This is a genomic window from Thioalkalivibrio sp. ALE25 (assembly GCF_000377285.1).
GTDB lineage: Bacteria > Pseudomonadota > Gammaproteobacteria > Ectothiorhodospirales > Ectothiorhodospiraceae > Thioalkalivibrio.
The window spans coordinates 1-115343 of the sequence record NZ_KB897929.1 but is presented as its reverse complement, the minus strand read 5'-3'; the positions used below and the strand labels follow the sequence as shown (position 1 = coordinate 115343).

103 protein-coding genes, 1 other RNA gene and 3 pseudogenes (1 of these 107 running past the window's edge) are annotated in these 115343 nt (G+C 68.2%); 41 read left to right on the top strand and 66 right to left on the bottom strand.

Features of this window, described 5'->3' with window-relative positions; genetic code table 11:
• The 3 genes in view from C996_RS0105630 to C996_RS0105620 are tightly spaced (at most 28 nt apart) and all read right to left on the bottom strand, a layout consistent with a single transcriptional unit that may run on beyond the window.
• Positions 1-3708, bottom strand: the 5' portion of a protein-coding gene (locus C996_RS0105630) for an EAL domain-containing protein (protein ID WP_018866476.1). 198 nt of this gene lie to the left of the window's left edge; 3708 of the gene's 3906 nt are visible here — the first part of the coding sequence; its start codon is at positions 3706-3708; the stop codon falls past the left edge of the window.
• Positions 3709-3736: 28 nt separating this feature from the next.
• Entirely contained in the window at positions 3737-4171 is a 435-nt protein-coding gene (locus tag C996_RS0105625; protein WP_018866475.1) for a response regulator, read from the bottom strand.
• Positions 4168-6255 (bottom strand): PAS domain S-box protein, encoded by a 2088-nt coding sequence (locus tag C996_RS0105620; protein ID WP_018866474.1) that lies wholly within the window; start codon positions 6253-6255, stop codon positions 4168-4170. Before C996_RS0105620 ends, C996_RS0105625 begins: the two co-directional genes overlap by 4 nt.
• 228 nt (positions 6256-6483) lie before the next feature.
• On the opposite strand from C996_RS0105620, the gene hisI reads away from it, so the two are divergent.
• From hisI to C996_RS0105595, 5 genes are all read left to right on the top strand, one after another.
• Entirely contained in the window at positions 6484-6924 is a 441-nt protein-coding gene (hisI, locus tag C996_RS0105615) for a phosphoribosyl-AMP cyclohydrolase (protein ID WP_018866473.1), read from the top strand.
• Complete coding sequence (gene cysS, locus C996_RS0105610) at positions 6924-8333, top strand: cysteine--tRNA ligase (protein WP_018866472.1); 1410 nt, start codon at positions 6924-6926, stop codon at positions 8331-8333. Before hisI ends, cysS begins: the two co-directional genes overlap by 1 nt.
• Positions 8334-8338: 5 nt before the next feature.
• Positions 8339-8977, top strand: coding sequence for a DUF1007 family protein (locus C996_RS0105605; protein ID WP_018866471.1), 639 nt, complete (start codon positions 8339-8341; stop codon positions 8975-8977).
• A 71-nt stretch (positions 8978-9048) separates the two neighbouring features.
• A complete protein-coding gene (locus C996_RS0105600; protein ID WP_051075164.1) occupies positions 9049-10152 on the top strand; it encodes a nickel/cobalt transporter in 1104 nt (367 codons plus the stop codon).
• An 81-nt stretch (positions 10153-10233) separates the two neighbouring features.
• The gene (locus tag C996_RS0105595; protein ID WP_018866469.1) at positions 10234-12036 is read left to right on the top strand and encodes a long-chain fatty acid--CoA ligase; all 1803 of its coding nucleotides are present in this window, start codon (positions 10234-10236) and stop codon (positions 12034-12036) included.
• 268 nt (positions 12037-12304) lie between these two features.
• Here the strand turns inward: C996_RS0105595 and C996_RS0105590 are convergent, their stop codons facing one another.
• From C996_RS0105590 to C996_RS0105545, 10 genes are all read right to left on the bottom strand, one after another.
• Positions 12305-12775 carry a DsrE/DsrF/DrsH-like family protein gene (locus C996_RS0105590; protein ID WP_017941517.1) on the bottom strand — a complete coding sequence of 157 codons (471 nt, stop codon included), beginning with the start codon at positions 12773-12775 and terminating at the stop codon, positions 12305-12307.
• A 95-nt stretch (positions 12776-12870) separates the two neighbouring features.
• Positions 12871-13017 (bottom strand): hypothetical protein, encoded by a 147-nt coding sequence (locus C996_RS14645; RefSeq protein WP_018866467.1) that lies wholly within the window; start codon positions 13015-13017, stop codon positions 12871-12873.
• Between the two features lie 99 nt (positions 13018-13116).
• Positions 13117-14688: a dynamin family protein gene (locus C996_RS0105580; RefSeq protein WP_018866466.1), complete on the bottom strand. Its 1572-nt coding sequence runs from the start codon at positions 14686-14688 to the stop codon at positions 13117-13119.
• Positions 14689-14715: 27 nt separating this feature from the next.
• Complete coding sequence (locus C996_RS0105575) at positions 14716-15237, bottom strand: hypothetical protein (protein WP_018866465.1); 522 nt, start codon at positions 15235-15237, stop codon at positions 14716-14718.
• 42 nt (positions 15238-15279) lie between these two features.
• Positions 15280-15867 (bottom strand): DUF302 domain-containing protein, encoded by a 588-nt coding sequence (locus C996_RS0105570; protein WP_018866464.1) that lies wholly within the window; start codon positions 15865-15867, stop codon positions 15280-15282.
• A 54-nt stretch (positions 15868-15921) separates the two neighbouring features.
• Complete coding sequence (locus C996_RS0105565) at positions 15922-16566, bottom strand: AAA family ATPase (protein WP_018866463.1); 645 nt, start codon at positions 16564-16566, stop codon at positions 15922-15924.
• A gap of 110 nt (positions 16567-16676) precedes the next feature.
• Positions 16677-17108, bottom strand: coding sequence for a sulfur globule family protein (locus C996_RS0105560; protein WP_018866462.1), 432 nt, complete (start codon positions 17106-17108; stop codon positions 16677-16679).
• Between the two features lie 596 nt (positions 17109-17704).
• Positions 17705-18412: a sulfur globule family protein gene (locus C996_RS0105555; protein ID WP_018866461.1), complete on the bottom strand. Its 708-nt coding sequence runs from the start codon at positions 18410-18412 to the stop codon at positions 17705-17707.
• A gap of 31 nt (positions 18413-18443) precedes the next feature.
• Entirely contained in the window at positions 18444-22718 is a 4275-nt protein-coding gene (locus C996_RS0105550; protein WP_018866460.1) for an efflux RND transporter permease subunit, read from the bottom strand.
• A 128-nt stretch (positions 22719-22846) separates the two neighbouring features.
• Positions 22847-24055, bottom strand: a complete 1209-nt coding sequence (locus tag C996_RS0105545; RefSeq protein ID WP_018866459.1) for an efflux RND transporter periplasmic adaptor subunit — start codon at positions 24053-24055, stop codon at positions 22847-22849.
• A gap of 430 nt (positions 24056-24485) precedes the next feature.
• Here C996_RS0105545 and C996_RS0105540 point away from each other — a divergent pair, with 430 nt between their 5' ends.
• Positions 24486-25877 carry a sigma-54-dependent Fis family transcriptional regulator gene (locus C996_RS0105540; RefSeq protein WP_018866458.1) on the top strand — a complete coding sequence of 464 codons (1392 nt, stop codon included), beginning with the start codon at positions 24486-24488 and terminating at the stop codon, positions 25875-25877.
• A 103-nt stretch (positions 25878-25980) separates the two neighbouring features.
• Here the strand turns inward: C996_RS0105540 and C996_RS0105535 are convergent, their stop codons facing one another.
• The 5 genes from C996_RS0105535 to C996_RS0105515 form a co-directional block, all read right to left on the bottom strand.
• Positions 25981-26649: a hypothetical protein gene (locus C996_RS0105535; protein WP_018866457.1), complete on the bottom strand. Its 669-nt coding sequence runs from the start codon at positions 26647-26649 to the stop codon at positions 25981-25983.
• A 96-nt stretch (positions 26650-26745) separates the two neighbouring features.
• Entirely contained in the window at positions 26746-27567 is an 822-nt protein-coding gene (locus C996_RS0105530) for a hypothetical protein (protein WP_018866456.1), read from the bottom strand.
• Positions 27564-28598 (bottom strand): glycosyltransferase family 4 protein, encoded by a 1035-nt coding sequence (locus C996_RS0105525; protein WP_018866455.1) that lies wholly within the window; start codon positions 28596-28598, stop codon positions 27564-27566. Before C996_RS0105525 ends, C996_RS0105530 begins: the two co-directional genes overlap by 4 nt.
• A 322-nt stretch (positions 28599-28920) precedes the next feature.
• Complete coding sequence (locus tag C996_RS0105520; protein WP_018866454.1) at positions 28921-29319, bottom strand: 6-carboxytetrahydropterin synthase; 399 nt, start codon at positions 29317-29319, stop codon at positions 28921-28923.
• 31 nt (positions 29320-29350) lie between these two features.
• On the bottom strand, positions 29351-30352 hold the full coding sequence (locus C996_RS0105515) for a zinc-binding alcohol dehydrogenase (protein WP_018866453.1): 1002 nt from the start codon (positions 30350-30352) through the stop codon (positions 29351-29353).
• A 164-nt stretch (positions 30353-30516) separates the two neighbouring features.
• Here C996_RS0105515 and C996_RS0105510 point away from each other — a divergent pair, with 164 nt between their 5' ends.
• The 3 genes from C996_RS0105510 (at position 30517) to C996_RS0105500 (ending at position 32695) form a co-directional block, all read left to right on the top strand.
• Entirely contained in the window at positions 30517-31293 is a 777-nt protein-coding gene (locus C996_RS0105510; protein WP_026279217.1) for a CDP-alcohol phosphatidyltransferase family protein, read from the top strand.
• Positions 31286-31924 (top strand): YceI family protein, encoded by a 639-nt coding sequence (locus C996_RS0105505; RefSeq protein ID WP_018866451.1) that lies wholly within the window; start codon positions 31286-31288, stop codon positions 31922-31924. The genes C996_RS0105510 and C996_RS0105505 overlap by 8 nt, the downstream gene beginning before the upstream one ends.
• Positions 31925-32482: 558 nt before the next feature.
• The gene (locus C996_RS0105500; protein WP_018866450.1) at positions 32483-32695 is read left to right on the top strand and encodes a YjfB family protein; all 213 of its coding nucleotides are present in this window, start codon (positions 32483-32485) and stop codon (positions 32693-32695) included.
• A gap of 192 nt (positions 32696-32887) precedes the next feature.
• Here the strand turns inward: C996_RS0105500 and C996_RS0105495 are convergent, their stop codons facing one another.
• From C996_RS0105495 to C996_RS0105485, 3 genes are all read right to left on the bottom strand, one after another.
• The gene (locus C996_RS0105495) at positions 32888-33517 is read right to left on the bottom strand and encodes a class I SAM-dependent methyltransferase (RefSeq protein ID WP_018866449.1); all 630 of its coding nucleotides are present in this window, start codon (positions 33515-33517) and stop codon (positions 32888-32890) included.
• A gap of 248 nt (positions 33518-33765) precedes the next feature.
• On the bottom strand, positions 33766-34419 hold the full coding sequence (gene folE / locus C996_RS0105490; protein ID WP_018866448.1) for a GTP cyclohydrolase I FolE: 654 nt from the start codon (positions 34417-34419) through the stop codon (positions 33766-33768).
• A gap of 28 nt (positions 34420-34447) precedes the next feature.
• On the bottom strand, positions 34448-35233 hold the full coding sequence (locus C996_RS0105485; RefSeq protein WP_018866447.1) for a DUF3429 domain-containing protein: 786 nt from the start codon (positions 35231-35233) through the stop codon (positions 34448-34450).
• A gap of 145 nt (positions 35234-35378) precedes the next feature.
• Between C996_RS0105485 and C996_RS0105480 the strand changes: the two genes are divergently transcribed.
• The 10 genes from C996_RS0105480 (at position 35379) to C996_RS0105435 (ending at position 44066) form a co-directional block, all read left to right on the top strand.
• Positions 35379-36752, top strand: coding sequence for an NAD(P)/FAD-dependent oxidoreductase (locus tag C996_RS0105480; RefSeq protein ID WP_018866446.1), 1374 nt, complete (start codon positions 35379-35381; stop codon positions 36750-36752).
• Positions 36753-37523, top strand: coding sequence for a DUF1365 domain-containing protein (locus C996_RS0105475; protein ID WP_018866445.1), 771 nt, complete (start codon positions 36753-36755; stop codon positions 37521-37523). It begins immediately after the preceding gene.
• Entirely contained in the window at positions 37523-38782 is a 1260-nt protein-coding gene (locus C996_RS0105470; protein ID WP_018866444.1) for a cyclopropane-fatty-acyl-phospholipid synthase family protein, read from the top strand. The genes C996_RS0105475 and C996_RS0105470 overlap by 1 nt, the downstream gene beginning before the upstream one ends.
• Positions 38763-40127: an MFS transporter gene (locus C996_RS0105465; RefSeq protein ID WP_018866443.1), complete on the top strand. Its 1365-nt coding sequence runs from the start codon at positions 38763-38765 to the stop codon at positions 40125-40127. The genes C996_RS0105470 and C996_RS0105465 overlap by 20 nt, the downstream gene beginning before the upstream one ends.
• Positions 40124-40717, top strand: a complete 594-nt coding sequence (locus tag C996_RS0105460; RefSeq protein ID WP_018866442.1) for a chalcone isomerase family protein — start codon at positions 40124-40126, stop codon at positions 40715-40717. Before C996_RS0105465 ends, C996_RS0105460 begins: the two co-directional genes overlap by 4 nt.
• Positions 40718-41085: 368 nt before the next feature.
• Positions 41086-41583, top strand: coding sequence for a GNAT family N-acetyltransferase (locus tag C996_RS0105455; protein WP_018866441.1), 498 nt, complete (start codon positions 41086-41088; stop codon positions 41581-41583).
• A gap of 271 nt (positions 41584-41854) precedes the next feature.
• Positions 41855-42337: a hypothetical protein gene (locus C996_RS0105450; RefSeq protein WP_018866440.1), complete on the top strand. Its 483-nt coding sequence runs from the start codon at positions 41855-41857 to the stop codon at positions 42335-42337.
• Positions 42303-43154, top strand: coding sequence for a secretin N-terminal domain-containing protein (locus tag C996_RS0105445; protein WP_018866439.1), 852 nt, complete (start codon positions 42303-42305; stop codon positions 43152-43154). The genes C996_RS0105450 and C996_RS0105445 overlap by 35 nt, the downstream gene beginning before the upstream one ends.
• 280 nt (positions 43155-43434) lie before the next feature.
• Positions 43435-43686 carry an AbrB/MazE/SpoVT family DNA-binding domain-containing protein gene (locus C996_RS0105440; protein WP_018866438.1) on the top strand — a complete coding sequence of 84 codons (252 nt, stop codon included), beginning with the start codon at positions 43435-43437 and terminating at the stop codon, positions 43684-43686.
• Positions 43680-44066 (top strand): type II toxin-antitoxin system PemK/MazF family toxin, encoded by a 387-nt coding sequence (locus tag C996_RS0105435; RefSeq protein ID WP_255349357.1) that lies wholly within the window; start codon positions 43680-43682, stop codon positions 44064-44066. The genes C996_RS0105440 and C996_RS0105435 overlap by 7 nt, the downstream gene beginning before the upstream one ends.
• Before the next feature lie 97 nt (positions 44067-44163).
• Here the strand turns inward: C996_RS0105435 and C996_RS0105430 are convergent, their stop codons facing one another.
• Positions 44164-45009: a transposase gene (locus C996_RS0105430; protein ID WP_026279216.1), complete on the bottom strand. Its 846-nt coding sequence runs from the start codon at positions 45007-45009 to the stop codon at positions 44164-44166.
• A gap of 157 nt (positions 45010-45166) precedes the next feature.
• Between C996_RS0105430 and C996_RS14750 the strand changes: the two are divergent.
• Positions 45167-45271, top strand: a pseudogene (locus tag C996_RS14750) (type II toxin-antitoxin system PemK/MazF family toxin); the annotation flags it as partial.
• A 60-nt stretch (positions 45272-45331) separates the two neighbouring features.
• Here C996_RS14750 and C996_RS14540 read toward each other — a convergent pair.
• The 9 genes and pseudogenes from C996_RS14540 to C996_RS0105385 form a co-directional block, all read right to left on the bottom strand.
• Positions 45332-45475: pseudogene (locus C996_RS14540) on the bottom strand (addiction module toxin RelE); the annotation flags it as partial.
• A gap of 318 nt (positions 45476-45793) precedes the next feature.
• The gene (locus C996_RS0105420) at positions 45794-46918 is read right to left on the bottom strand and encodes a porin (protein ID WP_018866434.1); all 1125 of its coding nucleotides are present in this window, start codon (positions 46916-46918) and stop codon (positions 45794-45796) included.
• A gap of 817 nt (positions 46919-47735) precedes the next feature.
• On the bottom strand, positions 47736-48170 hold the full coding sequence (locus tag C996_RS0105415) for a type II toxin-antitoxin system VapC family toxin (protein WP_018866433.1): 435 nt from the start codon (positions 48168-48170) through the stop codon (positions 47736-47738).
• Positions 48170-48421 carry a type II toxin-antitoxin system Phd/YefM family antitoxin gene (locus C996_RS0105410; RefSeq protein WP_018866432.1) on the bottom strand — a complete coding sequence of 84 codons (252 nt, stop codon included), beginning with the start codon at positions 48419-48421 and terminating at the stop codon, positions 48170-48172. Before C996_RS0105410 ends, C996_RS0105415 begins: the two co-directional genes overlap by 1 nt.
• 300 nt (positions 48422-48721) lie before the next feature.
• Positions 48722-49909: an FAD-dependent monooxygenase gene (locus tag C996_RS0105405; protein ID WP_018866431.1), complete on the bottom strand. Its 1188-nt coding sequence runs from the start codon at positions 49907-49909 to the stop codon at positions 48722-48724.
• Complete coding sequence (locus tag C996_RS0105400; protein WP_018866430.1) at positions 49906-51168, bottom strand: FAD-dependent monooxygenase; 1263 nt, start codon at positions 51166-51168, stop codon at positions 49906-49908. Before C996_RS0105400 ends, C996_RS0105405 begins: the two co-directional genes overlap by 4 nt.
• A gap of 163 nt (positions 51169-51331) precedes the next feature.
• A complete protein-coding gene (pepP, locus tag C996_RS0105395; protein ID WP_018866429.1) occupies positions 51332-52660 on the bottom strand; it encodes a Xaa-Pro aminopeptidase in 1329 nt (442 codons plus the stop codon).
• A 32-nt stretch (positions 52661-52692) separates the two neighbouring features.
• Positions 52693-53298 (bottom strand): UPF0149 family protein, encoded by a 606-nt coding sequence (locus tag C996_RS0105390; protein WP_018866428.1) that lies wholly within the window; start codon positions 53296-53298, stop codon positions 52693-52695.
• Positions 53298-53585, bottom strand: coding sequence for a hypothetical protein (locus C996_RS0105385; RefSeq protein ID WP_017941481.1), 288 nt, complete (start codon positions 53583-53585; stop codon positions 53298-53300). The genes C996_RS0105390 and C996_RS0105385 overlap by 1 nt, the downstream gene beginning before the upstream one ends.
• A gap of 216 nt (positions 53586-53801) precedes the next feature.
• On the opposite strand from C996_RS0105385, the gene C996_RS0105380 reads away from it, so the two are divergent.
• From C996_RS0105380 to C996_RS14745, 4 genes and pseudogenes are all read left to right on the top strand, one after another.
• Positions 53802-54029 carry a cell division protein ZapB gene (locus C996_RS0105380; protein WP_024326430.1) on the top strand — a complete coding sequence of 76 codons (228 nt, stop codon included), beginning with the start codon at positions 53802-53804 and terminating at the stop codon, positions 54027-54029.
• Positions 54026-54328, top strand: a complete 303-nt coding sequence (locus C996_RS0105375) for a cell division protein ZapA (protein WP_018866426.1) — start codon at positions 54026-54028, stop codon at positions 54326-54328. Before C996_RS0105380 ends, C996_RS0105375 begins: the two co-directional genes overlap by 4 nt.
• Positions 54329-54847: 519 nt before the next feature.
• Positions 54848-55032: pseudogene (locus C996_RS14845) on the top strand (hypothetical protein); the annotation flags it as partial.
• Positions 55033-55112: 80 nt separating this feature from the next.
• Complete coding sequence (locus tag C996_RS14745) at positions 55113-55310, top strand: hypothetical protein (RefSeq protein ID WP_081623675.1); 198 nt, start codon at positions 55113-55115, stop codon at positions 55308-55310.
• A 352-nt stretch (positions 55311-55662) separates the two neighbouring features.
• On the opposite strand, the gene dapB is transcribed toward C996_RS14745, so the two are convergent.
• From dapB to aroC, 3 genes are all read right to left on the bottom strand, one after another.
• Positions 55663-56457: a 4-hydroxy-tetrahydrodipicolinate reductase gene (gene dapB, locus C996_RS0105370; protein WP_019592969.1), complete on the bottom strand. Its 795-nt coding sequence runs from the start codon at positions 56455-56457 to the stop codon at positions 55663-55665.
• A gap of 72 nt (positions 56458-56529) precedes the next feature.
• Positions 56530-57693 carry an MFS transporter gene (locus C996_RS0105365; RefSeq protein ID WP_018866424.1) on the bottom strand — a complete coding sequence of 388 codons (1164 nt, stop codon included), beginning with the start codon at positions 57691-57693 and terminating at the stop codon, positions 56530-56532.
• A gap of 45 nt (positions 57694-57738) precedes the next feature.
• Positions 57739-58842, bottom strand: coding sequence for a chorismate synthase (gene aroC / locus C996_RS0105360; RefSeq protein ID WP_018866423.1), 1104 nt, complete (start codon positions 58840-58842; stop codon positions 57739-57741).
• Between the two features lie 150 nt (positions 58843-58992).
• Between aroC and C996_RS0105355 the strand changes: the two genes are divergently transcribed.
• From C996_RS0105355 to C996_RS0105335, 6 genes are all read left to right on the top strand, one after another.
• Complete coding sequence (locus tag C996_RS0105355) at positions 58993-59502, top strand: heme-binding protein (protein ID WP_018866422.1); 510 nt, start codon at positions 58993-58995, stop codon at positions 59500-59502.
• Between the two features lie 50 nt (positions 59503-59552).
• Positions 59553-59990, top strand: coding sequence for a rhodanese-like domain-containing protein (locus C996_RS0105350; RefSeq protein WP_018866421.1), 438 nt, complete (start codon positions 59553-59555; stop codon positions 59988-59990).
• Positions 59991-60071: 81 nt separating this feature from the next.
• A non-coding RNA gene (gene ssrS, locus C996_RS14070) (6S RNA) lies at positions 60072-60257 on the top strand.
• A gap of 41 nt (positions 60258-60298) precedes the next feature.
• On the top strand, positions 60299-60946 hold the full coding sequence (locus tag C996_RS0105345; RefSeq protein WP_018866420.1) for a 5-formyltetrahydrofolate cyclo-ligase: 648 nt from the start codon (positions 60299-60301) through the stop codon (positions 60944-60946).
• A 31-nt stretch (positions 60947-60977) separates the two neighbouring features.
• Positions 60978-61442, top strand: a complete 465-nt coding sequence (locus tag C996_RS0105340; RefSeq protein ID WP_018866419.1) for an EVE domain-containing protein — start codon at positions 60978-60980, stop codon at positions 61440-61442.
• 4 nt (positions 61443-61446) lie between these two features.
• Positions 61447-62124, top strand: a complete 678-nt coding sequence (locus C996_RS0105335) for a glutathione S-transferase family protein (RefSeq protein ID WP_018866418.1) — start codon at positions 61447-61449, stop codon at positions 62122-62124.
• 493 nt (positions 62125-62617) lie between these two features.
• Here the strand turns inward: C996_RS0105335 and C996_RS0105330 are convergent, their stop codons facing one another.
• The 15 genes from C996_RS0105330 to C996_RS0105255 form a co-directional block, all read right to left on the bottom strand.
• Positions 62618-62896, bottom strand: a complete 279-nt coding sequence (locus tag C996_RS0105330; protein ID WP_018866417.1) for a HigA family addiction module antitoxin — start codon at positions 62894-62896, stop codon at positions 62618-62620.
• A gap of 215 nt (positions 62897-63111) precedes the next feature.
• Positions 63112-63387: a cupin domain-containing protein gene (locus tag C996_RS0105320; protein WP_012982192.1), complete on the bottom strand. Its 276-nt coding sequence runs from the start codon at positions 63385-63387 to the stop codon at positions 63112-63114.
• 31 nt (positions 63388-63418) lie between these two features.
• Positions 63419-64072 (bottom strand): DUF6064 family protein, encoded by a 654-nt coding sequence (locus C996_RS0105315; RefSeq protein ID WP_018866415.1) that lies wholly within the window; start codon positions 64070-64072, stop codon positions 63419-63421.
• 102 nt (positions 64073-64174) lie between these two features.
• Positions 64175-65116 (bottom strand): aldo/keto reductase, encoded by a 942-nt coding sequence (locus C996_RS0105310; RefSeq protein WP_026279215.1) that lies wholly within the window; start codon positions 65114-65116, stop codon positions 64175-64177.
• 58 nt (positions 65117-65174) lie between these two features.
• Positions 65175-66026, bottom strand: coding sequence for a uroporphyrinogen-III synthase (locus tag C996_RS0105305; RefSeq protein WP_026279214.1), 852 nt, complete (start codon positions 66024-66026; stop codon positions 65175-65177).
• Complete coding sequence (gene cysG, locus C996_RS0105300; protein WP_018866412.1) at positions 66023-67489, bottom strand: siroheme synthase CysG; 1467 nt, start codon at positions 67487-67489, stop codon at positions 66023-66025. Before cysG ends, C996_RS0105305 begins: the two co-directional genes overlap by 4 nt.
• Positions 67490-67491: 2 nt before the next feature.
• Positions 67492-70182: a nitrate reductase gene (locus tag C996_RS0105295; RefSeq protein ID WP_018866411.1), complete on the bottom strand. Its 2691-nt coding sequence runs from the start codon at positions 70180-70182 to the stop codon at positions 67492-67494.
• A 1-nt stretch (position 70183) separates the two neighbouring features.
• Positions 70184-70555 carry a nitrite reductase small subunit NirD gene (gene nirD, locus C996_RS0105290; RefSeq protein WP_018866410.1) on the bottom strand — a complete coding sequence of 124 codons (372 nt, stop codon included), beginning with the start codon at positions 70553-70555 and terminating at the stop codon, positions 70184-70186.
• Complete coding sequence (gene nirB / locus C996_RS0105285) at positions 70552-73032, bottom strand: nitrite reductase large subunit NirB (RefSeq protein WP_018866409.1); 2481 nt, start codon at positions 73030-73032, stop codon at positions 70552-70554. The genes nirD and nirB overlap by 4 nt, the downstream gene beginning before the upstream one ends.
• Complete coding sequence (locus C996_RS0105280; protein WP_018866408.1) at positions 73032-73832, bottom strand: ABC transporter ATP-binding protein; 801 nt, start codon at positions 73830-73832, stop codon at positions 73032-73034. Before C996_RS0105280 ends, nirB begins: the two co-directional genes overlap by 1 nt.
• A gap of 25 nt (positions 73833-73857) precedes the next feature.
• Positions 73858-74793, bottom strand: a complete 936-nt coding sequence (gene ntrB, locus C996_RS0105275) for a nitrate ABC transporter permease (RefSeq protein WP_018866407.1) — start codon at positions 74791-74793, stop codon at positions 73858-73860.
• A gap of 48 nt (positions 74794-74841) precedes the next feature.
• On the bottom strand, positions 74842-76146 hold the full coding sequence (locus C996_RS0105270; protein ID WP_018866406.1) for a CmpA/NrtA family ABC transporter substrate-binding protein: 1305 nt from the start codon (positions 76144-76146) through the stop codon (positions 74842-74844).
• Between the two features lie 479 nt (positions 76147-76625).
• Positions 76626-77939 carry a nitrate regulatory protein gene (locus C996_RS0105265; RefSeq protein ID WP_018866405.1) on the bottom strand — a complete coding sequence of 438 codons (1314 nt, stop codon included), beginning with the start codon at positions 77937-77939 and terminating at the stop codon, positions 76626-76628.
• Between the two features lie 128 nt (positions 77940-78067).
• On the bottom strand, positions 78068-78424 hold the full coding sequence (locus C996_RS0105260; protein WP_017941855.1) for a DsrE family protein: 357 nt from the start codon (positions 78422-78424) through the stop codon (positions 78068-78070).
• Positions 78425-78514: 90 nt separating this feature from the next.
• Positions 78515-78757, bottom strand: coding sequence for a hypothetical protein (locus tag C996_RS0105255; protein WP_026279213.1), 243 nt, complete (start codon positions 78755-78757; stop codon positions 78515-78517).
• Positions 78758-79060: 303 nt separating this feature from the next.
• On the opposite strand from C996_RS0105255, the gene C996_RS0105250 reads away from it, so the two are divergent.
• Positions 79061-79618, top strand: a complete 558-nt coding sequence (locus C996_RS0105250) for a TMEM165/GDT1 family protein (protein WP_018866403.1) — start codon at positions 79061-79063, stop codon at positions 79616-79618.
• On the opposite strand, the gene C996_RS0105245 is transcribed toward C996_RS0105250, so the two are convergent.
• The 6 genes from C996_RS0105245 to C996_RS0105220 all read right to left on the bottom strand — a co-directional run bounded on the left by C996_RS0105245 (position 79553) and on the right by C996_RS0105220 (position 87171).
• On the bottom strand, positions 79553-80329 hold the full coding sequence (locus C996_RS0105245; protein ID WP_018866402.1) for a TVP38/TMEM64 family protein: 777 nt from the start codon (positions 80327-80329) through the stop codon (positions 79553-79555). The two genes, C996_RS0105250 and C996_RS0105245, sit on opposite strands and share 66 nt — an antisense overlap.
• A 5-nt stretch (positions 80330-80334) precedes the next feature.
• The gene (locus C996_RS0105240; RefSeq protein WP_018866401.1) at positions 80335-81717 is read right to left on the bottom strand and encodes a replication-associated recombination protein A; all 1383 of its coding nucleotides are present in this window, start codon (positions 81715-81717) and stop codon (positions 80335-80337) included.
• A 271-nt stretch (positions 81718-81988) separates the two neighbouring features.
• Positions 81989-82648, bottom strand: a complete 660-nt coding sequence (lolA, locus tag C996_RS0105235) for an outer membrane lipoprotein chaperone LolA (RefSeq protein WP_026279212.1) — start codon at positions 82646-82648, stop codon at positions 81989-81991.
• A gap of 135 nt (positions 82649-82783) precedes the next feature.
• The gene (locus C996_RS0105230) at positions 82784-85117 is read right to left on the bottom strand and encodes a DNA translocase FtsK (RefSeq protein WP_038035675.1); all 2334 of its coding nucleotides are present in this window, start codon (positions 85115-85117) and stop codon (positions 82784-82786) included.
• 60 nt (positions 85118-85177) lie between these two features.
• On the bottom strand, positions 85178-85933 hold the full coding sequence (locus C996_RS0105225) for a DUF429 domain-containing protein (protein WP_018866398.1): 756 nt from the start codon (positions 85931-85933) through the stop codon (positions 85178-85180).
• Positions 85930-87171 carry a methyltransferase domain-containing protein gene (locus tag C996_RS0105220; RefSeq protein WP_026279210.1) on the bottom strand — a complete coding sequence of 414 codons (1242 nt, stop codon included), beginning with the start codon at positions 87169-87171 and terminating at the stop codon, positions 85930-85932. Before C996_RS0105220 ends, C996_RS0105225 begins: the two co-directional genes overlap by 4 nt.
• A gap of 74 nt (positions 87172-87245) precedes the next feature.
• On the opposite strand from C996_RS0105220, the gene C996_RS0105215 reads away from it, so the two are divergent.
• Genes C996_RS0105215 through C996_RS0105205 form a run of 3 tightly spaced genes read left to right on the top strand, consistent with a single transcriptional unit; the run spans position 87246 to position 89098 of the window.
• Positions 87246-88370 (top strand): transporter substrate-binding domain-containing protein, encoded by a 1125-nt coding sequence (locus tag C996_RS0105215; RefSeq protein WP_018866396.1) that lies wholly within the window; start codon positions 87246-87248, stop codon positions 88368-88370.
• A gap of 28 nt (positions 88371-88398) precedes the next feature.
• Positions 88399-88728: a hypothetical protein gene (locus C996_RS0105210; protein ID WP_018866395.1), complete on the top strand. Its 330-nt coding sequence runs from the start codon at positions 88399-88401 to the stop codon at positions 88726-88728.
• A 25-nt stretch (positions 88729-88753) separates the two neighbouring features.
• Positions 88754-89098: a hypothetical protein gene (locus tag C996_RS0105205; protein ID WP_018866394.1), complete on the top strand. Its 345-nt coding sequence runs from the start codon at positions 88754-88756 to the stop codon at positions 89096-89098.
• 7 nt (positions 89099-89105) lie between these two features.
• Here C996_RS0105205 and C996_RS0105200 read toward each other — a convergent pair whose 3' ends face one another.
• Both C996_RS0105200 and C996_RS0105195 read right to left on the bottom strand, forming a co-directional pair.
• Positions 89106-90650 (bottom strand): BCCT family transporter, encoded by a 1545-nt coding sequence (locus tag C996_RS0105200; RefSeq protein ID WP_018866393.1) that lies wholly within the window; start codon positions 90648-90650, stop codon positions 89106-89108.
• A 24-nt stretch (positions 90651-90674) separates the two neighbouring features.
• The gene (locus C996_RS0105195; protein ID WP_018866392.1) at positions 90675-91106 is read right to left on the bottom strand and encodes a YbhB/YbcL family Raf kinase inhibitor-like protein; all 432 of its coding nucleotides are present in this window, start codon (positions 91104-91106) and stop codon (positions 90675-90677) included.
• Positions 91107-91299: 193 nt separating this feature from the next.
• Between C996_RS0105195 and C996_RS0105190 the strand changes: the two genes are divergently transcribed.
• Genes C996_RS0105190 through C996_RS0105180 form a run of 3 tightly spaced genes read left to right on the top strand, consistent with a single transcriptional unit; the run spans position 91300 to position 95501 of the window.
• Complete coding sequence (locus tag C996_RS0105190; protein ID WP_018866391.1) at positions 91300-92700, top strand: MBL fold metallo-hydrolase RNA specificity domain-containing protein; 1401 nt, start codon at positions 91300-91302, stop codon at positions 92698-92700.
• A 21-nt stretch (positions 92701-92721) separates the two neighbouring features.
• The gene (locus tag C996_RS0105185) at positions 92722-94401 is read left to right on the top strand and encodes a Na/Pi cotransporter family protein (RefSeq protein WP_017941869.1); all 1680 of its coding nucleotides are present in this window, start codon (positions 92722-92724) and stop codon (positions 94399-94401) included.
• Positions 94398-95501, top strand: a complete 1104-nt coding sequence (locus C996_RS0105180) for an RNA ligase (protein ID WP_018866390.1) — start codon at positions 94398-94400, stop codon at positions 95499-95501. The genes C996_RS0105185 and C996_RS0105180 overlap by 4 nt, the downstream gene beginning before the upstream one ends.
• A 50-nt stretch (positions 95502-95551) precedes the next feature.
• Here the strand turns inward: C996_RS0105180 and C996_RS0105175 are convergent, their stop codons facing one another.
• Positions 95552-96151: an RNA ligase partner protein gene (locus C996_RS0105175; protein ID WP_017941871.1), complete on the bottom strand. Its 600-nt coding sequence runs from the start codon at positions 96149-96151 to the stop codon at positions 95552-95554.
• Positions 96152-96282: 131 nt separating this feature from the next.
• On the opposite strand from C996_RS0105175, the gene C996_RS0105170 reads away from it, so the two are divergent.
• Positions 96283-97134: an HDOD domain-containing protein gene (locus tag C996_RS0105170; protein ID WP_018866389.1), complete on the top strand. Its 852-nt coding sequence runs from the start codon at positions 96283-96285 to the stop codon at positions 97132-97134.
• A 52-nt stretch (positions 97135-97186) separates the two neighbouring features.
• Positions 97187-97768: a BLUF domain-containing protein gene (locus C996_RS0105165; RefSeq protein ID WP_018866388.1), complete on the top strand. Its 582-nt coding sequence runs from the start codon at positions 97187-97189 to the stop codon at positions 97766-97768.
• 37 nt (positions 97769-97805) lie between these two features.
• Here C996_RS0105165 and C996_RS0105160 read toward each other — a convergent pair whose 3' ends face one another.
• The 6 genes from C996_RS0105160 to guaB all read right to left on the bottom strand — a co-directional run bounded on the left by C996_RS0105160 (position 97806) and on the right by guaB (position 110125).
• The gene (locus C996_RS0105160) at positions 97806-99491 is read right to left on the bottom strand and encodes a diguanylate cyclase (RefSeq protein ID WP_026279209.1); all 1686 of its coding nucleotides are present in this window, start codon (positions 99489-99491) and stop codon (positions 97806-97808) included.
• A complete protein-coding gene (locus C996_RS0105155) occupies positions 99488-99871 on the bottom strand; it encodes a response regulator (RefSeq protein ID WP_018866386.1) in 384 nt (127 codons plus the stop codon). Before C996_RS0105155 ends, C996_RS0105160 begins: the two co-directional genes overlap by 4 nt.
• Before the next feature lie 24 nt (positions 99872-99895).
• Entirely contained in the window at positions 99896-103138 is a 3243-nt protein-coding gene (locus tag C996_RS0105150) for a PAS domain S-box protein (protein WP_018866385.1), read from the bottom strand.
• Between the two features lie 20 nt (positions 103139-103158).
• Positions 103159-106869 carry a PAS domain S-box protein gene (locus tag C996_RS0105145; RefSeq protein WP_018866384.1) on the bottom strand — a complete coding sequence of 1237 codons (3711 nt, stop codon included), beginning with the start codon at positions 106867-106869 and terminating at the stop codon, positions 103159-103161.
• A gap of 153 nt (positions 106870-107022) precedes the next feature.
• The gene (gene guaA, locus C996_RS0105140; protein WP_018866383.1) at positions 107023-108600 is read right to left on the bottom strand and encodes a glutamine-hydrolyzing GMP synthase; all 1578 of its coding nucleotides are present in this window, start codon (positions 108598-108600) and stop codon (positions 107023-107025) included.
• 64 nt (positions 108601-108664) lie between these two features.
• Positions 108665-110125, bottom strand: a complete 1461-nt coding sequence (gene guaB, locus C996_RS0105135) for an IMP dehydrogenase (RefSeq protein WP_018866382.1) — start codon at positions 110123-110125, stop codon at positions 108665-108667.
• A 193-nt stretch (positions 110126-110318) separates the two neighbouring features.
• Here guaB and C996_RS0105130 point away from each other — a divergent pair, with 193 nt between their 5' ends.
• A complete protein-coding gene (locus tag C996_RS0105130) occupies positions 110319-111092 on the top strand; it encodes a DUF4197 domain-containing protein (protein WP_018866381.1) in 774 nt (257 codons plus the stop codon).
• Positions 111093-111103: 11 nt separating this feature from the next.
• On the top strand, positions 111104-112513 hold the full coding sequence (gene xseA / locus C996_RS0105125) for an exodeoxyribonuclease VII large subunit (RefSeq protein ID WP_018866380.1): 1410 nt from the start codon (positions 111104-111106) through the stop codon (positions 112511-112513).
• A 307-nt stretch (positions 112514-112820) separates the two neighbouring features.
• Here the strand turns inward: xseA and proB are convergent, their stop codons facing one another.
• Entirely contained in the window at positions 112821-113939 is a 1119-nt protein-coding gene (gene proB / locus C996_RS0105120) for a glutamate 5-kinase (protein WP_038035670.1), read from the bottom strand.
• 11 nt (positions 113940-113950) lie between these two features.
• Entirely contained in the window at positions 113951-115021 is a 1071-nt protein-coding gene (gene cgtA / locus C996_RS0105115; protein WP_018866378.1) for an Obg family GTPase CgtA, read from the bottom strand.
• Between the last annotated feature and the right edge of the window lie 322 nt (positions 115022-115343).

Sequence of the window (115343 nt, the reverse complement as noted above, 5' to 3'; positions counted from 1 at the left end):
CTCGCGATCGGCGCTCTCGCTGGCCACCCCGTCGACAAAGCTGCGGTCGATCTTCAGCACGTCCAGCGGATACGTCCGCAGCGCGGCCAGCGAGGAATACCCGGTGCCGAAGTCGTCGATGGCCAGGCGCACGCCCAGCTCCTTCAATGCCGCCAGCCGGGCGATCGCCTGCTCGCCCTGCTGCATGATCGCGGTCTCGGTGATCTCCAGTTCCAGCTGCGCGGCGGGGAAGCCGGTCAGCGCCAGGATCTCCGCCACCCGGTTCACGAAATCGCCGCGCTGCAACTGCACCGGCGACAGATTCACCGCGAGACTGAAATCCCCGGCCCCCAGATCCAGAAGACGCTTGCCGGCGTCGCAGGCCTCGCGCAAAACCCACTCGCCCAGCGCGACGATCAGGCCGGTGTCCTCGGCGATCGGGATGAACCGATCCGGCGGGATCATCGGCCCGTCCTCCGGCTGCCAGCGCAGCAGCGCCTCCATGCCGAAGGGCTGTCCATCCTCCAGGCGGACTTGCGGCTGGAAGTGCAGGCGAAGCTCGCCGTTCTCGGTCTCCAGGGCCTTCCGCAGGCGGTTCTCGAGTTCCAGGCGTTCGTCCGCCGCGCGGGTCAGGGCCTGGGTGTAGACGCTCCAGGTCTGGCGCCCGGAGGCCTTGGCCTGGTACATGGCCGCATCGGCATGCTGGATCAGTTCCGTCACCGAGTCGCCATGCTCGGGGTAGAGGCTGATGCCAATGCTAGCGTTCAGGTACACCGAACGCCCATCGTCCAGCACCAGCGGGCGCTCCAGGCTGGCCAGCAGGTCGCGGGCACAACGGGCCACGGTCTCGTCACTGGCCGGATTCTCCGCCACGATCAGGAACTCGTCACCACCCAGGCGGCCCAGTGCGTGGGAGGGCCCGACCGCCTCGCGCAGCCGCCGCGCAACCTCCACCAGCACCCGGTCGCCGACCGGGTGGCCCATGGAGTCGTTGACGTTCTTGAAGCGGTCGAGATCCAGATTCAGCACCGCGACGCGATAGCCGTGGGCCCGGGCGCGTTCCAGCGCCTGGCCCAGGATTACCTGCAGCTGCGTGCGGTTGGGCAGATCGGTCAGCGCATCATGCCGGGCCAGGTACTGGAGCTCTTCCTCCGAGCGGCGCAGCTCCGACATATCCGTCAGCACCCCGGCGTAGTGCAGGGCCTGACCCTGCTCGTCGTAGACCGTGTTGAGGCTCAGCCACTGCGGGGCCACCTCGCTGTTGCGCCGGCGGTTCCAGATCTCGCCCTGCCAGTGCCCCTCATGCTGGAGAGCGTCCCACATGCGCTGGAAGAACGCGGCATCGTGACGCCCGGACTGCAGGAAACTCGGGTTGCGCCCCAGCGCCTCCATCTCGGAGAAGCCTGTGATATCGACGAAGGCCGGGTTCACCGCAATGATCCGCGGGGTCAGGTCCGTGATGATGATCCCGTCCCGGGTGCTCTCGAAGACCGCCGCCATGCGCCGCAGCCCCAGCAAGGCCTGACGCCGCTCCAGCGCGGCCCCCAGGCTGGACGCGACGATGCGCGCCAGGCTCTGGTCCGCCGCGGTCCAGCGTTGCGCGCGCCGCACCCGATCGAGGGCCAGGAAGCCACGGTATTCGCCCTCCACGTACAGCGGGACCAGCAAAGCCGCCTGGCTTTGCGCGGCCTCCAGGATCTCGCGTTCGGCATCCGGCAGCTCCCGGGTCAGCACCTCGACCGCACCACCGCCCTGCAGGATCTCGTGCCAGCGCGGCAGGACCGATTCCAGACTCAGGTTGCGCAGCGGCGGCGGACGCACTACCTGATCGGTGTCCGTGCGCACCCAGTAGTAGCGATGGACATCCAGGGCCTCGCGCACCCCATGGTCCAGCTCGGCCACCAGCACGTAGGCCCGATCGGCATGCGCCTCCTGCCCCAGTTCGGCCAGCAGCCGGTGGATTACGCTCGCGGGGTTGTCCTCGCGCAGCAACTCCACGGTTAGCTCGGCCGCGGTGCGCAGCGCCCGCTCGCGCTCGCCCAGCGCCTGCGACACGCGCAGCTTCTGTGCCGCCAGGCCGGCGATCTGGGTGAACTCGTCGATCAGCACGCGCTCGCCGGCATGCGGACCGCGGGCCCCCGCTACATAGATCCCCAGCGTGCCCAGCACGCTGCCATCGGCATCGCGGAAGGGGAACGACCAGCAGGCCCGGAACCCCGCGCCATGCGCGAGATCGCAGAACCCGACCCAGTTGGGGTGGGCACTGCAATCCTCGATGATCACCGGCTCGCCGCTCCAGGCGGCCTCGCCGCAGGAACCCAGACCCTGCTCGGCGCGGATGCGGCGGGTGGCGCTGCGCAACGGATCCGGCACCCGCGGGGCGGCCACACCGTGCAGCTCCCGGGTGTCGCCGTCCAGCAGCATGATGCACCCGTGCAGCTCCGGGGCCAGGGCCTCCAGCCCCTTGACCACGTCCTCCAGCAGGCGCGGGTCACGCTCGCCGGTGGCCAGGCGCCCGAGCACGTTCGCGCGGACCTCCTGGATCCGCTGGTCCAGGACCCGCCGGGTCACGTCCACCAGGCTGCCGGACAACCCGATCGGCCGCCCCTCGGCATCCAGATTGGCCTGGCCACGCAGCTCCAGCCAGCAAAGGGACCCATCCGCCGTGCGCAGGCGGATCTCGGTCTCCAGCCGTCCGTCGTCGGACTCCGCGGCACGGGCCAGCAGCCGCGCCGCCATCGCGCGATCCTCCAGTGGCATGAAGGCCAGCATCTCTTCGCCGAGCGCGGACTCCACCGCATGACCGGTGATCGCCGTCCAGGCGGGATTCAGGAAGCGCCAGCAACCGGCGGCATCGGTCTCGAAGACGATGTCGCCGGCGCGCTCGATCACCTCGCGGTACCGGCGCTCGGAGGCCGCCAGGGCGGCCTGTTCCCGGCGCAGGCGGGCGCGCGTATGGACCTGGTCCAGCAGCACCGGGAGCATCTTCAGATACCCCTCGCGCTTGACCGCGTAGTCGTCCACGCCCATGCGCAGGGCGCGGGCCGCCAGGTCCTCGGTGCCCTGCCCGGTCACCAGAACGGTGGGGAGATCCAGCCCGCGTTCCTCGCGCACCAGCCGCGCCAGCTCCAGGCCGTCGAACCCCGGCAGGCGGTAGTCCACCAGCAGCAGGTCGAAGCCGACAGCGCCGGTTGCATCCGGCGTCAGCGCCGCCAGGGCCTCCTCCGCGGTGTGCACCGTCTCCAGCTGGATGTGGGGGGCGGTATGCGCGAGCTCGCGGCGCGTCAGCCCCACATCGAAGGCATTATGCTCGGCATACAGCACCCGCAGCGGCTCGTGCCCGTTGGCCACGCTCAGTTCCCGGCGAGCACGGGCATCGACCACGCGCGCCGGCAGACGCTCCAGGTAGTCATCGGACTTGGTCAGGTAGTCGTCGGCACCGGCCCGGAAAGCCGCGACCACGGTCTCCTGTTCGCCGTGGCCCGTCAGCACCAGCACCGCCTCGTCGCGCCCGGCGGCCTGCAGCTCGCCGATCAGTTCGAGGCCGCTCCCGTCCGGCAGGCGCAAGTCCTCCACCACACAGTCGAATCCCGCAGCGCCGGCCAGCGCGCCCCGGGCCTCGGCCAGCGACGCCGCCAGGTGCACCTCGGCACCCGGCACCTCGCGCTCCAGCACCCGGCGCTGCAGATCGGCATCCGCCGGGTTGTCTTCCACGAGCAGGATTCGCATCAGGTCTCTTTCGGGGGCAGCCGCATGTTCAACTCGGCGGGTGATTGAGCAGGCACCAGTACAGCTCCACCTGCTCGGCGACATCGACAAACTTGGCGAAGTCCACCGGCTTGACGATGTAGGAATTGGCCCCGCAGTCGTAGGCGGTCGCGATGTCGCGATCCTCGCTGGAGGAGGTCAGCATGACCACCGGAATGCGGCGGAAACGCTCGTGTTCGCGGATCCGGCGCAGCACCTCCAGCCCGTCCACCTTGGGCAGCTTGATATCCAGCAGGATCACCGCCGGCAGCGCCAGTTCGCCCCGCTCCCAGCACTCGAGGAACGCCAGGGCCTCCACTCCATCGCGCGCGATCTCCAGGGGGTTGGTGAGGTTGCGCCGCTCGAAGGCGCGCCGCATCAGGTCGATATCCACCGGGTTGTCCTCGACCACCAGGATGGACGGTTGACGCGCGGCCGTGCTCATCGCGGGAACTCCACGTGAAAGCGGGCACCCGCGCCCGGCGTACCCTCGGCGCGGATCTCCCCGCCCAGCCGGTTGACCGCTCGTCGGACGAGTGCAAGGCCGACGCCGGTTCCCGGGTAGGCCTCGGCGCGGTTCAGGCGCTGGAAGATATCGAAGATGCGATCCTGAAACGCCATGTCAAAGCCGATCCCGTTATCCTGTACCGAGATCCCGAGTGTAGCGCTGCGGGATTCGGCCTGCACCGTCACCTGCGGTGTTTCGCGCTCGGCACTGAACTTGAAGGCATTTTCCAGCAGATTGCGCAGGATCAGCGCAACGCCATCGGGGTCGCTCTGGAGCACCAGATCGGGATCGATCTCCAGGGTCACCTCGGCGCGGCTGCGCAGCTTCGGGTCCACCGACTCGAGCACCTCCTCCACCAGCGCGCGCACATGGACCTCGCGTTCCTCCAGCGGCCGGCGCTCCATGCGCGAATAGGCCAGCAGGTCGGAGATTAACTCGTTCATCTGCGCCACGCCCTGGCGGATGTTGCGCACGAACGTTTGCCCCTCGCCCTCCAGCTGCTCGCCGTAGTCCGCCTCCAGCAGCTGGCTGTAGCCCTCGATCCCGCGCAGCGGGGCCTTCAGGTCATGCGAGACCGCGTAGGAGAACGATTCCAGTTCCTGGTTCAGGGCCTGCAGAGCCGCGGTGCGCTCGGTCACCCGCTGTTCCAGGGTGGCATTGAGGTCGCGCAGTTCCAGTTCCTGGCGCTTGAGCTCGGTTACCTCCAGCACCGTGCCCTGCACGTAGTGCATGCCGTCGGCGCGCTCGAGCGGGGCCTCCATGGTGATGCTGAACCACGCCTCCGCGCGAACCTCCGGCCGTGCCTTCAGCAACAGCCGTCGCGGCCCGGGGTGCCCGCCGGCGATCAGCGTTTCCATGGCATCGGAAAAGCTCTTCCCGTCCGCGGAGTCGAGATCGAAGAAATCCCGGGCGAAGGCCTCCAGCGTCGGGGTGCCATAGCGGGCATCGCACCCGAGCAGGGCATACAGCCGATCCGACCACCACAGCTCGCGGGTCTCCAGCATGAACTCCCAACTGCCCAGCCCCGCATGGCGTTCCGCCTGGCTCAATCGGTCCACCTGGCGCGCCAGCGCCGCCTCGGCCTGCTTGCGCGCCTCGATGTTGCGCAGAGTCACCAGCAGCAGCCGCTCGCCGGCGATTTCGGTGGCCTGCAGGTTGGCCTCCACCCAGAAGCCGTGGCCGTCGCGGTGGCGCGCCCGCCACTCGAAGACCAGTTGTTCCCCGCGCCGGGCCCGTTCCATCAGCGCCTTCTGCCGCTGTACGTCGTAGCCGCCTTCGTCCGCGCTCAGGTCATCCACACTGCAGGCGAGCAGTTCGGCCCGGCTGTACCCGTACATCCGCTCGGCGGCGGCATTCACCCCGATCAGGCCCTCGGTATCCAGATCCTGCAGCAGGATCGCCTCCTGCACGTTGTCGAAGATCGCGCGGAAGCGGGTCTCCGAGTCACGCAGGTCCCGCTCGGCGCGCAGGCGCTCGGTCACATCCAGCAGCAGGCCGTGGATGCGCGTCACCCGCCCGACCTCGTCGCGGGTCAGCCAGGTCCGGTCTTCCACCCAAAGCCAGTTACCCTCGCCGCTGCGCAGGCGGTAGAGCTGGGTATAGCGATCCGGGCCGTGCTCAATGTGCGCGGCCACATCCGCCACGATCCGGTCGATGTCTTCGGGATGAATCAGCTCGGCGTAATTCACGTCGCCCTGCAACAGGGCATGGCGATCGATCCCCCAGCGCGCGATGTTCGGCGACACGAAGGTGACCGGCCAACCGGGCGTGGTCGCCCATTCAATCGCGACCACCGGCGAGCGCTCGACAATCGCGGTCAGCCGCCGCGCCTCGCGCGAGGCGCGGTCGCGCGCCCGCAGCGGGTAATACACCAGCAGGAACAGGCCCGCGGCGGTGACCGTCACGTAGCCCCATCCCTTCAGGGTCTGTAACTGCGCCAGCAAGGCCACATCGTCGACCATCAGCAGCAGGGCGCGGTCGGACAGTCCGATCCATGCCAGCCCGAAGACCAGATACACCACGGCAATGATGGCCGCGGTCCGCCCCGCGCTGGGCCTGCGTGCCCTCTGCCTGTCTTGCTCCATCTAGCCTCCCGGCTGCCGTGGAGATCCGCCTGGCTTACCTGCCTGCCTCGAGCATCGACCACCCGGGGCCGCCGCGCAAGGCCCGTACCCACCGCGCCCCTGCCCGGGCTTCGGGAGCCCCGGGGAAAATGCTATTCTTCGCCGCTCCCGCAAGCGGACGCAGCGATGTTCAAGCAACTCGAAGGCGAACCCCGTGGCGAACGCCACCCGATCTCCGACGTCCTGGACCGCCTGAAGCTCAATGCCGATGGCCTGATCCCCGCGATCGCCCAGCAGCACGACACCGGCGAGGTCCTGATGCTGGCGTGGATGAACCGCGAGGCCCTGAACGAGACCCTGGCCACGGGGCGCGTGTGCTACTACTCGCGCTCGCGCCAGGCGCTGTGGCGCAAGGGCGAGCAGTCGGGCCAGGTCCAGCAACTGCACTCCCTGCACCTGGACTGCGACGGCGACACCCTGCTGCTGAAGGTCGACCAGACCGGGCCGGCCTGCCACACCGGACGTCGCAGCTGCTTCTACCTGCAGGTCGAGAACGACAGTGTCGTGGTCACCAGCGACCCCGAGATCGCGCCGGAGACGCTGTACGGCAAGGGAAACACCGAATAATGAGCGAGCCCCGGACCCTCACCCTGCACAACACCCTGGGCGGGCACGACGAAGCCTTCGTGCCGCAGGACCCGGAGCGGGTGACCCTCTACGTCTGCGGCCCCACCGTGTACAACCGGGTGCACATCGGCAACGGGCGCCCGGTGGTGGTGTTCGACGTGCTGTTCCGCTTGCTGCGCGAACTCTACGGTCCGGACCACGTGGTCTACGCGCGCAACATCACCGACGTCGACGACAAGATCAACAAGGCCGCCGCCGACAACGGCGAGCCGATTGCCGCCCTGACCGAACGCTTCACCCGCGCCTTCCACGAGGACATCGCCGAGCTGGGCACGCTGGAGCCCACCCTGGAGCCGCGCGCAACCGAACACATCCAGCCGATGATCGAGCTGATCCAGCGCCTGATCGACCGCGGCCACGCCTACGTCGCCGAGGATCACGTGCTGTTCGACGTGACCTCCTACCCCGAGTACGGCGCCCTGTCCGGCCGCTCGCTGGACGACATGCAGGCCGGGGCCCGGGTCGAGGTCGCCGACTACAAGCGCCACCCCGGCGACTTCGTGCTGTGGAAGCCGGCTGCCGCGGGCGAGCCCGGCTGGGAAAGCCCCTGGGGCACCGGCCGCCCCGGCTGGCACCTGGAGTGCACGGCGATGATCCGCGCCCACCTGGGGCCGATGATCGACATCCACGGCGGCGGCCACGACCTGGTGTTCCCGCACCACGAAAACGAGATCGCCCAGGGCTGCGCGGCCGAAAGCTGCCACGAGCACGGCACGCACTATGCCCGCTACTGGGTGCACAACGGCCACCTGACCATCGACGGCGAGAAGATGTCCAAGTCGCTGGGCAACTTCCAGCTGCTGCACGACCTGCTGCAGCACTACCCCGGCGAGGTCCTGCGCCTGGCCCTGCTGTCGCGCCACTACCGCGCCCCGCTGAACTTCTCGGAAGAGACCCTGACCCAGTCGCGCAACAGCCTGAACGGCCTGTACCGCGTGCTGCGCGACGCCGCCGGTATCGAGCCCGCACCGGTGGCCGCCGCCGACACCCCGGTGTTCGCGGCGCTGCTGGACGACCTGAACACCCCCGCCGCGATCACCGCGCTGCACCGCATGAGCGATGCCCTGGCCGCGGCCGGCGACGACGCCGAACGCGCCCGGCGCAAGGGCGAACTGCTGGCCGGGGCCGGCCTGCTGGGCCTGCTGCAGCAGGACCCGGGCGTCTGGTTTCAGGGCGATTCCGGCGACGACGAGCTCGCCGCCTGGGTGGAGGAACGCATCGCCGCGCGCCAGGCGGCCCGCAAGAACCGGGACTTCGCGACGGCCGATACCATCCGCGACGAGCTGACGGCCCGCGGCATCGAGCTCGAGGACACCCCCGACGGCACGCGCTGGCAGCGCGCCACCTGAAGCCGATGCGTATCCGCCCCTGGTTCGTGCTGATCCTGGGCCTGCTGCTGCCCACCGGGGTGCTCGCCCACCCGCATGCCTGGATCGACCTGCGCGTGGGACTGGTCTTCAACGAGGCCGGCGAGCTGCTACGCATGGAGCAGTCCTGGCGCATCGACCCCACCTACAGCCACATGCTGCTGGAGGACCTGACCGGCCAGCTCGACGGGGACACCGACATTGACACGGCCCTGGAGCACGCCGCCGAACGGATGCGCGAGAACCTGGCCGGGCATGACTACTTCACCGAACTGAGCACCGGCGAGCGCGACCTGGACGTCCCGCCGGCGCGCAACGCCCGTCTGACCCTGGAGGACCGCCGCCTGCACCTGCGCTTCGAGCTGCCGCTGGAGGACCTCGACATCACGGCCGGGGACCGCTTCAGCTACCGCGTGTTCGATCCCGAGTACTGGATCGAGATCCTTCACGACCCGGAGGACATCGTCTTCGTCGAGAACCGGCCCGGCTGCGCGGTGACGATCGACGAACCCCGACCTGACCCGCAGCTGATCCGCTACGCCGCGACCCTGGAACGCCAGGATCGCAGCCCGGTCGACAACCTCGGACGCCACTTCGCGGAGACCGCCACGCTGGAATGCGACTGAGGGGGATGCCGCTTCACAACCGGACGGCGCGCACACACCACCCGATGGCTCGTGTGTTATACAGTAACGCCATGCACCAGGTAACGCATCGAATCCGGAACCCACTGCAGCCCGCCCTCCCGGGCCTGCTGATGCTGCTCGCGCTGTGCCTGCTGTTCGGCGGTCCGGGCCTCGCACAGGCCGCGACCGGTCATCCACTGGGTGCCCCCACCGAGGCGCCCGCCGAGCGCGCGGCGCCGCCGCCCCCGGACCGCCTCGACGCCCCGGCCCCGCTGGCCGAACCGCCCGGCCCCCTGGAACGGCTGACCGGCTGGATGCTCCAGACCCAGCGGCAGCTCCACCGCAGCCTGACCGAAGGCCTGCACGCCCTGCGCGACGGCCCCACCGCACACACCGCCGGGGCGCTGATCCTGGTCAGCCTGCTGTACGGGATCTTCCATGCCGCCGGCCCTGGCCACGGCAAGGCGGTCATCAGCGCCTACCTGCTGACCCAGCCGCAGAACCTGCGCCGCGGCATCCTGCTGTCCACCGTCTCGGCGCTGGCACAGGGCGTCACCGCCATCGTACTGGTCGGCGTGCTGATCGGCCTGTTCGGCTGGCTGGCGCGGGATACCCTGGGCCAGGTGCGCACCCTGGAGATCGCCAGCTTCGCCCTGGTGGCGCTGCTCGGGCTGTGGCTGATGGCGCGCGCCCTGCGTCACGCGTGGCGGCTGCAGCGCGCGCATCGGGTCGCGCCCGTCCATGGACACGACCACGAGCATGGCCACACCCATGGACATGACGCCCACTGCGGCTGCGGGACCCCGCACCACGTGGACCCCAACCACCGCGGCACCTGGTGGGGTACCGTGCTGGCGGTCGGCATCCGCCCCTGTTCCGGCGCCGTGCTGATCATGGCGGTCTCCGCCGCTTTGGGACTGGCCTGGGCCGGCGTCGCCGCCGTACTGGCGATGTCCCTGGGGACCGCCGCCACCGTCTCGGTGCTGGCGACCCTCGCCGTTTCGGCACGCGACTGGACCCGGCGCTGGCTGGGCCCCACCCGCATGGGCCGGCTGACCTACATCGGCCCGGCCCTGGGAATGGCCGGTGGCGGCGTGATCGCCCTGATCGGTCTCAGCCTGGTGCTGGGTGCCATCGCCTACCAGCCCGTCGCCCATCCTTTAGGGGTGCGCTAGCGGCCGAATGGGCCGGGACTTGCCCCAGGCGCAGGCGTCCTCTAACGTCCGGGACAACCGAACCCCGCTCGCGAGGACGCCATGCCGTCGACCACCATCACCCCGGAACAGGCTCCGACCCTCCCCGCGCTGTTCCGCACCCGCGTGTCCATGAGCCCGGATGCGCCGGCCTATCGTCATTACAGCGCCGCCGACGAGACCTGGAAGCAAACGACCTGGAGCGAAATGGCCACGATGGTCGATCGCTGGCAGGCGGCACTGGCGCGCGAGGGCTTCAAGCCCGGGGAACGGGTCGCACTGATGCTCGGCAACTCGCGCGAGTGGGTCGCCTTCGACCAGGCCGCCACCGAACTCGGGCTGATCACGGTCCCGCTGTACACCGATGACCGCCCGGACAACGTCGCCTACATCATCGGCCAGACCCAGGCGCGCCTGCTCCTGCTGGGCGAGAGCGCGCACAGTCGCCGCCTGTCCGAACACTTCGCGAACATGCCCTCGCTCAAGCGCATCGTCTGCCTGGGCCACACCGAAGGCCAACCCGAGGACGAACGGGTGATGGACCTCGAGACCTGGCTGGAACGCGGCGACCCGGAACGCGTGCATCGCCCGGATCTCGACCCGCTGGCCCTGGCCACCATTGTGTTCACCTCCGGCACCACCGGGCGGCCCAAGGGCGTGATGCTGTCGCACCGCAACATCCTCGACAACGCCCAGGCCTCGTCCACCGCCGGGCCGCTGTCGGATGCCGACCGCTTCCTCTCCTTCCTGCCGCTGTCGCACATGCTGGAGCGCACCGGCGGCTACTACATGCCGATGCTGATCGGTGCCGAGGTCGCGTTCGCGCGCTCCATCCAGGGGCTGGGCGAGGACCTGATGTCGGTCCAGCCGACCGTGCTGATCTCGGTTCCGCGCATCTACGAGCGCGTGCACGGCCGCATCCAGGCCGGCCTGAAACAGAAATCCGCGCTGGGCCGAGGCCTGTTCAGGGCCACCGTGGCCATCGGCTGGCGCCGCTTCGAATACCAGCAGGGCCGCGCGTCCTGGTCGCCCGGCTTCCTGCTGTGGCCGCTGCTGGAGCGCATCGTCGCCCACAAGGTCCTGGACCGCCTGGGCGGCAAGCTGCGCTTCGCGGTCTGCGGCGGCGCGCCCCTGCCGCCGCCGATCGCCCGGTTCTTCATTGGTCTGGGCCTGCCGGTGCTGCACGGCTATGGCATGACCGAATCCAGCCCGGTGGTCAGCGTGAATACCCCGGACGACAACCTGCCCGCCTCCATCGGCAAGCCGCTGCCCGGCATCGAGGTCAAGATCGGCGAGATGGACGAGCTGCTCACCCGTTCCAGCTGCGTGATGCTTGGCTACTGGAAGAACGAGGAGGCGACCGCGAGCACGATCGACGAGGATCACTGGCTGCATAGCGGCGACCAGGCACAAATCGACGACGATGGCCACATCTTCATCACCGGCCGCCTGAAGGACATCCTCGTGCTGACCAACGGCGAGAAGGTCCCGCCGGCGGACATGGAAATGGCCATCGCCCTGGACGCCCTGTTCGACCAGGTCATGGTCGTGGGGGACAGCCACGCCTTCCTGACCGCCCTGGTTGTCCCCGAGCCCGAGGCCTGGACCACCTTCGCCGAGGACCAGGGCCTTGACCCCGGCGCCTCCGGGCGGCTGCCGCGCTCCGCCGAACGCGCCCTGCTGCAGCGGATTCAATACCAGCTGCGCGACTTCCCCGGCTACGCCAAGATCCGCCACGTGCACGTAGTGCATGAACCCTGGTCGGTGGACAACGGCATGCTGACCCCGACCATGAAGCTCAAGCGCCCGGTCATCTCCCAGCACTACGCCGACGCCATCGAGGCCATGTACGCCGGCCACGACTAACCCCTCGCCCGCTTTTCACGAAGTAGGTCAAGGGCGATTTACAGGAAGATGGGAAGGTTGGAAGGTTTATTGGGATTGAGGGCCCGCCGTGCCGTGGTGTGGCGATGGGGTAACGCGCGAGCATCCGCTATCGCCCTTGATCCTTGAACCCTTCCGATCTTCCCACCTTCCTGTGAATCGCCCTTGACCTACCAAGCGCCCGAAAACGAAAAAGGCCCCGCAGCGTGACACTGCGGGGCCTTGAGGGCGCGTCAGGCGCGCCGCCGGTTCAGATGAACAGGCAGATGTCGGACTCGCCGGCGAACTCGAAGAACGCCGCGGCCCCGGCGTATTCCACGCCGTCGATGAATTCGCTGGTGTCCATGTCGAACAGGTCCACCGTCATCTGGCAGGCAATCATGCGCACCTCGGCCTCCAGGCACAGCTCGCGCAGGTCGCCCAGATCGGAGACCCCCTTGGCCGCCATCTTCTTCTTCATCATCACGGTCATCATCTTCTGCATGCCCGGCAGGGCCTGCAGCATCACCGGCATGGGCATGGGCATCGGCATGCCCGGGTTGCCCAGCGAGGTCACCTGCAGATCCAGCTTCTTGCGCAGCAGTTGCAGACCATAGAAGGTGAAAAACACCTCGCAGTCATAGCCCAGTGCAGCCGCGGTGGAGGCCAGGATGAACGGGGGATAGCCCCAGTCCAGGCTGCCCTTGGTGGCAATAATGGCCATTTTCTTCTGATCACTCATCTTTACTCTCTCCTCCATTGGTAACAGGAACCGGACCCGCCACAGCCCCCTGCGCGATCCGTCCCCAGTTGGTTAAAGCCCTTGGTCTATCCGGCTCACTGCCCCGACGCCTGACGCCCCCTGCGCCAGTCGCGAATCAGTGCACATCCGGCACAAACCCCCAGCGCCGCCATGCTGGCCCATACCGAGATGGGCACCAGAATCATGGCCAGCGCAAACATGAGCCACGCCAGTATGGTCATCGTTCTCCTCCTGCACAACGTTTGCAGCCAGAAGCCGCATCGGTTGGTCGCCTTGCTTGTGGTTGCGAGCCATCACGCGAGGAGGAGGCACTCGACCTCCTACCCCTGGCGCTTCTCCGGCACCTCCGGCTCGGCGTAATCGCGGGGCGCATCCGTGCCCGGCGTCGGTTCCGGGGCCGGGGCTTCCGGCTCCCTGGGATGGTAAACATCGGTGGCCGAGGCACGCCCGCCCTGCCGCGAGACCGGGCTGGCATCCACGAACTGATTGTTCAGGCGCTGGATATAGGCCTCGGCGCGATCGCGCAGCTGATGCAGGCGGCTGATCATGCGGCGCCCCAGGCCCAGTGGCGCCCGTCCCATCATCGGCTGCCAGGGGCGCGTGTTCTTCTCGAACGCCGCGCGCCAGTTCCCGGCGGCGGTCTCGGTCGGCAGGGTCCGCGCGATGCGCCGTGCCAGCCAGCGGCGGTTGAAGAAGTGGATGCCGCCCAGCACGATCGCCAGCACGACGAGCCCGAAGCCCGTCATCAGCGGACGCTCGCCCATAGCCTGCCAGACGCTCCCGTCGGTCCAGGGCGCGATGCCCCCTGCCGACTGGTACCCGATCAGACCCAAAAGCACCGCGACCACGGCGAACATCCCGGCATCAAACTGCACCACCCGGCGGCGCCACTTCTCCAGCGCCTTCTTCAGGGCCGGCAGGGCGTCCATCTCGATGGATTCGGCGATGGCCTGCAGCGAGCCCAGGATGCGGTAGGAGCGCGAGGAGCTGATCTCCTGGATCTTGGCGTGGATCTCCTCGCGATCGCGGCGGGACTTCTCCTCGTAGCGCTCGCGCACCTGCGGATCGCCGATCTCCACCGCCGCGCTCTCGTTGTACAGGCAGTAGAAGCGCCCGGTCGCGTTGCCCTGGCGCACCACGGCCCGCTGCCAGGCGGAGACGACCTCTTCCAGGTTGTCCTCGCGCCAGGTGGTGTCGATCTGGTTGAGGATGAACACCAGCTTGGTGAAGTCGTTGCGCTCGGCGACACGGTTGACCAGGTGCTCCAGGGTGTCGCGCATCGCGCCCGGTTCCGGGTGGCGGGCGTCGAAGAACACCAGCACCAGATCGGACAGGTCGATGATGTGATCGGTCAGCTGCAGGATGGTCGCGCGCTGCTCGTCGGCATCGAAGCCGGGGGAATCGATGATGATGCGCCCGCGCAGACGCTCCGAGCGCGCGGTCTTCATCGCCAGGAAGTGGTCCACCGTGCGCCCGCCGCCGTCGGTAATCCGCTCGATCTCATCAGACACCCGATAGAACGGGAAGCGCGGATCGCCGTCCAGAGCCAGCCCCGGGAGTTCCTGCACATGCTCGCTACCGCCGTAGCTGATCACGGTGAACTTGTCGTCGACTGCCTGCGAACCGCTGCGCTGTACGGTCGTGCCCACGTACTCGTTGATGAACGTGGACTTGCCGGCGGAGAAGGTGCCCAGCGTGGCGATCATCGGCCACCAGGAGATGCCAAAGGCGTAGGAATCCTCCGCGGGATCCAGGAGGCCGGCCGCATAGCCGACCCGGTCCAGATCCCGGAACGGATCGACCACGCCTTTCAGGACCGGATTCTCTTCGGCAAGGCGGTCGCTCAGCAGCTTGAGCTGCTTGCGCACGCGAGGGCCAGGACGATTGAACATGCGGACTCCGTCAGTCAAAACGCGCGATCAGCGCGGGTAATACGGCCCCGGGGAACCCCGGACCGGACCGCCCTGATCGGTGAATGGGTTGAACATGTTCATCATACCCATGGGGCCGCCCACATTGCGATTCAGGCTCCACATATCCTGCTGCATGCCCGTGATCGAGCCCGCCATCACGCGGGTATCGCGCGTCATCGAGCCGATGTTGGCGTCCATCGACTGCGTATTACCGGCGATCACCGCGACCTCGTCGTTCATCACCCGCATGGTGTTGTTGATGTCGGTCATCTGCCGGTCCATCGACGCCATATGCCCCGCGATGGTGGACATGTCGCGGTCCATCACCTGAGTCATCTGGGTGATCTCCTGGGTAAGCTGGCCCACATCCCGGGTCAGGCTGGTGATCAGCCAGAAACCGTAGATGGCCAGCACGATGAAGGCCACCAGTGCGGTGTAGACGATCAGTTCCAGACGCCGGGAACGGGCATCCGCCTTGTCGGCCTCGTCCCGAACCTCTGCAAACTCGCTGCTACTTTCTTCACTCATTGAACGCCCTTTGCTGTTTCATGGAAACGGGAGCCATCCCCGTCAGAAGGCGCCAACGGCAGCGCGATCGATGATCTCTTCAAGTGACTCCTTCACAAACACCGCCTGCTCGTGCAGATCCTCGGGCAACGGCCGCCCCCCGTGGATCATCGGGTTCAGGTCCAGGGTCATCAGCCACAGATTGCCCTCGGCATCCTCCTGCAGCACGATCCGACAGGGCATATAGGCCGCCATCGCCGGGCTGTGCCGTACCATCTGCGCGGCGATGGCCACATCGCAGAACATGTAGATCTTCAGGAACGGGAAGTCCTCGCCCGTCACGCTGCGGACCTCCTCGCCCATGGGCAACTCGCCGACATTCCGAATATTCAGCTCGTTGGCCACCAGGCGCAGCACATCCTCCACGTCCTCGACTTCAAGCCCCTCGTCCACCTGGCGCTTGTAGACCATGGCCTCCGCGGCATCGCCCGTCTCCAGTACCGTCCGGGCCATCTGCGAATAGACCTTGGGCGCCTGGGCGTCCAGGGAGCGTGCCTGGCTCAGGTAGGGCTCGAAGGCGAAGATGGCATACCCCACGCCGATCAGCGCCAGGAGCCCGATCACGACCAGTGCATTGCGGATGAAACGCATGAAGCTCTCCTCCTTCCATCGCGTCCGCAGCCCGGCAGCCCCGGGTGCGAATCATTATTGTTTTTTCCGGCGGCGCCGTCCGAACAGCGCCACCGCCAGGGCATCCAGCTCGGCGGCGGCCTTGCCGCGCGGCTCCAGCTCGCGCACCGACAGCCCCTCGCTGAACGAGCGCCGGAACGCCATGCGCTGTTTCAGTCGCGGCTTCAGCAGGCGCACGCCGTCGATCTGCTGCAGCGCCTCGAAGGTCTCGTCGGTCTCGCGCACGGCCTGATGCGTGTCCGCGCGGTTGATGAACGCCAGGATCTCCGGACGTTCGCCGGATCCACGCTGCTCCTGAATCCGCTGTACAAAACGATACGTCGACCAGACATCCGCCTGGCTGGGGGGCACCGGGATCAGCACGCGGTCCGCGCCTTGCACCGCCGCCATCAGCGAGGCCATGTCCGACGCGCCGACATCGATCAGCACCTCGTCGTACTCGCCGGCGCGGGCACGCGCCGCGTCGAGGCCCTCCACCGCATCCAGCGCCGGTTCATAGCCCTCCTCCCGCCGCACCTCCAGCACGTCGCTGAGGGTGCGCTGGGGATCCAGGTCCACGGTCAGGGCCCGGCGGCGCCCCTCCAGCAGCCACAGGGCCAGATTGAAGGCCACGGTACTCTTGCCGGTACCGCCCTTGAGATTGGCGACGACGGTCTGCATGGCGTCTCCTTGGAACATTGCGGATTGACGGCTGCGTGCAGCCCGTCAATCCGCAACACTCCGGAAAAAGGGCCTGCCCGAAACGGGCAGGCCCGAACAGCGGGATGGACTTAGTTGCCCTGACCCTGCTGCTGTTGCTGGGGCATCTGACCCTGCGGACCCCAGCCCTGCGGACCGTAGCCCGGACCATAGCCATAGCCAGGACCGTAGCCGTAACCCGGATGGCCGTATCCATGGCCATAACCGCGGCCGTAGCCGTCGCCGTAACCGTGACCATACCCGTGGCCATGGCCGCGACCGCGAGCGGAGAAGTCGAAATCACCCCCGCCCATCATGTCGCTCATCATGTCGCCCATACCGTGGCCGCGGCCATAGCCCGGGCCACCGAAGAAGGGCATGCTGGGGCCATAGCCGTAGCCGGGGCCGTAATGGCCGGGACCGTACCCGTAACCCGGGCCGCCCCACTGGGCGGAGGCCATCATCGGGGCGGCCAGGCCACCCAGGGAAACGGCGAGAACTGCTGCCTTGACGAACTTGTTCATGGTGCTACCTCCTGAAGGAGTCATGCCCTCAATTTGAATGCGCGCACGCGGGGAGGGCTTCCCGAATACGCGCCTTACCGGTCAGGGGAACGGAAAACCGCCCATCCCCCAGGGGAAGGCCGAAAACGGCCCGCCCATTCCCGGATACCCGGGCGAACCCGGATATCCGTATGGATACCCTCCTGGCATCCCGCCAGGGGGGTGGAACGACGGAGAACCCGGCGCCCAGTAAGGACCTTGCGGCCCGTAGCCCCGGTACCCCGGAGCATGCGGCGGCGGGCCCGGCGCATCCCGCGATTCGGCCCGTCGGGACGGGTCGTAGTCGCGGTCCGGGAAGCGCCCGCGCGGGCGTTCCGGGGCCGAGCGCTGTACCTCCGGCGAACCGGAGGCCCAGGGGTTGTGGCGATCACTCGCCGCCAGGTCGGCGACCGGCAAAAGGAACCCCGCAGCCAGCACGACCCCGAGCATCGGGATCGTGCTGACTCGCGTGCGTTTCGATTGACCGGACTGCCTGCCCTGCATGGCGAACCGCCTCCGTCTGGCTTCCACTACGACGGGCCTGCGTGCCCGTCGATCTGCGATGACTGATCCGCGGATCAGTAGCCGCCACCTTCTTCCATGGCTTCACGACGCTCGCGCATCATCTCCATGCGTTGCTCGCGCTGGCGCTCCATCTCTTCTTCATACGCGGCACGGCCGGCCTCCATCGCCTTCTGGCGTGCCTCGCGCATGGCCTGCATCTCTTCCATGCGTTCCTGGCGCTCGGCATGCTGCGCCTGGATGCGCTCGCGCATCTCTTCCGGCATGTCTTCCGGCAGGTTGTCCGGATCGAATTCCGGCATCTGGCCGTAGCCCGGGCGCTGCTGCATGCCGTAGCCCGGCTGCATCATCCCGGGATGGCCGAAGCCGCCCTGCTGCGGGCCGGGACCGTAGCCCTGGCCGTACCCGGGGCCGTAGCCATACCCGGGGCCGTAACCCTGATGGCCACGACCATAACCCTGCCCGTACCCGTCGCCATGGCCACGGCCATAGCCCTGGCCATGGCCTCGCCCGGACATGCCGAAGCTGAAGTCACCGGAGCCTTCGCGTTGCTGCATCATCCCGCCGCCGGGATGCATGCCCATGCCCTGGCCATAGGGGGCGTGACCGTAGGGACCGGGCACCGGACCCTGCTGGCCCATCGCCGGACCCTGGCCGTAGCCCTGCTGCTCGTCGGCCTGGGCCACACCCAGGGCCAGCACGGATGCCACAGCGGCGCTGGCCAGCGTGGTACCGATCGTTCGGGTGTTGAATCGCTTCTTCATCGGGAACCTCCTTGAGGTCTTGCTTGCGTGATCATTTGAGTCGAATCCCGCGCCGGGCGCGGCCCTTGCCGGGCGTACCCGACTTGCCACCCCCCTTGGGAGTGGTGCCGCTCTCCTTGCGGCCGGTCTTGCTACTGGTCGAGGCGGATTTGGCGGTTCCGCCGGTCTTCTTGTTGGACGCCGGCGCCGTGCGCTTGTTCGCCGCGCCACCACTTGATTTGGGTCCGCTGGCGGCCTGGCCGGACGTGCTCGCACGCCCTTTGCTCTGGCTACCCGCGCCGCCGCTAGTCGTCCTGGCCTGGGACTGCGTCTTGGCCTTTGTCTTTGTCTTCGTCGTGCCACTGGACGCCTTCTTCGCGGTCTTCGTACCCGCGGCACCGCTCCCGGCCGCGCCGGCCGCGCGGCTGGAGCCGCCCTTCGCAGACCGCGATTCCGTGGCGCCGGACGCGGACGTCGCCTTCGCCGACGCCGCGCGGGATGCCCCGCCGGCGCGGGACTTCGCTTTCTTTGGAGGCGCCGCGTCCTCGGCCTTCACATCCGCGTTGTCGGTGGCCGCCGGCGGGGTCGCCGTGCCCCAAGGCTCGGCGGCGGGCTCCGGCTCTTCCGGGCGACCCGCCGGTTGGGGTGCCTGCGCGACCGGCTCCGAATCCGCGGGACCGGCCGATTGGCGGTCCTGCGCCTTGCCCGCAGCCGGGCCGGAGCCCGTGTCCGACGGCCCGCCACTCGCCGGACCGCTACCGAAGCCCGGGGTGGAGCCGCCGCCCGACGGGCCGCCCGGCCCGCCGCCACCGTCGCGACGGCGCTCCAGCAAGGACCGGATCAGGCGCCACAGGGCGAACGCGAGATCGCGCAGGCCCTCGAGGAAGGCCAGGGCCAGGCACTTGAGGTACAGGCCGGCATACTGCACCGCCTGGGTCACCGGCCCGCCCTCGCGCGGGCCGAAGAGGTCGTTGCCCGCGGCGCCGGCGGTCGCGCCCGGAGCCGGGGCCGCCCCGCCGCCATGGCCGTTGCCGTGGCCATTACCGTTCGCGCACACCGCAGCCGCCTCGCCGTTTTCGTCCAGGCTGGTCGGGCAGAAGGCGCGGCGCCCGGAGATGCAGCCCAGCGGGATTACCAGCAGGGTCAGCAGGGTGGCCACCACGGTGCCGAACATCAGCGAGATCGCCATGCCCTGGAAGATCGGATCGAACAGGATCACGCTGGAACCGGCCAGCAGGGCCAGCGCGGTGATAATGATCGGGCGGGTACGCGCCTGACAGGCCAGGATCATCGCGTCGCGCACGTCGTGGCCCTCGTCCACCGCCTGGCGGCCGAAGTCCACCAGCAGTATCGAGTTTCGGACGATGATGCCCGCGAGTGCGATGAAGCCGATCATCGAGGTCGCGGTGAACTCGGCGTTCATCAGCCAGTGGCCGGGGATGATCCCGATCAGGGTCAGCGGGATCGGGGCCATGATGATGCCCGGCAGCACGAAGTTGCCGAACTCCCAGACCACCAGCATGTAGATCAGGATCAGCGCGATCGCGAAGGCGATGCCCATGTCGCGGAAGGTCTCGTAGGTCACCGTCCACTCGCCGGCCCACTCGAACGCGGTGGAATCGTCATTCGGCGGCGGTCCCAGCCAGTGCGGCTGCACCTGGCTGCCATCCGGAAGCCGGTAGTCCTCCAGCTGCTCCTGGACCTCCAGCATCCCGTACACCGGCGCGGCCAGGCGGCCGACCACCTCGCCGGTCACGTACTCCACCGGACGCAGGTTCTTGTGGTAGATCGGCTCGTCCTGCGGGCGCTGGACAAACTCGCCGAGCTCGGCCAGCGGGATGGACCCGCCCTGCCGGGTAAACACGGGCAGCATTTCCAGCTGCCGGATGTCGTTGCGCGTGGCCATCGGCAGGCGCATCTCGATCAGGTGCGGCTCAACCAGCGACTGCGCCTTCACGTCGCCCAGGATCTGTCCGCCGATCGCGGTCTCCAGGGTGCGGTTGATGGTCTCGACGGTCACGCCGCGGCGCAGGGCCTTGTCACGATCCACATCAAAGTGCCAGACGTCGTGCGGCGCCTGCAGGAAGCTGTCCACGTCCGCTACGTGCTCGGCATTGGCGAACATGCCTTCCAGATCACGGGCGACCGCACGGCGGGTTGCCGCGTCGGGGCCGTAGACCTCGGCCACCACCGACTGCAGCACCGGCGGGCCCGGCGGCATCTCGACCACCTGGATACGCGCACCGGCGGCGCGAGCCAGCGGGGTCAGGCGTTCGCGGGCCTCGGTGGCGATCTCGTGCGAGGTGCGGCCGCGGTCGCCCTTGTCCACCAGCTGCACCTGGATATCCCCCTGCCAGGGTTCGTCGCGCAGGTAGTAGTGGCGCACCAGGCCGTTGAAATTGAACGGCGACGCGGTGCCAACATACGACTGCAGGCCCACCACCTCGTCCATCTCGCGCAGCACCTGTGCCATGTCGTGGCTCAGGGTGGCGGTCTCGGTCAGGGCGGTGCCCTCGGGGAAGTTCACCACCACCTGGAACTCGGGCTTGTTGTCCAGCGGCAGCATCTTCACGCGCACATCGGTGGTCATGAACAGGCTGACCATCAGGAAGAAGATCACGATCACGCCGATCAGGAAGGCATAGCCGCGCACGGGGTTATCCGCCAGTCCCGGGATCGCCGTGCGATAGAACCGACCCAGCTTCTCGGCCTGGCGGTGTTCCTTGTCGGTGGCCTTTTCGAGGTAGGCCATGCTGGGGCGCAGGCGCTGGGTCAGCCACGGGGTAAAGACAAAGGCCGCGACCAGCGAGAACAGCATGGCCACGGAACCCAGCACCGGGATCGGCTGCATGTACGGGCCCATCATCCCGGAGACGAAGCCCATCGGCAGCAGCGCCGCGATCACGGTGAAGGTGGCCAGGATGGTCGGATTGCCGACCTCGCGCACCGCATCTACCGAGGTCTCGGTATCGATGCCGCGCTTCATCAGCCAGCGTCGGTAGATGTTCTCCACCACCACGATGGCATCGTCCACCAGGATGCCGATGGAGAAGATCAGCGCGAACAGGCTGACGCGATCGATGGTATAGCCCAGGACCCAGGCGCTGAACACGGTGAACAGGATCACCACCGGAATCACGATCAGCACCACCAGCGCGGCGCGGATCCCGAGGAACAGCCCGACCAGGATGGTCACCGCGAAGGTCGCGATGAACAGCTTGAAGATCAGTTCGTTGACCTTCTCGTTGGCGGTCTTGCCGTAGTCGCGCGAGACCGCGACCTCGACGTTGTCCGGGATCACACTGCCCTTCAGGCGTTCGAGACGTTCGAGGACATTGTTGGCCACGGTCACGCCGTTGCTGCCGGGCTTCTTGGCGATCGCCAGGGTCACCGCCGCCGCGCCCTCCGGCGCCGCGTCCGGATCCACGGCGGCCGGCCCGGAGTAGTGCCGCACGAAGCGGTCCACCTCGCCCGGTCCGTAGGTCACCTCCGCCACGTCACGCAGATACACCGGCTGACCGTCACTGACCGCCACCAGCAGCTGCTCCAGATCCGCCGCCCCGGTAAAGAACCGCCCGGTGTACACCGCGGTGCTCAGGCCATCGCTCTCGATGCGTCCGGCGGCGCCCTCGACGTTCGCGGACTGCACGGCCTGTGCGATCTGGTCCAGACTGACATCGAACCCGGCCAGGCGCTCCGGCTGCACCTCGATGCGCAGGCGCTCCTCGCGCCCGCTGACCACGAAGCTCTGACTGGTATCGGGGACCTCGTTCAGCTGTTGCTGCGCATCCAGCGCGATTTGGCGCAGCAGGGCATCATCCACCTCGTGCGACCAGAAAGTCAGGTTCACCACCGGCACATCATCCGCGCCCTTGGCCTTGACCATCGGCTCGCTCACACCCGGCGGCATCAGGTCACGATTGGCAAACAGCTTGTCGTGCACCTTGACGATCGAGGACTCCATGTCCTCGCCTACATCGAACTGCACGGTCACCATCGCCTCGCCGCGATGCGATACGGAGTAGACGTTGTCGACACCGGAGAGCTCGCTCATCAGCCGCTCCAGCGGCCTTGCCGCCAGGCTCGCCACCTGCTCCGACGGCACGCCCGGGTAGGACACCATGATGTCCACCATCGGCACGGAGATCTGCGGATCCTCCTGGCGCGGCGTCACCATCAGGCCGAGGATGCCGATCGCGATACTGGCCAGCAGCAGCAGCGGCGACAGCGGCGAATGGATAAACGCCGCCGCCATGCGCCCGGCAATGCCGGGGTCGCCGTGCTTCTGCCGGAAACCGGTCTCGGATTGTCTGTCGTCTTCGGCCATCGAGCTTGAACGGTCCTGTTGTCGGTCTGGCGTCCCGGGCACCGCCAGGGGCGGCGCCTTGCCACCGGTGCGCCTGCCAGGGGCGCCTGCCGGTGCTGTGAATCCGGTTTTGGGCCGGAGAGGCGTCCCTACATGCGGCTCCAGGGATCGGCGTCACCCCCGCGGCGCCCGGCGCCCGCATCCGGAGAGCGTCCACCGACCGGCTGGCCGGAGCGCACGCCGGCATCCGGCCGCGCGAGAATCTGCATGCCCGGCTCCAGCCCGGAGGTCACTACCACCTGGTCCCCGCGCGACCCCCCAAGACGCACCATGCGCACCCGCACATGGCCCTCGCCGTCCAGCACGGCCACACGCGGCAAGGCGCCCCCCGGGATCAGGGCGGAACGCGGGATCACCACGCGGTTGCCCGGCGTACCGGCCTGCGGCAGATGCACCGCCGCATGCATGCCCGGCCCGCCGCGCACGCCCTGGGGCAGATCGAACTTGACGGTCACGGTATGGCGCTGGGGATCGGCCAGGGGGAAGATCCGGGCGACCCGGGCCTCCACCTCGTCGCCGGTATCCAGCCGCACCTGCACGTAGTCGTCTTCCTGCAGGCTGCTTACCAGCCGCACCGGCACCTGGGCCTCGATGCGCAGGAACTCGACATGGCCGAAGCTGACGAGCGGCTGCCCGGGCTGCACGGTGTCGCCTTCTTCGACGTGCTTGTGCATCACCAGGCCGTCAAAGGGGGCCTCGGAGCGGGTGTCGCGAATGGCGGCGTCCAGCTCGGCCACGCGGGCCCGGGCCTGTTCCCAGCGCGCCTGGGCCTGGTCCACGCCGATGTAGCGGGAGTAGAGATCGGTGCGTCGGTCCAGCGCGGGGTCGCCCATGCCCATGAACTGGCCCATCGGCTGGGTAAACATCTGGTCGAACATCGATGGCACGCCCATGCCGGGCATCTGCCCGATGTTGCGCGACTGCGGCGAAATCATCTCGCGGCCGTACTGCATCTGGGCCTCGCGGATCGCAGCCTCGGCGGTACGCATCTCGGCCTCGGCCGCCTGGCGCTGGGCGCGCAGCCGGTCATCGCTGATCGCCACCAGCACGGCTCCCTGTTCGAAACGGTCGCCCTCGGCACCGGCTACGTCGACCACGCGCCCGGAGGATTGCGCCGTCAGCGTGACCTCGCGGAAGGGAATCACCGTGCCACTGACCGACTGGGTGGCCGCCTGATCCGGCTCCACCGTGAGGACGGGGCCGGAGGCATGCACCACCGACAGGCCCCACAGAGGCAGTGCCAGTGCCGCACCCAGCAGGGTCCGAGCCAGAAGGCGTCGGGAGACTCGAGCAATCATGATCGTCCTACCTCGCGCCGAATGCCGCGATGAGAGAGGGGGTACCGGGCCTGCGCGCCTGCACGCGCCGGGGCCCGGGCAAACGATGGGCCGCAGCCGACCGACTGCCGGGGGAAACGGCAACGAGCCTGGTCCGGCGACCGGTGTCAGCCGGATGACCACCGAAGCGGGTATCCATATCCCAGTATGTAGAAGAACTCATGCCCAACTACAAGCAACGTATATGCCAGTATTGTGACATTCTTATAAATCAATCACTTGATTCTGATTTACTGATATTCAGGGCATACCTGTTGCAACACCCCCGTTTCGCGCTATAACCGAGACAGGGATTGGCGAAACGGGGGATTCCCGGGTGTTGCAGGAGGCCCCGGGTGTTGCAACACCGTCCCGCTGCCGCCGGCCCCTCCAACAAGAAAAAGGAGGCGGGATGACCACAACCGAACTGGCCGAGATCTGCATCCGACACAGTCGGGATCCACACCTCATCAGCGATACCCGGGGCCGGGTCCTGTTCGCCAACCCGGCCTTTCACCAGACCCTGCAAATCCCCCCGGATACCCCCCTGACCCTGGACCAGCTCGGGTCGCTGAATCTCGAGGCACATCTGAAAGAGGCCGCCGTCGCCGCCGGCGACGACGACGCCGACGCCAACCGCACCCCGCACGCCCTGCACTTCTCGCTGATGGCCGAACTGGAGGACGAGACCCTGCCACTGGAGGTCATCAGCCAGCCCCTGCGCCTGAACGACGACGCCCGCGCGCTGCGCCTGATCACCCTGCAGCCGCAGCGCCGGCGCACCACCTCGGTGGAGACCGTGAGCGAGGATGGTCGGGACGGACTCGATGACAGCCACTTCCACTCTCATGACGCCCATTGCCGCCCCACCCTGCAGTTCGCGCGGCGGGTCGCCGCCAGCGATGTGCGCGTGATGCTGCTGGGCGAATCCGGCACCGGCAAGACCCGCCTGGCCCGCGCCATCCACCAGGCCAGCCGCCGCGCCGAGGCGCCGTTTGTGGAGATCAACTGCGCGGCGATCCCCGAGGAACTGCTCGAATCCGAGCTCTTCGGTCATACCCGGGGTGCCTTCTCCGGGGCGGTCAGTGACCGCATCGGGCGCTTCGAGTCCGCCGACGGCGGCACGCTGTTTCTCGACGAGATCGGGGAGATGAGTCAGCGGCTGCAGGCCAAGCTGCTGCGCGCCGTACAGGACGGCGCCTTCGAACGCGTGGGGGAGAACACCACCCGGCAGGTGGACGTGCGCATCCTCGCCGCGTCGAACCAGGATCTGCGCAGCCAGGTGGAGGCCGGCGAATTCCGCACCGACCTCTTCTACCGACTGGCCGTCGCAACAGTGGACATCCCGCCGCTACGCGATCGTCCCCGCGATCTCGCGGCCACGCTGCAGGCCTACGAGGTGCATCACGGCATCCGCATCACCCCCCGACTGAAGCAGAAGCTGCAGGACCACCCCTGGCCGGGCAATTTCCGCGAGCTGGAGAACGTCTTCGAGTGCCTGACCCTGCACGCCCGCGATGGCCAGGTGGATGACTTCCCGCTCCCCGAGCCGATCCGGGTGGAAGCAGACATGGGCGACACGATCCATGCCCCGCGTACCAATGGGCATGACGACGGCCGCACCGCCAGTGCCGAGCCGAATAGTCTTGGCGCCAATGGCACCCAGGCCAGCGAACATCCCGAGGCGCGGCGCCTGCGCGATGCGCTGGTGGCCCATGCCGGCAATCGCTCGCAGACCGCACGCGCCCTCGGCATGGATCGCAGTACCCTGTGGCGCAAGCTGCACCGCTACCAGTTGGTTTGAGGAGCACCAGCCGGACGCGGCGCCTCCATACGACAAAAGGCCCCGGAGATGTGCATCTCCGGGGCCTTTCTGATCGCCCGGGCACGGCGGCCCGGGATCGCTACTACCGGAACTGGCGCAGGTGACGCGCCCCGTCCCGGTGGTGACGGTCATACACCGGCGCCAGGCGCTCGACCATCACGCGTCGCTCGCCGGCGGGCAGCAGGTCCAGGGCGCTGTCCCAGGCCCGCATGGCCCCGCGGGCATCCCCCGCAGCATAGAGGGCGTTGCCCAGCTCGCCGTAGAGGTCGGCACGCTGAGCGGCCGTCGCCGGAATATCCGCCAGCGCGGTCCGCAGGACAGCAGCCGCAGCCTCCGGCCCGTCACTCCAGTACGCGGCGCGACCGTTCTCCAGCGCCTCCTGCACCTGGCGCGCGACCTGCTCCTCGCTCACCGGCTCGCCGTCGGCCGTGGTGCGCGGCTGCTCCCGCGGGTCCGGAATCGGCCGATGCATGCCGGTGTCGTCGTCGCGCTCGTAGGCCTCGCCGGTCATCGGGTCCATATCGCCCTCCGACAGGCGGCCCTCGCGCGGCGGGCTCGCGGGCGTGCGCGACTCGGCCGCCGGATCATCCTCCGCCACGGCCACGGCCTCGACGTCTTCGTCCTCCGGCACCGCCTCCACGCTGGGCGCCAGCACGTCCCGCGCCGACCAGGCGATCAGCCACAGCACGATCACGATCAGGATCCACCAGCGACTCAGGAAACTTCTCTGCTTGTTATCTGCCTGTTCCATGCCTCACCTTTTCCGGTTATCCCCGTCCGATTCTATCCTGCACGGGTTCAACGTCCAGCGAAACGGGTACCGGGATTTCCTGCCGAACCCCGCGATTCACCCGCGCGCCCAAGCCGGCGGCAATCCCAGCACGTCCTGGTGACCGACCACCAGCTCGACCTCGCCCCGGGCAAGGGCGCGCGCCCGCGATTCGCCCCAGGCCTGCAACGCGGCCGCACGATGCGGCACGATCTCGCAGGCCGCACGCACCCAGCCGTCGATCAGGGCCGCCCCCAGCTTCGCCTGCCCGGCATCCAGGCGCCAGTCGCTCGCGCGCGTTTCCACGCGATACCCGTGCGCCTCGAGCCGGGCCGCGCAGACCGACGCGGCGATCGGGCCCAGCGCCGGCCCCAGGCCCTTGTCCGAACGCTGATGCCGATTCACCGCATCCTCCAGCTCGGCATCCAGGGGCTGCGGATCCGACCAGCGGATCCGCCCGTCATAGCTCAGCGCGAACAGGACCGCCGTCTCCTGGCGGGCACAGCCCTCCAGCAGCCGGGCAAGCCAGGCTTCGGACACCAGATCCAGCAACGCCGCCGCCGTCACCAGCGGCTCGTCCCCCGCGAGCGCCGCCGCCGGGTCTGCCGCCAGATCGGTCACCCGCCGCTCGAGCGCGACCCCGGGGCCCGGGGCCGCCGCGCGCTGCAGCAACCCCTTATCGTGATCCACCAGCCGCCAGTGTTGCGGGGTCGGCAGCCGGGGCGCGAGATAGCGCAGGTTGGAGCCGGTCCCGCTGCCAAGATCGGTGACCCTCAGGGCATCCCCCGTCACCCGGCCGGCCAGCGCCGCGCCCAGCATCGCAACCAGCGCGTCCGAGCGCGCCGCGTGATCCGCGGGTTCGCGCAGGGCGAGCCAGTCGGCGTCGAAGGTCTCGGTCATCGCAGCCAGTCCTCCAGCGTTCGCTCCAGCGCGGCCACCGCACCGTCCCAGTCCGGTCGTTCCGTCATGGCCGCGCGGGCCGCCCGGCCCATCCGTTCGCGCCCCCGCGGGTCGCGCAACAATCCCTCGATGGCCCCCGCCAGCGCCCCGATATCACCCGGCGGCACCAGACGCCCGGCGGCCTCGGGGACGGTCCCCGGGATCGCACCACCAGTGGTCCCGATCACCGGAAGTCCCCGAGCCATGGCCTCGGTGTAGGCCATGCCAAAACCCTCGTAGACACTGGGCAGGACGAACACCGACGCCTGCGCGTACCAGCCCTCCAGCATCGCATCGTCGCACTCGCCGGCCCATTCGATGCGGCCCTCCAGCCCGGCCGCCGCGATCGCCGTCTCCACCCGCCGGGCATACGCCGCATCCCGATCGCGCGCACCCACCAGCACCGCCCGCCAGTTCTCGGCGTCGAGCCGGGCCAGGGCCTGCACCAGTTCCAGCTGCCCCTTGCGCGGGACCACCGTCCCCACGCAGAGCAACAGCGGCGGCGCGCCGGGCGCCGGACCGGTGGCGGGCGGGCGCGGCTCGACGCCGGGCGGGATGGCCTGCAGCCGCTCCCGGGGCATGCCCCAGGCGGCCACCTGCGCGGCGGTAAAGGCACTGGTCGCGACCACACCCTGCACATGCCCGAGGGCAGCGCGCTCCCGCGCGAGCAGGTCCTCCGACCGCGCCGGCGCCAGGCCGGTCTCCAACCCCAGCGGATGATGCAGCAGGTAGATCAGGCGCAAGCGCGCGGCATGTCGGGCCAGTACCTCGGGGAAGGCCCCCGCCGCCAGTCCGTCCAGCAGTACGCCCCAGGCATCGGGAATGCCCGCAAGCGCGGTATCCAGCGCCGCCGCGGCCTCGGGATCCGGCCCCGGGAAGCAACCGTCCAGTTCGTGGACCGCGACCCGCCAGCCGCGCGCCCGCAGACCCGCGACCATGCGCGCGTCGTAGCGATAGCCCCCGGTACGCTGATCCAGCGCGCCCGGAACCACGAACGCTAGGGAAACACTGATCAATGTGCCCGCTCGCGCTCGAGTCGCTTTTGCGTGCGTTTAATGCGCGGTGACCGCCGTGCAGTCATTCTGCACAAGGGAACCGCAACGCTGTGCGCGCGCCCGTTTTTGATAGCAACGGGCGGCCGAGCCCCCGCTTTTACTGCCTTGTGGGGTTGGTACCCCAGATTCCCCGATCCTGCGTTGCGACGCTTGCCGGTAGAACCACTACCGGCTGCGCACCGCGCCTTGTCTCGGAAAACCTGGGGTACCAACGCGAGCGTGCACATTAATCAGTGTTTCCCTTGTTCGCGCATTCCGCTCAGGGCGCGGCCTCGTAGCTGGCCCAGGCAATATGCGACTCGTTCAGCGTTACGCACACCGTATCCAGCTCGCGCGCGGACTCGCCCAGCTCGCCGGCATGGATGGCGCTTGCCACGCGCTGGTGCAGCGCGTGGGCCAGGAACTCGGTGGTCGTGTTCTGGCCGCGAAACTCCTCGCGCTCGTCCAGGTTCTGGTAATTGAGATCCGCCAGGAGGGCCTTTACGACCTCGCTGGCGCGGCCGATATCGACCACCAGTCCGTCCGCGTCCAGCGCCCGGCGGCGGAAGGTGACATCGACCACGTAGGTCGCGCCGTGCAGCTTCTGCGCCGGGCCGAAGGTCTCGCCGGCGAAGCTGTGGGCAATCATGAAGTGGTCACGCACGTTCAGGCTGTACATCGGGTGGTTCCCCGTCTTGAGAAATAAAAGATCAGTAGCGGACGCGGTGGCAAAGGGTGCGGGCGGCCTCGGGCCCCGTGACGCGGGCCATCGCCGCGGGCAGGTTGGCGAAGGCATCCTCGCCAGTGATCAGCGCGTCGAGTGCGGGATCGGCCAGCAGGGACAATGCAAGCGCCAGGCGGCGACGGTAATCCCAGCGCGCCGCGCGCTCCGGCGGGATGCGGCCCACCTGTGAACTGCGCAGCGTAAGCCGCCGCGAATGGAACGCCTCGCCCAGCGGTGCCGGCACCGGCTGGTCGCCGTACCAGCTCATCTCCACCACCCGCGCCTCGACCCCGGCCAGGTCCAGGGCCTGCGCCAGCCCGGCCGGGTTGCCGCTGGCATGCACCACCCCGTCCAGCCCCTGCAGCTCCGGGTTCCCCCGCGCCGCCTCCGGCGTACAGAGCGACAATCCCAGCGCCGCCGCCACGGGTTCGCGGGCGGGATTGGGGTCGATCAGCGTGACCTCGGCGCCCGGCATCGCCCGCAGCAACCCGGCCACCAGCAGGCCCACCACGCCGGCGCCGATCACCGCGAGGCGATCCCCCGGACCGGGCTGCAAGTCCCAGACCGCGTTGATGGCCGTCTCCATGTTGGCCGCCAGCACCGCGCGCCCCGAAGGCACGGCATCCGGTATCGGCACCACCGCGGCGGCCGGCACCGTGTAGGCGCTTTGATGCGGATACAGGCAGAACACTCGCTGCCCGTCCAGCCCGTGCGCCGCGCCACCCGCCTCAACGGTGCCGACGCTGATGTAGCCGTACTTCACAGGCCACGGGAATTCGCCGGCCTGGAACGGCGCGCGCATCGCCTGATACTGGCTCTCCGGCACCCGACCGTGGAACACCAGCGACTCGGTCCCGCGGCTGATCGCCGAGAACTGCGTGCGCACCCGCACCGCGTCCGGGCCCGGCTCCGCCAGCGCCTCCGGACGCAACGCGCCCGTACCCGGGCCGGTGACCCAGAAGGCCTGTTCGGAGCCGGCCGTGCTCACCGGGAGGGTCCCGGAAACGGGGTGCGCTGCCACGTGATCATCCGCGCAGTGTGGGCGAAGGGCGCAGCGACCGGCAACTCCCGATGCCCCGCATGGTCGCAAGACCAGGGAGTGCCACCCGCGCGCCCCCAGGACGATCGCCAACGGAGCGCTACAATCCCCGCATGGAGTCTTCCCCTGCCAAGCCTTCCCCGTTGCGCCTGCAGGCCGGCCTGCGGGTCTGGGCGACCGACTGGCTGCTCGCGGGCCTGGCCGGCCTCGCCGTAACCGGTGCGCTGGTTTGGCGCGCGCACGCGGGCCTGCCAGCCGTCGCCGGTTTCGTCACGCTCTGGCTGGTGCTGGGTGCCATCCTCGTCAGCCGCACCCCGGCGGCCGGAGTGGCGTCTTCCGGGCGCGGCCCCGGCCCGGCCAACCGGGTCACGCTCCTGCGCGCCGCGCTGACCGCCCCGCTCGGCGGCCTGGTCCTGGCCGCCCCCACCCCGGACGAACCGGTGCTGGCGCTGTGGGTGATCGCCCTCGCGGGCCTGGCACTGGTGCTGGACGGGGTGGACGGGGCCGTCGCGCGCCGCACGGACAGCGCCACCGCGTTCGGCGCCCGCTTCGACATGGAGCTGGACGCCGCCATGATCCTCGCCCTGTCGATCCTCGTCTGGCAGATGACGGCGGTGGGGCCCTGGGTGATCCTGATCGGCCTGATGCGCTACGCCTTCGTGCTGGCCGCCCGCCCCCTGCCCTGGCTGGCCGCGCCGCTGCCGCCCAGCCGGCGCCGCCAGGCCGTCTGCGTGTTGCAGACCGTGGTCCTGCTACTGGTCCTGATCCCCGGCCTGCCCGCACCCGCCGCCATCACCATCGCCCTGGCCGGCCTGCTGGCTCTGGGCCTGTCCTTTGCCGTGGATATCCACTGGCTGTACCGCCACCGACCGGAGGTGTGTCATGACTGACGCCCGCAACAACCGCCGCCCCGCCCGCCTGCGCCGCCTGCTGCTGGGTGGCCTGCTGGCCACGGCCCTGGCGCTGCCCGCGCAGGCCCTGGCCGATGCCGACCGCTGGGTCATCGACCCCGACCACTTCGCGGTCGGCTTCCTGGTCGATCATGCCGGCTATGCCAAGGTCCTGGGCATGTTCCTGGAAGCCGAGGGCGAGTTCGTCTTCGACCCCGACACGGGCGAGCTGGGCGACGGCCATTTCGTCATCCAGACCGACAGCGTGTTCACCAACCACGCCGAGCGCGACGACCACCTGCGCAACGAGGACTTCCTGAACGTCGAGGAATACCCGGAGATGCGCTTTACCGCCACGCGCTACGAGCCGACCAGCGAGAACACCGGGCGCCTCAGCGGCGGGCTCGAGCTGCTGGGCGAGACCCGCACCATCCACCTCGACGTGACGATCAACAAGGTCGGGCGCTACCCGTTCCCGCTCGGCGGCCTGTTCGGCCGGCCGTACGTGCTCGGTGCGTCGATGCGCGGCAGCTTCAACCGCTCCGACTTCGGCATGACCTACGGCCTGACCCGCGACATCGTCGGCGACGAAGTCGAACTGATCATCGAGTTCGAGGCCCAGCGCCAGTAACGCCCCGCCGACTGAATGTATTCACCACGAAGCACACGAAGGCACGAAGAAGGGCCAGGGCGGATTGCACCACGGAGGGCACAGAGGACACGGAGAAGGACTGACTACAGGGCGACGCGCTGGAGCCGACGTTGCTGACGGGTGATCGCGGGGCACGGGGCAACACTCCCCCGTCACCCCGGCCGCAGCGAAGCGAAGAGCCGGGATCTCCGGACCCTGGCACCCATGTCACGGCGCACCCCGAAGGCGCGGGTCGCGATCGCCCCCAAATAGGCAGGATGCGGACGAGGCGAGCGAAACGCCCATTGAAGGTCAAGGATGCTGTTCACCACGAAGGGCACGAAGATACGAAGGAAGGGCCAGGGCGGATCGAACCAGCCAGGGTATGGAGAAGGGCGGGGAGCCCGGACGCACGGCGATGGTGCCGTAGAACAGGAACCTTCTGAAAAAAATCCGGTTCGGGGGCTCAAGTCTGCGGGGATGCAGCCGTCACCGGGGGCAGGCCCGTTCCCCCTATCGAGTGCAACGGGCCTGCACATTCAGAACCGGGAGTACGAGATGGACGCAAGCGCGATTGCCGCGATGGCCACGCAGAACAGCCAGCAGCAGGTGGCCATGCAGAAAGACGTGGCCGTGCAGAAGAAGGCGATGGAGTCGCAGGAGATGGCGGCTCAGTCGATGCTGCAGGCCATGCCCGACATCGGCGAGATGCAGGCCGCCACTCAGGGTCTGCCGGACAACGTCGGCACCAACATCAACACGACCGCCTGAGACGTTACCAACTGTCCGTCCAGAAAGGCCCCGGCGCACTTATGCCCGGGGCCTTCTCTTTACTGGGCCAGCACCCGGCCCGTTCCGGCAACGATCGACTTTCTCCGTGTCCTCCGTGACCTCTGTGGTTACACGCCCTTGCCCTTCCTTCGTATCTTCGTGCCCTTCGTGGTGAACAAAGGCCCTTGCCCTTCAGCCCCCATCCCCGGCATTACGCCCGGACGCATCCGCGGGCGCACGACAGACCCGCGCGGCGAAGCGCCGCATCACGCCCCGCGCCAGACGGTCTTCCGGGTCGATGCAAAAGCCGGCCTGTTCCACCGCGGCCTCGGTATCGCGGTTCGGGTGACAGCCGCCGGTGATACAGGTCCAGGCCGGCTGCACCCGGTCCTGGGCGCGGGCCAGCAGCGGCCGCGTGTGACGTACATGCTCCAGCATGCGCAGCTCGCCCGCCTCCGCCAGCACCCGGCGCACCTCGCCGAGGGCCCGTGGCGGATCCTGCACGCTGCAGAACACCAGGCCGGAGACCACGGTATCGAAGGCGCCGTCGGCAAACGGCAGGGCCTCGGCCCGCGCCACCACCAGCGGCACGGAAGGCGCCCGCCGCCGGGCCCGGCGCAGGGCCGCCAGGTCCGGGTCGATGCCGATGACCCGTTCCGGATCGGCGTACAGCGGCAGGTCGCGCCCGGTCCCGCAGCCGATCTCCAGTACGCGGCCGTGCGCACCGGCCACCAGACGCCGGCGCCAGCGCCGCAGGCCCAGCAGCTCGGCACCGGCCATCAGGCCGTCGTACAACCAGGGGATCTGTTCCAGACCGCGCATCGAGACTCCCGGGGACAGGAAAATGTGATGCCCAACACATTCTTTCGGCGACTGTCAGGAACCTGTTTCCACAGTCCCTGTCCACTTATACAAGTTGCGGAAATGATCGGCTCGTGGCAACGGCAGCCGGTTTTCCGCCGTTCGGACCAGAACCCTCCATCACACGGGTGTCCGGACGATCTTTGGCCCGACCTTCGCGTCGGGCCATTTTTTTGTGGGGTGACCCCGCCCGGCAGCCCCGGGAACGGTCAGCTGCCCGTGCGACCGATCAGGTTGAGGAACTCGCGCCGGGTCCGGCCGTCCTCGCGGAAGGCGCCCAGCATCACCGAGGTCGCCATCGACGAATGCTGCTTCTCCACCCCGCGCATGGTCATGCACATGTGCTTGGCATCCACCACCACACCGACCCCCTTGGCGTTCGTCACCTGCATCAGGGCCTCGGCGATCTGGCGCGTCAGGCTCTCCTGGATCTGCAGGCGCGCCGCGAACATGTCGACAATCCGGGCGATCTTGGACAAACCGATCACCTTGCCATTGGGCAGGTAGGCCACATGCACCTTGCCGATGATCGGCAGCAGGTGATGCTCGCACAGGGAGTACAGTTCGATATCGCGCAGCAGCACCATCTCGTCGTTGTCCGACGAGAACAGGGCCCCGTTGACGATACTGTCCAGGTCCTGGTGATAGCCACGGGTGAGATACTGCATCGCCTTCGCGGCGCGCATCGGGGTATCCAGCAGGCCCTCGCGCTGCGGGTTCTCGCCCAGACCGGCGAGGATGTCGCGGTAGCGCTCGGCGAGCTGTTCCGGGGCCGCCAGTGGCTGGCCCGAGGCATTGGTGGCCGTCGGCTCGTCGGCCGTCCGGGCGTCTGCATCCATCATCGAGTCCTTGTGTTCGCTCATTCTTGCGTTTTCCTCTTTCCGGGCCCGGTCAGGCGACCAGGGTGACCGCGAAGCCCGAAGCCAGCGCCAGCATCGCCCCGGCGGTCAGCACCAGGCGCAGGCCCAGGTAGCCCCGCGGCAATGCGCGGCGATACAGGCTCAGCCGATCCACCCACAGCACCCCGAGAAACAGCACCGTCAGGGTCATCAGCGCCTCCGGCAGCGGCTGCAGCACCGCCAGCCAGGCCAGGATGGATGGCACCACCGCCCACACCGGGGCCGCGAGCGGGCCCACCCGGTGCTGCCGATCCACCAGGAAGATCCCCCAGTGGATCGCCCCCAGGAACGACAGGATCACCGCACCATAGAGCGCCAGGGCCTCCAGCGCGAAAGCCTGCCATTCGGGCTGGGCCATCCACGCGCCCAGCCCGAAGAATGCGAAGGGTAGCAGGCCGCCGAACCCCAGGACGTGCAGGGCGGGCGCGGCTGCGTCCGGGCGCGGCCCGTCGCCGCGCGCCTGCAACGCCCGCTGCCCCAGATACTCGCGCAACTCGGGCAGCCCGCCGATCACGCCCTCGCGCGCGATGAACAGCGGCAGCACGGCCGCGCCGGTGGCCTGCTGCAGCGCGTGGAACTGCTCGCGGTTGTGCGCCGACCCCATGCCCCACTCCAGCCGCTGCCAGCGGCCCGGAGCCGTTGCTTCCAGCAGCGCCTCGGCATCGCGAAAGTCCGACAGGCCGGACGTAATGCCCACAATCTCGTGCGTGGCCAGGGCCTCGCGCACCTCCGGCGGCCATTCGGGGGCGCCGGCCTGCGTTTGCTCGTCTGTCTTCACGGTCCATGTCTCCGTTGGTACGCGGGGTCTCGCGAAGCGCCCCCGGCACAGGAAACCCGGGAACTTTCGTCGGCGACCATTTACAAAGATTGTACAGCTATTGTATAAGTTGTCCATCACCTTTCGGGTCCGGAGAACCACCACCATGCAACGCTCGCGCATCGCCGTCATCGGTGGAGGCATCGCCGGCCTGTCCGCCGCCTGGATCCTGCAGACCCGCCACCACGTGCAACTGTTCGAGTCGGAACCGGAACTCGGTGGTCACGCCCACACCGTGGACGTGCCCGACCCGCAGGGGCCCACACCCATCGACACCGGGTTCGTCGTCTACAACGAGCGCAACTACCCGCTGCTGACCCGGCTGTTTACGCATCTGGGCGTCGCCACGCAGGACACCGACATGTCCTTCGGCTACTCGCGCCAGCCCGCCGGGGTCGAATATGCCGGCTCCGATCTGAACACCCTGTTCGCCCAGCGCCGCAATCTGGTGCGCCCGCGTTTTCTGCGCATGGCGGGCGACATCCTGCGGTTCAACCGCCTGGGCAAGGGGCTGTTCGAACGTCACGAGAGCCCGGAAGGCACACTGGGGGCCTTCCTCGACCGGCACCGCCTGGGCCGCGGTTTCACCGAGGACTACCTGCTGCCGATGGCCGCCGCGATCTGGTCCTGCCCGCCGGAGGCGATCCGCGAATTCCCGGCCGCCAGCTTCCTGCAGTTCTTCCACAATCATGGCCTGCTGGACCTGCGCGACCGCCCGCAGTGGCGCACCGTGGTCGGCGGCAGCCGCGAATACGTACAGCGCCTGGCGCAACGCCTGGAACCCGGTTGCATCGTCCACCAGCCGGTGCGCGCGGTGATGCCGGAGTCCGGCCAGTGGCGCGTCCTGACCGAGGCCCAGGGCATGGGGTTCGACGCGGTGGTGTTCGCCTGCCACGCCGACACCGCGCGCTGGCTGTTGAACGGCGCCGCCCCCGCGCGCGACCGGCTCTTGTCCGCCTGCCGCTTCCAGGCCAACCACGCCATCCTGCACACGGACCCGGCCCTGATGCCCCGCTCGCGCCGGGTCTGGTCCTCCTGGAACTACCTGTCCGGGCGGACCACGCAGGCCCGCGACCGCGTCTCGGTGTCGTACTGGATGAACCGTCTGCATCGCCTGGAACGCCGTCAGGACTACATCATCAGCCTGAACCCCTGGCGAGACCCGCACCCCAGCCTGGTCCTCGGCGAGCAGCACTGGGAACACCCGGTCATGGATACCGCGGCGGAGGCGGCCCGCCAGCGCCTGGCGGCGACCCAGGGCGAGGATGGCCTGTATTTCGCCGGGGCCTGGATGGGCTACGGCTTCCACGAAGACGGCCTACGCTCGGCCGTCCGTGTCGGTCAGACCATGGGCATCGAACCGCCCTGGTCGCACGCGCCGGATGCCCCCGCCCGTCCCGGTCACACGCCGGTGGCCACCGCACACGGCGGCGGGCCGGCCCCGCTCGGCGCGCCGGCGGCGCAATCGCGGAACACCTGAATGGACGCCGCCCTCGTACACGGCACGGTGCTGCATCAGCGGTTCTTCCCGCAGCAGTACCGCTTTCGCTACCCGGTCATCAGCGCGCTGTTCGATATCGACCGCCTCGCCGAGACCACCCGGCGCTGCCGCTTGTTCTCGCGGGACGGCTTCAACCTGTTCAGCCTGCGCACCCGGGACCACGGGCCGCGCGACGGCCGCCCCTGGCGGCCCTGGATCGAGGCGCATCTGGCCGATTACGGCATCGACCTGGCCGGCGGTCCGATCTATCTGCTGGCCATGCCGCGCGTCCTCGGGCATGCCTTCAACCCGCTGAGCGTCTGGTATGCCTGGCACGCCGACGGTGACCTGCGCGCGATCCTGCTGGAGGTGCGCAACACCTTTGGCGAGCACCACCACTACCTGCTGCACGAGCACGGCGCGCCCATGGCCGGTCCCGTGCGCCAGGAGAAGCAGAAGGCCTTTCACGTATCGCCCTTCATCGACATGCACGCGCGCTACGCCTTCAGCCTGACGCCGCCGCGTGCGCAGGTCGGGGCATCCCTGCGGATCGCGATCAACGAATACCAGGGTCAGGACCTGATGCTGACGGCCACACAGCATGGCCGCCTGCGCCCGTTCAGCGACCGCACCCTGCTGGGCGCCTTCCTGAAACAACCCTGGATGACCCTCAAGGTCCTGCCGCTGATTCACTGGCAGGCGCTGAAGATCTGGTGGCGTGGCGGGCGCTACCACCCGCGGCCCGCACCCCCCGCACAGGAGATCGACTAATGGCCCTCGACCACCTCGACACCCCGCAGGACGACACCACCCGGCCGGACTGGGCCCTGCGCCTGATCGCGCGCGCACTCAAGGACATCGACACCGGGCAGATCACCCTGATCGGCCCGTCGGGCGACCGCGTGACCCTGCGCGGACGCAAGGCCGGGGTCGAGGCTGTCTGGCACTTCCGCCGCCCCTGGCGCGCGATCCTGCGCCTGCTGCGCCACGGCGACATCGGCTTTGCCGAGGGCTTCATCAGCGGCGACTGGATCACCCCGGACCTGCCAAGCCTGCTGCGCTTCGCCACCGACAACGAGCCCGCCCTCGCGCCCCTGGCGGATCGTCCGGCCTGGCAGCGCGGCCTCGACCGCCTGCGTCACTGGCGGCACCGCAACAGCCGGCGCGGCAGCCGCGCCAACATCCGCTTCCACTACGATCTCGGCAACGACTTCTACGACCTGTGGCTGGACCGCACGATGAGCTACTCGTCGGCCCTGTTCACCCGCGGCGACGAGGCCCTGGAACAGGCCCAGACGCAGAAGTATGCCCGCCTGCTGGATCAACTGGACGCCGAACCGGGCGCGCATATCCTGGAGATCGGCTGCGGCTGGGGTGGCTTCGCCGAGATGGCGGCCCGGCGCGGTTATCGCGTGACCGGCGTCACCCTGTCGCAGGAGCAGCTCGACTACGCCCGCGAGCGGATCGAACGCGCCGGCCTGAGCGATCGCGTGGAACTGCGCCTGCAGGACTACCGCGACCTCGACGGGACCTTCGACCACGTGGTCTCCATCGAGATGTTCGAGGCGGTGGGCGAGCAGTGGTGGGCGACCTACTTCGACAAAGTGCGCGCCTGCCTGCGCCCCGGCGGCCGCGCGGCGCTGCAGGTGATCACCATTGCCGAGCACGCCTTCGAGCACTACCGCCGCAATGCCGACTTCATCCAGCTCTACATCTTCCCCGGCGGGATGCTGCCCTCGGTCCCGCGCTTCAACGCGGAGGCCGAACGGGCCGGGCTCGCCGTGACGGACCAGGCCTTCTTTGGCGCGGACTACGCGCGCACCCTGCGCCACTGGCACCAGGAGGTGCGCCAGGCGGAGCCGGTGATCGAGGCGCTCGGCTATTCACAATCCTTCCTGCGCATGTGGCGCTACTACCTGGCGTACTGCGAAGTCGGCTTCGACACCGCCCGCGTGAACCTGATGCAGGCCGTCCTGCAAAACCCCGCCGATGCCACCGCCTCGGGCAGCAATGCCCCCGCGACTCGATGAAGTGAACACCCTGCGCTGGCCGCGGCTGTTCGCCTACGGCGGTCTGGGTATGCCCCTGGCCGTGCTCGGTCTGCCGCTGTACGTCTTCCTGCCCGCGCATTACGCCGAGCACACCGGCCTGGGCGTCACCCTGGTCGGTCTGCTCCTTCTTGCGGCGCGGCTGCTGGATGTCGTGACCGACCCGCTGGTCGGCCACCTGTCCGATCGCATCCCCGGGGCCTGGCGCCGGCGCGCGGTGATGCTGGCCGGCGTGCCGCTGCTGTTGCTCGCCGCGCCGTTCCTGTTCCGCCCGCCGGCCGAGGCCGGCGCGGGATACCTGCTGCTGTTCAGCACCCTGGTCTATCTGGGCTGGACGCTGGTCGCCCTGCCCTATGCGGCCTGGGGTGCGGAGCTCTCCGACGACTACCACGAACGCTCGCGCATCACCGCCGCGCGCGAGGGCTTCGTCGTACTGGGAACGGTCACGGCCGCCGCACTGCCGGCGGTCCTCGGCCTGCAGGACGATGCCGGGGCCGCGCTCGCAGCCCTCGCGGTGCTGCTGTGGGTACTGCTGCCGCTCGCCTTCCTGATCCTGCTGTGGCGCGTGCCGGAACGCCCCGGAAGGCTCGCGCCCGTGCCGTGGCGCGCTGGCTGGGGCCTGCTGCTGGGTAACCGCCCCTTCCGCCGACTGATCCTGGCGTGGATCCTGAACGGCACCGCCAACGCGATCCCCGCCACGCTCTTCCTGCTGTTCATCACCCACGTGCTGGAGGCGCCAGGCCATGCCGGGGCGCTGCTGCTGGTTTACTTCGCCACCGGCATCCTCGCCCTGCCGCTGTGGCTGCGCCTGGCGCGGCGCCTGCCCAAACATCGGGTCTGGACACTCTCGATGCTGCTGGCCTCCAGCTTCTTCATCTGGGTGCCGTTCCTCAGCGCCGGTGACGTGCTGGCGTTCTACGCCATCACCGTACTGACCGGGCTCAGCCTCGGGGTCGATCTCGCCCTGCCGGCCGCGATGCAGGCCGATGTGATCGACCAGGACACCGCCGACGGCGGCGGCGAGCGCGCCGGGCTGTTCTTCGGCCTGTGGGGCATGGCGACCAAGCTGGCCCTCGCGCTGGCCGTCGGCCTCAGCTTCCCGCTACTGGGTGCGGCCGGATTCTCGGCCGATGGCGACAACAGCCCCACCGCCCTGCTCGTCCTGGCCCTGGCCTACGCCGGCCTGCCGGTCCTGTTCAAGCTCGCGGCAATGGCCCTGATCTGGCGCTTCCCCATCGACGCCGACGCCCAGCACACCCTGCGCGAACGCATCCACGCGCGCGAACAAGCCACCATCCCCGCCCAGCCCGGAGGCACCCACCCATGATCCACCGTATCCGACCCGCCCGTTTCGTGGCCTCGCTTCTGGCCACCCTGTTGCTGGCCCTGTCGCTCGCCGCCCCGGCCGCGGCCGCCACCGAGATCGACGGCGTGCGCTTCGCCGAATCGGTCACCATCGACAACACCACAGTGCCCCTGCGTGCGGGCCGGCTCTATCGCTACACGGTGTTCCGCGTCTACGTCGGGGCGCTCTACGTACCCGAAGAAGTCGCTCCGGAGGATGTCCTGACCGCCGACGTGCCCAAGCGCCTCGAGCTGGAATACCTGCGCGCGATCAGCGCAGATGACTTCCGCCGCAGTGGCAACCGCCTGCTCGAAGACCAGCAGGACTCGGAAACACTAGCGGCGCTGGCCGACCGGCTCGACACCTTCAACGCCGCCTACCGCGACATGGAGGCCGGCGACCGCTACGCACTGGAATACCGCCCGGGCCACGGCACCCGCCTGCTGCAAAACGGTACCCCGCTGGTCGAGGTCCCCGGCCACGACTTCGCCGAGGCCTACTTCGGCATCTGGCTGCACCCGGAAGAACCCCTGTCACGCCGCTTCCGCGACACCCTGATCGGCGCACGCTGATCGCCGAACAGCAACGATCAGTCATTGCGAGGCGCGAAGCGCCGCGGCAATCGCCCAGCCTCTGGCACCGCGCCCATGCCGTGCCCGTCAACGCGAGGCACCATGCGCCGTGGCGATCGCCTTGCGGTGCCTCAAGACAAAATCCCGGTCCCCGCGCAAGACCCGCAGTAACCCAATCTCCCACCGCCCACGCCGCACATCGAACCGTCCCCATTCCGGGAAATCCTTCACAGGAAGATTCCCGCAACCTGAACTAGACTCTTCCGTCCGGGGCCAGGGTCAGCACGGCCGGGGAGCCAACCATGCAATCGGATCGCTCGCGCACGCGGGCGCGGCTCTCCTTCACGGCATGCCGGAGGAGGATACCCATGCAACATCGCATCACCTTGCGGGAGGCCACCTGGCCTGCCGACGCCGACGCACTGTCCCTGATCCGCCACGAGGTCTTCGTCGAGGAACAGGGCGTACCCGAGGCCCTGGAATTCGATGGCCTGGACGCCGCCGCCCTGCACTGGCTGGCCACCGGGGCAGACCACGAACCGGTCGGCACCCTGCGCCTGCTGCCCTCCGGCCAGATCGGCCGCATGGCCGTGCGCGAACCCTGGCGCGGGCACGGCATCGGGTCGCGCCTGCTGGACTGCGCCATCCAGGCCGCCGCCCGCCACGGCTGGCGCGAGGTCTGGCTGAACGCCCAGAACAGCCGCATCGGCTTCTACGCCCGCCACGACTTCTTCGTCATCAGCGACACCTTCGAGGACGCCGGCATCCCCCACCGCCGCATGCTCCACCGCATCCACACCCCAATCCCGCGCCCGGCGGCACCCTATTCCCATGCCACCCACACCCACGCGGCCCAGTCACTGTAACTCCGCTGGCGCCCCGTAGGAGCCGGCTTGCCGGCGAAGCCCCTGCCCGCGCCCGACTTTGGCAGGAGCTTCGCCGGCGAGCCGGCTCCTACAGGGGATATGCACGGATCTCACAGATCTTGCCTATCCGCCTCTGCCACCGTACTCATATCTCTGATTCGCGCCCGAAACGCTCCCCTAACCCCGGGGGGAACCGACCCCGCGCAATGATGCGAACCCACCCCCACTCCCCTATGCTGAGGGAAAGACCGTCAACCCGAGCGAGACCCCGATGACCGCCCCCGAACGCGACCCGACCCTGATTGACGCCGAGGCCCTGCTGGCCGAACTCCTGGCCGCCACCCGCCGACGCCTCTGGCTGCATGCCCGCGTTGCCCTGCTGGCGGAGATCGCCGGGCCCGACCTGGGCGCGGAACTGGCCGGGATCGCACGCCGCCATCGGCATACCGACATCCGCCTGCTGGTCGACGACGACCTGGCGCTCAAGGAACAGCTTCCGAGTCTGGTGGAAAGCATCAAGCGCCTGCCCAGCGCCGTATCGGTGCGCCGCCTGGAGGCCGCCGAGGAAAGCCCGCTGACCGTCACCGCGATTGCCGACCACAGCGGCTGGATGCAGCTCACCCAGGCCGGCGGGCGGCGCATCCTGCGCGGCGACGTCGAGGACCGCCCCGGAACCCAGCGCGCCGTCCAGGACTTCGAGGCCAACTGGAGCCTCAGCGATGAAGCCGTCGAACTCCGCCGCCTCCTCGTCTGACCCGCATCTCATGACAAACCGCCGCCAGCTCCTGCGGACCGCCCTCGCCCTGGCCACGGGCACCCTGCTCCCCGGCCTCGCCGGTGCACGCGACACCCACGCGGAGGTCGCCGTGCTGCCGCTGCAGAACCGTCCGGCGAACAGCCTGCTGCCCGAACTCCAGGCCCTGTTCGGCGACACCGCCACCCTGCGCGGCGACGGCTTCCGGCTGCTGGTACGCGCCGACGCCCGCACCCTGCAACAGATCCGCGAAGTCGTCACCGAACTCGACACGCCGGCCCAGGACCTCGTCCTCTCCGTGCGCCGCCACCGTGACGCCCCGCGCGCCGAACGCGGCACCAGCCTCGAGTTCGAGAGCGGCCCGGAGGGCACCGAGGGCCGTATCACCACCCAGCGGCTGCGCACCACCCGCCGCGACGACCAGACCCAGCACCTGCGCCTGCGCGAAGGCACCGAGGCCATCATCCTGGTCGGCGAGACCCGTGCCGCCGGCTTCCGCATCCTCCACAGTCGCGCCGGCGTCGGCATCGAACCCCTGCTGCAGGACACCGCCCGTGGCTTCCGCGCGCGCCCCCAGGTCCAGCCCGACGGCCGCATTCGCATCGCCATCTCCCAGCTCCACGAACGCCCCCTCCCCCGCGGCGCCGTGGACCGCGACGCCGTCGACACCCAGCTCACTCTGGAGCCGGGCACCTGGCACACCCTCGGCGGCATCCACACCGAAACCGACGCAACGGAACACGGCCTCGCCTCCCGCCGCACCACCCGCGACCGCGATACCCTCACCCTCGAAATCCGCGTCGATCCCGCCCGCTAGCCCGCTCCCATGATGCGATTCGCTTCGCTCATCGACACCCTACGGAATAGCACTGCCCGTAGGGTGCGTTGACCCCGCGAAACGCACCCACAACGGCGGGAGTCACCCCTTCGACCATACCCGCCAAATGGCACGCCGACACACCCGATCATCGTCCCGGAAACCGCAACGCGGTTATCCGGGATGTCCCCCGCCCGCCCGAACATACCCCTCTGGCACGCCCCCACACCGGGGTGATACAGTCGTTTAAACAATGTCTATACATCTTGCGGGTGGAGTAATGGCCGAGACACGACTGAACATCAGGCGCTGGGGCAACAATCTGGGCGTCCGGCTTCCTGCGGCCATCGCGCGCGCAGCGCATCTGGAGGCGGACCAATCCGTGATCGTCTCCGTAGAAGGCAACCAGATCGTAATCCGTCCGGAAACCACTCAATCCATGAGCCTGGAGGAACGTCTGAAAGGATTCGACCCGGACAAGCATGGCGGCGAGGCCATGTGCACGGACGTGATTGGAAATGAACGATGGTAAAGCGTGCAGCACCCAAGGACTGGGTACCCCGGCGCCGTGACGTCATCTGGATAGACTGCAATCCTCAGGCCGGGCGGGAAATGCGAGATATTCACCCCTTCCTCGTCCTGTCGCCGACCCAATTCAACGCCCGAACCTCGCTGGTTCTGGGGCTCCCCATGACCACTGCCGATTACAATGCGACCAACCCCTTCGCCGTGGTGGCGGGCACGACGCCGGATGCAAGAACCAGCTACATCCTCTGCCACCAGGTAAAGTCCTTCGACTGGCGCCAACGCAACGCGACACCCCATCCAGCCGGACAAGTGCCGCAGGGGACCTACCGGGAAGCCTGCGCGGTCCTCAACCAGATCCTCGAACTCTGCCCCGATCCCGCCTAGCGGGGAACCGACGGGGTCAACCTGGAACCGACGGGGTCAAACCTTGCCTTTTGCCCCCGCGGGAACCGACGCGCGGAACCGACGCGAACCGACGGGGTCAGACCTTGCCTTTTGCCCCCGCGGACAGGATTCGACTCACTCGCGAAAAATGCAGACCGAAATGGTCACCGATAGCTTTCAGCGTGTAGCCACCGGACGCATACGCGCGCCGAATGGCTTCATTCCTCGGGAAGCTTGCCTCCAGGGATTCGAGCTTCGGCGGCACAGGCCGCTGCTGGGCCTTGGGGTATTCCGGGTCCAAGTCCAGCCGGCCGGACTGACCTGCCAGCCGCGCCTCGACAAAGGCCTCGGAGCCAAGAAATAGCTGCGCATGCAGATCATTCCAGGGGGAGGTACGTCCGATTCCCTCATGGACAAACCGCCGATAGGCCTGCTGTCGGGAGGCGGCCGGGCCGAATTCGTCCAGCACGCGATCCGTCGATAGCCACGAGACGGCGTCCGAAAGGCCCGCGGTGGCCCGGTAGCTGCTCCACTCCCAGTCCGCAGGATCGTCGATCAGATGCGCACGCACCGGATTGAGGACGATGTAGCGCGCCAATTCCAGAAGATACGTCTCGCGTTCGACCAGGATCGCCTTGTACCGGCCTTGAAGCACATGACCCACACGCCGGTGACGGCGGTTGAACCGCTGCGTGTAAACGCCATTCAGCCACTGCATCCCCCGGCCCAGGTTCGCATCCGGCGTCTCTACCAGAAGGTGATAGTGGTTGCCCATCAGGCAGTACGCAAAGACCACCCAGTTGAATCGCTCGACTGCTCGCGCCAGCGTTTCTTCGAAGCGCCGATGGTCAACGTCATCCAGATAGATCCAGTCCCGCCGATTGCCGCGCGCCGTCACGTGATACAACGCCCACGGATACTCCAATCGCACCGATCGAGCCATCCCTGCTCTCTCCAGCTTGTCCCTGACAATCGCTAGTACACCCTAAATCAGACCGTACCAACAACCCGATTCCGACCGGCCTACCGCCCGCCCCGGAGTTCGAATCGGGCGCGCGGAAACCCCGAGGGGCAAAAGGCAAGGTTTGACCCCTTTGGTTCGCAACGCGACACCCCATCCAGCCGGACAAGTGCCGCAGGGGACCTACCGGGAAGCCTGCGCGGTCCTCAACCAGATCCTCGAACTCTGCCCCGATCCCGCCTAGCGGACGTTTGTCGTACGGGCGGGACTCACGCCGACGGGGTCAGACCTTGCCTTTTGCGCAGTTGAATCGCTCGACCGCCTGCGCCAGCGTTTCTTCGAACCGCCGACGGTCAACGTCATCCAGATAGATCCAGTCCCGCCGATTGCCGCGCGCCGTCACGTGATACAGCGCCCACGGATACTCCAACCGCAACGATCGAGCCATCCCTGCTCTCCCCGTCTTGTCCCTGACAACCGCGAGTACACCCTAAATCAGACCGTGCCAACAACCTGATTCCTGCCGGCCTACCGCCCGCCCCGAAATTCCAAGGGGGCGAACGAAAACCCCGAGGGGCAAAAGGCAAGGTTTGACCCCGGTTTTCCCCCATCCCTGTGCTTCGCCTTTACCCGGCGCTGAACGCTAGACGCCCAACGCAAAAAGGCCCCAACGGGGCCCGGTGTCGCATAAAAAACGGGGCCCCTGGGGGCCCCGCAAAACAAGCTACAAACTTGTTGTTATACCGCTTGGTAGCAGTGGTTGTCCTTAGAAGGACACCCGCATGCCGGCACCCACGCCGGTGAAGGAATCACCGCCAGCGCTGATGTTGTTCGTGCCGGGACGGGCAAACGGGACATTGCCGTCGTAGTCGGCGTAGTTCACGCCGGCGAAGGCCATCACACGGTTGCTGAAGTTGTGCTTCACAGCCAGCGCCACGTAGTCAACGTTGCCGTCGTCACCGGCACCGGCCGAGGTCTCGGAGTTACGGGTGTGGCCCAGGGTCAGCACGAAGTCGTTGCGGCCCATGGTGTAGACACCGGAGACGAAGCCACCGATGGCATCGCGTTCGGTGTTACCTGCCATGTTTTCGAACTTGTAGTCTTCGATCTCACCGACCACACGGAACGCACCAGACTTCCAGTCCGCACCGATCTTGCTGGCACGGAAGTCCGCGCCGTCAATGCGATAATCATCGGCATTGGTGTGGGCCACGTACAGGTCCACAGCACCGAGGTCGAAATTCAGACGACCGGAGATCGCCTGCTCGCCACTGCCGTCGCCGTTGTTCTGAGCAATCGCGACCTGCAGACCGACCATGCCGAAGCTGTTGCCGTACTTGATCACACGGTCTTCATACGAACCGTTGCCGAGGCCACCGATATTCGTCCGGCCGTTACCAGCGCCCGGGTCCATCGCACCGCCGGAGCCAGTCAGGGAATCTGCGGTACCCAGACGGACACCGTTACCACGAGCCTGCATGAAAGTGCCGTTCAGCGGGTCCTTGCCAGCGGTGGAGTAGGGCAGGTTCTGGCGACCGATGGTCACACGACCGAAGTTGCCGTCAAGGCCAACATACACGTCGCGCGCAGAGGAGTTCAGACCGCTGGTCGTCTGAGCATCCTGCTCGATCTTGGCGAGCGCGGTCAGGCCGTTACCCAGATCGTGGTTGACCATCACGCCCAGACGGTTCGGGCCGTTGCCATCGGCAATCCAGCCAGCGCCACCGGCGTCGTGCATGCGGAAGCCGTTATCGAAGTTATCGTTGCCACCGGAGTGGTGAACGATCTGCGTCTGCAGCTGCCCGAACAGGGTGACGTTGGAGTCCGCGGCGGCGAAGGCCGGGACTGCGAAGGCGCCGGCAACGGCGACTGCGAGAATCTGTTTTTTCATGTTGCGTATCTCCCAGGAGAGGTATGTGTTCGTTTCTACGCCTGCATCCACGGTCGATGCCGCGAATGACAGGTGTTTTATATACACCACGGTGTCTCGTTTCAACCCCTGGGCGGGAAAAAATTGCCTCAGTGCGGGGGTATCCGTGACGGGGAGCGCTTTTTGGCAGATCAACGACTTGCGTGCGGAGGCTTCGAGGGCGCTTGAATTGGTTTGCAACATGCTGAATTTCTGGGTTAATGAGCTACAGCTTATGGTTTCCCCGCGGGACGTGGCGAGAATTCGATCAGGTTTTGCTTATTTTTCTCGGGTTTGCGGGCGGCGCGGCATTTCTCGGATCTGAAGGGGCCGGATCGACGGGTCGGATGCGTTGGGTTTTTGCAACAAGGAGAGATTTGGGCAGGGTCGCGCCCGGAGTGTTGCGGAAAGCAGACAGCGGTGCGGCGGTATGAGCGTGGGCCGTGACGACTAGAGGTTTTCGGACTTTGGCGGGGGCTCCGCGGGCGAGCCCGCTCCCACAGGGTGGAAGGAAAGAAAGGGAGAGGCTGGTAGCCGGGCGCAGGCCGGAGGTTCGAGGGGAGGGCTTCTCGTTCGGTCGTGCCGGAAACCACGCTGGGGTTATCCGGAACCTCGTACCTGGGTGGTAGTAGGTACGCGGGGTATCGCTCCAAGGCTGGTGATCCCGGCTCTTCGCTTCGCTGCGGCCGGGATGCCGACGGGGGCGGATACGGGCGGCGCATGCTGCTGGGGCGGGTCGAGGGTGACAGCGCTGGCTACGGCGATCCGATTGAAACTCGACGCGGGATGGCGTGAACCGTCACGTGGTGCTCGCGAACACAGCGACCCCGGCTCGGCGAGCCGCGGTGATCAGGGCCTGGTCCAGTGTTGCAAGGGTGGCGCCGTACTGAAGCGCCAGTGCGAGATAGGAGGCATCGTACGCGGAAAGGCCATAGCGCCTGGCCAGTTGAAGCGTTACGCCGAAGACCGTATCGATGCCGCCGGGATCAACGGCCACCATGAGATCCTGCAGGAGCGCGAGGAAACGCGTGGTTTCAGCCTCGGTCACCAGGCCCTGGCTTTCCGCACGGGCGACTACGTTGGCGACCTCCAACGGCCAGACGGATGGCGCGATCAGACGGATATCGCCCGACTCGATGGAACGCAGGACCGTAGCCGCGACTTCCTGGTCGGCGGGACTACCATCGGACAGCAACCAGCGCATCACGATCGAATTGTCGAGCACTAGATCCATCAGTCACGCCCCGACTCGACGAGGGCCTTGATATCCACTGCCCCGCGCGCTGGAGCCTCGGCCATCAGCTGCCGGAGGTTCCGCGCGGCCTGCACACGCCTGGGCGCATCGTCCTCCTCCAGTGGCACAAGCGCAGCCACAGGACGGCCCCGCTGCGTGATGGTAAAACGCCCGCCGGCCTGCACCTTTCGGAGGAAACCGGAAAGGTGTGTCTTGGCATCGTGAGCCCCGATGATTTCGTGATGAGACATGGCTGCACCCTAATGGACCGGTGGGTGGACTGGTTGATATCAATATAGCACGCACGAGAACGCGTGGCGGCGCGCGGTTTAAGAGGCTGATAGCGCCGATGAAGAGTCCCGGCTTTGGCGGGGGCTTCGCGGGCAAGCCCGCTCCTACGCCGCTTCAGCCAACGGCACCCGTGGGAGCCTGCTTGCAGGCGAAGCTCCTGCCCGTGCCGACCTTTGGCAGGAGCTTCGCCGCCGAGGCGGCTCCTACGGGGCGAAGGCGGACGGAGAAGATTCGGCGGTTGGATAGCCGCGCGTTTGGGGCTAGTCGAGGCCGAAGGCGCGCAGGGCGAGGCGGCGCTTGAGGGGGGTGGCCTGGTCGACCAGGCGGATGCCGAGGCCGCGCAGTTCGGGGAGGCCGGCGGCGTGAGTGCCGAAGATCAGGCGGAAGCCGTCCATCGCGCGCTGCATGAAGGCGTTCTCTGCGCGGCGGTCACGGGTGTAGGCGCGCAGGACGGTCTCCGCACCCGGGTCGCGGCGGGCGGGGCCGTGCAGGCGCTCGACCAGGGCGCGGGCGTCGGCCAGGCCGAGGTTCAGGCCCTGGCCGGCCAGCGGGTGGATGGTGTGGGCGGCATCGCCCGCCAGCGCGATGCGGCCGGCGTGGTAGTCGCGGGCATGGCGCGCCACCAGCGGGAAGCTGGCGCGCCGGGAGGTGTCGGTGACGACACCCAGGCGGTGGTCGATCGCCTCTGCCAGCGCCGCGCAGAATCCAGCGTCGTCCAGCGCCAGCGTTGCGTCCGCCTGGTGCTCGGGCTGGGACCAGACGATGGAGCTGCGCCCATCCGCCAGTGGCAGGAACGCGATGATCTGGTCGTCGACGAAGCGCTGCCAGGCGGTGTCCTCGTGCGGGCGCTCGGTGGTCACGGTCGCGACCACGCCGCGGGCGTGATAGTCCTGCTCGCGCACCGGGATGCCCATGCGGTGGCGTAGTGGGGACTGCGCACCGTCGGCCGCGACCACCAAACGGGCGGAGGCGAGCCGCGCGTGCTTCGGTCCGTAGAGGTCGACCCGATCCGGGCGCGCATCCATGCTCTTCCATTCGGTCTCCGGCCACAGGTCGACACCGGCGGCCTCAAGCTCGGCCCACAGCACGGCCTCCAGTGCCGCGTGCTCGACGGTCCAGCCCAGCGCCGGCACGCCCAGCTCGTCGGCATCGAAGCGGATATGCCCCGGGCCGTGCGCGTCCCATACGCTCATGCCGGAGAAGGCATGGGCGCGGCGCGCCTCCAGCGCGTCCTGCACGCCCAGTGTGTCGAGGAAGTCCATCGAGGCGATGTTCAGCGTGGCCACCCGCGTGACGGGCGTGGCGTCAGTAAAGGTGGGCGCGGCATTGCGCTCCAGCAGGCCCACGCGCAGGCCCTGGCGCGCCGCGCCCAGCGCGATAGCGCCGCCGACGGCACCGGCACCGACCACGAGCAGGTCCAGCAACTCGCCTGTGGGGCGTGCGCTCATGCCGCGCCCTCCGTATCCGGCTGGGCGAGATGCCGGGCGGTGTGGCGCGGCAATGGGCCGAGGCCCATGGCGGCCCGTGCGATTCGATCCCGCGCCGGGCGCAGGCGGTCGACGGCCATCATGCCGCTGCCCAGCGCATGCCCGCGCAGGCCGGCCGCGTGCAGCATGCCGCGGGCCAGGAAATCGGTCGTGGCGACCACACCGGTTACGTCGCGACGGCGGGCGCGCGCATAGGCTTCGAGCGTGGCCGCCGCACCGGGGTCGGTCACGAAACGCGGGGTGCCGTCCGCCTCGCGGCCGTCGCGGAGTGCACCCAGCAGTGTGGCGACATCGCGCAGGGACAGGTTCAGCCCCTGCCCCGCCACCGGGTGCACTGCGTGCGCGGCATTGCCCAGCAACAGCGCGCGTTCCGCGACCGGCTCGGGGGCATGCACCCGCTCCAGCGGAAAACGCACCACGCGGCCGGCCGGGCGCAGGCGGCCCAGCGTCCAGCCGAAACGGGCCTGCAGCTCGCGCAGGCGCTCGGCCTCGTCCAGTTCCAGGCGGCGCTCGCAGGCCTCCGGCGGGGCCACCCAGACGGCGTTCATACGCCCGTCCGCCTGCGGCAGCAAGGCCAGCGGCCCCTCGTCGGTAAAGCGCTCGAAGGCCTGGCCGTTGTGCGGCCGCGCCGGCTGCACGTCAAAGACCAGGGCATCCGCCGCGTAACGCAGGCGGTTCACCGGCAGACCCAGGGCCTTGCGCGTGGGGGACTGCATGCCGTCGGTGGCCAGGATCAGGCGGGCGGCCCAGGTGTCCTCGCCTTCAGCGCCCTCGATGCGCAGCACGCGGCGCCCATCCGTCACGTCCCCCACGCCCGCCAGCGTGGACTGGTAGCGCACATCCACACCGGCGTCGCGGTAGGCCGCGTCCAGCATCGGCTCCAGCGCGACGGCCGGCACCACCTGCCCGAGGGCCTGGCGGCCATGGTCGGCGGCATTCAGATGCACCCGCCCCAGCCCGCCGCGACGGCTGACGACGATGGAGCGGATCGCGGTGGCCCGCTGCGCCAGTGGCGCCCAGTACCCGAGATCGTCGAGGAACTGTACGGAGCCGGCCGCCAGGGCATAGCCACGGGTGTCGTTGGCGTGTGCATCCGGCGCGGGTGGCACCCCGCGCTCGAACAGCGTGACCGCATAGCCCGCGCGCGCCAGGGTGCAGGCGGCGAGGCCGCCGACCGGCCCGCCGCCGACGATGGCGATGTCGCAGGTGTTTGTTGTCAAGACGCACCCCGCAAGGGTGGGTCCGACGCCCCATTCGCCTGCAAGCAGGCTCCCACGGAGGATCGTGCATGCTGCTTCCTGTAGGAGCCTGCTTGCAGGCGAATCGCCCCGGTCCGGACTCCGGGTCGTTCACGAAAACGGAAGAGACGATGGGCGGGCATGGTCAGTCCCAGCCCGGGAGGTCGCCGGCCATGCAGGCCTCGATGTCGGCGACGGTCTTGGGGCAGTCGGCGGTGAGGACCTCGAAGCCGTCGCGGGTGACGGCGACGTCGTCCTCGATGCGCACGCCGATGCCGCGCAGTTCCTTCGGCGCATCACTGTAGGGCCCGAAATAAAGCCCGGGTTCCACGGTCATCACCATGCCGGGTTCGAGCTGGCGCCAGGCGTCGCCGACGCGGTAGTCGCCGACATCGTGCACATCCAGCCCCAGCCAGTGGCCGGTGCGGTGCATGTAGAACGGGCGGTAGGCCTGGTCGCGGATCAGCTTGTCCAGGCGGCCCTTGAGCACGCCCAGCTCCTTGAGCCCGCGGGTCAGTTCGCGCACGGCGGTGGCGTGCGGGGTGTCCCAGTCATTGCCCGGGCGTACCTGTTCGATCGCGGCGAGCTGGGCGGCCAGCACGCACTCGTAGACCTCGCGCTGGCGTTCGTCGAAACGACCGGAGACCGGAAAGGTGCGGGTGATGTCGGACGCATAGCCCTGCACCTCGCAGCCGGCGTCGATCAGCAGGAGGTCACCGGCGTTCAGTTCCGCGCGGTTCTCGATGTAGTGCAGGATACAGCCGTTCTCGCCGCCACCGACGATGGAGGGATACGCGGTCTCGGTTCCGTAGCGGTGGAACTCGTGCAGCAGCTCGGCCTCCACCGCGAACTCGGTCACCCCCGGCCGGCAGGCCTGCATCGCGCGCACATGCGCCTGCGAGGAGATCGCGGCCGCGTGGCGCATCAATTTGAGCTCGGGGGCCTTCTTGAACAGCCGCTGCTCGTGCAGGTGGTGCTCCACCGCGACGAACTCGTGCGGTGCACGCACGCCGTTGCGGGCCTTGGCCCGTACACGGTTCACCCAACCGAACAGGCGCTGGTCCAGCGGCTCGTCGCGCCCGAACGGGGCGGCCAGCACGGCGCGGTTCTCCATCAGCCCCGGCAGGATCTCGTCGATGTCCTCGATCGGGAAGGCGCACTCGGCCCCATGGGTCTCCATCGCACCGTCCGGCCCGGCGCGGCGGCCCTGCCAGGTCTCCTGGGTCGGGTCGCGGTCGCGGCAGAACAGGATGTATTCGCCAGCCGGCCGCCCCGGCACCAGCACCGCCACCGCATCCGGCTCCGGGAAGCCGGTCAGGTAAAGGAAGTCGCTGTCCTGACGGAAGGGATACTCGACATCCCGGTTGCGGGTGCGCTCGTGAGCGGCAGGAACGACGATGATCGCCTCGGGTCCGAGCGCCCGCATCAGACGCTGGCGGCGCCGGGCGAACTCGCCCTGGGGGATCTCGGGCATCCGGCCGGGCCGGGGGCTGCGTCGCGTCGAGGTCATTGCATCGGGATCCGTTTCGGGTCGTCCGGGGCCAGCTCGTCGGCGATCAGCAAAACGCCCACGCGCACATATTCATTGAGCTCCTCGAAGGCGGCGGCGTTTTCCTCGTCGTCGTCCGGCTCCAGTTCGATGCGCGCGATCTCCGCGAAATCACGCAGGATCTCGCTGGCCTCGGCCGAGGGCTTGAGTTTGCCCAGACGCGGCGTCTGCCCCAGCCCGGCGATGAAGCCGTCCACCCATTCCGACAGGGCCTGCGCCTGCGCCTCGATGGCTTCGTCCTCCGGCAGCAGTGGGCCGAAGCCCAGTTCTACGTCATACAGCTGGGCCAGCAGCGCGCGCCGGATCGCTTCCACGGTCTTGCCGAAGCGGTCCCCCGCGCCTTCGGTCAGCGGCAGGGCCTCGCCCAGGCTGCGCACCAGGGCGTCGACGTCGGCGCCCAGGTCCGCCACCAGGCAGCCGGTGAACAGCCCGTGGGCGGAGGCCGGCGTCTGCGCGAAGCCCATGCTGCGCAGTCCGTGCTCCAGCTGTTCGCGCAGGGCGACGGGATCGCGCTCCAGCCCGTCCTGCGCCTTCGCGTTGCCGGTGCCTGGGTCGCCGACCATCAGAAGCTCTCCAGCCGCGCTTCGTAAGGGAACAGCAGGAAGCGATAGAGATCGTCACCCACCTGCAGGTGCGTAAACTGCGGCTCGCCCAGCTTGATCGCGCTGGAACCGGTGGAGGACAGCATATTGAGACCGAAGCGTTTCTCTTCGATCAAGGCGTTCAACAGCTGTTCCAGCTCCGCGTGCGGCACGGTCCCCGTGTTGTCGACGATCCGGCACGGCTTTCCGTTATGGGCCGTACCCTCGATCACGGTGGCCTCGGGGCCGGGTTCGGGGGGCTGGGTCATGGGCAGCAACACTTTCTGGGAACGGGATTCGCCGTATTGTGGCCAGCGCGGGCACCAGGCCGCAACAAACCCCGGAACGGCAAGTATGCGACCCGCAAAAAGTGAAGGTGTTCCAGCAAGAAGATGACCCAAGTTGACGCTTCGCGCGAAGCCCTCCTAGACTCCATGGATCACACGCCCTGCGGCGAAGGCCGCCTGCCAACCGGGACCGAGGCCATGCAGCCGAACGACGATTCCGCGATCGACCCGACCGAACGCCTGGAGGCCGCAATCACGCGCCTGCTGGAGGAGCACGCGGCCCTGCGCGAGGAAAACCACCTCCTGCAGGAGCAGGTCCGCCAGCTCAAGGGCGAGCGCGCGGCCTTCAAGGAGCGCAATGAGCAGGCGCGCCACCGGGTCGAGAACATGATCGCGCGCCTGCGCTCGATGGAGCACAGCGAATGAGCCAGTCCGAACCCGTCCGCGTCTCCATCATGGGCAAGGAGTACCAGATCGCCTGCCCGCCCGACGAGCGTGCCGACCTGTTTGCCTCCGCATCTCTGATTGACGAACGCATGCGCGAGCTGCGTGATGGCGGCCGCGTGGTGGGGGCCGAGCGCATCGCGGTGATGGTGGCGCTGAACCTGGCGCACGAGCTGCTGGAATGCCAGCAGCAGAAGGCCGGCGGCGACTCCGCCGGCAGTTCGGCGCGGCTGGTCGCCCTCGCCGACCGCATCGAACAAACCCTGGGCTCGTCGCGCTAGCGCCATCGGCGGCGCCCCGCCGCCCTCCCCTTTTCCCGGCCATGCCCGGCCCGGGGACGGCCCGCCACCCGCTAACCCATATTCATCATCCGGTGTTTACGGAGGCTTCGGTCGGCCGCCTGCCTCGTGGTGGCTGGTCCTGGTTCGTCCTCCGGTGTTTACGGTGCCTTCGGTCCGCAACCTGCCGATTTTTAGCTAGGCCTGGTTCGTCCTCTGGTGTTTACGTGCCTTCGGTCCACGTACTGCCGTGCGCTGACTCGCCAGCGCGCCCCGAGTGACTTCTTTGCTCGTGCAAAGAAGTCACCAAGAAACACGCCCGACTGCCGCGACCCCGGCCCGCTTCGCGGGCCGGGGTTTCCCTCGCTCCGAGGGTTTTCGCGGGCGGCGCTGAACTCGCTGCGCCTTCGGCTCCGCTCAGACATCCAGCGCCTCTGATCCCGCGAAAACCCTCTCCGCTCGGCGCGACGACAACGGGGAGGCAGGTCAAAACAACGGCCGTCCCGACGATATTGCGAGTGGACAAAGGCTAGGTCTTCGGACATCTGGGCACGCTCGGCCTTCGGCCGTTGCGTGCCGCGCCCGCGTAGCGGGCGCCGGGGGCTTTCAGGTGGCGGTGCCTATGGTTAGGCGTAAGCGTAGGGATACGGTCGGTTTTGACCTTCGCCTCCCGTATGGAGCCCCTTGCGGAAGGGTTCTCGGGCCGGCCCGTTTTCTATAGGCTGCTTTTCAAACAACGGCCGTCCCGACGATATTGCGAGTGGACGAAGGCTAGGTCTTCGGACATCTGGGCACGCTCGGCCTTCGGCCGTTGCTTGCCGCGCCCGCGCAGCGGGCGCTTGGGGCTTTCGGACGGCGTTGCCTATGGTTAGGCATAAAGGTGGGGATTTGTTCGGATTTGACCTTCGCCTCCCGTATGGAGCCCCTTGCGGAAGGGTTCTCGGGCCGGCCCGTTTTCTATAAATTCGGGGCGCTGGATGTCTGAGCGGAGCCGAAGGCGCAGCGAGTTCAGCGCCGCCGGCCCAGCACGTCCGGAGCAAGGTTCCCGGGCGAAATCCGGGTGCCCTTCTTTGGGCACTTTCTTGGGCAAGCAAGAAAGTGCCTCGGGGCGCGCTGGCGAGTCAGCGCACGGCAGTACGTGGACCGAAGGCAGCGTAAACACCGAAGGATGAACCGGGACCAGCCTTCAATACAGCGCAAGCGGCGGACCGAAGGCACCCTAAACACCGGATGTCGAACCAGGACCAGCCACCACGAGGAAGGCGGCTAGACGAAGGCACCGAGACACGGACAGCAAAGGATACTGAGGCCGATGAAGCGCCTGTCGGCGCCGCTGGTTAGAGGTCCCGCAACCCCAGTACATCCTGCATATCGAACAGCCCATTGCCAGCACCAGCCAGCCAGACGGCGGCCCGCACTGCACCGGAAGCAAACACGGTCCGGCTGGAGGCCTTGTGGGTGATCTCCACGCGTTCGCCATCGCCCGCGAACAGCGTCGTGTGTTCCCCCACGATGTCGCCGCCACGTACCGTGGCGAAGCCAATGGTGCGACGGTCGCGGGCGCCGGTCTGGCCCTCGCGGCCATACACGGCATCGTGCTCCAGGTCCCGTCCCAGCGTCTCCGCGACCACACGCCCCAGCTTCAGCGCGGTACCGGAGGGCGCATCCACCTTGTGCCGGTGATGCGCCTCCAGGATCTCGACGTCCACGCTGTCGCCCAGCGCCCGGGCCGCGAGCTCCACCAGCTTGAAGGTCAGGTTCACCCCGACACTCATGTTCGGCGCGTACACGACCGGCATCGTGGCCGCCGCATCGCGCAGACGCTGCTCCTGCTCCGCGTCGAGACCGGTGGTCCCGATCACCAGGGCCTTGCCGGCGCGCGCGCACAGATCCAGGTGCTGCATGGTGGCCTGCGGCGCGGTGAAGTCGATCAGCACGTCGAAGTCGTCGGTCACGGTTGCCAGATCCTCGACCAGGCGCACCTGGCCCTCCTGACCGACGACCTCTCCAATCGCCTCGCTACCCGGCCGCTCGCTGGCCGCGCCCAGCTGCGCCTCGGGGTGCTCGTCCACCGCCTGCACCAGGTTCTGGCCCATGCGCCCGCCGGCGCCCGCAATCGCAATTCGAATCATCGTTTGTTCCATCCGGTTCTGTCGTTCCATCGGGGTATGCGCACCCTACGAAGCTTTGCCGCAACGTGCCAGTTACAGGGTTCGCACCGGGGTGCGGAAACGCCATTCGCCGTACACCGAGGCGATCACCCCGGCCGCCGCCAGGAACGCCGCGAACACGTACACCGAGGCGGGGCTGATGCCGTCCCACAGATAACCGGCCACCAGCGAGCCCATCGCCCCGCCCAGCCCGAAGGCCAGCGAGGAGTACAGCGCCTGCCCGCGCCCCTGCAGCCGGCCCGGGAAGAAATAGTGGATCAGCGAGATCGCCGCCGCGTGGTACACCCCGTAGCTGGCCGCATGCAGCACCTGGATGAACATCAGCATCGGCAACGAATCCGGCACCGCCGCCAGCAGCCCCCAGCGCAGCGTGGTCAGCACCAGCGCTGCCGACACCAGCAGCCAGGCCCCGAAACGCAGGATCAGCCGCGGCATCAGCAGGAACAGCACCACCTCGGCCGCGACCCCCAGCGCCCACAGCTGCCCGGCCACCGCGCGCGAGAACCCGGCCTGTTCCAGGTACAGGGTGAAGAAGGCGTAGTACGGCCCATGGCTGGCCTGCATGAAGAAGCAGGCCACGAACAGCGCGATCACCTCCGGCCGGCGCAGCACGGTCAGCAGCGGCGGGGCGTTGTTGTCTTCCTCGTGGTTGCGCGCCGGTTCGCGCACGAACTGCGCGGCCGCCACCACCGCGATCAGGATCGCCAGCACGATCCACGGCAGCCAGGCCACGTCGATGTGATCGAAGGCCCAGCCCAGCAGCGCCACCGCGACGATAAAACCCACCGACCCCCATAGCCGCACCAGGGCATAGCGGTGCGCATCCTGCCCCAGCGAGCGCATGGTGGTCGCCTCGAACTGCGGCAGGATCGCATTCCAGAAGAAGCTGTAGGCGGCCATCACCACCGCCAGCCACCAGTAGCCGGTGTACAGCAGCACCCCGGCAAAGGCCACCGCCCCGCCCAGCGCGCCCCAGCGCGCGATCGGCATGTGCGCGCCGGCGCGATCCGCCAGCCATCCCCAGACGTTCGGGGCGATGATCTTGGTCGCCAGCACGATCGCCATCAGTTCGCCGATCTGGGCGCCGCTGAACCCCTCCTCGGAGAGATACGGCCCCCAGAACGGCATGAACGCACCGAGGCTGGCGAAGTAGAAGAAATAGACCCCGGACAGGCGCGCGTTCTGCGTCACGGCCATTGCAGGGGCCCTAGCGGTTCAGGAGACTACGGCCGGACGGCCGCGTCATTCGCCGGAATGATCGCGCAGTGCGAGGCCCGTATCCGCCACGTCGGCGTTCTGCCCGCGATGGCGCAGAGCGTGATCCATCAGCACCAGGGCCATCATCGCCTCGGCGATCGGGGTCGCGCGGATGCCCACGCAGGGGTCGTGCCGCCCCTTGGTCACCACCTCGACCGGCTCGCCCGCGGTGTTGATGCTGCGCCCGGGCAGACGGATGCTGGAGGTCGGCTTCATCGCGATGCTGGCGCGCACCGCCTGGCCGGTGCTGATCCCGCCCAGCACGCCGCCGGCGTGGTTGGAGAGGAAACCCTCGGGGGTGATCTCGTCACGGTGCTCGGTGCCGCGCTGGGTCACGGACTCAAAGCCCGCGCCGATCTCCACGCCCTTCACCGCATTGATACTCATCAGCGCATGCGCCAGCTCGGCATCCAGGCGGTCGAATACCGGCTCGCCCCAGCCGGCCGGCACGCCGGTGGCCTCGACGGTGACCCGCGCGCCGATGGAGTCGCCCGACTTGCGCAGGGCGTCCATGTACTCCTCCAGCTCCGGCACCTTGTCCGGGTCCGGGGAGAAGAACGGGTTGTCGTTGGCGATCTCCGGCTGCTTCGCCTCCAGCGCGATCGGGCCCAGCTGGGACAGCCAGCCGCGGATGGTGATGCCGTAGCGCTGTTCAAGGTAGCGCCGGGCGATGCCGCCGGCCGCAACCCGCAACGCCGTCTCGCGCGCGGAGCTGCGCCCGCCGCCGCGATAGTCGCGCACGCCGTATTTCTGATGGTAGGTGTAGTCCGCATGCCCGGGACGGAAGCGATCCATGATCTCGCTGTAGTCCTTGGAACGCTGATCCACGTTCTCGATCAGCAGCCCGATCGGCGTGCCGGTGGTGCGACCCTCGAACACGCCCGAGAGGATTCGCACCTGGTCCGGCTCGCGCCGCTGGGTAGTGTGGCGCGACTGCCCCGGCCGGCGGCGGTCGAGATCGAACTGCAGATCCGCCTCGCACAGCTCCAGACCGGGCGGACAACCGTCCACCACCGCGCCCAGGGCCGGCCCGTGACTCTCACCAAAGGTACTGACGACGAACAGTCGTCCAAAGCTGTTTCCCGACATGCGCGTAGTGTAGCCGCGGGCGGCGCGGCTGTCGCCTGTTCCCCTACCCGGCGGCCGGTCGGCAGCCTGTGGAATGCAGCCCTCGGCAACCCCGTCCCCTATCTGCCATGATCGGTGTGCAGCATCCGAAACCATAATAAGGAGGACACCATGCCGAAATCCCTGACCCGACTCGCCACCGGCGCCGTTGCCGCCCTCTGCCTGGGCCTGGCCAGCAGCGCCCAGGCCGATGACGTCTACACCCAGCGCTTCATGACCCTGGAGCTGGCCAATGACATCGCCATGGGCGCCGTCGAGGCCTGCCGCGACATGGGCTACCAGACCTCGGTCGTCGTGGTCGACCGGGCCGGCAACGACCAGGTGGTCCTGCGCGATCGCATGGCGGGCGTGCAGACCATCCAGATCGCCGGCGACAAGGCTCGCGCCGTGACCATGTCCGGCACCACCTCCGCCAACTTCCGCGACAACCGCGAAGACATCCGCATGGAGATGAACCACGTGGACGGCATCATCATGCTGGCCGGGGGCTTACCCATCGAAGCGGCCGGCAGCATGCTGGGCGCAGTAGGCGTCTCCGGAGCGCCGGGCGGCGACCTCGACGAGGAATGCGCGCAAGCCGGGATCGACCGGGTCCAGGAACGTCTCGACTTCGTGATGTAGTCCACTCGGGCGCCAGGGACGGCGCCCACCCCGATAGCCGGATCGAGACCATGCCCCCAGACAACCCTGCCAGAACCCCCATTCGCATCTCGCCGGTGGAGACCTACGAGCGGCTGCAGGCACGCCCACGGGACCTGCTGATCGACATCCGCTCGACCATGGAATACCTGTTCGTCGGCCATCCGACCGGTTCGGTCCACATCCCCTGGATCGACGAACCGGACTGGACGGTGAACCCGCAGTTCGTGCCCCAGGTCCGCAAGCTGCTGCTGGGCGGCGTCAGCGACCACAGCGACGAAGCCCCGGCCCTATACCTGATCTGCCGCAGCGGCAAGCGCACGCTGGATGCCGGCCAGGCCCTGGTGGATGCCGGCATCGAACATGTCTTTTCGGTAGAGGAAGGCTTCGAGGGCCCGCTGGACGAACATCACCAGCGCTCCACCCGCGGCGGCTGGCGCTACCACGGCCTGCCCTGGGAGCAGTGCTGAAGCACTCATATCCCCGTGGATCCCCCACTGTCACGGGGGTTGCGCGCACCCCGGGGCGATTGGTCCATAATGGAGCCGGACGCGTCGCTGCGGCGTTCGATTGTGGCCCGGTGGTACCCTTGAGCCTTAATTCTTCACCACGGGACCGAGTACTTCCGTTTCGCTGTGCAGGTCCGTCTTCGAGCGGAAAGCCTAAAGATTCGGAGACTTCTCCCACCTGAACCTCAGGTTCAAGGTCAAAGGTCACGCCGGCGCCCGCGGGGCGCGTCCACTTCCTTTTGATCCCGTCTCTCCATACCGATCCCTCTATGCCAGCGGAAACCGACTCCGTTCACGATTCGCTATCGCCCGACGATCTGCGCGCCCTGCGGCTGCGCCTGCGCCGTGCCCGCGCCGCGCTGTCGGACGCCCAGCTCGACCAGCACTCCGCCGCCATCTGCGAACACCTGCTGCGCTGGTTCGAGCGCTGGCAGCCCCGCTGCGTCGGCGCCTATCGCGGCCTGCGCGGCGAGGTGGACCTGACCCCGCTGACCGTCGCCCTGGCCGGACGCGGCTCCCGCATCGCCCTGCCAGTGATGGACGACAAGCGCCCCGGCCGCATGCACTTCCATGTCTGGGGGCCCGGGGATGCGCTGTGCCACAACGGCTTCGGCATCGCCGAACCCTGCCCCGATGCCCCGCGCATCTGGCGCCGCGAGATGCAGGTGGTACTGATGCCCCTGGTGGCCTTCGACACGGCTGGCAACCGCATGGGCATGGGCGCCGGCTACTACGACCGCTACTTCGCCCGGCGCCGCTTCGGCATCCGCCGGCCGAAGCTGATCGGCGTGGCACACTCGCTGCAGGGCGTGCCGGCGCTGCCCACCCAGCCCTGGGACGTCCCGCTGGACGCCGTCGTGACCGAACAGGGCTGGCATGCGCTGCCGGACCGCGCGCGGCACAATACACACACCTGAGCCCACCCCTGATTTGGCACGAGGAGCCCGCATGGCCTACTGGCTGATGAAGTCCGAGCCCGACGAGTTCAGCATCGACGACCTGGAGCGCGTCGGCGTGGAGCCCTGGGACGGCATCCGCAACTACCAGGTGCGCAACATGATGCGCGACGAGATGAAGAAGGGGGATCTCGCCTTCTTCTACCACTCCAACGCCAAGCCACCGGGCATCGTCGGCATCCTGCGCATCGAGAAAGAGGCCTACCCGGACTCCTGCGCCTTCGACCCCGAAGACCCGCACTACGACCCGAAAAGCGACCCGGACAACCCGCGCTGGCTGCGGGTGGACGTCGCCTTCGAGGAAAAATTCGGCGATATCGTCACCCTCGACTGGCTGAAGCAGCAGCCGCAGCTCGAGGACTGCCCGCTGGTACGCCGCGGCAACCGCCTGTCGGTCATGCCGATCACCCAGGAGCAGTGGGACTTCATCCTGAGCCACGCCCAGCGCGGGAAATAGCCCCGTGGCCACGCTCTACCACTTTCCGCACGACGCCAAGGCCGACCGCCTGCGCCTGGCCTGTGGCTACAAGGGTGTGGAGCTCGAAACCCGCGCGCTGGACTGGTTCGACGACGAGACCTTCTTCGAACTGGGCGTGGCGCGCCAGTCGCCGATCCTGCAGATGGATGACGGCTCCCTGGTCACCGACACGCTCGCCGCGTTGCGCGACATTGACCGCCTGTTCCCGACCGGCGAGCCGCTGTCCGACGGCGTGATCGCCGAAGACGCCTGGCAGGCCCTGGTGGACTGGCGCGCCAAGGTGGAGATCGTACTAGACCGCCTCTACGCCCCGCTGGCACCGGGCTTTCACGGCATCGGCGAGAGCGCCGAGGCCCTGGCCGACTTCAAGGCCCAGGTGCAGCACCGCTTCGGCATGTCGCTGGAGGAACTGGCCAACGACCGCTACGACGGCTACAACCAGCTCGCCAAACTAAGCCACCTGCCGGAGTTGGCCAAGCACCTGGCCGCCAGTCGCTTCTACCTGGGCCACCCGTCCATCGCCGACTGCGTGATCGCCGCCGACCTCTACCCCCTGCAGATGCACGACGGCATCAACCTGCCGGTCGACATGCTCTACTACCTGCGCCGCGTCGAGGAGACCTTCAACACCTCCCTCGACACCCACTGGCTCGCCCGCTAAAGCCCCTGTGGGAGCGGCCTTGGCCGCGAACCGGCGTCAGCCCCGGATCGGGCCCTGCATTCGCGCGCACGCGCGCTCCCACAAAAACTGCGGGAAGGGCGTGAGCGAAATCCTTTTCCTTCCTGATTGGCGCCGCGCGTCAGCCGTACCGGCGACAGCCCGGCGCAGGAAGCCCAAGCTCGGGGGACTACTCCCAGGCCCTGTTCCTCGATGGAGCAACCCCGGCCACCGCACTACCCCCCTCGTCATCCCGGCCGCAGCGCAGCGAAGAGCCGGGATCTCCCACGTCGGGACACCCCCAACCGCGGAGATCCTGGATAACCGCTGCGCGGTTTCCGGGATGACAAAGCCGGGGGATCGTGGACCCGAAGGTGCTTGTCGCTGCGCGCAACCGCACCCTGTGCTGGCGGTTGCTGCCAGCCCGGGCGCGAACCGACGCTTCGACTGGCTGAACTTCTTGCCCAATGCGGCTGACCGCAAGGGCCCGCCACAATCAAGCGGCCGCGAAGCGCCGGATGTGGTTCTCGTCGCGGGATTCGGCCCGCGCCAGATCGAAGTTCGTCTGCATGGTGAGCCAGTGGCGCGCCTCGCCGATGCCACCGCTCTCGAGGCGCACGGCAAAGTCCGGGGAGATCGCGGCATGTTCGTTCAGGACACGCGAGACCGCGTTGCGGGACATCCCCAGATGCTGCGCAAACTCCGTCACCGAAAGACCCAGCCCGGGCAGCACACGCCGGCGCAGGATCCGCCCTGGGTGGGGCGGGTTCCGCATCGCCGCGTGTTCCTGAGGCTCAATGGCAGTCTTCATGATCCACCTGATCCGCATCGTCTCCACTGAACGTGAAGGTGACAACCCGGTTGCGGTTCACATGTACAGGCGCTTCAGTCCCTTGTGACGAATCTTCCTGATCATCGGCCTTCCCTGGCAGACACTTGCACTGTAATCCGTAACGTTACACGGGCCAAACCGACCCGAATGCGGGGGGCTCAGCCGAAGCGGTAGTGCTTGCGGATGTCGCGGTGTATCTCCCAGGTGCAGCCCATACCCTCGGGGAAGGTCACCAGATCGCCCTCGCCCACGGTGACGGGCTCGCCTCCATCATCCGGCGTCACCGTCACCTGACCCTCCAGGATGTAGCAGACCTCGCGCTCGTCGTAGTGCCAGGGGAAGGTCGAAACCTCCTTCTCCCACACCGGCCAGTCGAACACCCCCAGACGCTCCAGATGGTCCTGCTCCGGCCGATGGATCACTTCGATGGACATGACGGTCTCCTTGTCGGGATCAGCCGTCATCTTAACGAGCCCGATCACCCGAACGCAGCCAGCGAACCAGCAGCAACACGAAGGTGAGCACACCCAGCGCGGCCGGCAGGTATTCCAGCCAGAGGCCCAGCTCCCAGGCGATGTATCCGGTGACCAGCGCCCACAGGAGCGGGATGATGGCCAGCACCAGCGGGGGCCGCGGGCCGGCGAATAGCAGGAGCCCGAGCGTCAGCAGCATGGTGGGACCGGGCGCGACGCCGAAGTACTGCAACTGGGCCCAGGGTGTGCCGGTCAGCGCGAGCTCGAGCAATGGATAGCCGGCCAGCGCGTAGACGATCATCAAGACCGCGCCGCTGCCCGCCAGCCCGCCGGGCCAGCCGAAGCGGGCCTGCCCCATCAGGGTCAGCGCGAACAGCAGCATCAGGCCCTGGGCGACGAACACCCCGGCCAGCCATTCGGAGGCGAAGTGGAAGGGTGCGAGCGAGCCGCCGAAGAAGACCACTCCGGTCCAGATCCACAGCACGCCCAGCATCAGGCCCAAGACGCGGGCTGCCCCGCGCCTGAACGTGAACGCGAGCGCGACGGCCACCAGCGCAAGGAGGGCGCCGACCGCGTGCAGTGGCCAGATGGCGGCGTTGTACTGGCCCAGGATGGCCAGCCAGGTGGCGCTATCGAACGGCAGCATCTATCTACCCCGTATCCATAGGTTGAAAATCATTACTGTAGGAGGCCAGCCCTCTGGCCGATTCGGCGTGCGACAAGACTCGTCGGCCAGAGGGCTGGCCTCCTACAGGGCGCCGACGTAGGCGACCATGCGGCTGCGCATATCGGCATCCGGAAGCGGGCCGTACAGCGCGCCCATGTTCTCCTCCATGTGCGCCACGACCGAGGTCGCCGGGATCGCGCAGGTGACGTCCGGATGCGAGACGATGAACTTGAGCAGGAACTGCGGCCAGTTCGCGCATTCGATCTCCGCCGCCCAGTCCGGCAGAGGATGACCCTCGAACTGATTGATCAGCGCCTTGCGCCGGAACGGCCGGTTGGCGATCACCGCCACCCCGTGTTCGCGCGCCAGCGGCAGCAGGCGCTGTTCCGCTTCGCGGTCGAGGATGTTGTAGGTCAGCTGCACGAAGTCCAGCTCCTCGCGCCGCAGGATACGCTCCAGCTCGTCGTGGCGGCGTCCGTGCGAGGTAGTCACGCCGATATAGCGCAGCTCCGCCGCCGCGCGGCGCTCGCTCAGCGTCTCCAGGTGGGCCTCCCAGTTCTGCAGGTTGTGCACCTGCTGCAGGTCGAGGGTGTCGACGCCCCACAGCTCCCGGGATTTCGCGTGCTGCTCGCGCCCAGTAGCGGTGCTGCGCGTCCAGACCTTGGTGGCCGCGAAGGCACCTTCCGGATGCCCCAGCTCGCGCAGCCCGTGGCCCACCACCGCCTCGGCGCGGCCGTACATCGGGGAGGAGTCGATCATTCCGCCGCCGCGACGGATGAAGGTGTCGAGGATGCGCGTGCGCACCGCCAGCGCATCCGGGTCCTCCGGCACGTTGAAGGTGATCCAGGTCCCCATGCCCATCACCGGGATACGCTCCCCCGACGACGGGATCGGCTTGCGCTGCGGTTCACGGCCTTCGGAGGCACCCGCGACCACCGGCCAGCCCGCCCCGACCACCAGAGCAGAGCCGGCCATCCAGCGCAGGAAGGATCGGCGCGAACGCCGTGTGGACGTTGGTTTCATGGCCCGGATCACCGCAGGGGATTCAATCCGTGGGCTATCCGCCCGCGCTACAAGTTCCCTACGCAGCCGCCCGCAGATGTCGGGTGAGCGCCGAGACCAGCGGCTTCATGAAGTAGCGGCCTTCGGGGACCACCGCGGGAGAAATGCCGTGGGTGCGCAGTTCCTCGGCCACCACCGGGCCGATCGCGGCGACGACGGTTCCCTCCAGCGCCGCCCGCAACGCATCGTGACGATCATCGGCCCGGGCGACCGCCAGCAGACGTCGCACCTGGGCCTGACTGGTGAAGGCGATCGCATCCACCTCCCCCGCGATCAGGGCCTCGATCAGCCCGGTCACGCGCCCGGTCTCGGCGGCGTCCGCATAGCGGTAGGGCCAGACCGGGAAGACCTCGGCGCCGGCCTGCTCCAGGAACCCGAGCAGGCGGCGATTGGGTTCCGCACCGTAGAGCTGCACCCCGATACGCTGTCCGGCCATGTCCTGCCCAGAAAGGGTTTCGATGATGCCCTCGGTCGTCGGCGCGGCCGCGACCGCATCCGGCCGCACGCCGAAGGGCTTCATCGCCCGCCCGGGCTTGGGGCCGCGCACCAGGGTCGGCGTCCGCGCCACGGCGGCCAGCCAGGCGTCCTCGCGTTCGGCACTCCGGGCAAAGCCAGTCAGGCGGGTGAAGCCCTCGCCGGTCAGAAAGATCAGGCGGTCGAACGGCGCCTCGATCGCCCTGTGCAGCCAGGCCTCGATCGCCGTGCGGTCGGGGCTGTCGTGGATCGCGATCAGCGGGCAGCGCCAGACCTCGGCCCCGCGCCGCTCCAGCAGGCCGGCGAAGACCTCCAGCGCCCGGCTCTCCGGCAGGGCCACCCGGCGACCCGCAAGGCCACTGGCCGCCGCCTCCGGCAGGACGGATGCGGCCGTCACGCCGCGCTCGCCGCCGCGGCCCGCGGGCCCGGCCCCGACATGGGCATCGGCTGCGGGAATACCGTGGCGGCCCCGGCATCCGGCTGGAACCAGGCCAAGCGTGCGTGGCAGGCCGCTACCTCGCCGATCACGATCAGGCTGGGCGAACCCACCTGCTCGCGCTCGGCACGCGCGGCCAGCGTATCCAGCGTGCCGCTAACCACGCGCTGGCGGGCGGTGGTGCCGTTCTCGATGATCGCCGCCGGGGTCTGTCCGGCGCGGCCGGCACCCTTCAGCCCCCGGCAGATCTCGCCCACCCCCTTGCGGCCCATGTAGAACACCAGGGTCTCGCGGGTACTGGTCAACTGCGACCAGTCCACATCCAGCCGCCCTTCGCGGGTATGGCCGGTGATGAACCGCACCGACTGGGCATGGTCGCGGTGGGTCAGCGGTATGCCCGCATAGGCGGCGCAGCCGCTGGCCGCGGTAATGCCGGGCACGACCTGGTAGGCCACGCCGTCGCGCGCCAGCACGTCCAGCTCCTCGCCGCCCCGGCCGAACACGAACGGGTCGCCGCCCTTCAGCCGCGCCACCCGCTTGCCCTCGCGCGCCAGCCGGGAGAGCAGCGCGCTGATCTCCTCCTGCGGCACGCAGTGATGGTCGCGCTCCTTGCCGACATAGAAGCGCTCGGCCTCGCGCCGGGCCAGGTTCACCACCTCGGAGGACACCAGCCGGTCGTAGACGACCACATCCGCCTGCTGCAGCAGGCGCAGCGCGCGAAAGGTCAGCAGGTCGGGATCGCCCGGCCCGGCGCCGATCAGGTAGACCTCGCCCGGCGTACTAGCCGCGGCGTCCGCCAGTTCCTGTTCCAGGCGCGCCTCGGCCGCGTCCATGCGCCCGGCCAGCGCCAGCTCGGTGGCCGGCCCGGCAAAGGCCCGCTCCCAGAAGGCGCGGCGGGCGTTCACGTGCTCGAAACGGGCGCGCACCCGGTCGCGAAGCCGCCCGGCGAGATCGGCCAGCCGACCATAGCCGGCCGGGATCAGGCTCTCGATCTTCGCGCGCAGCAGGCGCACCAGCACCGGGGCGCGGCCGCCGGAGCCGATCGCGATGGTCAGCGGCCCGCGCTCCACGATCGCCGGCAGGATGAAGCTGCAAAGCTCGGGCTGGTCGGCCACGTTCACCGGGATCGAGCGCGCGACGCAGTCCTCCGAGACCTGGCGGTTGACCGCCGCATCGTCGGTGGCAGCAATCACGATCGCCACACGATCCAGGCATTCGGTGTCATAGACCCCCGGATCGCGTCTGATCGACCCCGTTTTCTCGCGCAGCAGGCGCTCGGCGGCCTCGCTGTACTCGGGGGAGCGCAGGCGCACTCGCGCCCCGGCCTCCAGCAGCAACGCGGCCTTGCGCGTGGCCACCGGCCCGGCCCCGACCACCAGGGCCTCGCGGCCGTGCAACTGCATATAAATCGGCAGGTGTTCCATGCTTATCCCTCCCGCGCCACGGGGTTCGTGGGCACCTCGGCTTCTTCATTCAACAGGGTCTGGATCTCGGGTCGGCAGGAGCCACAGTTGGTCCCCGCCTCGAGGGACGCACCCACGGCCTCGCAGGTGGCCAGCCCCTGCTCGCGGATCGCGGCTCGGATTCGCGTCTCGTCCACGCCGAAGCAGGCACACACCATGCGCCCGCGCGCGACCTGCCCGTTCGGCGGTCGCCCGGTCAGGAGCGCCATGCGCTCGGTATCGCTGATGGTCTCGGCCGCGAACAGGCCCGCCAGCCACTCGCGCTCGGGCAGGCCCCGGTCGGGACCCGCGAACAGCACGCAGGCGAGCCGGCCCTCGTGGATCCGCGCGGCGCGGTAGCGGCCCCCGGCGGGATCGGCGAACTCCAGCCATTCCCCCGGCCCGTCCAGGCGTTCGCGCCACGCATCCATCGTGGGCGGTGCGCCCCGCCCGGCCAGTTCGATGCGCAGGTGCCGGGGACCACGGGCGGTGACCGCATAGTCGGCTGCGGGCGCAGCGACCGGCTCGCGGCTCAGCACGAAGCCGTGCCAGTCCAGCGCCGCCGGGCACACGGCCACAGCCGTGTGCTTGAACGCCGGCTGACCGGAGACCGGGTCGACATGCGCGGGCACCAGCGCATCGACCCGGGCGAGCCGCGCGATCGGCCGGCTCCAGTGCATGGGCACGAACACGCTGCCCGGGCGCTGCTCGCGGCTCACCTGTACCCGCGCCAGCAGGCGTCCGTGGCGACTGGTCACCTCGGCGAGATCGCCGGCCTGGACCCGGAACAGCCCGGCATCCACCGGATGGATCTCGACGAACGGCTCCGGCTGATGCGCACTCAAGCGCGGGGTGCATCCCGTACGGGTCATGCTGTGCCACTGGTCACGGATGCGGCCGGTGTTCAGGCGCAGCGGATAGTCGGCAGCGACGGGGTCGGTCGGGGCCTGCGGAGTCACGGCCGCGAGCCGCGCCCGGCCATTGGCGGTGAAGAAACGGCCATCGGCATAGAGGTGTTCGGCGCCCGTCCGACTCCCCGCCGGCAGCGGCCACTGCACCGGCTCCAGGGCCTCGTACTCGGCGTCGGACAGCCTGGCCAGTGCGCCGATGTCGAAGTCGCGCGTGCCGTGGTTCTCGAAGGCGGACAGCGCCGCATGCTCGCGGAAGATCTCGCCCGGATGGGTATAGGGAAAGGCGTCGGCGAAACCCAGCCGCTGCGCGACTCGGGCCAGCGCCCACCAGTCGTGGCGGGCCTCGCCCGGGGGCGCCCGGAACGGGCGCTGGCGCGAGATGCGGCGCTCGGAGTTGGTTACCGTGCCGTCCTTCTCGCCCCAGGTGGTCGCCGGCAGCAGGACGTCGGCCACCCGCGTGGTCTCGGTCTCGCGCACGCAGTCGGAGACCACGACCAGCGGGCATTCGGCCAGGGCCTGCTCGAAGCGCGCGGCCTCGGGCAGGCTGAACAGCGGATTGGTGCCGATGATCCAGACCGCCTTCACCTGCCCCGACTCGACCGCGCGGAACAGGTCCAGCGCCTTCAGCCCCGGCTGGCGGGCGAGATTCGGCGCGCCCCAGAAACGCCCGACCCGGTCCAGGGCCGCGTCGTCGAAGCCCATATGCGCGGCCAGCTGGCTGGCCAGTCCGCCGACCTCGCGCCCGCCCATCGCGTTCGGCTGGCCGGTCAGCGAGAACGGGCCCATGCCCGGGCGCCCGATGCGGCCGGTGGCCAGGTGGACGTTGAGGATCGTCCCGGCCTTGTCCACGCCGCTGTCGGACTGGTTGATGCCCTGGCAGAAGGCGGTCACGGTGCGTTCGGTACGGGCAAACCACTGGAAGAACGTCGCCACCGCCTCCGGCTCCAGCTCGCAGGCCTCGGCGGTCGCGGCGATCGACGGGCTGGAGGCCCGCGCGGCCGCCAGGGCATCGGCAAAGCCGTCGACGTGGCGCTCCAGGAAGCCGGGGTCCAGCGCATCCTCCCGGCGCAGGTGGTCCAGCAGGCCGTTGAACAGCCAGGCATCCGTGCCCGGCGCCAGCGGCAGGTGCAAGTCGGCCGCCTGGGCGGTGGCCGTGCGCCGCGGGTCGATCACCACCAGCTTCATCCCGGGCCGCGCCGCGCGGGCGGCCTGCAGGCGCTGGAACAGGACCGGGTGGGCCCAGGCCATGTTGGAGCCCGTCACCACGACCAGATCGGCCTGCTCGAGGTCGGTATAGCTCCCCGGCACGCCATCCACCCCGAAGGCGCGGGTATGGGCGGCCACGGCCGTGGACATGCAAAGCCGGGAGTTGGTGTCGATATTGGCCGAGCCGATGAAGCCCTTCATCAGCTTGTTGGCGACATAGTAGTCCTCGGTCAGGATCTGCCCGGAGACGTACAGCGCGACCGCATCCGGCCCGTGCGCCGCGATAGTCTCGCGAAAGCCGTTCGCCACATGATCCAGCGCGGCCTCCCAGTCGACACGCCGCCCGCCGATCTCCGGGTGGAGCAGCCGGCCCTCGTCGCCGAGGGTCTCGGCCAGTGCCGCGCCCTTGGAGCACAGGCGCCCGGCATTCGCCGGATGGGCGGGATCGCCGCGCACCGCGACCGGAAACTCGCCTTCCGGCGTCGCGGTCACCTCCACGCCGCAGCCCACCCCGCAGTAGGGGCAGGTGGTGCGGGTCACCGGCTCGGCCGTGGCCATCTCAGCCCGCCTCGCGGCAGGCGACGAGCACCGCAGCGGTATCGTCCGCGGAGTCGCCCGTGGCGCCGGAGAGATCCAGCCACACCTGACCGTCGGTCACCCGGATCGGGAAGGCATGGGTGCAGCCGCTATCCGCGCCGGTGGCCTCCCCGGACTGCAGGTCGATCACCCAGTTGTGCAGCGGGCAGGTCACGCGCTCGCCGTGGACGATGCCCTGCGACAGCGGCCCGCCCTTGTGCGGGCACTGGTCGCGCAGGGCAAACACGCGGTCATCGGCGGTGCGGAACACGGCGATGTCGCCGTTCGGGCCCGCCACTACGCGCGCGCCCAGCGACGGGATGTCCTCGAGCGGACAGATCGCGAGCCAGCTCATGCCGACACCCCCTGGCGCGGGGCCGCGTCCACCGGCTTGATAGGGATAAACTCGTGCGCCGCATGCCCGGCGGCCCGCTCGGCCCAGGGGTCCACCTGCGCCACTTCCTGCGACTCCAGGAAGCGGGCGTACAGCGCGGCGCGGTTCTCGGCGTCGTCCACCAGGCGTTCCTTCACGCGGGTCAGCCCGACGCGCTCGATCCACGGGGCGGTGCGCTCCAGGTAGCGCGCGTCTTCGCGATAGAACTGCATGAAGGCCCCTGCGTATTCGAGCACCTCGGTCTCGGTTTCCACCTTGCAGAGGAAGTCGGTGGCGCGGACCTTCACCCCGCCGTTGCCGCCCACGTGCAGCTCGTAGCCCGAGTCCACGCAGACCACGCCCAGGTCCTTGATCGTCGCCTCGGCGCAGTTACGCGGACAGCCGGAGACCGCCATCTTGAACTTGTGCGGGGTCCAGGAGCCCCAGGTCATCCGTTCCAGCTGGATGCCGAGGCCGGTGGAGTCCTGAGTGCCGAAACGGCACCACTCGGAGCCGACACAGGTCTTCACCGTGCGCAGGGCCTTGCCGTAGGCATGGCCGGAGACGAACCCGGCCGCGCCAAGATCGCGCCACATCGCCGGCAGATCGGGCTTCTTCACCCCCAAAAGGTCGATGCGCTGGCCGCCGGTAAACTTGACCGTAGGCACCTGGTAGCGCTCGGCCACCTCGGCGATCGCGCGCAACTCGGCCGGGGTGGTTACCCCGCCCCAGATGCGCGGTACCACCGAATAGGTGCCGTCCTTCTGGATGTTGCCGTGGGCACGCTCGTTGATGAAGCGCGACTGGGCGTCGTCCTGGTAGTCCTTCGGCCAGGCCGCCAGCAGGTAGTAGTTGAGCGCCGGGCGGCAGACATGGCAGCCGTTCGGGGTCTTCCAGTCGAGGGCCTCGAACACCGCGTCCATGGTCTTCAGCCCGTCGCGGCTGATCGCCGCGCGCACCTCGTCGTGGCTGTAGTCGGTGCAGGCGCAGACCGGCTTTTTCGCCGGGGCGTCGGAGTAGTCGCCGCCCAGCGTGGTGGCGAGCACGGACTCCACCAGCCCGGTGCAGGAGCCACAGGAGTTCGACGCCTTGGTGTGGGCGCGCACGTCCTCCAGCGTGAACAGCTTGTGCTCGCTGATTGCCTGGACGATCTCGCCCTTGCACACGCCGTTGCAGCCGCAGATCTCGGCCTCGTCGGGCATCGCCGCGACCCGCGAGGCCTCGTCGCCGTGGCCGGAGTCACCGATATGCGCCTGGCCGAACAGCAGGTTCTCGCGGATGTCGGCCACCGGCGTGGCATCGCGCATCAGCTGGAAGTACCAGGAGCCGTCCAGGGTATCGCCGTACAGCACCGCCCCCTGGATCCGGTTGTCCTTCAGCACCAGGCGCTTGTAGACGCCGCGCGCGGCATCCTTGAACACCAGGTCCTCGGTGGTCTCGTCGCCGGTGAAGTCGCCGGCAGAGAACAGGTCGATCCCGGTCACCTTCAGCTTGGTGGAGGTCATCGAGCCCTCGTAACGCCCGATGCCGTACTCGGCCAGGTGGTTGGCGCAGACCTTCGCCTGCTCCCACAGGGGCGCGACCAGGCCGTAGGTGGCGCCGCGGTGCTGCACGCACTCGCCGACCGCATAGATCGACGGGTCATAGGTCTGCATGGTGTCGTTCACCACCACGCCGCGCTCGCAGTGCAGCCCGGCGGACTCGGCCAGCGCGGTGTTCGGGCGGATGCCGACCGCCATCACCACCAGATCGGCATCGACCTCGCTGCCGTCGGTGAAGCGCACGCCGGTGACGCGGTCCTCGCCCAGGATCGTCTCGGTCTGGTGCGCCATGCGAAAACGCATGCCGCGCTGCTCCAGCGAGCCGCGCAGCATCCCGGCGGCCTCGGCATCCAACTGGCGCTCCATCAGGTGATCCATCAGGTGCACCACGGTGACCTCCATGCCCTGGCGCATCAGACCGTTGGCGGCCTCCAGGCCTAGCAGGCCACCGCCGATCACCACCGCATGCCGGTGTGCGCGACTGGCCGCGAGCATCGCGTCCACGTCGTGGATATCGCGGAAGGCGACCACGCCCTCGAGTTCGTGCCCCGGCACCGGGATCATCACCGGGTCGGAGCCGGTCGCCAGCAGCAGGCGGTCATAGGGCGCCTCGGTGCCGTCCTCGGCGATCACCCGCCGGTTTACGCGGTCGATCCGCTCAATGCGCTTGCCCTTGTGCAGGGTGATGCCGCGTTCGGCATACCAGGCATCGTCGTTCAGCATGATCTCGTCGACGGTCTTCTCCGAGGCCAGTACCGGCGAGAGCATGATGCGGTTGTAGTTGCCCCAGGGCTCGGCACCGAACACGGTGATGTCGTACATGTCCGGCTTGAGCTTCAAAAGCTCCTCGACCGTGCGCATTCCGGCCATGCCGTTGCCGATCAGGACCAGCCGCGGCTTGTCGTTCGCGGTATCCATCACGCGGCCTCCGACTCGGGGTTCTTGTGGCGCTCGTGGAGAAAGCGCAGCACCTCGGCCCGGTAGTGGTTGTAATCGGCGTTGTCGGCCATCGCCAGGCGCTCGCGCGGCTTCGGCAGGTCGATCTCCAGAATCTCGCCGATGGTCGCCGCCGGGCCGTTGGTCATCATCACGATGCGGTTGGACAGCAACACCGCCTCGTCCACGTCGTGAGTGACCATCAGCACGGTATTGCCCAGCTCCGACTGGATGCGCATCACCTCGTCCTGCAGGTGCGCCCGGGTCAGCGCGTCAAGCGCGCCGAAGGGTTCGTCCATCAGCAGGACCTTCGGCTCCATCGCCAGCGCCCGGGCGATGCCCACGCGCTGCTTCATGCCGCCGGAGATCTCGTCCGGGCGCTTGTCCAGCGCGTGGCTCATGCCGACCATATCCAGCGTCTGCAGGATCCACTCGCGGCGTTCGGCGGCGGACTTGGTGCCCTTGAAGGTCTTGTCCACCGCCAGCGCCACGTTGTCGCGCACGGTCAGCCAGGGCAGCAGGGAGTGGTTCTGGAACACGACACTGCGATCCGGACCCGGCTTGCTGACCTCCTTGCCATCCAGGATCACCGCGCCGGTGCTGGTCTCCAGCAGCCCGGCGACGATGTTGAGCACCGTCGACTTGCCGCAGCCGGAGTGGCCGATGATGGAGATGAACTCGCCGCGGTCCACGTGCAGGTCGACGTCGCGCAGCACCTCGGTGGCCGTCGGGCCTTCGCCAAAGGTCTTGTGGACGTGTTCGATGGAGAGATAGCTGGTCATGATGATTCTCCTGTGAGGGGCCGGATCAGCCGGCCTGCGTGCCGCGGGTGACCCATTTGCCGACGATCGCGACCAGGCGGTCGAGGAAGAACCCGACCAGGCCGACGTAGACCAGGGCCAGCACGATGTCGCTGAGCATGGAGGCGTTCCAGGCATCCCAGATAAAGAAGCCGATGCCGACCCCGCCGATCAGCATCTCGGCGGCGACGATCGCCAGCCAGGCGAGGCCGATGCCGATGCGCAGACCGGAGAAGACATACGGCGCGGCGGCCGGGAGCATGATCTTGGTGAAGTACTCAAGACCGTTCAGGCGCAGCACGCGGGCCACGTTCACGTAGTCCTGCGAGATGTTCCGGATGCCGACCGAGGTGTTGATGATGATCGGCCAGATCGCGGTGATGAAGATCACGAAGATGGCCGACGGGTTGCTGGCCTGGAACGCGGCCAGGGAGATCGGCAGCCAGGCCAGCGGCGGTACAGTGCGCAGTACCTGGAACAGCGGGTCCAGCCCGCGCATCGCCCAGGTGGACTGGCCGACCAGCACGCCGAGACCGATCCCGGCCACCACCGCCAGGGCATAGCCGTAGGCCACACGTTCCAGGCTGGCAAGCAGCTGCCAGGCCATGCCCACGTCGTTGCCACCGTGGTCATAGAACGGATTGACGATCAGTTCCCAGGTGTCGGTGATCACCTGACTCGGGCCGGGCAGTACGGCTCCCTGGGAGGACGTCATCATTTCCCACAGAAACAAAAAAATCGCGGTCACGATCACCGGGGGCAGCACCACGGTGGCCGCGTGGCGCATACGCCGGCCCCAGAGCCCGGGGTCGGGCGGCGGGGCACCGCCGGACCGGGCCGACGGCGGGGCCGAGCGGGCCACCGGGGCCGTGGAGGTCTCCGCGGCCGCCGGGCGTTCGCGCCCGGCGCCGAAGGTCATGTTGCGATCGAGAATGGCACTCATCATCGAATCCTCTTGAATCGTCTGTGCAGGTGTCGGCGGGCCACCGCGTCAGGACGCGATCGCCTTGATCTCCAGGCTGTCGAGGTAGGCCTGCGGGTCTTCCGGGTCGAAGACCTTGCCGTCGAAGAACGTTTCCTGGCCGCGCGAGGTGGATTCGGGGATGTCGGCCGAATCGATGCCAAGCGTGTCGGCCGCCTCGCGCCAGATATCCTCGCGGTTGACCTCGTCTACCAGGGCCTGCATGTCGAGATCCGGCGGCAGGTAACCCCAGCGGATGTCCTCGGTAAGGAACCACAGGTCGTGGCTCTTGAAGGGATAGGAGGCCTGGTCCTTCCAGTAGCGCATCTGGTCGGGGTGGTCCTCGACCACGCGGCCGGTGCCGTAGTCGAAGTTCCCCTGCATGCGATCGATGATGTCGGCGTACGGGGCGTGGATGTAGCGCCGGCGCGAACAGATCTCGGCGACCTCTTCCTTGTTCGCCGGATCCTCGCAGTACATCTGCGCCTCCATTACCGCCATTGTCAGGGCGCGGGCCGCATTCGGATTGGCTTCCACCCAGTCCGCGCGCATCCCCAGCGCCTTTTCCGGGTGGTTGTGCCAGAGCTCGCCGGTGGTGTTCGCGGTGTAGCCGATGCCCTGGTTGATCAGCTGCATGTTCCAGGGCTCGCAGACACAGAAGGTGTCCATGGAACCGACGCGCATGTTGGCGACCATCTGCGCCGGCGGGACGACGATGGTGGCGATGTCGCGATCCGGGTCGATCCCACCGGCGGCCATCCAGTAGCGGATCCACAGGTCATGGGTCCCGCCGGGAAAGGTCATCGCCGCGCGGATGTCGTCACCGCCGGCGGCCTTCTCGGCCAGCGCGCCCTTGAACTCGGTAGTGTCGGTCCCGACCTTCAGGTCCGCGTATTCGTCGCCCACCGAGATGCACTGCCCGGCCAGGTTCAGCCGCGCGAGGATCGTCATCGGCGTGCCACGGCGGTGGATCAGGTAGGGCATCGGCGTCAGGATGTGCGAGCCATCGATACCGCCGCGGCGCGAGCCCAGTTCCAGGTTGTCGCGCACCGTGCCCCAGGAGGACTGCTTCAGCACCTGCACGTCGGGCATGCCATGGGCGGCGAAGAATCCCTTCTCCAGCGCGACGAACAGCGGCGCGGCGTCGGTCAGGGCGATAAAGCCCAGCTTCGCCTCGGTCGTCTCCGGCTTGCCGTTGCCGGCCTTCGCATAGCCCCACGGCGCGGCCCCGGAAACACCCAGCGCGGTCGCGCCGATCCCGGCGGCCATGCCGCCCAGGAAACGCCGGCGCGACAGGCCGGAGGTCTTTTTCGTGTCATTCGTGTGATCGGTCATTGCGGGTTCACTCCCCTTGTCAGCAAACACATCCCAAAAACGAAAAAAGGCGTCGCATCAGCCCGGCCGCGTTTGCAGCCGGGTGATGGACGCCTTTGTCCAGTCCCGTGGGAGGCCCGGTCGTCGGGTCTCCCTGTTGTCAGGCGACGAACCGCCGTTGGCTCGTCTTGCCGGTATTCCTGCAGGAGGTGTGCCAATTAGCCGTTGCTAATCGACCCCGCCAGAAACAATCGCGCCATGGCGCGGGAAAATCGGATGGTTCGCCGTATGGAGTCGAACGCTTTCGGAAAACCCGGCGCCCGGGAGACGATCCGCAAGGCACCAGACTGGGGCGCGCTTGCGGTGCAGATGAACCGCGCTGGTGCACTACCTGTAGGAGCCGCCCTGGCGGCGAAGCCCCTGCCAGTCGCGGACACTGGCAGGGGCTTCGCGGGCAAGCCCGCTCCCACAGGGCCGGCATCCATTTCCCGGGGAGTTAGCTACAGGCCGCCCTTTCCCAGCAGATCGGACATCGCGACGGTCGCCTCGGCGACCTCGGCCAGGCGCCGGTTCTGGTTCATCGCCGTCTGGCGCAGGAGCTTGTAGGCCTGATCCTCGCTGAGGCCGCGGTGCTGGATCAGCAGCGCCTTGGCACGCTCGATGGTCTTGCGCTCGGCCAGGGCCTGGCGTGCCGCATGCAGCTCGTCCTCCACCGACTGCAGCCGGGCCGCCTGGCGCTGCACCAGGTCCATCACCGAGTGTCCGACGATGGGTACGTTGAGTGCGGCATCGCCCTGCTCCTGCGCGGGCTCCAGGCCCTCCGGCGCGCCGAAGAACACCGCATACGGGACGCTGTCGCGCAGTTCCGACTCGGCGAGTTGCGCGACCCGGTCACGCACCGCGCCGAGGTCCGCGCGATCCGCCGTGATGCGTGCCGAGCAGCACTCGTTCAGGTGCATCTCCAGCAGATCCTCGATCTCCTTCATCGCGTCGATGCGCGCGGTGGTACAGGCAAACCATTCCTCGGCCCGGGCGGGGTCGTGGTGCCCGGAAGCCTCGGTACAGGCCCGACGGCGAAGGCGCTCGATGTCGGCGGCGAAGGCCGCCGTCTGCAGCTCGCGCCAGGCGGCACAGGCCGCCGGTGCCGCGAACTCGGAGAAGATGCGGAACGCCCGTTCCTGGGCATCGATCCGATGGACCAGCGCCTGGCGCAGTTCGGGCTCGAAGTTCGCGGCGCCAAACCCGGCGGCCCCGATCGCGCGCTCCTGCCCTGCCAGTTCCTTGCCCTGCATGAAGTTCAGCAGGGCCACCAGGGCCCGCGAGACCTCGGGATCGGTCGCCGAATCCGCAGCCTCGAACACCAGGGCCATCAGGGCGCGAATCAGCTCGCTGAAGCCGCGGGTCGAGTCCATCGGGCTCAGGGTCAGCTCCAGGACCTCCTCGCGCAGGCTGCCCAGGCCGGACAGGCCATGCAGCGCCAGCGCCATGCGCCCCAGCAGCCGACTGCGGCCATGGGCGCAGGCGTCCGGGGCCAGCCAGCCATCCAGGTGCTCGCGGAACGCGGCCGCGGCGGCGTCCGATTCGGCCCGGTACTGCTCCAGTTCGCGGGTATAGCGCTGGCCGCCGGACCCGATCCAGAGGCTGGAGGCCCCGCGCTCGCGCTGCAGGGCATGCACCAGCGCGCGGATGCGCCCGACCAGCTGCACCGCCTCCAGCAGGCGCTCCAGGCTCACCACCTCGCACTTGCGCGAGGCGACCAGGAAATCGCCAATGGACTCTTCGAGGGAAAAATTCGGGGATGTGTTCTGGGTCATGCTCGTCGTCCGTGAATCACTCCCGGAACAAACAAGCATGCGATGTGCCAGTTCGACCGACTGACAGCGGGGGGTACAAGCAAAAACGGGCGGGGCATCACGCCCCGCCCGCGGAACGGCCCGGCCGATCAGAAGCTCATGGAGCGGTCGAACTCGGCGACGGCCTGGACGTAGTGGCCCATGCCGGCCATCTCGGCGTTCGGGAGGAAGTTGTGCTCGCCGACGTCGCGACCCTTGGCGCAGGCCTCGCAGGCCCAGAACGGGACGCCTTCACTCACCAGCGAATCCACGATGTCCTTCATTGCCGGCATGTTGTGGCCAACGATCTTGTCGTACACGTTGCGGTTGGCGATGTTCACGGCCTCGCCTTGCAGCCAGACGGTCACATCGTGGCCCTGCTGCTTGGCCACATTGGCGGCAATCATGCCAAGCGTGGCGCGGGTCGGGTCGTCGGTACCGGCGGTGACGGCAACAATAAAGCGCATGGGAGTCTCCCGGGGTTGAAAAGGTGCGAAAACGGTAGCGGCCGGTGATCGCGGCGTCGATTTCCCACAAGCGGCGGGGAAACACTCGGGTCAGGGGGTGCCGCGGGCCGTGACGCTGTTGCGGTAGAGCTTGAAGGCCATAAACAGCCACGGTGTGGCGTGGAGGACCAGGTCAAGAATGTCCGGTAGCCGCGTCAGCTCACCGGCGAACAGCCAGCGCAGTTTCTCCGCAACATGCGGCTCGGGGGTCCAGGGGGCCAGGCCGACGGTCGCAACCAGCAGGGCAAACAGCCACAGGGGTGCGCGATCGACCCAGTGAACGAAGGTTTTCATCGCGCGCATGCTACCCAAGCCTCGTCAGCGCCGCAGCCCGGAGCCGCGATCGTCCTTGCCCGCGCGGACCGGGATGACTAGAATCCGGCCAGCTTCAGGGGAGTAGCGACCCGGGTGGCCTGGCCTCACCGGGGTCTGCATCAACAGATTCGATCCTCCGCCCGGAGGACCGTGGTGCAGACAGCCCCGCCGCCGATGCGGCACCGGGCCCCGCGAGACCTGTGGCATGGCGCCCCGATCCGTGGCCGGGTGGGTGGTGCGATGTCACGTGTCTTGCCCACCCACCCGGCCCGGAAGACCGTCATGGAAGCCCTGCTCGTCTCTACCGTCATCGTCGCCATCGCCGAGATGGGCGACAAGACCCAGCTCCTCGCCCTGCTCCTGATCTGCCGCTACCAGCAGACCTGGCCCATCATCTGGGGCATCGTGGTGGCCACGCTGGCCAATCACTTCCTGGCCGCGCTGGTGGGCGTGTGGATCGGCGCCAGCATCCCGGAGGACTGGCTGCGCTGGGGTCTGGGGATCGGGTTCATCGTGATGGCCGCCTGGGTACTGGTCCCGGATGGCGAGGACGAGCTGCCGGCCGCGTCGAAACACGGCGTGTTCTGGACCACCACGGTGCTGTTCTTCCTGGTCGAGATGGGCGACAAGACCCAGGTCGCCACCGGCGCGCTGGCCGCGACCTTCGACAGCCTGATCCTGGTCGTGATCGGCTCGACCATCGGCATGGTGCTCGCGAATGCCCCGGTGGTGTGGCTGGGCCAGCGCTTCGCCTGCCACCTGCCCCTGCGGCTGTTACGCGCGCTCGCCGCCCTGCTGTTCCTCGCCCTGGGCATCGGGGTCCTGCTCGCCTGGGTCTGAGGGAGACACTGAAGTCATTGGCGCCTCGGTGTGCAGTGTCTTCTGGCCCAGCCAGATGCGGCGCACCAGGCGCGGCAGCAGCAACAGCAGCGCCAGCACCGCGAGCAGGGCCAGCCCCAGCTGGACCCCGCTGTCGGCGCCACTGGCCATCTCCCGGGTGGCGTGCCCCAGCCAGGCATAGGCGAACAGGCTGGGGATCAGGGCCAGCATGGTGGTCAGCGCGAAGACCGGCAACGGCAGACGCACCAGTCCCAGGGCGTAGTTCGTCGGCGCGAACGGAAACACTGGCACCAGACGGGTCAGGGCCACAACCCGCCAGCCCTCGGCCTCCACATCGGCGCGCAGCCGCGTGCTACGCGGGCCCATGCGCGGGGCCAGCCAGGGCTGCAGCCAGGTACGCGCCAGCAGGAAGGCAATGACCGCCGCCAGGGTCGCTGCCAGCAGGCTGAGGGCGGCGCCGGTGAAGGGGCCGAACAACGCCCCGCCCAGCAGGATCCAGAAGGTACTGGGCAGCGGGAACAGGGCCAGCAGCATGAAGGCCAGCACGAACACCAGATAGGCACCCGCACCCCAGCCCCGCAGCCAGGCCTCCACCTCGCCCAGCGGGAAGCCAAGGCTCGGCCACTCGGTGGTCAGCAGGATCCACGCCAGCGACACGCCGAACAGGATCGCCGCCACCGTCAGCCACCGCTTGTGATGCCGGATGCGCAACCCGGTCAGCCCTCCGCGCCGGGGTTTCCGCCCGCGTCGTGCAGACGGTCCAGGCGCTCCGCCAGCGCGCGCTCGGTGCCGTCCCGGCGCGGGCTGTAGAAGCGCGCGTCTTCCAGACCCTCCGGCAGGTAGACCTGCCCGCGGGCGAAGCCATCGGGCTCGTCGTGATCGTAGCGGTACCCGGCCCCGAAGCCTTCCGCGCGCATCAGCTCGGTCGGCGCGTTGCGCAGATGCAGCGGCACGCCCGGGCTCCCGGTCTCGCGGATCGCCGCGCGCGCCTGGTTCAGCGCAACGTAGGCACTGTTGCTCTTGGGTGCGGCGGCCAGTTCGATCACCGCCTGCACCAGCGCCAGGTCACCCTCCGGCCGGCCCAGGCGTTCCAGGGTCTGCCAGGCCGCCAGCACCCGCGCGCCCAGCCCCACCGCGGCCAGGCCGATGTCCTCGTAGGCCATGCGCAGCAGCCGCCGACCCAGGTAGTCCGGGTCGCAGCCGGCATCCAGCATGCGCGTCAGCCAGTACACCGCCGCGTTGGGGTCGGAACCGCGCACCGACTTGTGCAAGGCGGAGATCTGGTCGTAGAAGGCATCGCCCTGGCGGTCGAAGGCCAGGGACTGCGCGCCCATGACCGCGCGCAGGGCGTCTCCGGTAATCGCCCCGTCGCGGGCCAGGTCGGAGGCGGTCTCCAGCCAGTTCAGGGCACGCCGGGCATCCCCGTCCGCGGCCCGCGCCAGGCGCTGACGCTCCTCCGCATCCAGTGTCAGGCCGCGGCCGCCCAGGCCCCGCTCCGGATCCTCCAGGGCGCGCTCGATCAGGGACTCGACCGCTTCCGCCCCCACCGCCTCCATGCGGTAAACCCGCGCCCGCGACAGCAACGCGCTGTTCAGGGCGAACGACGGATTCTCCGTGGTCGCGCCCACGAAGGTCAGCGTGCCGTCCTCGATATGCGGCAGCAGCGCATCCTGCTGGCCCTTGTTGAAGCGATGGATCTCGTCGATGAACAACAGCGTGCCGACCCCATTGCGCCGGCGCGCCTTCGCGGACTCCACAACCGCACGAACGTCCTTCACCCCGGCCAGTACGGCGGACAGCGTCACCAGTCGCTGGGCGCCGGCCGCCGCCACCAGCCGCGCCAGCGTGGTCTTGCCGCAGCCGGGCGGGCCCCACAGGATCATGGAGGGGGTCTGGCCCTGCTCGATCGCCTGGCGCAGGGCGGCATCCGGACCGACCAGGTGATCCTGGCCGACCATCTCGTCCAGCCGCGCCGGACGCATGCGTTCGGCCAGCGGCGCGGTCGGGTCGGGGCCAGCCGGGGGCGGCTCCGGTTCGGGTTCGGGCGACGCCATGTCCGGATCCGGACCGAACAGATCGCCTTCGGGGGAATCGCTCATGGCGCGATTGTAACGCCTCGGGGGAAAGACCCCTTAGTCACTACGAAGCGCCCGAATATAGGCAAGGGCGATTCACAGGAAGATGGGAAGGTTCGAAGATTGATGGGGCCGTGGCGCGGTGCCGTGACCCATGAACGGGGAACCACGTAAACGTTGTAAACGTTCTGCTACCACGTTTCCCCCAAGAACCCTTCCCACCTTCCTGCCTTCCTGTAAATCGCCCTTGGTTTTTCGTGCCTTGCGCAGAGGACCAAGCGCGGACGGGACGTGTTTACGGGCGGTAGATGTCGGTGCCGGAGGGTGGGTCGAAGGTGAAGATGGCCGGGTCGAGGTCGGCGTTGCGCTCGGTCTCGTGGAAGCGGATAACGGTCTCCTGGCCGAAGATGTCGCGGAAGGCCATGCGGGTCAGATCCCCCTCCGCGGTCAGGTCCAGGTCCAGGCTGGTGAAGTCGGCCTGCTCGTTGCGCGGCACCAGCACCAGGCGCAGGGCGTCACCATCCGGCACCGGCTGCAATGACATGCGGAAGTGTTCGTCGAGGCGCTCCGGCTGAGTGATCGCGGCGATCGGGGTCGCATCGAAGGCATCGCCCAGCGGGCGCACCGTGGCCTGCGACAGGTCCGGGTCGTACATCCACAGGTCCTGGCCGTCGGAGACGATGGTCTGCGGGAACGGCTCGGTCACCTCCCAGTGCAGGCGGTTGGGCATGCCCAGCTGCATGCGCCCGTCGGACTCCTGCAGCACGTACCCCGTGTCGTCGCGCACCGTCTGGGTGAACACGGCGGAGAAGCTCTCCAGCCCGTCGACAAAGCGATCCAGCGCGGCGCGGGCATCCGCGGCGGGCGTGCGGTCAGCCGCCTGCACGGCGCCGGCGAACAGCACGGTCGAGACGACCACGGCCACCAGCAAGCGGGGAAGAAGACGAACGTTCATGCAAGCTCCGGAAGGATGGTTGACCTCATCCTGCGCCCGGTCGCTTAACCGGGCGTGAATGTATCGTTCGGGGATGGCGCACCACGTCACCGATCGGGAACATGGACCCTGTCGCTGCGCCGGGGTTCAAGGTGCTCAGTCGTTCGGCCCGGGCACCAGGACCTCACGGTTACCATTCGACTGGACGGGGCTGACCAGGCCGGCGGCCTCCATGTCCTCGACCATGCGCGCAGCGCGGTTGTAGCCGATCTTGAGGCGCCGCTGGACGAACGAGATCGAGGCCTTGCGTGACTCGATCACTACCTGCACCGCCTGATCATACAGCGGATCCGACTCGCTCTCGCCCCCCTCGGGCGACTCCAGCCCAGGGATGCTGGCCGCCCCCGCCTCGGGCTCCTCGAGGATCGACTCGTTGTAGTCCGGCTCGCCGGTGGACTTCAGGTACTCGACCACCTGATGTACCTCGTTATCCCCGACGAAGGCACCATGCACGCGCTCCGGCATCGCCTTGCCCGGCGGCAGGTAGAGCATGTCGCCGTGGCCCAGCAGGTGCTCGGCCCCCATCTGGTCGAGGATGGTGCGCGAATCCACCCGCGAGGACACCTGGAAGGCGATGCGGGTCGGGATATTCGCCTTGATCAAGCCGGTGATGACGTCCACCGACGGACGCTGGGTCGCCAGGATCAGGTGGATACCGGCGGCGCGGGCCTTCTGCGCCAGGCGCGCGATCAACTCCTCGACCTTCTTGCCGACCACCATGATCATATCGGCAAACTCGTCGACCACGATGACGATAAACGGCAGCGGCTCCAGTTCCGGCGCCTCGGTCTCGGTAATCGCTTCCTCGGGCTTGAACAGCGGATCCTTCAGGGGCTCGCCGGCGGCCTGGGCATCACGCACCTTCTTGTTGTAGCCGCCGATGTTGCGCACGCCCATTGCCGACATCAGCTTGTAGCGCCGCTCCATCTCCGCCACCGCCCAACGCAGGGCGTTGGAGGCGTCCTTCATGTCGGTCACGACCTCGCACAGCAGATGCGGGATGCCCTCGTACACGGACAGCTCCAGCATCTTCGGGTCGATCAGGATCAGCCGGACCTCGTCCGGAGTCGCCTTGTACAGCAGCGACAGCAGCATGGCGTTCACGCCCACCGATTTGCCGGAACCAGTCGTCCCGGCCACCAGCAGGTGCGGCATCTTCGCCAGATCCGCCATCACCGGGGCGCCGCCGATATCCTTGCCCAGCGCCATGGTCAGCGGCGACTTGTTCGAATCGAACAGGTCGGAGCGCAGGATCTCGGAGAGCGCCACGATCTCGCGATTCTCGTTCGGGATCTCCAGGCCCACCGTGGACTTGCCCGGGATCACCTCGACGATGCGCACCGCCATCACCGACAGCGAACGCGCCAGGTCGGTGGACAGCCCGGAGATACGCGAGGCCTTGACCCCGGCGGCCGGTTGCAGCTCGAAGCGCGTAATCACGGGGCCCGGCTGCACCGCGACCACCTCGACCTCCACGCCGAAATCCTTCAGCTTCAGCTCGACCAGCCGCGACAGCGCCTGCAGCGACTCCTCCGAAAAACCTTCGGGCGGCGGTGGCGGCTCGTCCAGCAGCGACAGCGGCGGGTGCGGATCGGCCCCGCTGCCCTCGGTGAACAGCGGAACCTGCTTCTCCTTCTGCACGCGCGGGCTGGGCGGCGGCGTCTCGATGCGCGGCTCTACCCGCGACGGCGGCCGCTTCTCGGTGCGCTTGCGCTCCTTCTCCACCCGCGTCTCGCGCTCGGCGCGCTCGCGGGCGCCAATACGCCGGTCACGGGCCGAGTCGATCGCCGCACGGGTACGCTCCCAACCGCGCACGGCCAGCTGGCCAAGGCGGTCCATCAGCAGGAACCAGGATAGCCCGGTGAACAGGGTCACCCCCGCCAGGAACAGCGCCAGCAGGACCAGCGTGCCACCCACCAGGCTCAACCCGGCGACCGCCCAGCCACCGAACAGGTCACCGAGGATGCCGCCGGCATGCACCGGCATGCCGCCCGGCATCAGGTGCAGCGCGGCCAGCGCCGAACCGGCGATCAGCGCCACGATCAGCGCCAGGCCACGCACAGTCAGCTCCATCGGGCTGGCGATCTGCGCCTCGCGGCGATGCCGGAACAGCCACCAGCCAATGCCGGCGACCGCCAGCGGGATCAGGTAGGCCAGATAGCCCAGCAGGTGAAAGGCGATATCCGCGAACCAGGCCCCGGTAGTACCGCCGAGATTGCGCAGGCCCTCGCCGTCGCCGGTGGTCGACCACGCCGCATCGCCGGGGTGATAGCTGGCCAGCGCCACCAGCAGATAGAGCGCCAGCATGCCGAAGATCAGCAGCGCGCCCTCGCGCAGCCCGCGCAGCAGCTGCCCGCTCAGGCTCGGCGGGGCCACCGGCTCCGCCGTCTTCTTCCCCTTGCCCCCGGTCTTGGCCTTGCTTGCGGCCATGCACTCCCCACTGGTCAGGCCCGCGCCGCGGGCAACTCGAATCATCGCGCAGTTTACCGGTTAAACCGGCGTTCGTGGGCGCGCCCGGCCCGGGCTGCGAACCGGTTCCGGGTCGGCGGACCAGATCCATCCCTCGCGCGCGGCGATCGCGGCCTCGTCTGCCGTCGGCGCCACCGCCTGCCCGTCCAGAAAATCGGCCCCGGCGAGCACGCACAGCACGGCATCCACCACATCGTCAGTGACATCGTCCAGGTCCGGCACGGGCACCTCGAAGGACCCCGGCAGCCGGGCTCGGACGTCGACCCGAGTCTCCCAGCCTCGGACCTTGCGCAAGGCGGCCGGATACACCTCGATCGCGGTCGAATCGGCAATCGGCCCGGCCACCCTGGGCAGCGGAAGCGACTGCCCGCTGTGGTCGCGCAGGGCCTGCAACAGGTTGACCGCCGCCAGCGCGGTGCGCGCGATGAAGTTCGCCCCCACCTCCAGCGGGCGTTTGCCAAGGCGCTCCCGGATCACCCGGTCTGTATGACGGTGGAACATTGCATCGGCGTGCGCCGCGATGCCCGCCCCGGCCTGGTGCCCGGCCAGCTCGCTTGCCAGGCTCGATGGCCAGCCAAGCGGCGCATCCAGGCACAGCAGAACGGGCTCCGGCGTATCCATCCAGCCGCCCAGGATCGCGGCGGGCGGTTCAGTCGGGGATGCGCGCCGTGCCGCCTCCAGACGCAGAACCCCGCCGGACCAGCGGGCCAGAGCCAGGCCCGTCTTGCGTGGCTGGGTCGCACAATCGACGCCGATGATGCGGACGGTGCCGCTCACGGCCGCCGGCCCCAGACCGCGAACACCGGATCGGCATGCCCCAGTCGCCCGGCATACGGGTCGTCCGGGGGTCTCGGCAGCCCACGCAGGGAGAAGGTCGACAGATCCACGAAGCCGGCGCGCAGAAAGACGTCGAGGACCAGCCCCATGCGCTCGAAGTCGTACAGCGGCTCCCAGGCCGCGATCGCCTTGGTCGGAAAGCAGCGATCGGAGAACGTGACCATGAACACCCCGTCCGGGCGCAGCACCTCGCGTACCGCGCGGAACACCGCCTCGGGCTGCGTCAGGTATTCGACCGACGCGGTACAGACCACGGCATCGAAGCTCGCCGCCGCATACGGCAGTTCCGGACGGAGGTTCAGGTCGTGCACCAAGGATGACGTCAGCCGGGGGTTGTCCGCCAGTTCCTCGGCGTTCATGCCCAGCCCGATCACGGCTTCCGGTGCCTCGACCCGGTCCAGGTGGGACTCCCAGCTGCTCATCAGGTCGAGCACCCTAGCGCCTGGCGGGATGCAGGCGCCATACAGCGCGGCGATCTCGGCCCGCGCGGTCGCGTCCAGGTGGTGCACCCGGCGCGGCGCGGCATAGAACACCGCATCGGACTCCGGGTCCTCGCGCCCCAGCGCCCCGTCGACCCAGAAATCAGTCGGCCGTCCACGCCAGCGGGCCTGCATGCCCGGCCCGCGGGCCGTCAGCAGCCGGGCGACATCCACCGCCCGCTCATCGTCACGCCCAACCTCGTGGCGCGCCATAACCCGCGCCTGCAGCCGCAGGTCGTGCCCTGCCAGCGGATGATTCAGATCCGCCACCAGGTGATCACCCTCCAGCGCCCCGATCCGGAACAGCTCGCGATCCCCGGCCTCGATCCCCGCATGACCGGCAAGGAACGCACGCGGGTAGAAACGCCCCGCACGGGGCTCCACCCGGCGATGCCGGCGCAGGTCCCGGTTGAATGCCGACGCCGGGAGCTCCAGCACGCGATCGGGCTCCCCTTGCGGAACCAGGGCCGCGGCGGCCTCGCGGGAGGCCTTGTGCGCCGCCCCCGCGCCCCACCCGCGCAGGGCGGCCCCGAGATCGCCCGGCCAGCGGTCCCGTTCCGGCTCCAGCCACGGCAGGAACAGACACTCCCGGTGACGGGCCTCGGCACTCACCCAGTCCAGCGTGAAGCCGACATCCACAGCCATTCCCTGCGTCGGTCGCGCTTCACTGTTATTCGGATTGGCGAATGGATCCCGCATGAACACCCTCCCGTAGACTGCCTCGTTGACGATCTTACGGTTATGGTACGGGCAAGCCCCCACCGGATGTCCGCATGCCCCGCACCCTCTGCTCGCCCCCGTTTGTGTCGCTGCTGGCCGGCGCAGTGTTCGTGTTCGCCACGTTGCTGAGCCTGCCGTCCGCTCAGGCCGAGGGAGATGGGGCCCGCGGCATCGGCGCCGATTCGACCCTGCGCGTGGGGACGCGCTTCGTGCCACCGTTCGTGATTGCGCCGGAGGAGCCGGGCGCCGCTCCTTCCGGCATTGCCATCGAACTGTGGGAGCGGGTCGCGGAACGCATGGAACTGGACTCCAACTACCGGGAGACCAGCCTCGAGGGACTCATCGAGGGCCTGGGGAATGACCGTATCGATATCTCGGTCGCGGCCCTAACCGCGACCGCTGAACGCGCCGAACGGGTCGACTTCACCCATCCGTACTACAGCACCGGGCTGTCGATTGCCGTGCCCCAGCAGGGCAACCCGGTCGCCGGGGCCCTGCGCGCGTTCATCTCCATACCTTTCCTGATGGTCATCCTCGCGCTCTCCGGACTGCTCCTGCTGGTGGGTGCGCTGCTGTGGCTGTTCGAACGCCGGCGCAACGCTGACGAGTTCGGCGGCAGTGCCGCACAAGGGCTCGGCTCCGCGTTCTGGTGGGCCGCCGTGACCATGACCACGGTGGGCTATGGCGACAAGGCCCCGCGCACCCTGCCCGGCCGCGCGATTGCGCTGGTCTGGATGTTCGCGGCGCTGATCCTGGTCTCCACCTTCACCGCCGCCATTGCGACCACGCTGACGGTCAGCTCGCTGGATACCGGCATCCAGAATGTCTCCGACCTGGAGGGCCAGCGCATCGCCACCATCGGCGGCTCCAGTGCCGCCGCCTGGCTGGACGACCAGGGCTTTGCCTACCGTGACCATGCGGACCTCGCCACCGCACTGGGCGCAGTCGCCGAGGGCCGGGCCGACGCCATGGTCTACGACGCTCCGCTGCTGCGCTATCAGGTCCGCGAGCACTTTGCGGGGCAACTGGAGGTCCTGCCGGTCGAGTTTCTGCGCCAGGACTATGCCCTGGCCCTGCCCCAGGGCTCGCTGCTGCGCGCCCCGATGAACGTCGCTATCCTCGAGATTCTGGAATCCGACGAATGGCAGCGCGTGCTGCGGCGCTATCTCGGCAACTGACGGAACCCGTCACGGGGGGGGCAGCATCATGGAGGAGACCTTTCTGATCGCGATCGTCGACCAGAACCGCGAGGAGCAGGCCCTGGCCATCGCCGCCGAGGAAGGCGGCGCGGACGGGGCGGTGATCCAGGGTTCGGGCCTCGGTTTCCCCGAGCACATGACCTTTCTCGGCGTGACCTACCAGGGCAACGAGTCGGTCTGCATCTGGCAGCTGGATACCGCGCGCGCCGAACGCATTGCGCAGCGCCTGAACCTGGAGCTCGACCTGTTCCAGCCCTACAACGGGCTTGCCTTCACCCTGGACGTGAACGCCCTTCAGGGCATGGAGTTCGTCGGCCACCTGACCACCACGCCCTGACGCCCCCGGATACGGAGACTCTGCCATGCAATTCGTTCTGATCGCCGCCGTCATCCCGCGCAGCCTGGCCGACCGCGCGATCGAGATCGTTCAGCGCGACGGGGCCGCCGGCCTGACCCTACTGGATGCCCAGGGCATCGCCCAGCTACGGCGCAACCCGGTCATGGACCTGAAGGACACCTCCGGCCGCAAGGTGCTGCTGATGGTGCTGGAGTCCAGCCTTGCCCGGCGCATGCTGGACCACCTGGACGCGGAACTGGAACTGAGCCGACTGGGCAACGGGTTTGCCGTGACCCTGCCGATCAAGGACATCGCCGGCATCAAGCCGGAACAGATCGAGCACCTGCGCAAGACGCTCGGGAAACACTGAACGCGGCTCAACGCCAGGGCGGCTCCACGCCCTCGACCCGGTACTCGCGGCCCAGCGCGCGCAGCAGGCTGAAGCAGCAGAAGACCAGGATGATTGCCACTGGCAGCCCGGCGGTCAGGGAGCCGGTCTGCAGGCTGTCCAGCGCGCGCTCGCCGCCGACGATCAGCAGCGTCGCGGCCACCGCCCCCTCGGTAATCCCCCAGATCACCCGCTGGCGCTTCGGCGAGTGCTTCGAACCGCGCGAGATCAGTGCATCCACCACGTAGGTGCCGGAGGCCGACGAGGTGATGAAGTAGGTCGCGATCAGCAGGGTCGCCACGCCGGAGGCGATCGTGGTCCAGGGCAGCTGCGCGAGGGTCGCGTACAGGGCCACGGTGGTGTCCTCGGCGACCGCCGCGGCGATGCCCGCGCCGTCGTCGAACAGCTCCATGTGCAATGCAGTGCCGCCGAAGATCGCCATCCAGGCGAACACGAACAGGCTGGGCAGGGCGAGCACGCCGACGATGAACTCGCGGATGGTGCGCCCGCGCGAGATGCGCGCGATGAAGATGCCGACGAACGGCGACCAGGCGATCCACCACGCCCAGTAGAACATGGTCCAGTCCTTCTGCCACTGCGAACCGCCGATGGCGTCGGTGTGCAGGCTGAGCTGGATGATCTGCTGCAGATAACCGCCGGTGGAGTCGAGGAAGAAGCGCAGGATGAACAATGTGGGCCCGGCGATCAGCACGAACAGCATGAAGCTGATCGCCAGCACCAGGTTGAACACGCTGACCCACTTCAGCCCGCGATCCAGCCCGGAGATCACCGACAGCACCGCCACCGCGGTGATCGCGGTAATGATGCCCACCTGCCACCAGTGCGAGACCGGCATGTCGACCAGCACGTTGAGCCCGGTATTGAGCTGCATCGCCCCGAACCCCAGCGAAGTCGCCAGCCCGAACAGGGTGCCGAACACCGCGAGGATGTCGATCACATGCCCGATCGGGCCGTAGATGCGATCCCCCAGCAGCGGGTAGAAGATCGAGCGGATGGTCAGCGGCAGGCGGTGCCGGAAGCTGAAATAGGCGACCGACAGCCCCAGCACCACGTACACCGCCCAGGCGTGCAGCCCCCAGTGGAAAAACGTGTAGACCATCGCCTGGCGCGCGGCCGCGTCGGTCTCGCCATCGCCGGTCGGCGGGTGCTGGTAGTGCAGGATCGGCTCGGCCACACTCCAGAACACCAGCCCGATCCCCATACCGGCGGAGAACAGCATCGCGAACCAGGCAGCGAAACCGAACTCCGGCCGGTCGTCCGGCTGCCCCAGCCGGATCACGCCGTAGCGGCTGAAACCCAGCCAGATCAGGAAGCCGAGGAAAAAGGTCACCACCAGCAGGTAGCCCCAGCCGAGATACTCGGTGATGAAGCCGTGGATGCTGGCGAACACCTCGCTGGCCGTGGCGGGGAAGATCACCCCGAAGGCGACGAACACCACCACCATGATCGCGGAGGCGGTGAACACCGTCGGGTTCACCGTGGCGAAGAAGGCCTCCGGGCGATAGTGGCTCATGCCGCGGCCTCCCCGCGGGCCGGATCAGCCCGGCGCATCGGGATCCGTGCCCTCGTCGGCGGAGCACAGCGCCCCGGTGAGATCCGCCTCGTCCAGCACGTGCCCCTCGGCCACGGCATCGAACTGGCTGCGGGTCGCCCCCGCCTCCAGCTCCAGGTCGGCATCCAGCGCCAGCAGGCGGAAGCGGTAGTGATGACAGCCCTCCGGCGGCACCGGGCCGAGATAGCCGACCTTGCCGAAGGCATCCATCCCCAACCGCCCCTCGCTCGGCAGATGCAGGGCATCCACCCGCGTCGTATCCGGCGGCAGGTTCCAGACCAGCCAGTGAGTGACCTCCCCCAGCGGCGAATCCAGGTCCTCCAGGATCAGCGCGAGGCTGCGCGCGCCCGCCGGCACCTCGCGGATCTCCAGCTGCGGCAGCTCGTTGGCATCCCGCGCCGAGACCTCGATCGGCATCCGTTCTCCGTCAGCAAACGCCGGACTGCTCAGTCGCATGGCCCGTATCCTCCTCCATGACCCGATTACAGGCTCGCCCGCGGCCGGGGGCGGGTCAAGCCGTGCGTCGGACAATCCGGGGCCGGATTGATCGGGATCAAGCCCGGATACTTTGACTGCCCATCGCACCCGCGTCCCGCGTACACTTCTCCCCATGGCACAACTGACCTTTCAGGGGGCGACCGGCGAGGTCACCGGATCGCGTTATCTCCTCGAGACCGACGACGCCCGCGTCCTGCTGGAATGCGGCATGTATCAGGGCAACAGCGATGCGGACGAGGCGAACCGCGCCCCGCTCGCCGAACTGGCGGAAAGCCTCGACGCGGTGGTGCTGTCACACGGCCACCTCGACCACTCGGGGCTCCTGCCCAAGCTGGTGCGCGATGGCTTCCGCGGCCCGATCTACTGCACGCCGGGCACCGAGGAACTGCTCGAGATCATGCTCGAGGATGCCGCGTTCGTAATGAGCAAGGACATCGAGTGGGAGAACAAGTGGCGCCGGCGGGCGGACAAGCCGCTGCTGGAGCCGGTCTACGACATCGATGATGTCGCCACCACCCTCGGGCTGTGCGAGGCCGTGCCCTACGGCCAGGCGCGCAAGATCGCGGGCGGGATTGGCCTGACCTTTCGCGATGCCGGGCATATCCTCGGCTCCGCGATCGTGGACCTGATCGTGCCCGCTGGCGGTCGCGACCGGCACCTGGTGTTCTCGGGCGATCTCGGCAATGCCGACGCCGTGCTGATGCACGAGCCCGCGCGCCCGGAACACGCCGACCACGTGCTGCTGGAGAGCACCTACGGCGACCGCGACCACCGCCCGATGGAGGAGACGGTCGAGGAGTTCGCGCAGGTGCTGGCCGAGGCCGACAAGAGCGGCGGCAACGTGCTGATCCCGGCCTTCGCGGTCGGCCGCACCCAAGAGGTCCTCTACCACCTGAGCATGCTTCACCACGCCGGGCGCCTGCCGCAGCAAAAGGTGTTCCTCGACAGCCCGATGGCGATCAAGGTCACCGAGCTGTACGCCCGCCTGCGCCGCACGCTGGACCCGGAGGACATGGACCGGCTGCACCAGGCCGCGAATGGGGATCCGGCTGCCTACCTGCCCGGGCTGCAGGTCTGTCGCACGGTGGAAGAATCCATGGCGATCAACCGCATCACGGGCGGCGCGATCATCATCGCCGGCTCCGGCATGTGCAATGGCGGGCGCATCCGTCACCACATGAAATACAACCTGTGGCGGCGCGAGGCGCATCTGGTGATCGTCGGCTTCCAGGCCGCCGGCACGCTCGGGCGGCGTCTGGTGGACGGCGCCGAGAAGGTCAAGCTGCTGGGCGACGAGGTCGCGGTGAACGCCAAGATCCATACCCTGGGCGGCTTTTCCGCTCACGCCGGGCGCAGCCAGCTACTCGACTGGGCACGCGGCTTTCAGGACCAGCCGGTGTTCCATCTGGTCCACGGCGAGCCGGAGGCGCGCGAGGCCCTGGCCGCCGGCCTGCGTGACGAGCTGGGGGCCGAGGCGCATGTGCCGGCCTTTGGCGAGACCATCACCCTGTAACGCCGCATCCCCACAGCTGCGATGCCGGAGGCCGAAGCCGTCAGCACCTACGCCCTGATCGCCGGTTTTCTCGGCGGTCTCGGCCTGTTCCTGCTCGGGATGACCCTGCTGACCGACGGCCTGAAGACCGCCGGCGGCAAGGCGTTGCAGCATATCCTCGGGCAATGGACCCGCACCCGGCCGCGCGCCCTCGCCTCGGGCATGGGCGTGACCGCACTGGTGCAGTCCTCCAGCGCGGTCACCGTGGCCACCATCGGCTTCGCCAACGCCGGCCTGCTGACGCTCGGACAGTCGGTCTGGGTGATCTTCGGCTCTAACGTCGGCACCACCATGACCGGCTGGCTGGTCGCGCTGATCGGCTTCAACATCCGCATCGAGGCCTTCGCCCTGCCGGCGATCGGCATCGGCGCCCTGCTCTACCTGTTCATGAAGGCCGCGCGGCCGCGCTACCTGGGACTGGCCCTGGCCGGCTTCGGGTTGCTGTTCTTCGGCATCGACGTACTGCGCGAGGCCTTCGAGGGGCTTAGTGCCACCTTCGACCTGGGCGCGCTGGCCCGCCCCGGCTTCCTCGGGCTGGTCATCATGGTCGGCATCGGCGCGCTGCTGACCGTGCTGATGCAGAGCTCCTCGGCCTCCATGGCCATGGCCCTGACCGCCGCGATGAGCGGTGCGGTCCCGCTGGAGGCGGCCGCCGCGGCCGTGATCGGCGCCAACCTCGGCACCACGGTCAAGGCGCTGCTGGTGGTGATCGGCGCGACCCCGAACGCCAAGCGCGTCGCCGCAGCCCATGTGATCTTCAACGGCCTGACCGCAATCGTCGCGCTGCTGATCCTGCCCTGGTTCCTGGCCGCGATCGCCTGGATCTGGGGCAGCACCGGCGAGGCCCCGGCCCCGGCGGTGCTGCTGGCGCTGTTCCACACTGCATTCAACCTGCTGGGCGTGGCCCTGATGGTCCCCGTCGCCCCGCCGATGATCCGCTGGCTGCAGGGCCGCTTCCGCACCATCGAGGAAGACATCGCGCGGCCCCGGTATCTGGACCGCAGCAGCTCCGGGGTCCCGGATCTCGCCCTGCAGTCGCTGATCCAGGAGACCGAACGCCTGGCCGACATCGGCCACTCGATGGCGCGCGAGGCCCTGCAGACTACGCCGCCGGCAGCCGGCATCCTCGACCGCCGGCGCCTGGCCGCGGAGCAGCTGACCCAGTCCATCGCGGAGTTCGCGGCGCACACGGCCAACCACCCGATGCCGGAACAGGTCGGCCATGGCATCGCCGAGGCCGTGCGCATCGCCCGCTACCACCGCGAGGTCGCCATACTGGCCGACGAGATCGCCGACCTGCGCCGCCAGTCCAGCGGCGAGGAGCGCCCGATCGTGACCGAACAACGCCGCGCCTGGCAGGAACAGGCGATACGCGCCCTGGACCTGTGCAATCTGGAGGCGGACGATGGCGAGAATGGCCATGATCTGGCCGCCGCCGAGGCCGTGGACACGGTGGAAACCGCCTACGCCGAACTGAAGGCCGCCCTGCTGCGCGAGGGCACCTTCGGCTCGCTGAGCATGGCCGAGATGGAACGCCAGCTGCGGATCATCAGCATGGCGCGGCGCCTGGTCACCCAGGCGGCCAAGGCGCGTCACCACACCGAGGCGCTGAAGGACCAGATCCGGGGGCTGCGGAAGACCCTGGCAAGGGAGAACGCATGATCGACCGGGACACGCTGCAGGACGCGATCGCGAGCCACCGGGCTGAGGCCCTGACCTTTGACGGGCTGGAATACGCCCGGCTGCTGGAACCGGTGAACCACTACCCGCGCGGCTCCGTGGTGCTGCCGGACGGCTCGGTGGTGCCCGGCTACCCGGCCATTGGGCGGATCCAGTCACTGGAGGCCGGATTGCCGCGCCAGTTCGAGCAGCCGTTCTGGGCGGAGGAGAAGATCGACGGCTTCAACGTGCGCATCCTGCGCCGGGACGGCCGGGTCTACGCCTTTAGTCGGGGTGGCTTTGTCTGCGCCTTCAGCACCGACCGTGTGCCCGATTTTGTGGACCTCGGGGTTTTCGACGCCGAGCCCGACCTGGTGCTGTGCGCGGAGATCGCCGGACCGGACACCCCCTACCTGGAAGGCTCCACGCCGCGCGTGGCACAGGATGTTGGCCTGTTCGTGTTCGACCTGATGCGGTTGGGCCGCCCCGGATTCGTGCCACAGGACGAGAAATTCGCCCTGATGGAGCGCCACCAGCTACCCCCGGCACCCCTGCACGGACGGTTCACGCCCGCGGACAGCGCAGCACTGGGACGCCTGATCCGGCAACTGGATGCGGAGGGGGCCGAGGGGCTGGTGCTGAAGACCGCGGACGGGGAGCACCGCGCCAAGTACGTCACCGGCGGTTCCTGCATCAACGACATCCGTGTGTGTTCCGAGCAGCTTCTGGACCTGCCGCCGGAATACTTCACCAACCGCCTGACCCGCCTGGCGGTGTTCCTCGCGGAGCATCCCCCCACCGAACCTGCCGCCGTGGAAAAGGAACTGGGCGAGGCCCTGCTGTCCGGACTGGCAACCGCAGTGGACAAGAGCCGGCGCGAGGGACGCGTCGGCCATACCTACCGCTGCCGCTTTCGCGAGCGCGCGGGGGCGCAGCGCTTTGTCGACCACATGCAGGCAACCGGCGGGCGCCACGTGCGTTTCCTGCCGGACACCCCGCGTCAGGAAGAAAGCGGCTACTGGCTGCTGGAGTTCGAACGCCTGTTCGACCGCATCACCGGCACCCTCGCCTCCGCCCTGGCGGGTGACCGGCAATACGACTGAGCCCTTCGCCTGCTTGCAGGCGAACACGGGAAAGGCCCCGACTTGCGGCCTCAGGCGCCGCCCTGACCGGGGATGCCCGACTCGGAGAGGTTCTCCATCACCTGGCGCAGGTAGTCGGCGGTGACCAGCTTGATGCCCATGCGGTTGCCCAGCTTGCGCATGCCCTCGTCGGCGCTGGCCAGCTCGGCATCCAGCTCCATCGCCAGCAGCACGGCATCGACATCCTCGCGCGAGTCCACCAGGCCTTTGCGCATGGCCTCGCGGAAACGCTCGCGCAGCTGCGTGATCAGCTCCGGGCGCAGCGACTCGGCCGCCCCCGCCTGGCGCGTGTGCTCCTCGGCGATGCGCAGGCCGCGGTCGATGCGGGTGCGCACCTCGTCGATGAACTCGTAGAGGATGTCGCTCGGCAGGGTCAGGGCGAAACGCCGCGGGGAGCGCACCCAGACCACGGTCTCGAAGTCGGCCGCCAGGGCCTCGAGGTCGCGCATGCCGCGAAACTCCTCGTACACCGACAGCGGCATGTAGAACTCGGCGGGGCAGTGGCGCGCCAGATTGAGAAAGGTCCGCAGGATGTCCTCGGGGTCCTCGCCGAACTGCCCGGCCACATGCGGGTTGGTAAAGACGCTGGTATCCAGCACGAATCGGCGCATCACGACCTCCTGTCGGCTCCCTTCATCATCGGCAGGGACCGGCGGCCCGTCAACCGGCCCGCGACACCCCGCCCACGCCAACGCATGTGGCATAATCGGCGCGTCTTTACCCAGCCGGACACGGATTGCCCTTGGCCACCCGAGCGGAAGTCGAAAAATTCCTGGAGCGCCTGCGCGAGGACCTCGAACGTCACCAGATCGAGATCCCGACCCTGCCCGATGTCTCGGTGCAGGCGCTGTTCATCACCCAGGACGAATCCAGCTCCATCGCCGATCTGGTCAACCTGATCTCGCGCGACACGGCCCTGGCTTCGCGCCTGGTGCGCCATGCCAACAGCCCGGCCTACCGGGGGCTGACCCGCTGCGCCACCATCCGCTCCGCGGTCACCCGCCTGGGCATGGAGCGCGCCCGCCAGACCATCATCGCGCTGTCCATGAAGGAGGTCTTCCAGAGCGGGAACGAGGCCATCCGCATCCGGATGGAGGAGCTGTGGAACCACAGCCTGGAGGTGGCGATCATCAGCTACCTGTTGGCCCGTCGCCACCCCCATCTGGACCCGGACACCGCCCTGCTCGCCGGGCTGGTTCACGACATCGGCATGATCCCGATCCTGCGCCGCGCGGAAAAGACCCAGGAGATCTACGAGGACCCGCGCGCCCTGCAGGCTGCGGCCGATGCCGCGCACGTCGCCATCGGCCGCGCGATGCTGAAGAACTGGAACTTCGAGCCGGAGATCATCCGCGCCGTGGCCGACCACGAGAACCTCAAGCGCGAGCCCGAGGAAGGCGAACCGGTCAACTACAGCGACATCCTGCAGGCCGCCAACATCGAGAGCCACAGCGCCACCCGACATCGACTGGCCCATATCGACCGCAGTTCGGTCGCGGCCATCCGCCGCCTGGCCGCCAAGCCCGGCACCACCCGCCTGAACTGGGAAGACGACGCGATCGGTCTGGAACACGTCAACCAGATGATTGAATGAACCCCGCGCGGTGAGGGCGGTCTTCTCCTTACCTCCCGAGGAAGGACGCCCGATGCCCGCCATTCTCCAGCTCGTCTACGCCTCGCGCGCCACGTTTCGCGAAAACACGTCCAATCAGGGCATCGAACCCGAGGTCGGTCGCATCCTGATGCAGTCGCGCCAGAACAACCCGCGCAAAGGCATCGTCGGCGCGCTGTATTACGGGGATGGCCACTTCTTCCAGTGCCTGGAGGGCGAGCCGGATGCGGTACGGGAAACCCTCGACCGCATCCGCCGCGACGAACGCCACGAGGAGGTCCGTGTGCTGCGCGAACAGTCACTGGACGACCCCGGCTTCGGGGAATGGTCGATGAAATACGTTCCAGCGGCCGTGGACGTCCGGCAGCTGCTGCAACGTTTCGGCCAGCGCCAGTTCGACCCGTTCGCCTTCGACAACGACCGCATCGACGCGATGCTGGACCTGCTGCGCCAAGGCCGCGATACCACCCACGGCGTAGCTGCGAGCTCCACCGCTTCCAACCCGGGAGATGCCACCCCTGGCGCAAGCCGTGCCCTGCTCGGGGTCGGCCTGGTCACGGTGGCGATCGTGCTCGGCGTGATCGGAGCCGCGACCTACCTGCTCGTCACGTCGTAGAGACCTCGGGACATACCGGCAGCCCGGCCCGCCGCCTTCAACAATCCGTGACGTCGGGTGCGGGCGCCGGGAACGCCTGCTGGATTTGATCGCGCCCACCCCGCTTGGCCCGGTAGAGCGCCTCGTCGGCGGCGACCAGCAGTTCAGGGCCCTCCTCGTCGGGGTAGTTGGGCGAACACACCATGCCGATGGAGATGGTGCAGCCGAAGCGCTCGTCCCGATGGTTGAAATCCAGGGAAGCGAAGTTCCGGCGGATATCCTCGAGCACCCGCCGGGCATTCTCCGCGTCGCACTCCGGCAGCACCGCGACGAATTCCTCCCCGCCATAGCGGCCTATGATGTCGGACTGGCGCAGGCGCTGCCGCAGCAGGGTCGCGATCGACATGATCACCACGTCCCCCACGGCATGCCCGTAAGTATCGTTGACCCTCTTGAAGTGGTCGATGTCGAGCATCGCAAGCGTGACGGGTCGCCCGATCCGGCGGGCGCGCAACACCTCCCGACTGGCGGCCTCCTTGATGCTGGCATGCTTGAGCAGTCCGGTCAGACTGTCTTTGCTGATCCGCTCCTCCAGCTGGCGTGCGCGCGCGATCCGCGAGCGGGCGGCCGCCACCAGTTGCAGGTCGGAAATCGGCTTGGTCAGAAAGTCGTCCGCGCCCCGACCCATGGCCTCGATCTGGCGCTCGATATCGGTTTCCGCGGACAGATACACAATCGGCAGATGGGTGTAGGCCTCGTGCTGGCGGATCACCCCCGCCAGGTCGGTGCCCGCATATTCGGGCATGTACAGATCCATCAGCACCAGTTCCGGCCGAAAGGCGGCGATCGTATCCATGATCTCGCGCGGCGCATTCAGCACCCGGGCCTCCATCCCGGCCGCGGTCAGTACCAGCCGCATATGCTCGGCAAGATCGGCATCGTCATCCACGATCAGCACCCGTTGCGCCGGCGCACGGCGTTCTTCGAAGATCTGCGAGATGCGGCTCACGAGCCGGGGTACATCCAGCGGTTTCAGGAAATACCCATGCGCACCTAGTTGTACCGCGCGCACACGCGACGGGAAGTCGTCATTCACGGAGATGAAGATCAGCGGGCAATCCAGCGCCTGCACCTGCGGGCAATCCACCAGCCGCTCGGTCGCGTTTTCGCGACCATCTTCCAGCATCACGTCCACGAGCAGCAGATCCGGCTGCTGGTCTTCCACCGCACGCCGGAGCGCGTCGATGCCGTTGAACACCCGAACCTCGTAGTTGAAGGATTCCAGCTGCTGCTTGAGTTGACGGGCCAGTTCCGCGTCGTCCTCGACGAGCCAGATTGCCATGGCGTTGTCAACGGCACTCCGTGCATCCGGCACCCACCGGACCGCCGAGCGCTCCGGGCTTTCGGGCACCGTACGCGCAAGGGCCGCCAGCTCGTTCGCCAGGGACCGCCGAGTCGGCGCATCCAGCGACAATTCCCGCACCTGCAGCCAGTCCCCGATTCGCTGCTCCAGCGCACGGGCTGCCGTGCTCAGCGACGCACAGCCGAAACTGCCCCCGCTGCCGGCCAGCTTGTGCAGACGCTGTTGCAGTTCGTCCAGCACCTCGCGGTCCTGCTCCTTCCCGGCCAACCGGCCCTGCAGAGAACTCAATGCAGCCAGCTCATCCGGGAGGTGTTGCAGATACCGAGCACGCAGTTGTGCCAGGCGGTCCTTCAAGGCCTGCTCGGCGCCAGCACTTGTCATGCCGCCCCCTGCCAGATCCGCCGTACCTCGTCGGAAAGCGTCATGGGATCGAACGGTTTGGCGATCACGTCACGCGCCCCCAGCGACTTGTAGTGTGCGATCTCGGAGGGCTGCACCTTGGCGGTCATGAACGCCACCGGCACCTCGGCCAGTGCCGGAATCCCGCGCAGGGCTTCCAGAGTCGTGGGACCATCCATCCCGGGCATCATCACATCCAGCAGGACCAGGTCCGGTGCAAAACCCTCGGCCTCGCGTACCGCCTCCTCGCCCGAAGCACAGGTCTTCACGGTGTAACCACCCACCGTCTCCAGGGCCAGTTCGGCAACCGCCTGAATATCCGGCTCGTCTTCGACATAGAGAATGCGTTGCAACTCGGACACTTTCGACTCCCCTGGGGTGAACCGCTACGGGTCCGTGACGTGCGGGCCGTAGCCGGACCCTGGTTCTGAACTGGATGGATAACCATTCGCATCGCGGGCAAGCGGCAACTCGAACCAGAATGTCGCTCCCTCGCCCTCCACGGAGTCAAAGCCTATACGCCCGCCCATATGTTCTACCAGTTCCCGGCTAATCGCGAGGCCGAGCCCGGTCCCGCCCTTCGTTCGGCTGTCGGAGCCATCCGCCTGTGCGAATTTCCCGAAGATCTGCTCGCGGAAGTTGTCCGGAACACCCGGCCCATCATCCGCCACACTGACCCGGACGCCTTCAGTCGGTTCACTCAACGCCTGCACCGAAACCCGCACGCTGCCGCCCGGGGGCGAGAACTTCACTGCGTTCGAGAGAAGATTGGCGAGCACCTGCAACAGGCGCTGGTCATCGACCCGAACCGCAACCCCGGGCGCGCCACTATCGAGCACCAGCTGGACCTGGTGTTGTTCGGCATAACCCCGATAACTCTCGAGCGCCTGTTCGAGCAGCGGCTCGAGCCGCTCCGCACGCATATCAAAGTGCAGCTTGCCCGCCGCGATCTTCTCCATATCGAGCAGATCGTTGATCAACAGCGTTAGCCGCTGGCTGTTGCGCTGGGCAATCGTGACCATTTCGCCGACCTTGCCGGGCAGTTCGCCGAGCGCGCCGCTGGCAATCATCCCGAGGGCGCCCGAGATCGACGTCAGTGGTGTCCGCAGTTCGTGGCTGACCGTGGAGACGAATTCGTTCTTCATGCGCTCCACCCGCTTGCGTTCGGTGATGTCACGCACAACCCCCACATAGAGGGGCTCGCCGTGTTGCGTGACCTCCGATACGGCGAGTTCCATCGGGAACACGGTTCCATCCTTGCGGCGCCCCTGCAGTTCCCTGCTGGTGCCAATCACCCGCCGGTTGCCAGTGGCCTGATAATTACGCAGGTAAACGTCATGGCTCTCACGATCAGGCCCGGTCATCAACACGCTTACATTGCGACCGGCAACCTCACGGGACGTATACCCGAAGATGCGACTTGCACCCGGATTGAACGACTGGATCAACCCATCGCGATCGATCGTGATGATCCCGTCTACGATATTATCGATAATCGTCTGCGTGCGAAGCGCCTGCTCCGCCAGGGCTCGCTCCGCCTCCATACGCTCGGTAACGTCTTCGTTCACGCCAATCGCCCGCACGACCACACCTGCCGCATCGGTTATCGCCTGTGCCATGGCGCGAATATGACGTGTCGCCCCATCGCCCCGACGGATTCGGAACGTGAACTCGCGGGGTGTCCCGGGACGTTCAAGGATCGTTTCGAGGCTGGCTTCTGCGTGCTCCATGTCTTCGGGCAGCAAGGCGCGCCTCCAGTCATCGGCATGGTGACCAAAATCGCGGGGTAACACGCCGTAAAGACGGAACATCCCGGAATCCCAGTCAAGTCGTCCAGTGGTGAGGTTCAAATCCCACACACCCAGATGCGCCGCCTCGGTGGCCAGCGTCAACTGCTGGGTGGCATCCCGGAAGCGTTTTTCGCTCTCGCGCACGGCCCGTTCAGCGGCCTTGCGCTCGGTGATGTCCTCGGCGATACCCAGGTAGCCGTTGATATTTCCCTGTTTGTCGGTCTGGGGTGTCACCGTCAGGGAAACGGGAATGCGCATGCCGTCCTTGCGCACAAAGGTCCATTCCCGGGTTTCCGCTCCCTCGCGATCCGCGATCTCGACGAAGGCCCGAAAGCCATCGATCGTCCGTCCACTGGCAGCGCTCAATTGCGCCGCGCGCGCCGCGATCTCCTCGGGCACATGGAACAGGACGGGCGACTGCTGGCCCACCATTTCGTCGGCAGCATAGCCCGTCATCTTTTCCGCGCCCGGATTGAACAGGGTGATCAGACCATCGCGGTCGGTCACCACAATGGCGAATTCCGACGCCGCCGCCAGAACCGCCTGTAACTGATCGGCGGTCTGCGCAAGCTCTGCGGTACGCGTCTGCACCTCGGACTCGAGTTCGCTTCGCGCCTGCGCCTGCTGGCGGAAACTGGCCACCAGTTGCCGCGACATCTCCCGCAGGGTCCCGGCCAGGCCGTCGTATTCGAAAATCCGGCTTTCCGGCAGTACCGGCGCACGCCCCGCGGCGATGTCCGAACCCAGTCCTGCGCTGACCGCATCCAGCTTGCGCAATGGACGGCTGATGGCATAACTCAAGGCGGCCGAGACCACGATGGCCAGGGCCACGATCACCGTCAGGAGAGCAAACAACTCGACGCGCTGATGCTCCAGGGCCCGGACCACCGGCGCCGCCGGCATCTCCGCATACACCTGCCCGACATCCGGCACTGGACCCACCGGCGCGTCAACGAAATAGGAACCCTGTCCCCAGCGACCCACGGCCGACATCGAACCGCCCGGCAACCAGATCGAAAGCTCTCGATCCCGGGGCTCCACCTGGCCGTCCGACGCCTCCAGCACGCTGCGGACCTCGCCCCGACTGGCCAGCACCCGACCCTCCGGGGACACAATCGCAAGTCCCAGGTCCTCGCGCGTCTGCACCCGCCCCAGATGGTAGTCATAGCGGACCCGACCCTCTCGGTAATCGGTTGCGAGCCGCTCGGACAGATTCTCGGCGCGTTCCTGCAGGCGTTCGACCATGAAGGCCTCGTGCCCGTCGCGCTGCTGATAGCCCTCGTGCAGGATCGGGACCAGGCCCGCCAGCAGGGTGACCGGCAGCATCGCGTGGAACAACAGACTCGCGAGCGACGGCCTGCCCAGCCGGGAGGCCTGCGCGCCGCGACCCGACAACCGCCACAGCATCACCAGCAGGCTGGCGATCAGTGTGTTGAACAGCGCATTCACCGCCTGCTTCAGGGCGATCATGGTGGTGGGTTCCCAGTCCATCCCGATCAGTCCGCGATAGGACAGCAATACCAGCGGAACCCCGATCACCACCCAGTACAGCAGGTCGGCCACCACCACGTTGTACAGCCAGCGCCGGTAAACGAGGCCCACTACCAGTGCCTCGATCACGAACACCACCATCGGATACGGAACGCCCCACAGGACCAGGGTGTAGAGCCCCCCGGCGATCGCGACAATCACCGCGGGCAGCGTCCCCAGCAGCAGCACCGCGAGCATCACCGCGATCGATCCGAAGATGAAGTCCAGACCGAACAGCAGCGGCAGATGGAAGTAATTACCGGCCACCGCCAGCAGGGCCAGCGCCAACGTCGCAAGCCCGCGCTCCACCGGGTCTGGCCACTGCTGCCTCATCCGCGGGCCCCCTCACGGTGGCATACCAGGTCGAACCAGAAAGTCGCCCCCGTGTCCGGCACGGAGTCGAACCCGACCTCGCCGCCCATGCGTTCCACCAACTCCCGGGTGATCGACAGTCCCAGGCCGCTACCGCCCTTCTGGCGGGTGTCGGAGGCATCGGCCTGGGAAAACTTCTGGAAGATGCGTTCGCGGAACGCCTCCGGGATCCCGGGGCCATGATCGATCACCGAGACGCGCACCCGGGCGCCGTCATGCTCCACCGCCACCCGCACCTCCTTACCCTCCGGAGAGAACTTGGCTGCGTTGGATAGCAGATTGGCCAATACCTGCTGCAGGCGGTCGGCATCCACCTCGACTCGGACCCCGTCGTCCTCCGCATCCAGCACCAGGTGCACCCCGTACTGGTCGGCATAGCTCTGGTTGCTACGCACAGCCTGCTCCAGCAACGGGAACAGCGGCTGCTCTTGCATCTCGAAGCGCATCTTGCCGGCCACCAGCTTTTCCATGTCCAGCAGGTCGTTGATCAGCAGCCCCAGGCGCTGGCTGTTCTTGTGGGCAATCTCCAGCATCTCCTGCATCCGCTCCGGCAACGCTCCTGCCGCCCCGCCCGTCAGCAGGCCCAGGGCCCCGGAGATCGACGTGAGCGGCGTGCGCAGCTCGTGGCTGACGGTGGAGATGAACTCGTTTTTCATGCGCTCGATGCGCTTGCGCTCGGAGATATCCTCAATGATGGACCAGATCAGTTTGCGACCGGACTTGTCGTGCACGACCATTCCGTTGAGCAGTACGGGATACCGGGTGCCGTCCTTGCGGATGTATTCCTTCTCGTAGGGGCCGTAACGGCCCGTCTGTTCCATGCTCTCCAGTTGCTGCGCTTCCTGCGCTGCGTACTCCCGGGGCGTGACATCCCAGTAGCTGAGTGCAACGAACTCCTCGCGGGTATAACCGGTCGGGCGCAACAGGGCCGCGTTGAGATCCACAAACGCCCCGGTCTCGTAATCGTTCAGCGCGATCCCCACCGGTGAGAGCTCGAACAGCCCCCGCAGGCGGGCCTCGCTGTCCGCGACGGCCAGCTCGGCCTCCTTTTCATCCGTGATATCCCGAATATATCCGTGCCACAGCGTACTGCCGTCGTAGAGGGGCTCGGGCGAGGCGTGACCCTGCACCCACCCCACGCGACCATCATCTCGCAGGGTGCGATACTCGCAATACCAGTTGCTCATTTCCCGCCGTGACCGTTCGATGGACTGCGCCACCCGATCCCGGTCCTTCGGGTGCAGACGGCGGAACACCGCGCTGGCATCCTCGCGTGCCGCCTCTGCGCTGATGCCGTAGATGCCCCGGATGCCGGGGCTGCTGTACGGGAAGGCCACGCGGCCGTCCGGCCACTGCCGATACTGATACACCATACCCGGGACCAGTGAGGTCAGCTTCTTCAACTGCTCGTGCGACTGTTCCCGCTCCAGGCTCGCGGCCACCCAGCGCCCCAACAGACGCACGAACATGCGTTCACCCTCGCTGAACGCGGCCGGTCTGGGGTGCGCCGACGAAAAGTTCAGGGTGCCAAAGCGCTGCCCCTCAACCTCCAGCACGACACCGATGTAGGCTTCCAGGCCGAGGTCCGCGTAACACGGGTGGCCCTGGTGCTCGGACGCGCCCATGTGCTCGATCGTCAGCAGGTCGTTGTGCGCAAGGGTCAGCGCACAGTAGGTACGCCCGAGCGCAAAGCGCTGACCACGCTCGAGGGGGGCGCCAGCCGGCGCGACGAACGCCCGCACCGTATAGTCGTCGCCGCGGATCCGGCTGACGATGCCCAGTTCCAGCCCCAGAAAGTCGGCCCCCGTTTGTAGCGCGCGATCGAGCTGGTCATTGAGGTCCAGCGCCACCAGGGATGCAATCTCGTTGAGCGCCGCAAACGCGTCCAGCTGGCGCTGATGCTGTTCCCGATGTTCCCGTTCCCGAGTCGCATCGAGGATGAAGCCGTCGAGGTAACGTACTCGGCCATCCGGATCACGAATGGCGGAGCCCCGTTCCTGGGCCCAGCGGATACTGCCGTCACGGTGCCAAATACGGTATTCCACGGACCAGTCGTTGCCGGCGCTCAAGGCCTGTTCCACCGCATCCTGGACTCGTGCCTGGTCATCCTCGTGGATCACGCTGGCGTAACTGCGCACGGAATTGTCGATGAAGTCGCTGGCAGGGTAGCCCGACAACGGATCCACCTGGTCGCTCATGTAGAGCATGGTCCAGTCCGCATCCGGCAGGCAGCGATAGGTGATTCCGGGGATATTGTCGACCAGCGAGCGGAACTGTTGCTCGCTCTCGCGGATCCGCTCGGCATCCTCGCGTTCCCGGGTCACATCGGACTCGATCGCGATGAACCCCTGCAACACCCCCTGCTCGTCGCGCAATGGGGTACAGTGGATCCGCACCCAGTACGGGTGGCCGTCGATTTGGTAGTTCAACAGCTCTTCAACGAATGGTTCGCCGCGCGCCAGCGCCCCACCGATCCGGGCTACCGTCTCCGGATCGGTCCCGGCACCCTGCAACAGTTCACTCGGCTTGCGGCCAAGCATTGCGTCCAAGGTATAGCCACTCAAGCGGGTAAAGCCGTCGTTGATCCACTCGACCCGGCCGTCGGCGTCGGTAATGATCACGCCATTGGTCGTCTCGCTCGCAACTCGGGACAGCCGCGCCCGCTCCAACTGGCCCGCCCGGTAACGACGACGGGTGCGAGCCGCATCCACCAATTGCCCCAGCGTGGCGAGCAGCGGCTGCAGAAACTCCACCAGTTCCGGGTCGTAGCCACCCGGACGGTTGGCGATCCCCAGCACGGCGATCCGCTCGCCCCCGTGCTCGATGGGTATCCCCAGAAAGGCCTTGAGCGGCGGATGTCCTTCGGGCAAGCCCCCGCTGCGCGGATCTCCGGCGGGGTCATTGGCAATCACCGCCCCCTGGCCGGTCAGGGCCGCGCCGAACAGGGTCTCCAGGTTGTGAAACTCCAGCCCCTGGGGTGCGTTGGCCGCATAAAAGGCGCGGGTCGCGTCATCCCAGGCGATATTGGTGATGGCACTGGTCTTGAGGTAAGGCGAACCTTCAGGCGTGTGCAGCACCTCTCCGATAAAGCCGTATTCGCTGTGGGTCAGCTCGAGGGTATCCGCCAGCAGTCCGTCAAAGACCTGCCCACGGTCCTGATCGGCATCGCGAATAAACGCCGACTGCGCACGGGTAATCACCTCGCCAAGCTGCCGCAGATCGCCCAGCGCATTGCCAAGCGCCCGCTGTTCGGTGGAGTCGATTTCCGCCGCGACCGCATCGGCGAGGTCACGCAGGGAGCGTCGCTCGTCCTCGCTCAACTGCCGCGGCCGGCCGTCGATCAGGCAAAGCGTCCCGATCCGGTAACCGTCGGAGGTTGTCAGTGGTGCACCGGCGTAGAACCGGATCTGCGGCTCCCCGGTCACCAGTGGGTTGTCGGCAAACCGGGCGTCCGCGCGCGCATCGGGAATCTCGAAGATATCGCCCCCGAGAATCGTATGCCCGCAAAAGGAGACATCACGCCCGGTCTCCGCCACCTCGAGACCCTGCCGCGACTTGAACCACTGCCGGTCCTCATCCACCAGCGAAACCAGCGCGATGGACACCCCGAACATCCGCCGCGCCAGACGCGTCAGTCGGTCGAACCGCTCCTCAGCCGCGGTATCCAATAGCCCTCGAGCCCGCAGCGCTCGCAGCCGCTCTTTTTCGTTGCCGGGGCAGGGAGGCGTTTTCAACAGAATTTGACCACGCACAACTCGGTAATACCCGATACTGCCACGTCCAGCTTTCTGCCCCCAACTATGAGGCGCCGTCCAAGAGGACTATTCCCACTCGATGGTGGCGGGAGGCTTGCCGGAGATGTCGTAGGTCACGCGCGAGATACCGGGGATCTCGTTGATGATCCGGCGCGAGACGTGGTCGAGGAAGTCATACGGCAGGTGGGCCCAGCGGGCGGTCATGAAGTCGATGGTCTCCACCGCGCGCAGCGCAACCACGTAATCGTAGCGCCGGCCGTCGCCCATGACCCCCACCGACTTGACCGGCAGGAAGACCGCAAACGCCTGCGAGGTCTTGTCGTACAGGTCGGCCTTGCGCAGTTCCTCGATGAAGATCGCATCGGCGCGGCGCAGCAGGTCCGCGTATTCCTTTTTCACCTCGCCGAGGATGCGCACGCCCAGGCCCGGCCCGGGGAACGGGTGGCGATAGACCATCTCGGTGGGCAGACCCAGCTCGACGCCGATCTTGCGCACCTCATCCTTGAACAGCTCGCGCAGCGGCTCCACCAGACCCAGCTTCATGTTCTCCGGCAGCCCGCCCACGTTGTGGTGCGACTTGATCACATGCGCCTTGCCGGTCTTGGAGTCGGCCGACTCGATCACGTCCGGGTAGATCGTGCCCTGGGCCAGCCATTGCACGTTGTTCAGCTTCGCGGCCTCCTCGTCGAACACGTCGATGAACAGCCCGCCGATGACCTTGCGCTTGGCCTCCGGGTCCTCGACCCCGGCGAGCGCACGCATGAAGCGGTCCTCGGCATCCACGCGGATCACGTTCACGCCCATGTGGCGGGCGAAGGTCGCCATCACGTGGTCGCCCTCGCCCTCGCGCAGCAGTCCGGTGTCCACGAACACGCAGGTCAGCTGGTCGCCGATCGCCTTGTGCAGCAGCGCACCGACCACCGAGGAGTCCACCCCGCCGGACAGGCCCAGCACCACGTGGTCGTCCCCGACCTGTTCGCGCACCCGCGCGGCCATGTCGTCGATGATGTTGTCGGCGGTCCACAGCGCCTCGCAGCCACAGATCTCGTGCAGGAAGCGTTCGATGATGCGCTGGCCCTGGGTCGTGTGCGTGACCTCGGGATGGAACTGCACGCCGTAGAAGCCGCGCTCCGGGTCGGCCATGCCGGCGATCGGCGCGGAGTCGGTGGAGGCCATCAGGCGAAAGCCCTCCGGCATTTCGGTCACGTGGTCGCCATGCGACATCCACACGTCCAGCAGGCCGTAGCCCTCCGGTGTGGTGTGATCCTCGATGTCGCGCAAAAGCGGGGTATGACCGCGGGCGCGCACCTGGGCGTAGCCGAACTCGCGACGCTCGGACGGCTCGACCCGGCCGCCCAACTGCGCGGCCATGGTCTGCATGCCGTAGCAGATCCCCAGCACCGGCACGCCCAGCTCGAACACTGTGTCCTCGGCGCGCGGCGGCTGGTCGATATTTACCGACTCCGGGCCACCGGACAGGATGATCCCGGTGGGATTGAACGCGCGGATGTCCGCCGCCGGCATGTCCCAGGCGTGTACCTCGGAGTAGACCCCGGCCTCGCGCACGCGGCGGGCGATCAGCTGGGTGTACTGGGAGCCGAAGTCCAGCACCAGAATGCGGTGGGCGTGAAGATCCTGGGTCATGAGGTCATCCGCTATACCGGCCGGACGGCCGGTGGGGTATCGGGACCGGGCCGTGTCGGGCCGGTCAGTCCATTCGGTAGTTCGGGGCTTCCTTGGTGATCGCCACGTCGTGCACGTGGCTCTCGCGCATGCCGGCGGCGGTCACGCGGACGAAGTGCGGCTTGGTCCGCATCTCTTCGATGTTGTGCGCGCCGACATACCCCATGGACGAGCGCAGCCCACCCATCAGCTGGTAGATGATCGCGACGATCGAGCCCTTGTACGGCACGCGACCCTCGATGCCTTCGGGCACGAACTTGTCGGCCGATGCGTTCGGGTCCTGGAAATAGCGATCCGAGGAGCCCTGCTGCATCGCGCCCAGCGAGCCCATGCCGCGATAGATCTTGTAGGAGCGGCCCTGGTAGAGCTCGACCTCGCCCGGGGCCTCCTCGGTCCCGGCGAACATCGAACCCAGCATCACGCAGTCCGCGCCCGCGGCGATCGCCTTGGCCAGGTCCCCGGAGAAGCGCACGCCGCCGTCGGCGATCAGCGGCACGCCGGTGCCCTGGAGCGCCTCGGCCACATCCGAGATCGCGGTGATCTGCGGCACGCCCACGCCGGCCACAATGCGGGTGGTGCAGATCGAGCCCGGCCCGATCCCCACCTTCACGCCATCCGCCCCGGCCGCGACCAGGTCCTTCGCGGCGGCGGCGGTGGCGATGTTGCCGCCGACCACCTGCACGTCCGGGTAGTGCTTCTTCACCCAGGCAACGCGGTCGAGCACGCCCTGAGAATGACCGTGCGCGGTATCCACCACCAGCACATCCACCCCGGCCTCGACCAGCGCGGCCACGCGCTCGTCCGTGCCATCGCCCACGCCGACCGCCGCGCCCACGCGCAGGCGGCCGCGCTCGTCCTTGGAGGCATTGGGATGCTCGGTGGACTTCTGGATGTCCTTGACGGTGATCATCCCGCGCAGCTGGAAGTCGTCGTTGACCACCAGCACCTTCTCGATGCGATGCTTGTGCAACAGTTCCAGCACCATCTCGCGGTCGGCCCCCTCGGGCACGGTCACCAGTCGGTCGCGCGGGGTCATGATCTCGGTGACCGGCGCCTCCATCCGCGTCTCGAAGCGCAGGTCACGGGAGGTCACGATGCCGACCAGATCGTTGCCATCCACCACTGGCACGCCGGAGATGTGATTGGCCTCGGTCAGCTCCACCACCTGGCCGATAGTGGCGCCCGGGCCGATGGTGATCGGCTCGCTGATCACGCCGCTTTCGTATTTCTTGACCTGCCGGACCTCGGCCGCCTGGGCCTCCACCGACATGTTCTTGTGGACGATACCGAGCCCGCCCTCCTGAGCCATCGCGATCGCCAGGCTGGCCTCGGTGACCGTATCCATTGCCGCCGACACCACCGGGGCGGACAGCGTGATCTCGCGGGTGATCCGGGTACTCAGGTCGACATCGCGCGGAACGACATCCGAATGTCCCGGGATCAGCAGCACGTCATCAAAGGTAAGGGCTTCACCGAGTATCCGCATGCACCACTCCAGGACAGGCCCGCCGGGACGCAGGGGGAGGAAATCCCGGGGGTAGATAAATAGCCCTTCAGTATAGAATTCGCACTCTCCCGCGACAAGCGCACACAGGCCTGCGAAGGGCGGATCGCAGACGCTGCCGGAGCACCCTGATAGGATGCCGGTTCACTCCGGACCCTCCGCCAGGCGAGAACCCATGCCCGAACGCGCGCCCCCGGCCCGCATCACCCGCCGCTCCGCGCTGGCCCTGCTGCTGGCCCCCGGCCTCGGCCTGGCCACCGCGTCCAGCGCCCAAGCCGACTGGTGGCGCTTCGGCCAGGACATGTTCCGCGCGCTGATCACACGGCCGCCAGAGTTCTCCGGGCTGTCCACCGCGGAGCTGATCGAGGCCGTCCACGAAGCCCTGGTCATCGCGACCCACTCAGCCTCCGAGACCCTCAGCCGGCGCAACGGCTTCTACGGCAATCCCGACGTGCGCATCCCCCTGCCCGAGGTGCTCGCGACCACCCGACGCTCCCTGGGGCGCCTGGGCATGGCCGCGCCGCTGGACACCCTGGAGGAGCGCATGAACCGCGCGGCCGAGGACGCCGTCTGGCAGGCACGGGAGCCCTTCATCCGGGCCATCTTCGCCCTCGACCTGGACAATGCACGGGGCATCCTGCTGGGCGACGAGGACGCCGCCACCCGCCATCTGGAGGCCCACATGCGCCCGCGCCTGACCGATGCCATGCGCCCGGCCGTGGAGAACAGCCTGGACGCCGTGGAGGCCCTGACAACCTATCGCGAACTGGAGGCGCGCATGCGCGACATCCCGTTCCTCGCAAACGTGCGTCTGGACCTTGCCGAGCATGTGCTGGAACACACGATGGACGGCCTGTTTCACGCCATGGCCGAGGAAGAGGCCCGCCTGCGGGTCGACCCGGTCGGGCGCGGCACCGACGTGTTCCAGCGCGTCTTCAGCCGCCTGTAAGCGAGGGCCGCATGAGCGATACCCCGGTCTTTTCCGTCACCGAACTCAACCAGTGCGCCGACGGGCTGCTCCGCGACGGCCTCGGCGTGGTGCGCGTCGAGGGCGAAGTCTCCAACCTGCGCCAGTATGCCTCGGGCCACCAGTACTTCTCGCTGAAGGACGAGAACGCCTCGGTGAACTGCGTGCTGTTTCGCGGCAAGGCGCGCCAGGCGGCGCGTTTTGCCGACGGCGACGCGGTCCAGATCCGCGGGCGCGCCGGGATCTACGGCGCCCGTGGCCAGTTCCAGATCATCGTCGAGGCCCTGCAGCCGGCCGGCGAGGGGCGCCTGCTGGCCGCCTTCCAGCGGCTCAAGGAGAAACTCGCCGCCGAGGGCCTGTTCGACGCCGAGCGCAAGCAGCCGCTGCCCGCCTGGACCCACCGCCTGGGCGTGATCACCTCCACCCAGGGCGACGTGCGCCACGACATCGAGCGCACCCTGGCGCGGCGCTTCCCGCTGCTGCTGCCGGTCACGCTTTACCCCACCGCCGTCCAGGGCGCGCAGGCCGCCGGCCAGATCGTCGCGGCGCTGGAACAGGCTGCGGCCGAGGGCCGGGTCGACGTGATTATCCTCGCCCGTGGCGGCGGCTCGCTGGAGGACCTGCAGGCCTTCAACGAGGAGAGCGTCGCACGCGCGATCGCCGCCTGCCCCATCCCGATCGTCACCGGCGTGGGGCACGAGACCGACACCACCATCGCCGACTTCGTCGCCGATCTGCGCGCCTCCACGCCGACCGCCGCGGCGGAGGCCGTCAGCCCGGATGCCGCCACCCTGCGCCACCAGCTGGCGCGGGCCCACGAACGCCTCACCGGCCTGCTAGGCCAGCGCATCGCGCGCCACCGGCAGACCCTCACCGCCCTGCACACCCGCCTGGAGCGCCGCCACCCCAGCCAGCTCCTGGAGCGCAATGCCCAGCGCCTGGACGACCAGCGCGAGCGCCTGAACCGCGCCTGGTCACGCCTCGAGGAACGCGCCCGATCGCGGCTGCAGCGCGCCCAGTTGCGCCTGGCCGGGGCCTCGCCCGGCAACCGCCTGACTGCCGCGCGCATGCGTCTGGAGCACCTGCGCCAGCGTCTGGCCCGGGTGCGCCCCGACCACGACATCACCCAGCGGCGGGAGGCCCTGGCGCGGCTCCAGCGGCAACTGGAGTGCGCCACCCGGCAGGCGCTCGCCACCCGCCAGCGCCACCTGGATGCCACCGCGCGCCAGCTCCGCTCCCTGGACCCGGAGGCGGTACTGGAACGCGGCTACGCGATCCTGCAGACCCCCGAGGGCGAGGTCCTGCGCCGCGCGGACCAGACCGCCCCCGGCCAGCACCTGCGCGCACGCCTGGCGCGCGGCCGCCTGGACCTCGACGTCACCGCCACCCACACCGACGACTGAGGCGCGCGGCCTCCTGGTCTTTCAACCACAAGGGTGCAGAGAAAATCGCGTGTAACAGGAAGACGGGAAGCGCACTAAGGGGTCAGAAGGGGCGACGCAGGGTCGGCCGCTACAAAGCCAGCCCCGCCAGAGCGCGGCGCAGAGCCGGGATGGCGATCGGCTCGGCACACGCAATACACCGCACGCGAAGCCCCTGCCCGCGTCCGACTCTGGCAGGGGCTTCGCGTGCAAGCACGCTCCCACAAGGGGGGGCATGGAGTCCCGCCGAGGGCGGCTGGGTACGAACGCGTACGCGCTCGCAGGCGAATCAGGATAGCAGGACGAGATTGTCGCGGTGGATCAGCTCCGGCTCCAGCAGGTAGCCCAGCTCCGCCTCGATGCGGTCGGCGCGCTGGCCGCGGATGCGCTGGATCTCGCTGGCCCCGTAGTTGGTGAGCCCGCGCGCCACCGCGACCCCGTCCGGGTCCAGGCAGGTCACCACCTCGCCGCGGCGGAAATCGCCCTCGACTCCGACCACCCCCACCGGCAGCAGGCTGCTGCCCGACTCGCGCAACACGCGCGCGGCCCCGGCATCCAGCTGCAACTGCCCGCGCGAGTGCAGCTGATCCGCCAGCCAGCGCTTGCGCGCCGCCAGGGGTTCGCGGTCCGGCTTCAGCCAGGTCCCCAGCGGCTCGCCCTTCAGCACCCGCCCCATCACCTGCGCCTCGCGCCCGGAGGCGATCACGGTATGCGTACCGGAGCGCGCCGCGCGTTCGGCGGCCAGCAGCTTGGTCGCCATGCCGCCGCGCCCCAGGCGCCCGAAATCGGCGGCCACGTAGCGGTGCAGCTGGGCATCCGAGGCCCGGCCTTCGGCGATCAGGCGGGCGTCCGCATGCTTGCGCGGATCGCGATCGAACAAGCCATCCTGGTCGGTCAGGATCAGCAGCAGGTCGGCCACCACCAGGTTTGCGACCAGCGCCGCCAGGGTGTCGTTGTCCCCCAGCCGGATCTCCTCGTAGGCCACCGTGTCGTTCTCGTTGACCACCGGGATCGTGCCCATCTCCAGCAGCGCCTGCATGGTGCTGCGGGCATTCAGGTAGCGCGAGCGATCGGCCAGGTCGTCGTGGGTCAGCAGGACCTGGGCCGCGTGCAGGTCGTGGCTGGCGAACTCGCGCTCGTAGGCCTGCACTAGCCCCATCTGGCCGACCGCCGCGGCCGCCTGCACGTGATGCAACTGGTGCGGCCGTTCGGTCATGCCCAGCCGGCGCATGCCCTCGGCCACCGCGCCACTGGAGACCAGGATGACCTCCAGACCGCGTCGGCGCAGCGCCGCGATCTGGTGCGCCCAGGACTCCAGCGCCGGGCGGTCGAGCCCGGCCCCATCCGCGGTGATCAGGGCACTCCCGATCTTGACCACCACCCGGCGGATCGCCGGGAGCGCACGCATGTCCCCCGCGGTCACGCGGGGTCCTCCGGGTGGGCGATCGCATCGCGCCGGCCAGCCTCGGCCGCCGCCTGCGCGGTCTCTTCGATATGGCGCATCACGGCCTGGAGCAGGGCATCCACGCCCTCGCCGGTCGCGGCGGAGATGGCGAACACCGGACGTTCCGCCCCCTGGTCGGCACGCACGCGTTCGACCAGGGCCGCCAGATCCTCGGGGTCCAGCAGCTCCTTCTTGTTCAGCACGATCCAGCGCGGCAACGCGGCCAGCTGGTCGCTGTGGTGCTCCAGCTCGGTGATCGCGGTGCGCAGATCCACCAGCGGGTCGGCCTCCGGGTCGGGCGGCGCCACGTCCACCACGTGCAGCAACAGCCGCGTGCGCGCCAGGTGCTTGAGGAACCGCGTGCCCAGGCCGGCCCCCTCGGCCGCGCCCTCGATCAGCCCGGGGATGTCGGCGATCACGAAGCTCTGGTTCACACCGATGCGCACCACGCCCAGCTGCGGGATCAGGGTAGTGAACGGATAGTCGGCGATCTTCGGGCGCGCGGCGGAGGCGCGCGCGAGCAGCGTGGACTTGCCCGCGTTCGGCAGCCCCAGCAGCCCGACATCCGCCAGCACCATCAGCTCCAGCGACAGCTTGCGCAGCTCGCCCGGCGTGCCCGGCTTGCTCTGGCGCGGCGCCTGGTTGGTGGAGGACTTGTAGCGCGTGTTGCCAAGCCCGTGGAAGCCCCCCTGCGCGACCAGCAGCCGCTGGCCCTCGTGGGTCACGTCGCCGAGGATCTCGTCGGTCTCGGCATCACGCACCTGGGTGCCGACCGGGACCGGGATCTCCAGGTCCTCGCCGGAGGCCCCGGTGCGCTGGCGCCCCATGCCGTTCTCGCCACGCTGGGCATCAAAGCGGCGCTGATAGCGGAAATCGGCCAGGGTGTTCAGACCCTCGTCACCGACCAGCCACACCGAGCCGCCATCGCCGCCGTCACCGCCATCCGGGCCGCCGAACGGGATGTATTTCTCGCGGCGAAAACTGACACAGCCGTTTCCGCCGTCACCGGCCTTCACCGTAATGGTGGCCTCATCGATGAACTTCATTGCTTGCTTCCCGCAGTACAGAACAAAAAAAGCCCCGAAGAACGGGGCTTTTCGCGAACGCTTCGCTAGGGAGACGCTGATTGAATCGCACGTCCGCGCTCGAGTCGCTTTTGCGTGCGAACAAGGCGCGGTGACCGCCGTGCAGTCATTCTGCACAAGGGAGCCGCAACGCCGTTCCCGCGCAAAAGCGGCCGAGCCCCTGCTTTCAATGGCTTGTGGGGTTGGTGCCCCCTGTTCCCCGATCCTGCGTTGCGCCGCTTGCGGGTAGAACCACTACCCGCTGCACGACGCGCCTTGTCTCGGAAAACAGGGGGCACCAACG

Coding starts and splice junctions, on each gene's coding strand:
- C996_RS0105625 (WP_018866475.1), bottom strand. CDS start 4,171: ATGAGCACGGCCGCGCGTCAACCGTCCATCCTGGTGGTCGAGGACAAC.
- hisI (WP_018866473.1), top strand. CDS start 6,484: ATGTTCAAGCAACTCGAAGGCGAACCCCGTGGCGAACGCCACCCGATC.
- cysS (WP_018866472.1), top strand. CDS start 6,924: ATGAGCGAGCCCCGGACCCTCACCCTGCACAACACCCTGGGCGGGCAC.
- C996_RS0105605 (WP_018866471.1), top strand. CDS start 8,339: ATGCGTATCCGCCCCTGGTTCGTGCTGATCCTGGGCCTGCTGCTGCCC.
- C996_RS0105600 (WP_051075164.1), top strand. CDS start 9,049: ATGCACCAGGTAACGCATCGAATCCGGAACCCACTGCAGCCCGCCCTC.
- C996_RS0105595 (WP_018866469.1), top strand. CDS start 10,234: ATGCCGTCGACCACCATCACCCCGGAACAGGCTCCGACCCTCCCCGCG.
- C996_RS0105590 (WP_017941517.1), bottom strand. CDS start 12,775: ATGAGTGATCAGAAGAAAATGGCCATTATTGCCACCAAGGGCAGCCTG.
- C996_RS14645 (WP_018866467.1), bottom strand. CDS start 13,017: ATGACCATACTGGCGTGGCTCATGTTTGCGCTGGCCATGATTCTGGTG.
- C996_RS0105580 (WP_018866466.1), bottom strand. CDS start 14,688: ATGTTCAATCGTCCTGGCCCTCGCGTGCGCAAGCAGCTCAAGCTGCTG.
- C996_RS0105575 (WP_018866465.1), bottom strand. CDS start 15,237: ATGAGTGAAGAAAGTAGCAGCGAGTTTGCAGAGGTTCGGGACGAGGCC.
- C996_RS0105570 (WP_018866464.1), bottom strand. CDS start 15,867: ATGCGTTTCATCCGCAATGCACTGGTCGTGATCGGGCTCCTGGCGCTG.
- C996_RS0105565 (WP_018866463.1), bottom strand. CDS start 16,566: ATGCAGACCGTCGTCGCCAATCTCAAGGGCGGTACCGGCAAGAGTACC.
- C996_RS0105560 (WP_018866462.1), bottom strand. CDS start 17,108: ATGAACAAGTTCGTCAAGGCAGCAGTTCTCGCCGTTTCCCTGGGTGGC.
- C996_RS0105555 (WP_018866461.1), bottom strand. CDS start 18,412: ATGAAGAAGCGATTCAACACCCGAACGATCGGTACCACGCTGGCCAGC.
- C996_RS0105550 (WP_018866460.1), bottom strand. CDS start 22,718: ATGGCCGAAGACGACAGACAATCCGAGACCGGTTTCCGGCAGAAGCAC.
- C996_RS0105545 (WP_018866459.1), bottom strand. CDS start 24,055: ATGATTGCTCGAGTCTCCCGACGCCTTCTGGCTCGGACCCTGCTGGGT.
- C996_RS0105540 (WP_018866458.1), top strand. CDS start 24,486: ATGACCACAACCGAACTGGCCGAGATCTGCATCCGACACAGTCGGGAT.
- C996_RS0105535 (WP_018866457.1), bottom strand. CDS start 26,649: ATGGAACAGGCAGATAACAAGCAGAGAAGTTTCCTGAGTCGCTGGTGG.
- C996_RS0105530 (WP_018866456.1), bottom strand. CDS start 27,567: ATGACCGAGACCTTCGACGCCGACTGGCTCGCCCTGCGCGAACCCGCG.
- C996_RS0105520 (WP_018866454.1), bottom strand. CDS start 29,319: ATGTACAGCCTGAACGTGCGTGACCACTTCATGATTGCCCACAGCTTC.
- C996_RS0105510 (WP_026279217.1), top strand. CDS start 30,517: ATGGAGTCTTCCCCTGCCAAGCCTTCCCCGTTGCGCCTGCAGGCCGGC.
- C996_RS0105505 (WP_018866451.1), top strand. CDS start 31,286: ATGACTGACGCCCGCAACAACCGCCGCCCCGCCCGCCTGCGCCGCCTG.
- C996_RS0105500 (WP_018866450.1), top strand. CDS start 32,483: ATGGACGCAAGCGCGATTGCCGCGATGGCCACGCAGAACAGCCAGCAG.
- C996_RS0105495 (WP_018866449.1), bottom strand. CDS start 33,517: ATGCGCGGTCTGGAACAGATCCCCTGGTTGTACGACGGCCTGATGGCC.
- folE (WP_018866448.1), bottom strand. CDS start 34,419: ATGAGCGAACACAAGGACTCGATGATGGATGCAGACGCCCGGACGGCC.
- C996_RS0105480 (WP_018866446.1), top strand. CDS start 35,379: ATGCAACGCTCGCGCATCGCCGTCATCGGTGGAGGCATCGCCGGCCTG.
- C996_RS0105475 (WP_018866445.1), top strand. CDS start 36,753: ATGGACGCCGCCCTCGTACACGGCACGGTGCTGCATCAGCGGTTCTTC.
- C996_RS0105470 (WP_018866444.1), top strand. CDS start 37,523: ATGGCCCTCGACCACCTCGACACCCCGCAGGACGACACCACCCGGCCG.
- C996_RS0105465 (WP_018866443.1), top strand. CDS start 38,763: ATGCCCCCGCGACTCGATGAAGTGAACACCCTGCGCTGGCCGCGGCTG.
- C996_RS0105460 (WP_018866442.1), top strand. CDS start 40,124: ATGATCCACCGTATCCGACCCGCCCGTTTCGTGGCCTCGCTTCTGGCC.
- C996_RS0105455 (WP_018866441.1), top strand. CDS start 41,086: ATGCAACATCGCATCACCTTGCGGGAGGCCACCTGGCCTGCCGACGCC.
- C996_RS0105450 (WP_018866440.1), top strand. CDS start 41,855: ATGACCGCCCCCGAACGCGACCCGACCCTGATTGACGCCGAGGCCCTG.
- C996_RS0105445 (WP_018866439.1), top strand. CDS start 42,303: ATGAAGCCGTCGAACTCCGCCGCCTCCTCGTCTGACCCGCATCTCATG.
- C996_RS0105440 (WP_018866438.1), top strand. CDS start 43,435: ATGGCCGAGACACGACTGAACATCAGGCGCTGGGGCAACAATCTGGGC.
- C996_RS0105435 (WP_255349357.1), top strand. CDS start 43,680: ATGGTAAAGCGTGCAGCACCCAAGGACTGGGTACCCCGGCGCCGTGAC.
- C996_RS0105430 (WP_026279216.1), bottom strand. CDS start 45,009: ATGGCTCGATCGGTGCGATTGGAGTATCCGTGGGCGTTGTATCACGTG.
- C996_RS0105420 (WP_018866434.1), bottom strand. CDS start 46,918: ATGAAAAAACAGATTCTCGCAGTCGCCGTTGCCGGCGCCTTCGCAGTC.
- C996_RS0105415 (WP_018866433.1), bottom strand. CDS start 48,170: ATGGATCTAGTGCTCGACAATTCGATCGTGATGCGCTGGTTGCTGTCC.
- C996_RS0105410 (WP_018866432.1), bottom strand. CDS start 48,421: ATGTCTCATCACGAAATCATCGGGGCTCACGATGCCAAGACACACCTT.
- C996_RS0105405 (WP_018866431.1), bottom strand. CDS start 49,909: ATGAGCGCACGCCCCACAGGCGAGTTGCTGGACCTGCTCGTGGTCGGT.
- pepP (WP_018866429.1), bottom strand. CDS start 52,660: ATGCCCGAGATCCCCCAGGGCGAGTTCGCCCGGCGCCGCCAGCGTCTG.
- C996_RS0105390 (WP_018866428.1), bottom strand. CDS start 53,298: ATGGTCGGCGACCCAGGCACCGGCAACGCGAAGGCGCAGGACGGGCTG.
- C996_RS0105385 (WP_017941481.1), bottom strand. CDS start 53,585: ATGACCCAGCCCCCCGAACCCGGCCCCGAGGCCACCGTGATCGAGGGT.
- C996_RS0105380 (WP_024326430.1), top strand. CDS start 53,802: ATGCAGCCGAACGACGATTCCGCGATCGACCCGACCGAACGCCTGGAG.
- C996_RS0105375 (WP_018866426.1), top strand. CDS start 54,026: ATGAGCCAGTCCGAACCCGTCCGCGTCTCCATCATGGGCAAGGAGTAC.
- dapB (WP_019592969.1), bottom strand. CDS start 56,457: ATGATTCGAATTGCGATTGCGGGCGCCGGCGGGCGCATGGGCCAGAAC.
- C996_RS0105365 (WP_018866424.1), bottom strand. CDS start 57,693: ATGGCCGTGACGCAGAACGCGCGCCTGTCCGGGGTCTATTTCTTCTAC.
- aroC (WP_018866423.1), bottom strand. CDS start 58,842: ATGTCGGGAAACAGCTTTGGACGACTGTTCGTCGTCAGTACCTTTGGT.
- C996_RS0105355 (WP_018866422.1), top strand. CDS start 58,993: ATGCCGAAATCCCTGACCCGACTCGCCACCGGCGCCGTTGCCGCCCTC.
- C996_RS0105350 (WP_018866421.1), top strand. CDS start 59,553: ATGCCCCCAGACAACCCTGCCAGAACCCCCATTCGCATCTCGCCGGTG.
- C996_RS0105345 (WP_018866420.1), top strand. CDS start 60,299: ATGCCAGCGGAAACCGACTCCGTTCACGATTCGCTATCGCCCGACGAT.
- C996_RS0105340 (WP_018866419.1), top strand. CDS start 60,978: ATGGCCTACTGGCTGATGAAGTCCGAGCCCGACGAGTTCAGCATCGAC.
- C996_RS0105330 (WP_018866417.1), bottom strand. CDS start 62,896: ATGCGGAACCCGCCCCACCCAGGGCGGATCCTGCGCCGGCGTGTGCTG.
- C996_RS0105320 (WP_012982192.1), bottom strand. CDS start 63,387: ATGTCCATCGAAGTGATCCATCGGCCGGAGCAGGACCATCTGGAGCGT.
- C996_RS0105315 (WP_018866415.1), bottom strand. CDS start 64,072: ATGCTGCCGTTCGATAGCGCCACCTGGCTGGCCATCCTGGGCCAGTAC.
- C996_RS0105310 (WP_026279215.1), bottom strand. CDS start 65,116: ATGAAACCAACGTCCACACGGCGTTCGCGCCGATCCTTCCTGCGCTGG.
- cysG (WP_018866412.1), bottom strand. CDS start 67,489: ATGGAACACCTGCCGATTTATATGCAGTTGCACGGCCGCGAGGCCCTG.
- C996_RS0105295 (WP_018866411.1), bottom strand. CDS start 70,182: ATGGCCACGGCCGAGCCGGTGACCCGCACCACCTGCCCCTACTGCGGG.
- nirD (WP_018866410.1), bottom strand. CDS start 70,555: ATGAGCTGGCTCGCGATCTGTCCGCTCGAGGACATCCCGTCGCTGGGC.
- nirB (WP_018866409.1), bottom strand. CDS start 73,032: ATGGATACCGCGAACGACAAGCCGCGGCTGGTCCTGATCGGCAACGGC.
- C996_RS0105280 (WP_018866408.1), bottom strand. CDS start 73,832: ATGACCAGCTATCTCTCCATCGAACACGTCCACAAGACCTTTGGCGAA.
- ntrB (WP_018866407.1), bottom strand. CDS start 74,793: ATGAGTGCCATTCTCGATCGCAACATGACCTTCGGCGCCGGGCGCGAA.
- C996_RS0105270 (WP_018866406.1), bottom strand. CDS start 76,146: ATGACCGATCACACGAATGACACGAAAAAGACCTCCGGCCTGTCGCGC.
- C996_RS0105265 (WP_018866405.1), bottom strand. CDS start 77,939: ATGACCCAGAACACATCCCCGAATTTTTCCCTCGAAGAGTCCATTGGC.
- C996_RS0105260 (WP_017941855.1), bottom strand. CDS start 78,424: ATGCGCTTTATTGTTGCCGTCACCGCCGGTACCGACGACCCGACCCGC.
- C996_RS0105255 (WP_026279213.1), bottom strand. CDS start 78,757: ATGAAAACCTTCGTTCACTGGGTCGATCGCGCACCCCTGTGGCTGTTT.
- C996_RS0105250 (WP_018866403.1), top strand. CDS start 79,061: ATGGAAGCCCTGCTCGTCTCTACCGTCATCGTCGCCATCGCCGAGATG.
- C996_RS0105240 (WP_018866401.1), bottom strand. CDS start 81,717: ATGAGCGATTCCCCCGAAGGCGATCTGTTCGGTCCGGATCCGGACATG.
- lolA (WP_026279212.1), bottom strand. CDS start 82,648: ATGAACGTTCGTCTTCTTCCCCGCTTGCTGGTGGCCGTGGTCGTCTCG.
- C996_RS0105230 (WP_038035675.1), bottom strand. CDS start 85,117: ATGGCCGCAAGCAAGGCCAAGACCGGGGGCAAGGGGAAGAAGACGGCG.
- C996_RS0105220 (WP_026279210.1), bottom strand. CDS start 87,171: ATGCGGGATCCATTCGCCAATCCGAATAACAGTGAAGCGCGACCGACG.
- C996_RS0105215 (WP_018866396.1), top strand. CDS start 87,246: ATGCCCCGCACCCTCTGCTCGCCCCCGTTTGTGTCGCTGCTGGCCGGC.
- C996_RS0105210 (WP_018866395.1), top strand. CDS start 88,399: ATGGAGGAGACCTTTCTGATCGCGATCGTCGACCAGAACCGCGAGGAG.
- C996_RS0105205 (WP_018866394.1), top strand. CDS start 88,754: ATGCAATTCGTTCTGATCGCCGCCGTCATCCCGCGCAGCCTGGCCGAC.
- C996_RS0105200 (WP_018866393.1), bottom strand. CDS start 90,650: ATGAGCCACTATCGCCCGGAGGCCTTCTTCGCCACGGTGAACCCGACG.
- C996_RS0105195 (WP_018866392.1), bottom strand. CDS start 91,106: ATGCCGATCGAGGTCTCGGCGCGGGATGCCAACGAGCTGCCGCAGCTG.
- C996_RS0105190 (WP_018866391.1), top strand. CDS start 91,300: ATGGCACAACTGACCTTTCAGGGGGCGACCGGCGAGGTCACCGGATCG.
- C996_RS0105185 (WP_017941869.1), top strand. CDS start 92,722: ATGCCGGAGGCCGAAGCCGTCAGCACCTACGCCCTGATCGCCGGTTTT.
- C996_RS0105180 (WP_018866390.1), top strand. CDS start 94,398: ATGATCGACCGGGACACGCTGCAGGACGCGATCGCGAGCCACCGGGCT.
- C996_RS0105175 (WP_017941871.1), bottom strand. CDS start 96,151: ATGCGCCGATTCGTGCTGGATACCAGCGTCTTTACCAACCCGCATGTG.
- C996_RS0105165 (WP_018866388.1), top strand. CDS start 97,187: ATGCCCGCCATTCTCCAGCTCGTCTACGCCTCGCGCGCCACGTTTCGC.
- C996_RS0105160 (WP_026279209.1), bottom strand. CDS start 99,491: ATGACAAGTGCTGGCGCCGAGCAGGCCTTGAAGGACCGCCTGGCACAA.
- guaA (WP_018866383.1), bottom strand. CDS start 108,600: ATGACCCAGGATCTTCACGCCCACCGCATTCTGGTGCTGGACTTCGGC.
- guaB (WP_018866382.1), bottom strand. CDS start 110,125: ATGCGGATACTCGGTGAAGCCCTTACCTTTGATGACGTGCTGCTGATC.
- C996_RS0105130 (WP_018866381.1), top strand. CDS start 110,319: ATGCCCGAACGCGCGCCCCCGGCCCGCATCACCCGCCGCTCCGCGCTG.
- xseA (WP_018866380.1), top strand. CDS start 111,104: ATGAGCGATACCCCGGTCTTTTCCGTCACCGAACTCAACCAGTGCGCC.
- proB (WP_038035670.1), bottom strand. CDS start 113,939: ATGCGTGCGCTCCCGGCGATCCGCCGGGTGGTGGTCAAGATCGGGAGT.
- cgtA (WP_018866378.1), bottom strand. CDS start 115,021: ATGAAGTTCATCGATGAGGCCACCATTACGGTGAAGGCCGGTGACGGC.